Annotated in this window: 100 protein-coding genes and 2 riboswitches (1 of these 102 running past the window's edge); of the genes, 44 read left to right on the plus strand and 56 right to left on the minus strand. The window is 65.8% G+C overall.

Annotation, left to right across the window (positions count from 1 at the left end; translation table 11 throughout):
* Positions 1-120: 120 nt before the first annotated feature.
* From R6258_RS15005 to R6258_RS15035, 7 genes are all read right to left on the minus strand, one after another.
* Positions 121-1,887 carry an SLC13 family permease gene (locus tag R6258_RS15005; protein ID WP_318452276.1) on the minus strand — a complete coding sequence of 589 codons (1,767 nt, stop codon included), beginning with the start codon at positions 1,885-1,887 and terminating at the stop codon, positions 121-123.
* A 518-nt stretch (positions 1,888-2,405) separates the two neighbouring features.
* Positions 2,406-3,911, minus strand: a complete 1,506-nt coding sequence (locus R6258_RS15010; protein WP_318452278.1) for a TolC family outer membrane protein — start codon at positions 3,909-3,911, stop codon at positions 2,406-2,408.
* Between the two features lie 2 nt (positions 3,912-3,913).
* Positions 3,914-5,281 (minus strand): HlyD family type I secretion periplasmic adaptor subunit, encoded by a 1,368-nt coding sequence (locus R6258_RS15015; protein WP_318452284.1) that lies wholly within the window; start codon positions 5,279-5,281, stop codon positions 3,914-3,916.
* Position 5,282: 1 nt separating this feature from the next.
* The gene (locus tag R6258_RS15020) at positions 5,283-7,076 is read right to left on the minus strand and encodes a type I secretion system permease/ATPase (RefSeq protein WP_318452288.1); all 1,794 of its coding nucleotides are present in this window, start codon (positions 7,074-7,076) and stop codon (positions 5,283-5,285) included.
* A 193-nt stretch (positions 7,077-7,269) separates the two neighbouring features.
* On the minus strand, positions 7,270-8,538 hold the full coding sequence (gene glyA / locus R6258_RS15025; RefSeq protein ID WP_318452290.1) for a serine hydroxymethyltransferase: 1,269 nt from the start codon (positions 8,536-8,538) through the stop codon (positions 7,270-7,272).
* 156 nt (positions 8,539-8,694) lie between these two features.
* On the minus strand, positions 8,695-11,241 hold the full coding sequence (locus R6258_RS15030; protein WP_318452293.1) for an ABC transporter permease: 2,547 nt from the start codon (positions 11,239-11,241) through the stop codon (positions 8,695-8,697).
* Entirely contained in the window at positions 11,238-11,969 is a 732-nt protein-coding gene (locus R6258_RS15035) for an ABC transporter ATP-binding protein (protein ID WP_318452296.1), read from the minus strand. Before R6258_RS15035 ends, R6258_RS15030 begins: the two co-directional genes overlap by 4 nt.
* A 94-nt stretch (positions 11,970-12,063) precedes the next feature.
* Between R6258_RS15035 and R6258_RS15040 the strand changes: the two genes are divergently transcribed.
* Entirely contained in the window at positions 12,064-12,663 is a 600-nt protein-coding gene (locus R6258_RS15040) for an arylesterase (RefSeq protein WP_318452629.1), read from the plus strand.
* A gap of 108 nt (positions 12,664-12,771) precedes the next feature.
* Here the strand turns inward: R6258_RS15040 and R6258_RS15045 are convergent, their stop codons facing one another.
* Positions 12,772-13,662: a DMT family transporter gene (locus tag R6258_RS15045; protein WP_318452299.1), complete on the minus strand. Its 891-nt coding sequence runs from the start codon at positions 13,660-13,662 to the stop codon at positions 12,772-12,774.
* A 255-nt stretch (positions 13,663-13,917) separates the two neighbouring features.
* On the opposite strand from R6258_RS15045, the gene R6258_RS15050 reads away from it, so the two are divergent.
* The gene (locus R6258_RS15050; protein WP_318452301.1) at positions 13,918-14,910 is read left to right on the plus strand and encodes a zinc transporter ZntB; all 993 of its coding nucleotides are present in this window, start codon (positions 13,918-13,920) and stop codon (positions 14,908-14,910) included.
* 97 nt (positions 14,911-15,007) lie between these two features.
* Here the strand turns inward: R6258_RS15050 and R6258_RS15055 are convergent, their stop codons facing one another.
* The gene (locus tag R6258_RS15055; protein ID WP_318452304.1) at positions 15,008-15,277 is read right to left on the minus strand and encodes a SelT/SelW/SelH family protein; all 270 of its coding nucleotides are present in this window, start codon (positions 15,275-15,277) and stop codon (positions 15,008-15,010) included.
* A gap of 130 nt (positions 15,278-15,407) precedes the next feature.
* Here R6258_RS15055 and R6258_RS15060 point away from each other — a divergent pair, with 130 nt between their 5' ends.
* From R6258_RS15060 to R6258_RS15080, 5 genes are all read left to right on the plus strand, one after another.
* Positions 15,408-16,724, plus strand: a complete 1,317-nt coding sequence (locus R6258_RS15060; RefSeq protein ID WP_318452306.1) for an MFS transporter — start codon at positions 15,408-15,410, stop codon at positions 16,722-16,724.
* A 126-nt stretch (positions 16,725-16,850) separates the two neighbouring features.
* Complete coding sequence (locus R6258_RS15065; protein ID WP_318452308.1) at positions 16,851-17,285, plus strand: PAS domain-containing protein; 435 nt, start codon at positions 16,851-16,853, stop codon at positions 17,283-17,285.
* A 136-nt stretch (positions 17,286-17,421) separates the two neighbouring features.
* Complete coding sequence (locus tag R6258_RS15070) at positions 17,422-17,628, plus strand: PA3496 family putative envelope integrity protein (RefSeq protein WP_318452311.1); 207 nt, start codon at positions 17,422-17,424, stop codon at positions 17,626-17,628.
* A gap of 200 nt (positions 17,629-17,828) precedes the next feature.
* Complete coding sequence (gene ettA, locus R6258_RS15075; protein ID WP_318452313.1) at positions 17,829-19,490, plus strand: energy-dependent translational throttle protein EttA; 1,662 nt, start codon at positions 17,829-17,831, stop codon at positions 19,488-19,490.
* A 116-nt stretch (positions 19,491-19,606) separates the two neighbouring features.
* Positions 19,607-20,989 (plus strand): DUF2254 domain-containing protein, encoded by a 1,383-nt coding sequence (locus tag R6258_RS15080; protein ID WP_318452316.1) that lies wholly within the window; start codon positions 19,607-19,609, stop codon positions 20,987-20,989.
* Here R6258_RS15080 and R6258_RS15085 read toward each other — a convergent pair.
* From R6258_RS15085 to ftsB, 14 genes are all read right to left on the minus strand, one after another.
* Positions 20,949-21,104, minus strand: a complete 156-nt coding sequence (locus R6258_RS15085) for a DUF1328 family protein (protein ID WP_318452318.1) — start codon at positions 21,102-21,104, stop codon at positions 20,949-20,951. The genes R6258_RS15080 and R6258_RS15085 overlap by 41 nt on opposite strands.
* A gap of 105 nt (positions 21,105-21,209) precedes the next feature.
* Complete coding sequence (gene lpxL / locus R6258_RS15090) at positions 21,210-22,124, minus strand: LpxL/LpxP family Kdo(2)-lipid IV(A) lauroyl/palmitoleoyl acyltransferase (RefSeq protein WP_318452321.1); 915 nt, start codon at positions 22,122-22,124, stop codon at positions 21,210-21,212.
* A gap of 87 nt (positions 22,125-22,211) precedes the next feature.
* Positions 22,212-23,489: a cation:proton antiporter gene (locus tag R6258_RS15095; protein ID WP_318452323.1), complete on the minus strand. Its 1,278-nt coding sequence runs from the start codon at positions 23,487-23,489 to the stop codon at positions 22,212-22,214.
* A gap of 82 nt (positions 23,490-23,571) precedes the next feature.
* Entirely contained in the window at positions 23,572-24,681 is a 1,110-nt protein-coding gene (gene alr, locus R6258_RS15100; protein ID WP_318452325.1) for an alanine racemase, read from the minus strand.
* Between the two features lie 162 nt (positions 24,682-24,843).
* Positions 24,844-26,310: a TolC family outer membrane protein gene (locus R6258_RS15105; RefSeq protein WP_318452328.1), complete on the minus strand. Its 1,467-nt coding sequence runs from the start codon at positions 26,308-26,310 to the stop codon at positions 24,844-24,846.
* A gap of 179 nt (positions 26,311-26,489) precedes the next feature.
* Positions 26,490-27,461: an RNA polymerase sigma factor RpoS gene (gene rpoS / locus R6258_RS15110; RefSeq protein ID WP_318452330.1), complete on the minus strand. Its 972-nt coding sequence runs from the start codon at positions 27,459-27,461 to the stop codon at positions 26,490-26,492.
* 122 nt (positions 27,462-27,583) lie between these two features.
* Positions 27,584-28,804, minus strand: a complete 1,221-nt coding sequence (locus R6258_RS15115; RefSeq protein ID WP_318452334.1) for a peptidoglycan DD-metalloendopeptidase family protein — start codon at positions 28,802-28,804, stop codon at positions 27,584-27,586.
* A 4-nt stretch (positions 28,805-28,808) separates the two neighbouring features.
* Positions 28,809-29,738 (minus strand): DUF368 domain-containing protein, encoded by a 930-nt coding sequence (locus R6258_RS15120; protein ID WP_318452338.1) that lies wholly within the window; start codon positions 29,736-29,738, stop codon positions 28,809-28,811.
* Between the two features lie 61 nt (positions 29,739-29,799).
* Positions 29,800-30,435, minus strand: a complete 636-nt coding sequence (locus tag R6258_RS15125; RefSeq protein ID WP_412176386.1) for a protein-L-isoaspartate(D-aspartate) O-methyltransferase — start codon at positions 30,433-30,435, stop codon at positions 29,800-29,802.
* Between the two features lie 16 nt (positions 30,436-30,451).
* On the minus strand, positions 30,452-31,207 hold the full coding sequence (gene surE, locus R6258_RS15130; protein ID WP_318452348.1) for a 5'/3'-nucleotidase SurE: 756 nt from the start codon (positions 31,205-31,207) through the stop codon (positions 30,452-30,454).
* A 23-nt stretch (positions 31,208-31,230) separates the two neighbouring features.
* The gene (gene truD, locus R6258_RS15135; protein WP_318452351.1) at positions 31,231-32,334 is read right to left on the minus strand and encodes a tRNA pseudouridine(13) synthase TruD; all 1,104 of its coding nucleotides are present in this window, start codon (positions 32,332-32,334) and stop codon (positions 31,231-31,233) included.
* Positions 32,327-32,836 carry a 2-C-methyl-D-erythritol 2,4-cyclodiphosphate synthase gene (ispF, locus tag R6258_RS15140; protein WP_318452630.1) on the minus strand — a complete coding sequence of 170 codons (510 nt, stop codon included), beginning with the start codon at positions 32,834-32,836 and terminating at the stop codon, positions 32,327-32,329. The genes truD and ispF overlap by 8 nt, the downstream gene beginning before the upstream one ends.
* Positions 32,836-33,636 carry a 2-C-methyl-D-erythritol 4-phosphate cytidylyltransferase gene (gene ispD, locus R6258_RS15145; protein WP_318452356.1) on the minus strand — a complete coding sequence of 267 codons (801 nt, stop codon included), beginning with the start codon at positions 33,634-33,636 and terminating at the stop codon, positions 32,836-32,838. Before ispD ends, ispF begins: the two co-directional genes overlap by 1 nt.
* The gene (ftsB, locus tag R6258_RS15150) at positions 33,633-33,959 is read right to left on the minus strand and encodes a cell division protein FtsB (protein ID WP_318452358.1); all 327 of its coding nucleotides are present in this window, start codon (positions 33,957-33,959) and stop codon (positions 33,633-33,635) included. Before ftsB ends, ispD begins: the two co-directional genes overlap by 4 nt.
* Before the next feature lie 141 nt (positions 33,960-34,100).
* Here ftsB and R6258_RS15155 point away from each other — a divergent pair, with 141 nt between their 5' ends.
* Positions 34,101-34,412 (plus strand): YqfO family protein, encoded by a 312-nt coding sequence (locus R6258_RS15155; RefSeq protein WP_318452360.1) that lies wholly within the window; start codon positions 34,101-34,103, stop codon positions 34,410-34,412.
* Positions 34,413-34,436: 24 nt separating this feature from the next.
* Here the strand turns inward: R6258_RS15155 and R6258_RS15160 are convergent, their stop codons facing one another.
* Positions 34,437-34,994, minus strand: coding sequence for an NUDIX hydrolase (locus R6258_RS15160; protein ID WP_318452361.1), 558 nt, complete (start codon positions 34,992-34,994; stop codon positions 34,437-34,439).
* 91 nt (positions 34,995-35,085) lie between these two features.
* Here R6258_RS15160 and R6258_RS15165 point away from each other — a divergent pair, with 91 nt between their 5' ends.
* The gene (locus R6258_RS15165) at positions 35,086-35,721 is read left to right on the plus strand and encodes a CoA pyrophosphatase (protein WP_318452363.1); all 636 of its coding nucleotides are present in this window, start codon (positions 35,086-35,088) and stop codon (positions 35,719-35,721) included.
* A gap of 7 nt (positions 35,722-35,728) precedes the next feature.
* On the plus strand, positions 35,729-36,400 hold the full coding sequence (locus R6258_RS15170; RefSeq protein ID WP_318452365.1) for a 2OG-Fe(II) oxygenase: 672 nt from the start codon (positions 35,729-35,731) through the stop codon (positions 36,398-36,400).
* Positions 36,401-36,430: 30 nt separating this feature from the next.
* Here the strand turns inward: R6258_RS15170 and R6258_RS15175 are convergent, their stop codons facing one another.
* Both R6258_RS15175 and R6258_RS15180 read right to left on the minus strand, forming a co-directional pair.
* Entirely contained in the window at positions 36,431-37,204 is a 774-nt protein-coding gene (locus R6258_RS15175; RefSeq protein ID WP_318452367.1) for an enoyl-CoA hydratase-related protein, read from the minus strand.
* Between the two features lie 251 nt (positions 37,205-37,455).
* The gene (locus R6258_RS15180) at positions 37,456-38,838 is read right to left on the minus strand and encodes an MFS transporter (protein ID WP_318452384.1); all 1,383 of its coding nucleotides are present in this window, start codon (positions 38,836-38,838) and stop codon (positions 37,456-37,458) included.
* A gap of 329 nt (positions 38,839-39,167) precedes the next feature.
* Between R6258_RS15180 and R6258_RS15185 the strand changes: the two genes are divergently transcribed.
* From R6258_RS15185 to R6258_RS15195, 3 genes are all read left to right on the plus strand, one after another.
* Complete coding sequence (locus tag R6258_RS15185; RefSeq protein ID WP_318452387.1) at positions 39,168-39,551, plus strand: VOC family protein; 384 nt, start codon at positions 39,168-39,170, stop codon at positions 39,549-39,551.
* Between the two features lie 35 nt (positions 39,552-39,586).
* On the plus strand, positions 39,587-39,967 hold the full coding sequence (locus R6258_RS15190; protein ID WP_318452390.1) for a DUF4870 family protein: 381 nt from the start codon (positions 39,587-39,589) through the stop codon (positions 39,965-39,967).
* Between the two features lie 93 nt (positions 39,968-40,060).
* The gene (locus R6258_RS15195; RefSeq protein WP_318452392.1) at positions 40,061-41,005 is read left to right on the plus strand and encodes a lysophospholipid acyltransferase family protein; all 945 of its coding nucleotides are present in this window, start codon (positions 40,061-40,063) and stop codon (positions 41,003-41,005) included.
* 22 nt (positions 41,006-41,027) lie between these two features.
* Here the strand turns inward: R6258_RS15195 and R6258_RS15200 are convergent, their stop codons facing one another.
* The gene (locus tag R6258_RS15200; protein ID WP_318452394.1) at positions 41,028-41,957 is read right to left on the minus strand and encodes a DMT family transporter; all 930 of its coding nucleotides are present in this window, start codon (positions 41,955-41,957) and stop codon (positions 41,028-41,030) included.
* A gap of 202 nt (positions 41,958-42,159) precedes the next feature.
* Positions 42,160-42,295, plus strand: a riboswitch (TPP riboswitch).
* A 78-nt stretch (positions 42,296-42,373) separates the two neighbouring features.
* Here R6258_RS15200 and tenA point away from each other — a divergent pair.
* The 3 genes from tenA (at position 42,374) to R6258_RS15215 (ending at position 46,447) form a co-directional block, all read left to right on the plus strand.
* Entirely contained in the window at positions 42,374-43,039 is a 666-nt protein-coding gene (tenA, locus tag R6258_RS15205) for a thiaminase II (protein ID WP_318452396.1), read from the plus strand.
* Positions 43,040-43,102: 63 nt separating this feature from the next.
* Positions 43,103-43,252: riboswitch (TPP riboswitch) on the plus strand.
* Positions 43,253-43,324: 72 nt separating this feature from the next.
* Complete coding sequence (gene thiC / locus R6258_RS15210) at positions 43,325-45,214, plus strand: phosphomethylpyrimidine synthase ThiC (protein ID WP_318452399.1); 1,890 nt, start codon at positions 43,325-43,327, stop codon at positions 45,212-45,214.
* 165 nt (positions 45,215-45,379) lie between these two features.
* Positions 45,380-46,447, plus strand: a complete 1,068-nt coding sequence (locus R6258_RS15215; protein ID WP_318452406.1) for a L,D-transpeptidase family protein — start codon at positions 45,380-45,382, stop codon at positions 46,445-46,447.
* A gap of 108 nt (positions 46,448-46,555) precedes the next feature.
* Here R6258_RS15215 and cyoE read toward each other — a convergent pair whose 3' ends face one another.
* The 6 genes from cyoE to R6258_RS15245 all read right to left on the minus strand — a co-directional run bounded on the left by cyoE (position 46,556) and on the right by R6258_RS15245 (position 52,589).
* On the minus strand, positions 46,556-47,443 hold the full coding sequence (gene cyoE, locus R6258_RS15220) for a heme o synthase (protein ID WP_412176387.1): 888 nt from the start codon (positions 47,441-47,443) through the stop codon (positions 46,556-46,558).
* 12 nt (positions 47,444-47,455) lie between these two features.
* Positions 47,456-47,788 carry a cytochrome o ubiquinol oxidase subunit IV gene (cyoD, locus tag R6258_RS15225; RefSeq protein WP_318452415.1) on the minus strand — a complete coding sequence of 111 codons (333 nt, stop codon included), beginning with the start codon at positions 47,786-47,788 and terminating at the stop codon, positions 47,456-47,458.
* 1 nt (position 47,789) lies between these two features.
* Positions 47,790-48,404 (minus strand): cytochrome o ubiquinol oxidase subunit III, encoded by a 615-nt coding sequence (locus R6258_RS15230; protein WP_318452422.1) that lies wholly within the window; start codon positions 48,402-48,404, stop codon positions 47,790-47,792.
* Between the two features lie 3 nt (positions 48,405-48,407).
* Entirely contained in the window at positions 48,408-50,432 is a 2,025-nt protein-coding gene (gene cyoB / locus R6258_RS15235) for a cytochrome o ubiquinol oxidase subunit I (RefSeq protein ID WP_318452425.1), read from the minus strand.
* 4 nt (positions 50,433-50,436) lie between these two features.
* The gene (cyoA, locus tag R6258_RS15240) at positions 50,437-51,411 is read right to left on the minus strand and encodes a ubiquinol oxidase subunit II (RefSeq protein ID WP_318452428.1); all 975 of its coding nucleotides are present in this window, start codon (positions 51,409-51,411) and stop codon (positions 50,437-50,439) included.
* A 398-nt stretch (positions 51,412-51,809) separates the two neighbouring features.
* Positions 51,810-52,589 carry a DeoR/GlpR family DNA-binding transcription regulator gene (locus R6258_RS15245; protein WP_318452432.1) on the minus strand — a complete coding sequence of 260 codons (780 nt, stop codon included), beginning with the start codon at positions 52,587-52,589 and terminating at the stop codon, positions 51,810-51,812.
* 279 nt (positions 52,590-52,868) lie between these two features.
* On the opposite strand from R6258_RS15245, the gene R6258_RS15250 reads away from it, so the two are divergent.
* The 12 genes from R6258_RS15250 (at position 52,869) to R6258_RS15305 (ending at position 65,839) form a co-directional block, all read left to right on the plus strand.
* Positions 52,869-53,687: an outer membrane protein OmpK gene (locus tag R6258_RS15250; RefSeq protein ID WP_318452434.1), complete on the plus strand. Its 819-nt coding sequence runs from the start codon at positions 52,869-52,871 to the stop codon at positions 53,685-53,687.
* Between the two features lie 79 nt (positions 53,688-53,766).
* The gene (locus tag R6258_RS15255) at positions 53,767-55,029 is read left to right on the plus strand and encodes a NupC/NupG family nucleoside CNT transporter (RefSeq protein ID WP_318452436.1); all 1,263 of its coding nucleotides are present in this window, start codon (positions 53,767-53,769) and stop codon (positions 55,027-55,029) included.
* Between the two features lie 88 nt (positions 55,030-55,117).
* Positions 55,118-55,897 (plus strand): deoxyribose-phosphate aldolase, encoded by a 780-nt coding sequence (gene deoC / locus R6258_RS15260; RefSeq protein WP_318452442.1) that lies wholly within the window; start codon positions 55,118-55,120, stop codon positions 55,895-55,897.
* Entirely contained in the window at positions 55,897-57,246 is a 1,350-nt protein-coding gene (gene deoA / locus R6258_RS15265; RefSeq protein WP_318452448.1) for a thymidine phosphorylase, read from the plus strand. Before deoC ends, deoA begins: the two co-directional genes overlap by 1 nt.
* A complete protein-coding gene (locus tag R6258_RS15270; RefSeq protein WP_318452450.1) occupies positions 57,243-58,463 on the plus strand; it encodes a phosphopentomutase in 1,221 nt (406 codons plus the stop codon). Before deoA ends, R6258_RS15270 begins: the two co-directional genes overlap by 4 nt.
* Positions 58,463-59,194, plus strand: a complete 732-nt coding sequence (gene deoD / locus R6258_RS15275) for a purine-nucleoside phosphorylase (protein ID WP_318452452.1) — start codon at positions 58,463-58,465, stop codon at positions 59,192-59,194. The genes R6258_RS15270 and deoD overlap by 1 nt, the downstream gene beginning before the upstream one ends.
* Complete coding sequence (gene cdd, locus R6258_RS15280; protein WP_318452454.1) at positions 59,191-59,613, plus strand: cytidine deaminase; 423 nt, start codon at positions 59,191-59,193, stop codon at positions 59,611-59,613. Before deoD ends, cdd begins: the two co-directional genes overlap by 4 nt.
* A gap of 120 nt (positions 59,614-59,733) precedes the next feature.
* On the plus strand, positions 59,734-60,645 hold the full coding sequence (locus R6258_RS15285; protein ID WP_318452456.1) for a DnaJ domain-containing protein: 912 nt from the start codon (positions 59,734-59,736) through the stop codon (positions 60,643-60,645).
* Entirely contained in the window at positions 60,629-61,048 is a 420-nt protein-coding gene (locus R6258_RS15290) for a hypothetical protein (RefSeq protein ID WP_318452458.1), read from the plus strand. Before R6258_RS15285 ends, R6258_RS15290 begins: the two co-directional genes overlap by 17 nt.
* Before the next feature lie 206 nt (positions 61,049-61,254).
* Positions 61,255-62,820, plus strand: coding sequence for a BCCT family transporter (locus R6258_RS15295; RefSeq protein WP_318452459.1), 1,566 nt, complete (start codon positions 61,255-61,257; stop codon positions 62,818-62,820).
* Complete coding sequence (locus R6258_RS15300; RefSeq protein ID WP_318452467.1) at positions 62,817-64,841, plus strand: CocE/NonD family hydrolase; 2,025 nt, start codon at positions 62,817-62,819, stop codon at positions 64,839-64,841. Before R6258_RS15295 ends, R6258_RS15300 begins: the two co-directional genes overlap by 4 nt.
* Positions 64,842-64,924: 83 nt before the next feature.
* Complete coding sequence (locus R6258_RS15305) at positions 64,925-65,839, plus strand: LysR substrate-binding domain-containing protein (protein ID WP_318452470.1); 915 nt, start codon at positions 64,925-64,927, stop codon at positions 65,837-65,839.
* A 7-nt stretch (positions 65,840-65,846) separates the two neighbouring features.
* On the opposite strand, the gene R6258_RS15310 is transcribed toward R6258_RS15305, so the two are convergent.
* The 3 genes from R6258_RS15310 to R6258_RS15320 form a co-directional block, all read right to left on the minus strand.
* Positions 65,847-68,165 (minus strand): mechanosensitive ion channel family protein, encoded by a 2,319-nt coding sequence (locus R6258_RS15310; RefSeq protein ID WP_318452472.1) that lies wholly within the window; start codon positions 68,163-68,165, stop codon positions 65,847-65,849.
* A gap of 106 nt (positions 68,166-68,271) precedes the next feature.
* A complete protein-coding gene (locus R6258_RS15315; protein WP_318452478.1) occupies positions 68,272-71,433 on the minus strand; it encodes a multidrug efflux RND transporter permease subunit in 3,162 nt (1,053 codons plus the stop codon).
* Positions 71,433-72,728: an efflux RND transporter periplasmic adaptor subunit gene (locus R6258_RS15320; RefSeq protein ID WP_318452482.1), complete on the minus strand. Its 1,296-nt coding sequence runs from the start codon at positions 72,726-72,728 to the stop codon at positions 71,433-71,435. The genes R6258_RS15315 and R6258_RS15320 overlap by 1 nt, the downstream gene beginning before the upstream one ends.
* 134 nt (positions 72,729-72,862) lie before the next feature.
* Between R6258_RS15320 and R6258_RS15325 the strand changes: the two genes are divergently transcribed.
* Positions 72,863-73,483, plus strand: coding sequence for a TetR family transcriptional regulator (locus R6258_RS15325; protein WP_318452484.1), 621 nt, complete (start codon positions 72,863-72,865; stop codon positions 73,481-73,483).
* A gap of 26 nt (positions 73,484-73,509) precedes the next feature.
* On the opposite strand, the gene R6258_RS15330 is transcribed toward R6258_RS15325, so the two are convergent.
* The 3 genes from R6258_RS15330 to R6258_RS15340 form a co-directional block, all read right to left on the minus strand.
* Entirely contained in the window at positions 73,510-74,346 is an 837-nt protein-coding gene (locus tag R6258_RS15330) for a fructosamine kinase family protein (RefSeq protein WP_318452486.1), read from the minus strand.
* Positions 74,347-74,382: 36 nt separating this feature from the next.
* On the minus strand, positions 74,383-76,209 hold the full coding sequence (locus R6258_RS15335; protein WP_318452487.1) for a monovalent cation:proton antiporter-2 (CPA2) family protein: 1,827 nt from the start codon (positions 76,207-76,209) through the stop codon (positions 74,383-74,385).
* Positions 76,210-76,289: 80 nt separating this feature from the next.
* Positions 76,290-77,432 carry a GNAT family N-acetyltransferase gene (locus R6258_RS15340; protein WP_318452489.1) on the minus strand — a complete coding sequence of 381 codons (1,143 nt, stop codon included), beginning with the start codon at positions 77,430-77,432 and terminating at the stop codon, positions 76,290-76,292.
* A gap of 157 nt (positions 77,433-77,589) precedes the next feature.
* Here R6258_RS15340 and R6258_RS15345 point away from each other — a divergent pair, with 157 nt between their 5' ends.
* Positions 77,590-77,886 (plus strand): DUF4190 domain-containing protein, encoded by a 297-nt coding sequence (locus R6258_RS15345; RefSeq protein WP_318452495.1) that lies wholly within the window; start codon positions 77,590-77,592, stop codon positions 77,884-77,886.
* A 104-nt stretch (positions 77,887-77,990) separates the two neighbouring features.
* On the opposite strand, the gene R6258_RS15350 is transcribed toward R6258_RS15345, so the two are convergent.
* From R6258_RS15350 to gap, 4 genes are all read right to left on the minus strand, one after another.
* On the minus strand, positions 77,991-78,842 hold the full coding sequence (locus R6258_RS15350) for a dienelactone hydrolase family protein (RefSeq protein WP_318452500.1): 852 nt from the start codon (positions 78,840-78,842) through the stop codon (positions 77,991-77,993).
* Between the two features lie 8 nt (positions 78,843-78,850).
* On the minus strand, positions 78,851-80,623 hold the full coding sequence (locus R6258_RS15355) for a diguanylate cyclase (protein WP_318452504.1): 1,773 nt from the start codon (positions 80,621-80,623) through the stop codon (positions 78,851-78,853).
* 1 nt (position 80,624) lies between these two features.
* Positions 80,625-80,915, minus strand: a complete 291-nt coding sequence (locus R6258_RS15360) for a hypothetical protein (protein ID WP_318452508.1) — start codon at positions 80,913-80,915, stop codon at positions 80,625-80,627.
* Positions 80,916-81,219: 304 nt separating this feature from the next.
* The gene (gap, locus tag R6258_RS15365; RefSeq protein WP_318452509.1) at positions 81,220-82,224 is read right to left on the minus strand and encodes a type I glyceraldehyde-3-phosphate dehydrogenase; all 1,005 of its coding nucleotides are present in this window, start codon (positions 82,222-82,224) and stop codon (positions 81,220-81,222) included.
* A gap of 197 nt (positions 82,225-82,421) precedes the next feature.
* On the opposite strand from gap, the gene edd reads away from it, so the two are divergent.
* The 6 genes from edd to R6258_RS15395 all read left to right on the plus strand — a co-directional run bounded on the left by edd (position 82,422) and on the right by R6258_RS15395 (position 89,739).
* Positions 82,422-84,278, plus strand: a complete 1,857-nt coding sequence (edd, locus tag R6258_RS15370; protein WP_318452511.1) for a phosphogluconate dehydratase — start codon at positions 82,422-82,424, stop codon at positions 84,276-84,278.
* Entirely contained in the window at positions 84,275-85,243 is a 969-nt protein-coding gene (gene glk / locus R6258_RS15375) for a glucokinase (protein ID WP_318452513.1), read from the plus strand. The genes edd and glk overlap by 4 nt, the downstream gene beginning before the upstream one ends.
* On the plus strand, positions 85,240-86,112 hold the full coding sequence (locus R6258_RS15380; RefSeq protein ID WP_318452517.1) for a D-hexose-6-phosphate mutarotase: 873 nt from the start codon (positions 85,240-85,242) through the stop codon (positions 86,110-86,112). The genes glk and R6258_RS15380 overlap by 4 nt, the downstream gene beginning before the upstream one ends.
* Positions 86,109-86,984, plus strand: coding sequence for an aldo/keto reductase (locus tag R6258_RS15385; RefSeq protein ID WP_318452519.1), 876 nt, complete (start codon positions 86,109-86,111; stop codon positions 86,982-86,984). The genes R6258_RS15380 and R6258_RS15385 overlap by 4 nt, the downstream gene beginning before the upstream one ends.
* Before the next feature lie 128 nt (positions 86,985-87,112).
* Positions 87,113-88,771, plus strand: coding sequence for a glucose-6-phosphate isomerase (pgi, locus tag R6258_RS15390; protein ID WP_318452524.1), 1,659 nt, complete (start codon positions 87,113-87,115; stop codon positions 88,769-88,771).
* Positions 88,771-89,739 carry a carbohydrate kinase gene (locus tag R6258_RS15395; protein WP_318452533.1) on the plus strand — a complete coding sequence of 323 codons (969 nt, stop codon included), beginning with the start codon at positions 88,771-88,773 and terminating at the stop codon, positions 89,737-89,739. The genes pgi and R6258_RS15395 overlap by 1 nt, the downstream gene beginning before the upstream one ends.
* Positions 89,740-89,759: 20 nt before the next feature.
* Here R6258_RS15395 and R6258_RS15400 read toward each other — a convergent pair whose 3' ends face one another.
* The 4 genes from R6258_RS15400 to R6258_RS15415 form a co-directional block, all read right to left on the minus strand.
* Complete coding sequence (locus R6258_RS15400; RefSeq protein ID WP_318452535.1) at positions 89,760-90,422, minus strand: alpha/beta hydrolase; 663 nt, start codon at positions 90,420-90,422, stop codon at positions 89,760-89,762.
* 59 nt (positions 90,423-90,481) lie between these two features.
* On the minus strand, positions 90,482-92,251 hold the full coding sequence (locus R6258_RS15405; RefSeq protein ID WP_318452537.1) for an SLC13 family permease: 1,770 nt from the start codon (positions 92,249-92,251) through the stop codon (positions 90,482-90,484).
* Between the two features lie 95 nt (positions 92,252-92,346).
* Positions 92,347-94,353, minus strand: a complete 2,007-nt coding sequence (mdoH, locus tag R6258_RS15410; RefSeq protein WP_318452539.1) for a glucans biosynthesis glucosyltransferase MdoH — start codon at positions 94,351-94,353, stop codon at positions 92,347-92,349.
* A gap of 22 nt (positions 94,354-94,375) precedes the next feature.
* Positions 94,376-96,067 (minus strand): glucan biosynthesis protein, encoded by a 1,692-nt coding sequence (locus tag R6258_RS15415; protein ID WP_318452542.1) that lies wholly within the window; start codon positions 96,065-96,067, stop codon positions 94,376-94,378.
* Positions 96,068-96,229: 162 nt separating this feature from the next.
* Between R6258_RS15415 and R6258_RS15420 the strand changes: the two genes are divergently transcribed.
* Positions 96,230-97,810 (plus strand): alkaline phosphatase, encoded by a 1,581-nt coding sequence (locus tag R6258_RS15420; protein ID WP_318452546.1) that lies wholly within the window; start codon positions 96,230-96,232, stop codon positions 97,808-97,810.
* Here the strand turns inward: R6258_RS15420 and R6258_RS15425 are convergent.
* Complete coding sequence (locus R6258_RS15425) at positions 97,804-98,916, minus strand: hybrid-cluster NAD(P)-dependent oxidoreductase (RefSeq protein WP_318452553.1); 1,113 nt, start codon at positions 98,914-98,916, stop codon at positions 97,804-97,806. The genes R6258_RS15420 and R6258_RS15425 overlap by 7 nt on opposite strands.
* 338 nt (positions 98,917-99,254) lie before the next feature.
* On the opposite strand from R6258_RS15425, the gene R6258_RS15430 reads away from it, so the two are divergent.
* The 3 genes from R6258_RS15430 (at position 99,255) to R6258_RS15440 (ending at position 103,355) form a co-directional block, all read left to right on the plus strand.
* Positions 99,255-100,547 carry an aromatic ring-hydroxylating dioxygenase subunit alpha gene (locus tag R6258_RS15430; protein ID WP_318452556.1) on the plus strand — a complete coding sequence of 431 codons (1,293 nt, stop codon included), beginning with the start codon at positions 99,255-99,257 and terminating at the stop codon, positions 100,545-100,547.
* 48 nt (positions 100,548-100,595) lie between these two features.
* Positions 100,596-102,650 (plus strand): NADH:flavin oxidoreductase, encoded by a 2,055-nt coding sequence (locus tag R6258_RS15435; protein ID WP_318452557.1) that lies wholly within the window; start codon positions 100,596-100,598, stop codon positions 102,648-102,650.
* 147 nt (positions 102,651-102,797) lie between these two features.
* Positions 102,798-103,355, plus strand: coding sequence for a flavin reductase family protein (locus R6258_RS15440; RefSeq protein WP_412176388.1), 558 nt, complete (start codon positions 102,798-102,800; stop codon positions 103,353-103,355).
* Positions 103,356-103,430: 75 nt separating this feature from the next.
* Here the strand turns inward: R6258_RS15440 and R6258_RS15445 are convergent, their stop codons facing one another.
* The 4 genes from R6258_RS15445 to R6258_RS15460 form a co-directional block, all read right to left on the minus strand.
* Positions 103,431-103,670, minus strand: a complete 240-nt coding sequence (locus R6258_RS15445) for a hypothetical protein (RefSeq protein WP_318452569.1) — start codon at positions 103,668-103,670, stop codon at positions 103,431-103,433.
* 298 nt (positions 103,671-103,968) lie between these two features.
* Positions 103,969-104,364, minus strand: coding sequence for a DUF4168 domain-containing protein (locus R6258_RS15450; protein ID WP_318452573.1), 396 nt, complete (start codon positions 104,362-104,364; stop codon positions 103,969-103,971).
* A 163-nt stretch (positions 104,365-104,527) separates the two neighbouring features.
* The gene (locus R6258_RS15455) at positions 104,528-105,838 is read right to left on the minus strand and encodes a pyridoxal phosphate-dependent aminotransferase (protein ID WP_318452575.1); all 1,311 of its coding nucleotides are present in this window, start codon (positions 105,836-105,838) and stop codon (positions 104,528-104,530) included.
* Positions 105,839-105,882: 44 nt separating this feature from the next.
* On the minus strand, positions 105,883-106,794 hold the full coding sequence (locus R6258_RS15460) for a MurR/RpiR family transcriptional regulator (protein ID WP_318452577.1): 912 nt from the start codon (positions 106,792-106,794) through the stop codon (positions 105,883-105,885).
* Between the two features lie 185 nt (positions 106,795-106,979).
* Here R6258_RS15460 and R6258_RS15465 point away from each other — a divergent pair, with 185 nt between their 5' ends.
* Positions 106,980-107,990, plus strand: a complete 1,011-nt coding sequence (locus R6258_RS15465) for a lipid A deacylase LpxR family protein (RefSeq protein WP_318452578.1) — start codon at positions 106,980-106,982, stop codon at positions 107,988-107,990.
* A gap of 102 nt (positions 107,991-108,092) precedes the next feature.
* Here R6258_RS15465 and R6258_RS15470 read toward each other — a convergent pair whose 3' ends face one another.
* Positions 108,093-110,291, minus strand: a complete 2,199-nt coding sequence (locus tag R6258_RS15470) for a TRAP transporter large permease subunit (protein ID WP_318452580.1) — start codon at positions 110,289-110,291, stop codon at positions 108,093-108,095.
* Between the two features lie 142 nt (positions 110,292-110,433).
* Positions 110,434-111,603: a TRAP transporter substrate-binding protein DctP gene (gene dctP, locus R6258_RS15475; RefSeq protein ID WP_318452582.1), complete on the minus strand. Its 1,170-nt coding sequence runs from the start codon at positions 111,601-111,603 to the stop codon at positions 110,434-110,436.
* 342 nt (positions 111,604-111,945) lie between these two features.
* On the opposite strand from dctP, the gene R6258_RS15480 reads away from it, so the two are divergent.
* The 3 genes from R6258_RS15480 to R6258_RS15490 all read left to right on the plus strand — a co-directional run bounded on the left by R6258_RS15480 (position 111,946) and on the right by R6258_RS15490 (position 114,241).
* A complete protein-coding gene (locus R6258_RS15480) occupies positions 111,946-112,407 on the plus strand; it encodes a DUF4174 domain-containing protein (protein ID WP_318452583.1) in 462 nt (153 codons plus the stop codon).
* Positions 112,404-113,336 (plus strand): DMT family transporter, encoded by a 933-nt coding sequence (locus R6258_RS15485; RefSeq protein WP_318452585.1) that lies wholly within the window; start codon positions 112,404-112,406, stop codon positions 113,334-113,336. The genes R6258_RS15480 and R6258_RS15485 overlap by 4 nt, the downstream gene beginning before the upstream one ends.
* 134 nt (positions 113,337-113,470) lie before the next feature.
* Positions 113,471-114,241 (plus strand): EAL domain-containing protein, encoded by a 771-nt coding sequence (locus tag R6258_RS15490; protein ID WP_318452587.1) that lies wholly within the window; start codon positions 113,471-113,473, stop codon positions 114,239-114,241.
* A 1-nt stretch (position 114,242) separates the two neighbouring features.
* Here R6258_RS15490 and R6258_RS15495 read toward each other — a convergent pair whose 3' ends face one another.
* Entirely contained in the window at positions 114,243-115,052 is an 810-nt protein-coding gene (locus R6258_RS15495; protein WP_318452590.1) for an electron transfer flavoprotein subunit beta, read from the minus strand.
* On the minus strand, positions 115,042-115,343 hold the end of the coding sequence (locus R6258_RS15500) for an electron transfer flavoprotein subunit alpha/FixB family protein (RefSeq protein ID WP_318452592.1). The gene runs 985 nt beyond the window's last position; only the last 302 of its 1,287 coding nucleotides appear in the window; the start codon falls outside the window, past its right edge — the gene reads right to left on this strand; it ends in the stop codon at positions 115,042-115,044. The genes R6258_RS15495 and R6258_RS15500 overlap by 11 nt, the downstream gene beginning before the upstream one ends.

Consider the following 115,343-nt stretch of genomic DNA (forward strand, 5'->3'; position numbering starts at 1 on the left):
TCGGGCTTCGGGCTTCGGGCTTCGGGCTTCGGGCTTCGGGCTTCGGGCTTCGGGCTTCGGGCTTCGGGCTTCGACAGCATGTTAGCTCGCAGCTCGTGGCTCGTAGCCCGCCGCTCGCGCCTAAAACCCCCATACCAGCGGTATCAAGCCGACGGCGGTGATGCCGACGACCAGGCTCACCGGCGCGCCCAGGCGCAGGTAGTCGGTGAAACGGTAGCCCCCCGGCCCCAGCACCATCAGGTTGGTCTGGTATCCCAGCGGAGTCATGAAGCTGGCCGAGGCGGCGAACATGATGGCGATGACGAACGGCATGAAATCGACCCCGAGCTGGTCGGCCACCGAGACGGCGACCGGGAACATCAATACCGCCGCGGCGTTATTGGTGATCAGCTCGGTGAACAGCACCGTCATGGCGTAGACCAGCGCCAGCGCCAGCCAGGGCGAGGGGCCCTCCATGAACAGCAGCCACTGGGCGATCTGGGTTGCCGCGCCGGTCTTGCCCATCGCCTCGCCAAGGGCGAAGGAAGCCGCGATGACGATGAGTACCGAAAGGTCGACATAGCGGCGCGCCTTGCTGGCGGTCACGCAGCGCGTCGCCAGCATCGCCCCGGCGGCGAGGAAGGCCGCCTCGAGAATGCTCAGTAACCCACTGGCGCTGGCCACGACCAGCAAGCCGAGGATGCCCAGTGCCAACGGCGCCTTGCGGAAATCGGGCGGCGTGGAATCGTGCAGCGCGCTGACCAGCAGAAAGTCCTTGCGATAGCGGTACTGCGGCACGAACTCCTGCGCGGCCTCCAGCAGCAGGGTGTCGCCGACTTGCAGGCGGATCGCCCCCAGCTTGCCCGGCAGTCGCTTGCCGTGGCGGGATATCGAAAGAATCACCGCCTGATAGCGCGAGCGGAAACGCGATTCGCGCACGGTCTGGTTGAGGCCGGTGAAATCCGGACCGATGACGGCTTCGACCAGGCAGCGCCTGTGGTTGGCGATATCCAGCTTGTGCACGTCGCCGCCGGCGGGATGCAGACCGTTGATGCGCCGCAATTCGCGCGCGCATTCGGGGGCGCCGATGAAGACCAGCACATCGTTCGCCTGCAGCTGCGTCTCGGGCGGCACGGCGGTCATCAATCGGCCGTCGCGTTCGATATCCGCCAGGTACCCGTGGGTCAGGCTGCGCAGGCCGGCGTCGCGAATCGTCTTGCCGACCATCGGGCCGCCGGGCGTGACGAGCACCTCGACGGAATACTCGCGGGCCTGCTCGAGCTGTTCCAGCGCGCCCTGCCGGTTGGGCAACAGCCGGTCCGCCAGCGCGTAGATGAAGCCGCCGGCGATGACCAGCAACGGCACGCCGACCCACGCCAGTTCGAACATGCGCAGGGATACGCCCTGCTCGCTCTGCAGCAGACCGTCGACCACCAGGTTGGTGCTGGTGCCGATCAGCGTGCAGGTACCACCGAGGATCGCCGCGTAGCTCAGCGGCAAAAGCAGCTTTGAGGGCGGCAACCCGAGCCGCGCGGCCCACTCCTGAATGGCCGGGATGAACATCGCCACGACGGTGGTGTTGTTCATGAAGGCGCTGAGCCCCGATGCGGGCAGCAACACCCGTAGCTGGGCCTGGCGCAACCGCTTCGGCTGGCCGAGCAGCGTATGGGCTATCCACTGAATCGCCCCCGTCTCCTTCAGGCCGGCGGCAACCACGTAGAGCGTCGCGATCGTCATCACCCCGGGGTTCGAGAACCCCGCCAACGCCTCGCCCGGCGAAAGAATGCCCACGATCACCAGAAACGCCATCGCGGCCATGAGAATGACGTCGGGGGCAATACGGGTCAGGGCGAGGGCGATGAGTACGGCGACAATGAGCGCCAGTGTGGTGAGTGCCGGAAGGGTCATTCGCTACAGATCATTTGCAGGAGCATGGTCGCAGGGGGTCGGAATTCAGTATTTGCCGGGCGAGTGGTCAGAACACGCTACCGCCCGAGGATTGTTCCGGGCGGTTCCTAAAGCCCTTGAAAGCAGAATTCGTCGCTATTTCCGTTAGCGTTTGATGAGAAACAGCGAAGCATGACCTCAGCGGCCTGCTGTGGTCATTCTATTCGCGCACCTTGGGAGGCTCTAGCTTAGCGCAGTTGAAATTTGTGATTATGAACAAAAGGCTGTCATCGATTGGCGACAAATTCATGCTCTCGCCCTAGCCTAATACCCTATTCGAACTATCTTTTTTGCCATATGTATTCATCGACCAACGGCTTTTCATGGTCTTTAGCTTGCTATGGCTTTTTAATGAAAAACGCGGCCTGAGCCGCGCGTTGCTTATATTACGAGAAGTGCCGTTGGGTTGCCAGAAAGGGGTATCTGCGCACGCTCCATCGGGAACAAGATCCCTCCCAAGAGCCAAGGACTGGGCAATCTCAAGCAGGCTGTACGATGCGCCGTAACAGCGCCATGGCATCGACGAGATCCTGGGTACCCAGGTCGCCGACCGCCGCCTGCAAGTTCAAGCGATCGAGCAGATACTGGCGAACGACCTGGACGAACTGGATACGCAGGTCGTACAGGTTGGCGCGCGCATCGAGCACATCGACCAGGTCGCGCAGGCCGAGCTGCTCGCCCTTTTCGGCGGCCTGCAGGAACAGGCGGCTGGACTCGATGGAGCGCTTGAGCGCCTCGATCTGACGCTCGTCCCCTTTCAGACTGCGCAGGCGCTGGCGGACCTCCTGGCGGGCCAGGTTGAGGGCGTGGGTGTACGCTGCCTGACTGGCCCGCTGGGCGAGTTCGCCCTGCTTGACGCTGGCGCTGGTATAGCCGCCCTGATAGATCGGCACGTTCAGGCGCAGGCTGGCCGAGGCATCCTCGCTGTCCCGATAGGGATCGTTGGACCCGCGGTCCGAATAGGCCAGGTTGAGATTGAGCTCGGGATAGTGGCCAGCGTGCCGCACACGGGTATCGACCCTGGCGATTTCCATTTGCTGCTTGCCGAGCGCGACCTCGACGTTGTTGACCGTTCGCTCGAGCCAGGGGTCGGCTTCGTCCCACTCGCCCGGCAAGCTCAATCGGCTCAGATCGCCCAGCTCGGACCCTTCGAATTGCGGCAAAGCCCCGGTCAGACGCTCCAACGAACTCAGCGCGTTATTGAGCTCGTTCTCGGCGCGCACGGCGTCGGCTACCGCCTGGTCGAGCCGCGCTTGCGACTCGAGCAAGTTGATGCGATCGCCTATCCCCAGGTCGTAGGCGCGCTGAGCCTGCTTGGCCTGGAGCGTGAGCGACTGCTGCTTGGAAGCGAGCAGGCCCAGCTTGCGCGACGCCAGGAAGGCATCGAGATACGCTTCGGCGACCTGCAGCGCCAGGTCTCGCTCGGCGACCGCCACTTGCAGTTGCGCCGCGCCGCTCTGCGCTTCGGCCTTGTCGACCTTGCGCCAGCGCTCGAGGCTGAACAGCGACTGGGATAGCTGCACCTGCCAGCTCTTGTCGCGAGTGATGCCCCGGTAACGCGCGTCATAATCGTCGCCGGCGCCGCTGAGTTCGTTATCCGGATTATAGGCCGGGTTATCAGTGTAGTAGTTGTCCGACTCCTGGTAGGTATAGCCGGCGCTGGCCTGTATCTGCGGCTTGAGCCCGGCCTCGGCCATGGGCACCTGCTGGGAGGTCGCTTGCGCGTTGTAACGCTGGCTGGCCAGCTCGGCGTCGTTCTCGAGCGCCAGGGCGAACAGGCGCGGCAGCGATGGCAAACTCTTCCGCTCGCCCGCCCCCTGTTCAGATGCCGGTATGGACGCGTCGCTGGCAGCCGTAAGCCGGCCGTCCAGCGCCGGCAAGGCGTCGACCTCATCCATCACCGAGGTGGACTGCGCCACCGCCAGCGGAGCAGCCAGCTGACCGAGCATTACCAGCCCCGACCCTATAAGGCGTCGCGTGCTCATGGTCACTCCTCCCGCATGGCACGCGCCAGCATGTCGGTGATCGGCTTGGTCATGTAGCTGGCGAAGGTGCGCTCGCCGGTACGGATCATCACCTCGGCGGGCATGCCGGCCAGCAGCTCCATGCTCTCGGTCATCTTGCGCTTGCCGGCTTCGGTCACCCTGACCCGCACCTTGTAGTACTTCGCACCGGTGGCTTCGTCTTCGAAGGAGTCGGCGCTGACGTTGGCCACCTCCCCGTCGATGACGTTGGACAGGCGCTGGTTGAAGGCGCTGAAACGAATTTCGGCGTACTGGCCGGGATAGATGTTGTCGATGTCGCGATCGGGAACGCGCGCCTCGATGACGAAGTCATCGCCGGAAGGCACGATTTCCATGATCGGCTCGCCGGGCTTGATGACCGCACCGACGGTATGGACCTTCAGGTCGACCACGGTACCGGCCACCGGCGCGGTAATGGTGGTCCGCTTGACCTGGTCGCCGAGCGCGGTGATGCGCTGCTCGGCATCGGCGATATTGGCCTGGGCCTCGCGCAATTGCTCGCCGATCTCTCTCTGGAATTCCTGGATCTTGACCTGCTTCTGGACCTTGTTTTCGCTGATCTGCGACTTGAGCTCGGCGATCCTGGAGCGGCTCTGGGCGATCTCGCCCTTGAACTGCAGGACCTGACGCTCCAGCTCGCGCAGGCGCTGGTTGTCGCCCAGCCCCTCCTTGAACAGCGAGCGGTAGTCCTGGGCTTCCGCCTTTAACGAGGCCATGCGCGACTGGTTGACCTCGATCATGCCCTGCAGGCCGTCGATCTGCTCGCGCATCTGGGCCATCTGCTCGTCGAGGGCACTGAGGGTGCCTTCGAGCGCACCGCGCCGCGCCTGGAACAGCCCGCGTTGAACGGCGAGCACCTCCTTGATGCGCGGAGCGTCGCTATCGAGCAGTTGGTCCGGAAAGGTCAGCGATTCGGCGCCCTTCTGCTCGGCGAGCAGGCGGACCTCGGCGGCGCGGTTGATCAGATACTGGGAGCGCGCGATCTCGAGCTGCGAGCGCGCCTGGGTATTGTCGATCACCAGCAAGGTGTCGCCGGCTTCGACGTGGTCGCCGCCCTCGACGTTGATCTCGTCGACGATGCCGCCCTCCAGGTGCTGGATGGTCTTCTTGAACGATGCGACCGACACCGAGCCCGGCGCCACCACGGAAACCGCCAGGTCGGCGGTCGCCGCCCAGCCGCCGAAACCGCCGAAGGCCACCAGCAGGATCGCCAGGCCCAGCCGCCGATAGCGCTTGTCGCTGGTGGGAAGCGCACTCGCCGGCGCCGGGCCGCCGGCGGTCAGCTGGCGCGGCCGGGTCGCGTCGATGTCGCGGGAATTGTCGCCTGCCATGCTACTCGTGCTCCCCGGATTGCGGCTTGCCGGTGTTGCCGGCGCTATTCGACCCTTGGACGGCGGCCAGCCGACCGGTGTTCGACCGGCCCAGCGCGGCACTGCCCTTCTGCGCCGGCGTCTTGGTGAGCTGGGCCAGCACCTGATCGCGCGGGCCGAACAGGCTGACCTGCCCCTCCTTGAGCACCAAAAGCTTGTCGACGAGCCTGAGCACGCTATGGCGATGGCTGATCACGAACAGCGTGACCCCTTCGGCCTTGAGCTGCTTGATCGACTCGCCCAGCGCCCGCTCGCCGCGGTCGTCGAGATTGGAGTTGGGTTCGTCGAGCACCACCAGTACCGGATCGCCATACAGCGCACGCGCCAGGCCCACGCGTTGACGCTGGCCACCCGACAACGCCCCGCTGGCGGCGTTGATGGTGGTGTCGTAACCGTTGGGCAGTTGCAGGATCATCTCGTGCACGCCGGCTTTCCTGGCGGCGGCGACGACCTTCTGGGCGTCGACCTCGCCGAAGCGGGCGATGTTCTCGCTGATCGTGCCATCGAACAGCTCGATGTCCTGCGGCAGGTAGCCGATATGCGGGCCGAGCTCTTCGCGGTTCCACTGAACGATGTCGGCGCCGTCGAGGCGTACCGTGCCGACCTGCGAGGGCCAGACGCCCAGCAATACCCGCGCCAGGGTCGATTTACCCGCGGCGCTGGGGCCGATGATGCCGACGTGCTCGCCCCTGGCGACGTTGAAATTGATGCCGCGAATGGTCGCCATGCGCACGCCGGGCGGCGCCGCGGCGACGGTCTCGATGGCGATGTCGCCCCGCGGCGCGGGTAGCGACATGCGTTGCTGCTCGGCGGGGATCTGCGCGAGCAGCTCGTTGAGGCGATGGTAGGCGCTGCGCGCGCTGACGAAGCCCTTCCAGCTGCCGATCATCTGATCGATCGGCGCCAGCGCCCGGCCCATCAGGATCGAACCGGCGATCATCATGCCCGGCGTCATCTCGCCCTCGATCACCAGCAGCGCGCCAAGGCCGAGGATCAGCGACTGGAACAGCAAGCGCAGCACCTTGGAGGCGTTGCTCAGCGCGCCGGCGCGATCGCTTGCCCGCGATTGCTTGGCCAGGAATTCGTGATGCTTGCCGGCCCAGCGGCCCATGATGCCCGGCAACATGCCCATGGCGTGCAGGACCTCGGAATTGCGCAGGTTCGAGTTGGCCAGGTCCTGGGCCTTGATGTGATCGTTGCTGGCGTCGGCCAACAGCGTCTTGGTGGCCTTTTCGTTGGCGACCGCCAGCGCCATAAGGATGATGCCGGCCACGCTGGCGAAAGCCCCCAGCCAGGGGTGAAACAGAAAGAGCACCGCCAGGTAGATCGGCACCCAGGGGGCGTCGAAGAAGGCGAACAGGCCATTGCCGGTAAGGAACTGGCGCAGGTTGGTCAGATCGCTCAGCGGCTGGGCGGTCTGCTTGCCCTGGGTCAGCACGCTGCGCCGGAACATCGCACTGTACAGGCGCCCGTTGACCAGTGTGTCCAGCCGGTTGCCGACGCGGATCAGAATGCGCGAGCGCACCAGCTCCAACCCACCCATGACCATGAACAGGAAGACCATCACCAGCGTCAGCATCAGCAGGGTTTCTGCGCTGCGCGAACTGATCACGCGATCGTAGACCTGCAACATGTACAGGGGTGGGACCAGCATCAGCACGTTGATGAACATGCTGAAAAATCCCACCGAGAAGAAAGACCCACGACACACTTTCAAGGCGCGTTGCAGATCGGTGGCTTCTTTTTGGGAGGCCATGCAATCGCTCGCAGTTGGAGGAACAAAAGAGAATGGCGCGCTTGATGCACCGAAACCTTAAACAGATAGTACTAAGGTATCAGATAATACCGATACCTGAGAGTCCCTGCTAAATAGAACGAGGCGCCGCGAAGGGCGCCTCGATTGACTACGGATAAACGGGGCTAGTCAGCCGCTAGCCCGTCTGACGGGCTCAGCCCTGGCGATACACCGGCAGGCGTGCGCAGATCGCTTCGACCTTGGCCTTGACCTCGCTCTCGGCGGCACTGGAGTCGCCCTCGCCCATGGCGTCGAGGATGTCGCAGATCCAGCCGGCCAGATCGCGGCATTCGCTCTCGCCGAAGCCACGGGTGGTGACCGCCGGGGTGCCGATGCGCAGCCCCGAGGTGACGAACGGGCTCTGCGGGTCGCCGGGAACGGCGTTCTTGTTGACGGTGATATGCGCGCGGCCCAGCGCGGCATCGGCGTCCTTGCCGGTCAGGCCCTGCTTGACCAGCGAGAGCAGGAACAGGTGGTCCTCGGTGCCGCCGGAGACCACATCGAAGCCGCGCTCGAGGAATACCCCGGCCATCGCCTTGGCGTTGACGACCACCTGCTGCTGGTAAGCCTTGAACTCGGGGTCCATGGCTTCCTTGAAGCAGATCGCCTTGGCGGCAATGACGTGCATCAGCGGGCCGCCCTGGCCGCCCGGGAAGACCGCCGACTGCAGTTTCTTCTCGATGTCGGCGTTGTCCTCGGCGGACAGGATCAGGCCGCCACGCGGGCCGCGCAGGGTCTTGTGGGTGGTGGTGGTGACCACATGAGCATGCGGCAGCGGGCTCGGGTAGACGCCGGCGGCGACCAGCCCGGCGATGTGCGCCATGTCGACCAGCAGGAAGGCACCGACCTCGTCGGCGATCTCGCGGAATTTCGCCCAGTCGATGATCTGCGAATAGGCCGAGAAGCCGGCGATGATCATCTTCGGCTGGTGTTCGCGAGCCAGGCGCGCGACCTCGTCGTAGTCGATCAGGCCGTTCTCGCCCAGGCCGTACTGCACGGCATTGTAGTGCTTGCCCGAGAAGTTGGGCTTGGCGCCGTGGGTCAGGTGGCCGCCGGCGTCGAGGCTCATGCCCAGCACGGTGTCGCCGGGCTTGACCAGCGCCTGGAAGACCGCGCCGTTGGCCTGCGAGCCGGAGTGCGGCTGAACGTTGGCGTAGGTGGCGTTGAACAGCTGCTTGGCATAGTCGATGGCCATCTGCTCGACCACGTCGACGTGCTCGCAGCCGCCGTAATAGCGCTTGCCGGGATAGCCTTCCGCGTACTTGTTGGTCAGCTGCGTGCCCTGGGCCTGCATGACGCGCGGGCTGGCGTAGTTCTCGGAGGCGATCAGCTCGATGTGCGCCTCCTGGCGAGCGACCTCTTTCTGCATCGCATCCCACAGCGCGTCGTCGAATCCGGCAACCTGCATATCACGGGTGAACATCGGCGATAATCCTCGGCTCAAAGCGAAAAATCAGGGCGCCATGATACCCCAGCACTCCCGGCCTTTCACATGAAAGCCGGTCACGCCGACCCGAGAATTTCTCACCTTGGGTTTAGCTGAGCTATAGCCAACCGGCCTGGGCAGGCACAGGTCCGTTCACGCCTCGCCCAGCAGGGCCAGGCTGGCCATCGGGGTCTGCCGGCGCACACCGCGCGACAGCAGGTGGCCGATCAGCCCGATCAACAGCGCGCCGCCCAGCGGCAACACCAGCCACAAGGTGATATGCAGGCGCGGCGCCAGGTCCAGCCAGCCGATATACACCCCGGCCGCGGCGAGCTCGGCGAGCAGCGCGCCCATCAGCCCGCTGGTCAGCCCCAGCAGCGCGAACTCGACGCCCTGGATGCGCGAGATCAACCGGTCGCCGGCGCCGAATACTCGCAGCAGGCCGCTTTCGTGGGTGCGCAGCGAGTGACTGGCGGTAAGCGCGGCGTACAGCACGCTGACCCCGGCCAGCAGCACGAACAACAGGACCAGTTCCACGGCGCGGGTGACCTGTGCCAGCAGCTCGCGAACCCGCTCGAGAATGGCGTCGACGTTGAGCAGCGACACGCCGGGATAGGCCTCGACCACTCGCCTAAGCAATTCGCGGTTCTCGCTGGCGTCGAGCTTGAAGGCGGTGATGTAGCTGTGGCCGTAGCGTTCGAGTACCCCGGGCGGGAAGATCACGAAGAAGTTGGGCCGGAAGCTGTCCCAGTCGAGATTGCGCAGGCTGGCGATCTCGCCGGTGACCCGGTCGCTGCCGACGGTGAAGCTCATGGTGTCGCCGAGCCCCACGCCGAGTCGTTCGGCCAGGCCGTCCTCGACCGAGATCGGCACCGGCTGCCCATCTCCTGGGTTAGCCGACTCGCCGGCATCGGCGGCGAACCATTCGCCGGCGACCACGCGGTTGCCCTCCGGCACGTCGGCCTGCCAGGTCAGGTTGAGCTCCCGCTGCAGGGCGTTGTCGCCGCGGTTCTCCTCGGGCACCACTTCACGCGGCTCGTCGCCGTTGATCGCGGTGAGCCGGCCACGCACCATCGGGTACAGCGCGGTGCGCGCGCCCACCGCGCCATCGAGCAGCTCGACGAAACCGTCGCGCTCGCCGGGCTGAATGTTGATGGCAAAGTAGTTGGGCGTGTCCTCGGGCAGTTGCGCCTGCCAGGCGCTCAACAGATCGCCGCGCACCAGGGTGATGATCGCCATCGCCGCGAAGGTCACGGCGAAGGCCAGCAACTGGCCGAGACTCGCCTGGCGGCGGCGCGCCAGCTGGCGGGCACCGAGCCGCAGCGCCTGGGCGAAACCGCCATGCCCCGCCCTGCTCTGCCCGGCCAGGCGTAGCACCAGACCGAGCAACAGCCAGCCCAGCCCCCACAGCAGCACCAGCGCGATGAGCCCGCCGACCAGCAGCGCCGCGGAAAGCGCCAGGTCGCCGGAGTACAGCCACAGCAGCGCGCCGAACACCAGGCTGGCCACCGCCACCACCAGCCACGCCGACGCGGGCAGCGGGTCGAGTTCGCGACGCAGCACCTTGAGCGCGCTGACCCGCTTGAGCCGCAGCAGGGTCGGCCCGGCGAAGCCCACCAGCACCGCCAGCGCGGTGAGAACGCCCATCAACAGCGGCAGGAGGCCCGGCGGCGGCAGTTCCATCGGCAGGAATCGCCCGAGTAGCGCCAGCAGGCCGGCCTGACCCGCCAGCCCCAGCAGTGCGCCGAGCGCCGAAGCGCTGAGTGCCAGCCACAGCAACTGCCAGGCGAACAGGCTCGACAACTGCGACTGGGTGGCGCCGAAGCAGCGCAGCAGCGCGGCGGTATCCAGATGACGATCGACGTAACGCCGTGTGGCCATCGCCACCGCGACCCCGGCGAGCAGTACCGCCGCCAGCCCGGCCAGGCTGAGGTATTTCTCGGCGCGCTCCAACGCGCTGCCCAGTTGCGGACGGTCGTCGCGTACGTCCTCGACTTCGATGCCCTCGCTGGCGAGACGCTCGAGCAGGTCGTCGACCCCGGCCACCGCCTCGGGCGGTCCCTTGGCCAGCAGCTCGTATTCGATGCGCGAGCCGGGGCGCACCAGCCCGGTGGCATCGAGATCGGCGATACGCATCATCAGCCGCGGGTTGAAGCTGGAAAATCCCGCCGACTGATCCGGCTCGCGCTCGATCAACCCGCTGACCGTGAGCTCCGCCTGGCCGACCCGGACGCTGTCGCCGACACCGACATCGAGCAGTTGGGCGAGGCGCGGCGCGATCCACACCGAACCCGGCTGCGGCCCGCGCGGCAGTTGGCTGATGGTGCCGTCGCCCAGGTCGACCCGCACCTCTCCATAGAGCGGATAGGCGTCGTCGATCACCTTGAGGCTGGCCAGCTGGAAGGCGTCGCCACGACTGATCATCGACACCATGTCGACCTGGTCGGCGAGCGTCAGCCCGGCGTCGCGCAGCGTCCGGTAGAGCGATTCGTCGAACGGCTGCCCCTGCTCGAGCTTGATGTCGCCGCCCATCAACTGGCCGGCCTGGCGGGTCAGGCCGCGATCCAGGCGGTCGAGGAAGAAGCCGATCATCGTCGACGCGGCCACCGCCAGCGCCAGGGCGATGAACAGCGCCCGCACGTCGCTGGCACGCAGGTCGCGGCGCAGTCCCTTCAGCGAGAGCCCCAGCATGCCGCTCATGCCTCGACCTCGTCGCGGTCCAGCGCCACCAGGCGCCCCGCGTCGAGGCGCAGGCAGCGCCCGCAGCGCCGCGCCAGGTGATGGTCGTGAGTGACCAGCACCAGCGTGGTGCCGGCCTCGCGGTTGAGCGTGAACAGCAGGTCGATGACCGTCCGCCCGGTCTCGCGGTCGAGGTTGCCGGTGGGCTCGTCGGCGAACACCAGCTCGGGTCGGGTGACGAAGGCCCGCGCCACGGCGACGCGCTGCTGTTCGCCGCCAGAGAGCTGCTTGGGCAGATGATCGAGGCGCGCGCCGAGCCCGACCCGCGTGAGCCATTCGCGCCCGCGCACGGCGGGATCGCCGTCGGGTGCCAGTTCCAGCGGCAGCAGCACGTTCTCCAGCGCGGTCAGCGTCGGCAGCAACTGGAAATTCTGGAACACGAAGCCGACCCGCCCGGCGCGCAGCCGTGCCCGGCCATCCTCGTCGAGCGCCGGCAGCGATTCGCCGAACAGCTCCAGACGTCCCGCGCTGGGCGCGTCGAGCCCGGCCAGCAGGCCCAGCAGGGTCGACTTGCCGGAGCCGGAACTGCCCAGAATCGCTACGCTCTCACCGGCCATCACCTCGATATCGAGCCGCTCCAGGATGGTCAGCCGGCGCTCGCCGCTGTCGACATGCTTGCTGAGCCCCTGGGCCTGTAGAATGGATACGGAGGAAACCGACGATGGTTCACGCGCTTGGGAGTTGGACATGATGCAGACGTTCCCTGTGGTTGGGCGATGGTTCGACAAGGATGGCAGCAACCCATGGCTGGCGACGCTGTTGTTATGGACAACGCTGTTATGGATGCTGCTGGCGGCCTGGGCCGGGCCGGCCATGGCGGCACCCAAGCTGCTGGTGATGGGCGACAGCCTGAGCGCGGCCTACGGCATCGAGCGCGAGTCGGGTTGGGTGCAACTGCTCGATGAGCGACTCGCCGACGAGGTCGAGGTGATCAACGCCAGTATCAGCGGCGAAACCACCTCGGGCGGCGCCACGCGGCTGCCCGAACTCCTGCGACAGCAGCGACCCGACATCGTTCTGCTCGAACTCGGCGGCAACGACGGCCTGCGCGGCCTGCCGCCGCAGCAGATGCGCGCCAATCTGGCGGACATGATCGAGGCCAGTCAGCAGGCCGGCGCCAAGGTACTGCTGCTGGGCATCCGGATCCCGCCCAACTATGGCCAAGCCTACGCCGACGCGTTCAGCCGGGTCTACCGCACGCTCGCCGAGCGCTACGACGTGCCGCTGGTGCCGTTCATCCTCGAGGGCATCGCGCTCGACGACTCGCTTATGCAGGACGATGGCATCCACCCCACCGCCGAGGCCCAGCCGCAGGTACTGGATAACGTCTGGCCGGCGCTGGAGAAACTGCTGCCCAAACGCGCCGTCGCCGAGGCCAGATAGCGGATAGGAATGGTGCAGCATCAAATCCCCAATGAGGAGAAACGAGCCATGCATGTCGACGTAATCTCGTCCCTCGAGGTCAGCCTCTAGCCATTATTATCAACGGCTTCAATGCTCCGCGACCGGTGCCGGGGTCTTCTGCAATTGCTGCAAGCCCAGCCCGGCGAGGATCAGCACCAGGCCGACCAGCGTCGAAACCAGGATCGGCTCGCCGACGACGAAGTGCAGCAGCAGCAACGACACCGGCGGCGAGAGAAAGATCAGGTTGGAGATCTTGGCGGTGCGCGAAACCTGCAGCACCGCCATCTGCCACAGCACGAAGGCGAAGCCCATCTCGAACAGCCCCACATAGACACCCGCGCCGAGACTCGCCCAGCCGTGCCAGTTGAACCCCGGGCCAAACGCGACGATGGCGGTCAGCACCGGCAAACCGACGCTGAAATTCTGCCATTGGGCAACCAGCGGCGCGCGGTGATCGCGGGCATTGAGCAGCCAGTAGAGCGCCCACACCAGCGTCGAGAGCAGCGCCATCGCCACCCCCAGCGGATCGGCGAAGGCCACGTCGAGCACTCGCCCGCGGGTGGCGATGGTCCATACTCCGGCGTAGGCGACCAGCCCGGCGAACACGTCATAGCGAGTCAGGCGCTGGCCGAGGATCGGCACGGCGAGAAAGGCCATCGCCAGCGCCCAGGTGTAGTTGAGCGCCATCGCCTCCTGCCCGGGCAGCCGGTCGTAGGCGGCGAACAGCGCCAGGTAATACGCCACCGGGTTCATCAGTCCGGCCCACAGTGCGGTCCGCCAGCCATGACGCAGGGCGCTTGCCAGTTGCCCGCGCCGCACCACCAGAACGCCGATCAGCAACCACGAGACCAGTGCAGCGACCCACATCAGCTCGACCGGTGTCATGTCGGCCAGCGCCAGCTTGAAGGCGGTAGCCACCGTCGACCACAGCCCCACCGCCCCGACGCCGCAAAGCATCGCCCGTTGATCGCGCGTCATCTCGTCTCCCTGCCTTCCCCGCCTGGCGCGGCTTCCATTACGCTTTGTCTGAAAAATGCCTGCGCTCGCCCATACGGCGTTAAAAACCGGTTCAAAATGCTCATTTACACCACGTAAACTCCGCTTTCTCGCCGGTTTTTGCCTTGTCTGGCCATCGCTCGCCGATTTTTCAGACAGAGCTTAGGATGTGGCGGACAGCCTAACCGGGCCGCCGAGCGCTGGCGACCCTAGAGCATCGCTTACAAGGAAGCGTTAATGACGACTCAATTGCCGGTCCCCGTCGAGAGTGCGTTCGTCACCGCCTACCGTCTCGATGGCCGCGGAGCCGGCGCACGGCTCGACAGCGACGCCCTGCACCGCGCCTGGGACAGCGACAACGCCCCGCTGTGGTTGCACCTGGATTTCCGTCACGACGACGTCACCGACTACCTGGGCTCGCTGGCCGGGCTCGATGAGGCGGTGATCGAGGCGCTGCTCGAGCCGGATACCCGGCCACGCGTCGCGCGCTTCGGACGCGGCGTGGTGACCACGCTGCGCGGCATCAACTTCAATCCCGGCGCGGCCCCCGACGACCTGATTTCGCTGCGCGTATGGATGACGCCCAAGCGGCTGATCACCCTGCGCCGGCGCAGCCTGCATGCGGTCAACGTGGTACGCGAGCGCATCGATTCCGGCGAGGGCGCGCTGACGGTTCCCGATCTGGTCGCCTGGCTGGTCGAGACGCTGGTCGACCAGGTCGGCGACGTCACGCATCAGCTCGAGGAGCGCATGGCCGAGCTCGAGGACGCCCAGCTCGCCGAGCGCGGCAACTTCAACGTCGACGAACTGACCCGCATCCGCCGGCCGCTGATCACCCTGCGGCGCTTCATGGGCCCGCAGCGCGACTGCCTGTCGCAGCTCGCCCAGGGCCCATTGTGGCTGGACGAAGAGAGCAAGGTGTCGATTCGCGAGAGCGCCAACCAGCTGTCGCGCTACGTCGAGGACTTCAATGCCATGCAGGAGCGGGCGCTGATTCTCCAGGAGCAGCTGTGGAGCGAACACAACGAACAGCTCAACCAGCGCATGTACATGCTCGCCATCGTCACCACGGTGTTCCTGCCGCTGAGTTTTCTGACCGGGTTGCTGGGCGTCAACGTCGGCGGCATCCCCGGCGCCGACAGCCCACTCGGCTTCACGCTCTTCGTCTCCATTACTCTCGCGGTGGGCGTCGGGGTGATGGCGCTGCTCAAGCGCAAGCACTGGTGGTGAACTGCAGCGGCGAGCCACGGGCAGCGAGCTCGTAGCTCGTAGCTCGTAGCTCGTAGCTCGTAGCTCGTAGCTCGTAGCTCGTAGCTCGTAGCCAAGCCTACCGGTCGGTATGCCCCAGGTCGCGCTCGGGGTCGAGCCGGTCGCGCACGCGGCGCTTGAGTTCCTTGATGTCGGGAAAGCCGCCGTCGCGCTTGCGTTCCCAGAGCGTCTCGCCGTCGTAGCTGACCTCGAAGTGGCCGCCGTGGCTGGGCACGAGCGTGACGCCTTCGAGGTCTTCGCCGAATGTGGACAGCAACTCCTGGGCGTACCAGCCGGCACGCAGAAGCCACTGGCATTGCGTGCAATAATGGATGCGAACCGAAGCCATCGTGACTCTCCTGTAAATGGGCCCGTGAACGGCCAGTAAATCGTCCTGTGGGTCGCCGATGATTCGATGATAACAACTTGGCCACCACGCCTCGTAGCGTGCCAGGCCGATGACGACGAGGGAACGCCGCATGGCCGATGCCGGCATCAGTCAGACCCACCTTTACGAGCGGCTTACCGGCGATGAGGACAGCCGGCTGTGCAGGGACATCTCCGACAGCGCCTGCCGCGAGCAGCCGGGCAACTTCTTTCGCCACTTGTGCGCCGCGCTCGGCAACAAGCTCGCCGACGAGCTGTCGAGCGCGCGGCTGATCCTGCCCTGGCTGCTCGGCGCGATCGGCGCGCCGATCTGGATGGTCGGCCTGCTGGTGCCGATCCGCGAGGCCGGCGCGCTGCTGCCGCAGGTCCTGGTCGCCGGCATCGCCCGGAAGTTGCCGCAGCGCAAGTGGATCTGGGTCATCGGTGGCTTGCTGCAGGCGTTCTGCGCTGCCCTGCTTGCCGCCCTGGCGCTGTTCGGCCGGGGCAGCGTCGGCGGCGCCCTGGTACTGCTCGTGCTGGTCGCGCTGTCACTGGCCCGCGGGCTGTCCTCCATCGCCACCAAGGATGTGATGGGCAAGACCATCGCCAAGCAACGGCGCGGCACGCTGATGGGCTGGAGCGGCAGCGTCGCCGGTGCGATGACGCTGGCCGCCGGTGGCGTGCTGATGCTGTTCGACGACCGGCCCGGTGAGTTGGCGCTGGCGGTGCTGCTGGCCATCGCCGCGCTGGGCTGGGTGATCAATGCCGGCTGCGCGGCGCTGATTCGCGAAGAGCCCGGCGCCACCGAGGGCGGCGACAGCGTCTGGGCCAGCCTGCGCGAGGGCATCGCCAAGCTGCGCCAGGATCGCACCTTCTTGCACTTCAACTTGACCCGCGCCCTGCTGCTTTCCAGCGCCCTGGCATTGCCCTACATCGCCCTGCTCGGCCAACGGCAAGGCGATAGCGAGCTGGGCGGACTGGGCGTGCTGATCGTCGTGTCCGGGCTCGCCGGGATGCTGGCCAGCCCGCTATGGGGCAAGCGCGCCGATGCCTCGAGCCGCAAGGTGCTGCGCGACGCCGGCCTGGCCGCGACGGCTTGCTGCATGGCCGCCGCCCTCGTGGCCTGGGCGCCGGGCGAATGGAGCCATTCGGTCTATCCGTTTGCCGCGCTGTACGGCCTGCTGATGATCGCCCATACCGGGGTGCGCCTGGGACGCAAGACCTATGTGGTCGACCTGGCCAGCGCCGAGGACCGCGCGCTCTACGTGGCGCTATCGAATACCCTGACGGGCGTGCTGATGCTGATCGTCGGCGGCCTGATCGGCGCACTAGCCCAGTGGCTGGGCAGCGCCGCCCTGCTGGCGATACTGGCCGGCTGCGCCCTGGCCGCGGCGGCCTGCGCCCAGCGCCTGCCCGATGTGGAGAACTGACATGAACGAGCCGGGCATGGCCAGCCGGCTCGCTCAACGCGTTGAAATCCCTGTCCGCTCTGGCCATGATGCTAGTAATTCAGCACCGTGCGAGCGGCACGCCAACGTCACAGGACAGCAAAGCGCATGAAAAGACCCGCCATGATCGACGCCCGGTTGCTGGAACGCATCGTCGATGCCTCGGCCGACGGCATCGTGGTCGCCGAGCAGGAAGGCGACGAGACCATCCTGATCTACGTCAACCAGGGCTTCGAACGCCTGACCGGCTATAGCACCGACGAGATCCTCTATCGCGACTGCCGCTTCCTGCAGAACGACGATCACGACCAGCCCGCCCTGCCGCGCATCCGTCAGGCACTCAGCGAGCATCGCCCGTGTCGCGAAGTACTGCGCAACTACCGCAAGGACGGCACGCTGTTCTACAACGAATTGTCGATCACCCCGATCTTCGATGAGCAGGACCAACTGACCTACTTCATCGGCGTGCAGAAGGACGTCACGCAACTCGCCGAGGCCTTGCAGGAGCTCGAGGCGCTCAAGGCGAAACACGGCCACGAGTGAGGCCGCGCCGCATTCGATGACACGCGTGGATTTTATTGGGTCCAGCCTCTTGTACCGAACCTCGAGTGGCGTTATATAGCGACCAAGGCATCATCGGGATGTCTGATCGCCACCAGCGTCAGGGGAGGTAGGTGATATGAGCCGTGAATCCTTCATCGAAGAAGAGACCAGCGACGAGCAGGACTTCTTCGAAGCCGTCAACGACGAACACTTTACACGCCCCCGTGTCAGCCGTGCCGATAGCCTGCGTGCGCGACGCCAGGTCGAAGCCCTGCTCGAGGAACGCCGCCTCAGGAAAGCCATCGAAGACGATTGGTTCGCCGGGCTCGATGAAGAAGAGTAACGGCAGGCGCATGGCCGTATCAGCCCTCGCGGCCGGCTGAGCCACAACAGGCAAACTTGGTGGGACGAGTCCACCGCGGCGATCTCCTCGCGCACGAAACTCGTTCCCACACGCTCACCTTCTTGCCGGCTGGCTGGCCTTTCCGATGGACCGCCACTATCATCGAGGCCCATCGTTCATTTCCAACCGACCGGATTTCCATGGCGCAATACGTCTTCACCATGAACCGGGTGGGCAAGATCGTGCCCCCCAAGCGCGAGATCCTCAAGGATATCTCGCTGTCCTTCTTTCCCGGCGCCAAGATCGGCGTGCTCGGCCTGAACGGCTCGGGCAAGTCGACCCTGCTGCGGATCATGGCCGGCGTCGATACCGAATACAACGGTGAAGCCCGGGCGATGCCGGGGCTGAACGTCGGCTACCTGCCGCAGGAACCCGAGCTCGACGACAGCAAGACGGTGCGCGAAACCGTCGAGGAAGCGGTTGGCGAGATCAAGGATGCGCAGGAGAAGCTCGACGCCGTCTACGCCGCCTATGCCGAGCCGGATGCCGACTTCGATGCGCTGGCCGCCGAGCAGGCGCGGCTCGAGAACCTGATCGAGGCCGCCGACGCCCACAACCTGGAGCGCAAGCTCGAGGTCGCCGCCGAAGCGCTGCGCCTGCCGCCCTGGGACGCCAACGTAGGCGTGCTCTCGGGCGGCGAGCGCCGCCGCGTGGCGCTGTGCCGGCTGCTGCTGTCGAACCCCGACATGCTGCTGCTCGACGAGCCGACCAACCACCTGGACGCCGAATCGGTGGCCTGGCTCGAGCGCTTCCTGCACAACTATTCCGGTACCGTGGTGGCGATCACCCACGACCGCTACTTCCTCGACAACGTCGCCGGCTGGATTCTCGAGCTCGACCGCGGCCAGGGCATCCCCTTCGAGGGCAATTACTCCGACTGGCTCGAAGCCAAGGAGAAGCGCCTCGAACAGGAAGCCAAGCAGGAAGCCTCGCGCAACAAGGCGATCAAGCAGGAACTCGAATGGGTGCGCAGCAACGCCAAGGGCCGCCAGGCCAAGAGCAAGGCGCGCCTCAATCGCTTCGAGGAGATGCAGTCCGGCGACTTCCAGAAGCGCAACGAGACCAACGAGATCTACATTCCGCCCGGCCCGCGGCTCGGCGACAAGGTCATCGAGCTACACGACGTCTCCAAGCGCTATGCCGACAAGCTGCTGTTCGAGAATCTGTCGTTCCAGGTACCCAAGGGCGCGATCGTCGGCATCGTAGGCGGCAACGGCGCGGGCAAGTCCTCGCTGTTCCGGATGATCAACGGCAGCGAGACGCCCGACAGCGGCGAAGTGGTACTCGGCGACACGGTCGAGATCGCCTACGTCGAGCAGCTGCGCGATGCGCTCGACGACAAGCAGACGGTGTGGGAAGCGGTCTCCGACGGCCAGGACATGCTCAACATCAATGGCTATGAAGTGTCGTCGCGGGCCTACGTGGGCCGCTTCAACTTCAAGGGCAACGATCAGCAGAAGCGCCTTTCGGAGCTGTCCGGCGGCGAGCGCGGCCGGCTGCAACTGGCCCAGACCCTCAAGCAGGGCGCCAACGTGCTGCTGCTCGACGAACCGTCCAACGATCTCGACATCGAGACCCTGCGTGCCCTCGAGGAGGCGCTGCTCGCCTTCCCCGGCTGCGCCATGGTGATCTCGCACGATCGCTGGTTCCTCGACCGTATCGCCACGCACATCCTGGCCTACGAAGGTGAGTCGCAGGTGGTGTTCTTTGAAGGCAACTACACCGACTACGAAGCGGATCACAAGAAACGTGTCGGCAGCGACACGCCCAAGCGCATGAAGTACAAGCGCATCGACGCTTGACCTGAGCGCCGACCCCAAAAGGCCCCGTTGCGCGACGCAGCGGGGCCTTTTTAGATGGCTCATGGAAAGCGACAGCGAACCCCGCCAGAATCAAGGCCATTGCAAAAGGATAGGCGATGCTTGCCATAGCCAACTTGCCATATAAGCTGTTCAGCCGTGTTCGACAGAGCATCGCTTATCTTCCCTGCCTGCTGGCGCTGATCTATCTTGCCCTGGGCCTGATTGCCGTAGCGCCACAGGTACCCGATTCCGCCCTGCCGGCGATACTGAACCATCTCGACTTCAAGGACCCGGACACGGCCCGCGCGCTGCTCTCGACGCTGATCGCCGGGATGATCTCGATGGTGGTGTTCAGCTTCTCGATGGTCATGACGGTGCTGTCCCAGGCAGGTGGCAACTTTTCGCACAAGCTGGTCTTCGGCCTGATCACCGAACGTCATCATCAACGGGTACTCGGTCACTATCTGGGTACTATCCTCTTCATCCTGATCCTGCTCATGGTGCCTTTCGAAGGTGATACGCCCAGCCTGTGGCGTTCGCTGGGCGGGTATCTAGGGGTGTTGATGGTGATTCATTGCCTGGCCCTGTTCGTCTACTTCATCCACAACGCCTCTCAATCGGTCCAGATCAATGCCGTCCTGCAGGGCTTGCACCAGTCGACTCTCGAGTCGATGCGACGCCTGGAGAGCCTGCAGAGCCGGCCCTGCTGGCAGCGTTATGCTGCTGTCCAGGAACCCACCGACAGTCATCTGATCCATGCCCGCCAAAGCGGCTACATCCAGAACGTCCAGCTCGAGACGCTTGTCCGGCTCGCCGAGAAGCACGGGACGGTCATTCATCTCAATTTCATGTTCGGCGACTATACCGTCGAGGGCTTCCCGCTGTTCAAGGTGGACAACGCCGCCATGCTCGATGAGGAGTTCGATAGCGCCGTATTGGCAGCGCTTATCCATGTGCAGGGTGAATCGGTCAAGGATTTGTATATCAACGGCCTGACCCAGTTGATGGAGATCGCTGTCAAGGCACTATCGCCAGGGGTCAATGACCCGGGCACCGCTCGGCTATGCCTGCATCAACTGACCGAGCTGCTGTGTCGGCGGCTTGCTATCACCCCCTGCAACGCCCTGGTCGACGAGCATGGCGCACTCAGGGTCAGTTGGAAGACCCTCGACTTCGACAGTCTGCTCTACCGGCTCTTGAATCCGATCCTGCATTACGGACGTGACGATGTAAGCATCGTCCTGGCCTTGCTCAAGGCTCTGAAAACACTGTCACTATTTGCCGACGAGAATACGCTGGAGATCATTCAGGCGCACGCCGACCGGGTGGTCGGCGCGCTGAGGGAAGCGGCCAAGGACAATCTCGACCGCCATTTCATAGGCATGCGCTTGCAAACCGGAGAGCATCGATTACGCCTGCCCGCCGAGTTCGCACCGGAAACTGCACAACCCACCGCAGTCAGCGACGACTGCGTATCAGCGACACGACGAACAGAATGAGGAATATGAAGAACAGGACCTTGGCGATCGTTGCCGCCGCGCCAGCTATGCCACCGAAGCCGAGCACCCCGGCGATGATGGCAATGATCAGAAAGATGATTGCGTAGTTGAGCATGACCGTCGTCCTTGTAGAAGTTTATTTTCCCTCTCCTCAATCATCCGACCGAGGCTATTAGAGAATCGTCATGTTTTGGCACAGCGTCAAGCGACGAAGCGAAGCTCAATAGAACTTGGGCTCGCCACGCGGGCGTGTCTTGAAACGCCGATGCAGCCACAGGTATTGCTCGGGATGACGGCGGATCGCCGCCTCGATCACCGCATTGATGCGCGTCGCATCGGCCACTTCATCCCCGCTGGGAAAGTCTTCCAACGCCGGCAGGTATTCCAGGGTGTAGCTGCGATCGTCTGGATTGCGATGGAAGATCAGCGGCATCACCGGCGCTCCGGTCATGCGGGCGATCTTGCCCGTGAGCTTGATGGTCGCCGCCTCGATGCCGAAGAATGGCGCGAACACGCTGGCATCGCGACCGAAGTCCTGGTCCGGCGAATACCACACCGCATGGCCGGCCTTGATACGCCGCACGACTGAACGCAGGTCGCGGCGATCGATCGCCTGGCCGAAGATGCGTGACCGCGCGCGGGTCATGAAGCGTTCGAACAGCGCGTTGTCATGCGGGCGATAGACCACGTCGGCGGGGAAATACAGCGAATGCAGCGCCCCGCCCAGGTCGAGCGTCGAGAAGTGAATGCCGATGATCAGCGCTCCCCTGCCCCGGGCGAGCGCCTGGTGCATGTGTTCCTCGCCGCGGAAGGTAACGCGGTGGCGCAGGTGTTCGGGGTCACGGCACCAGCCGGTCGCCGTCTCGAGAATGCCGATGCCATTGGACATGAAGGTCGACTTGACCAGCGCCGAGCGCTGGTGCTCGTCGAGCTCGGGAAAGCACAGCCGCAGATTGGTCTCGGTGACATGCCGGCGGTGCTTGCCGAAGCGCCAGGCCAACCAGCCGATGGCCCGGCCGACGGCCAGCTTGAGCGACCAGGGCAGCCAGGCGCCCAGGCGCATCAGGCCGATCGATAGCCAGGTCGGCCAGTAGCGCGGATGGGCCAAGGAGCGTGGCGAAGTCGTATCGGTCATGGAAAGCGCTTCCGTCATGCTGCGAAAAGTGCCTAGTTTACCCATCGGCGGGTGGGGCTGTCGCGAGGCGCGGCAGGACGTTTCGATTCACTCTTGCCGCGATGCACTGCCGCGCGCGGGCAGTGACAAGGGAAGCTCGGCGGTGTGCTGGTGTTCCGGCGCACTGGCGTGATGAGCCCGCCGGCTGTGGCTGCCGTACCAGCGACTCAGCGGCGCCGCCGAGAGGCCGTGGAGATAGATGCTGAGCAGAATGGTCCAGGCGGCCACGGCGAAGACCAACTCGGCGCCGGGCACGCCGGCGGTCTCGGCGATCAGCACCGCATAGACGATCGAGGCCAATCCGCGCGGTCCGGCCCAGCCGATGAAACCCACGCTGGCCGACGAAAGCCCGCTGCCGAGTAGCGCGATCGCCGTGGCAACAGGACGCACTACGAGCAGGCTGACCAGCGCATACGCCAGGACCCGCCAACTGGCCTCGGCGAACAGATCGACGATCATGATCGAGCCGAACAACAAAAAGGTGATCAGGGTCAGCAATTGGCCTTCAGTCTCGGCGAAGCCGGTGGTCCGCGGCAGCAGCGATCGCGCCGAGGTGCCGACCGCGAGTCCCGCGGTGAAGGCCGCTACGAAACCGTTGCCGCCCAGCAGCTCGGCGCCGGCAAAGGCGATGGCGGCCAGCGAGATGGCCGCCAGCCGCTGAGTCGTTTCCGTGGTCCACCTACGCGAGGCGCTCCATTCGAGCACACGCCCGCCCAGCCACCCGGTGACGACCCCCACGATAATGCCGATGCCGACCAGCGCCACGAACAGCTCGACATAGCTCAGCGGCGTGTCGGTCTCGTGGCGGGCAATATCGAGCAATACGGTGATGAACGGCACGGCCAGCCCGTCGTTGAGACCGCTTTCGACGTTCAGCGTCTGGCGAATACGCTTGGGGATGGTGGTGTCGCTGACGAAGGCCTGGCCGAGGGCGGCGTCGGTCGGCGCCAGGGTCGCCGCGAGTAGCGCAATGGCGCCGAGCGACAGTTCGGGCAGCAGCAACCAGCCCGCCCCGGTGCCTATCAGCAGCGCCAGCGGCAGCCCGGCCCCGAGCAGCCGCAGGGCCAGCGAATGCTCACGCCAGACCGTACGCAGGTCCATGCGTGAAGCATCGGTGAACAGCACTACCGTCAGCGCGGCCTCGGCGAGGACGCTAACCGTCTCGTTCGCCACGTCGAAGTGGATCACACCGAGCACCCCAGGCCCCAGCAACAGTCCGGCGGCGGTGAAGACCATCGGCATGGTGATCGGGGTACCCTGCAGGCGCCCGGCCAATAGGCCGAAGGCCAGCACGGCCAGGGCGACGACGAAAATGTTCGCTTCCATGCGCTCTCTTCCTTTTTCGCGGATCGGTCGACTGTCGCTCGCTAGACTCCGTCAAATTCAGTCCGGTTCTGGGGGAGCGTACTTATTCGCGATCGAGCTGGCGATAACGCCGCGGCACCCGTGGCAGCACGCCGGTCAACAGGGTGTAGCTGATGGTGTCGCAGTGCCGGGCGACCTCGTCGATCGACAGCCGCGTGCCGTCGGCATCCTCGCCCCAGAGCACGACCCGGCTACCGATATCGGCTTCGGGCAGGTCGGTGATATCCACCGTCAACATATCCATGGAGACCTTGCCGGCGAGCGAACAGCGCTGACCGTCGACCAGCACCGGCGTGCCGTCGGCGGCGTGGCGATCGTAACCGTCGCCATAGCCGGCGGCGACCACGCCGATCCGCGACGCTCGCGGCGCCCGCCAGCGTCCGCCGTAGCCCACCGTCTCGCCGGCGGCGATCTCGCGCACCGCGATCAATTCGGAGCGCAGCGTCATTACCGGCCTGAGTTCACGCGCGGCGTCGTTCTCGCCCTCGAGCGGGTTGCTGCCATAGAGCATCACCCCCGGGCGGTTCCAGGCGCCATGCGCCTGTGGCCAGGCCAACATCGCCGGCGAATTGGCCAGACAGGTCGGCGCGTCGAGCCGCTGCGCCAGCGCTTCGACGATCCCCAGTTGGTGCAGAAAACAGTCCGGAGCCAGGGCGTCGGCCGTGGCGAAGTGAGTCATCAGATGCAGCGCCGTGACCCGCAGGGGAGCGGCGCGAAGGCGTTGCCATATCGCCTCGGCCCGCACCGGATCGAAGCCCAGCCGGTGCATGCCGGAGTCGATCTTGAGCCAGGTCGGTATCGGCCGGCGCGGCCGGTAATCGAGTAGCGCCGCGACCTGCCACTCGCTGTGCACGACGAGCCACAACCCCAGCGCATCGACCCGCTCGAGCTCGTCACGGGCAAAGATTCCCTCAAGCAATACGATGGGCCCGGCGATTCCCGCCTCGCGCAGCACGCTGGCCTCGTCGATGCTGGCCACGGCGAAGGCCGGCGCCAGATCCTCGAGCGCCCGGGCGCAGGCCACCGCGCCGTGCCCATAGGCATCGGCCTTGATCACCGCCAACGCCTGGCTGGAAGGCGCCAGGTCGCGTGCTATGCGGTAATTGTGGCGAAGCGCATCGAGATCGATATCGGCATAGAGCGGCCGAGCCATGCAAGCCTCCTGAGCGGCGGGTTCGAGGTACGAAGGAGTGTATTATTTGATAAATGGACCGCGTTTTCACGCAACGAAACACTGAAAAAGCGCGACAGCCCAGCATTAACCGCTGAGGTATCGCGCTTTAAAAGGACGGTCTGCGTTGACAGCGATCGACCGTTATTTGCTGGGCGGCGTCGGTGGCTCGCCGATATCCATCATCGCCTCGTAGCGACCGCTCTCTTCGTTGGGCAGGTCGAGATGAACTTCCTCGCCGGTCTGCAACCATTCGCTGAGGGCGCGCAGGGTATCGGTTTCGAGAATTCCCGATTCGCGACGCAAGGCCAACAGGTCGGTGACGTAGCTGTAGCGGGCCTCGGCGTAGTTGGCCAGGGCGTTATACAGGTTCTGCTCGGCCTCGAGCACGTCGACGATGTTGCGCGTGCCGACCTCGTAACCGGAGCGCGTGGCCTCCAGGGCGCTGCGGTTGGAGACGATCGCCTGCTGCTGGGCCTCGACGGTCTCGACGTCGTTGACCACCTGGGTATACAGCGAGCGAACCTGCTGAATGGTCAAGCGACGCTGCGACTCGAAGTCGTATTGCGTGGCCTCGAGCTGATAGGTGTTGCTACTGACCTGAGCACTGGTACTGCCACCGTTGAAGATCGCCCATGAACCGCGCAGACCGATCTCGGCGCCCGAGTTCTCGCCCTCGAGGTAATCGTTGTCGCTGTCCGAGTATTCGTAGCTGGCGTAGGCATCGAGACTCGGCAGGTATCCCGCGCGCGCGATGTCGACGGTGCGGTTGGCGACATCGATGGCCTGGCTGGCGGCCAGCAGCGTCGGGTTGTTCTCCATCGCCAGAGCCACCCAGGCATCGCGGGAGCTGGGCTCGGGGACTTCGATGGGCAACTCCTCGGACAGCGTACTGATGGCGTCGTAACGCTTGCCGGTCAGCCGCTCGAGCGACTCGAAGCTGACCTGCAGATCACTCTCGGCGGCGATGCGCTGGGCGCGCGCCAGATCGTAGCTGGCCTGCGCCTCGTGAACGTCGGTGATCGCGATCAGGCCGACTTCGAACTGCTCGCGAGCCTGCTCGAGCTGACGACTGATCGCCTTTTCCTGGGCGATCCGCGCGGCGAGAATATCGCGCGCCTGGAGAATTTCGAAGTACGCCTCGGCAACGTCGTAGAGCGTCTGCTCGCGCGCGCTCTCCAGCACCAGCGCCTGCTGGTCGATCTGCTCCTCGGCGCGTTGCAGTTCGTACCAGTTGGTCGCATCGAACAACGCCTGGGTGGCCTCGACGCCGACACTCGCCGAATTGTAGTTATCATCGTTGGGCGTCGACCCGGCACTCACGGTACTGCTCTGACTCTCGAAGGAGCGGTTGTTGGCGGCATTGGCGGTGGCATTGACCTGCGGCAGCAGATCGCCGCGCTGGACGTCACGTGCTTCCTCCACGCTACGGAACGTGGAGCGCGAGGATGCCAGATCGGCATTGTTGGACATGGCGTCGCGGGCGATCGTCCAGAGATCGGCCGCCTGGGCCTGGGAGCAGAGCGCGGAGGCGATCAGCACGGGCAATAGACGCCGGGCGAAGCCCGACCGTGGCGACGGGCGCGAAGGTGAGACGAAACGGGACGGCATCGATGTTTCCTTTCGATAGCAAGCGATAACGACAGGTATTATACATACGATGCCGCATGTTAGCTTGCTTAGCAAATGACAATAAATAGTCAAGCTGGAAGAAGGGCCGGTCCCAACGGCAAACGCGAGCCAAGGGCCCGCGTTTGCTGATGCTCATCCTCCGTCTCGGCGACTCCGCCTCACTCGAAGATCGCGTCCAGCGAAAGGCCCTGCTTTTCCAGCACGCGGCGCAGTTTCTTCAACGCCTCGACCTGGATCTGGCGAACCCGCTCACGAGTCAGGCCGATCTCTTCGCCGACCTCCTCGAGCGTCGCCGCCTCGTGGCCGCGCAGGCCGAAGCGGCGAACGACCACTTCCATCTGCTTGTCGGTCAACTCGGCCAGCCAGTCGTCGACATGCTGCTTGACGTCACCATCGACGAGCGATGATTCCGGGCCGCTGTCATTCTCGTCGGCCAGAGTCTCGATCAGCGGCTTGTCGCTCTCCCCGCCGAGCGGATAATCCACCGACGAGACGCGCTCGTTGAGCCCCATCATCCGCTTGACCGTGCCCACCGGCTTGTCGAGGAATTCGGCGATCTCCTCGGCGGTCGCCTCGTGGTCGAGCTTTTGCGTCAGCTCGCGGGCGGCACGCAGATAGATGTTGAGTTCCTTGACGACGTGAATCGGCAGACGGATGGTGCGGGTCTGGTTCATCAGTGCCCGCTCGATGGTCTGACGAATCCACCAGGTAGCGTAGGTTGAAAAACGGAACCCGCGCTCGGGGTCGAACTTTTCTACTGCGCGAATCAGGCCCAGATTGCCCTCTTCGATCAGATCCAACAGCGACAGGCCGCGGTTGAGATAACGCCGCGCGATCTTAACCACCAGCCGCAGGTTGGACTCGATCATGCGTTGCCGGCCGGCAGGATCGCCCTTCTGGGCGAGGCGCCCGAAGTGCACTTCCTCCTCGGGAGTCAGCAGCGGGGAAAAACCGATTTCGTTGAGATAGATCTGAGTGGCGTCAAGGCTCTGATGATAGCTGTTCTCTTCGCGGCTAAGCGCCTTCTCGAAGGCTTCCTCCTGCTTGGCATCGCCGTCGTCGATGGCTTCGACGTCGACATTAACTTCGTTGAGATCGACTTCTTGAAGGTCCCGTTCAAGCATGCTCATGTCGCTACCCCGTTTGTCTGCTGCTTTCAATGCAGCCATCGGCCGGCTCGAATTATTGTTCTGGCCTGGCTGGGGCGACCGGCACTACCGGTCGTCCGTCCCTGTTTGCGATCGCAATCCCCTCAACGAGATGGCAGGTATTCGAGGGGATCTTGAGGCTGGCCTTCCTTGCGTACCTCAAAATGCAGCTTGACGCCATCGGCATCGGTGTTACCCATGGTGGCGATCACTTCTCCCGCCTTGACCACGTCGTTTTCCTTGACTCTCAGAGTGTCGTTGTGCGCGTAGGCGCTCAGGAAACGATCGTTGTGCTTGAGAAGAATGAGATTGCCATAGCCGCGTACGCCATCTCCTGCGTAGACCACGATACCCGGCCCTGCCGCTCTGATAGGTTGCCCCTTTTGCCCGGCTATATCAATGCCGGCGGTGATGTTAGATCCATCACCAAAACGTCCAACGACCTCGCCCTCGGCAGGCCACTGCCAGGGGATGTTCTCGACCGGCGAGTAGCTGCGCTGCTGCGTGTTCGGCTCGTTCGCTTCCCCCGCAACTGCCGTGCCGGCGTCGGTCGCGTTCGGCGCCGCCGAACCGGTCTGCGGCGCATCGGATGCGGTCTGGCCCGAAGTCGTAGAACGCTGCTGGCTATCCGTTGTAGCCGAGGAAGATGACGCCTGTGTGTCGGTCGCTGCCACCTGGCCTGCGCTCGCGGCACGGTTGGTCGCATTGGCGGCCTCGGCTTCGGCCCGCTGGGCCCGTTCACGGGCGATAGCAGCCTGCTCCTGGCGTTCGCGCTCGCTGAGCTGGCCGTCGGCACCCGGGCTCTCGAAGTTGTAGATGGGGCCAGGGCCGGAAGCGCCGCCGGCCCCCGCCGCGGCGGCCAGCGCCTGGCTGCTGGGTACCTGTGACGTCGCGCCGCCAGTCAACGGTTCGCTGGACAGCTGCCGGTTGCGCTCGATCGTCTGGGTATCCGGGGCCAACCAGTCGGGATTCTGTTCAGCCGCCTGGGGAGAGGACGCATTGCCCATCGCGCTCGCTTGCGTACCCGACGCCCCCGCGGACGCCAGCGCCTGGCCCTGAGAGCCGGCCCCGGCATCTAGACGCAGGGTCTGGCCGGGCTCGATGCGATAGGGCGGCGAGATGCCGTTGATCCGCGCCAGCTCACGAAAGTCCATGTTGTTGCGCCAGGCGATGCCGTAGAGGGTATCGCCGGACTGCACGGTGACCGATTCCTGGGGTTGCTGGTTGCGGCTGACGGACAGGTCACTGACCTGCGGGGCACTGCCGGACGAGGCGCAGCCCGCCACAGCCAGTGTCAGCACCGAAACCAGAAAGGCCTTGCGCATGAATTCAATGCTCCTTGAAGGATGACGTGGAACGTTCGCCCACCACCAGTACCAGCACCAGGCCAAAGGCCATGAGCGCCAGCGCCGACCACAACTGGGCCGGCTCACCGGTCAGCGATGCATAATCGTGGGGCCACAGAAAGCGATAGTCGAGCGGTATGACCTGCTGCTCGGGGCCCAGTTGGTAACGCGTCATCTCCCGCCATGGCCAGAGCAACGGCAGCGAGCCGACGATGAACCCGGCCAACAGCTGCAGCGTGGCGGCATGATAATGGCGAAACAGCCACGCCAGCAGCCGCGAGAACGTCACCAGTCCGATCAGGCAGCCGATACCGAACTGCAGGATCAGACTTATATCAAGACTCTTTATGCCCGTCATTACCGTGCCGTAAAGGCCCATGCTCAGCAACAGGAAACTGCCCGATACGCCGGGCAGCAACATGGCGCTGATGGCAATCGCCCCGGCGATTACCAGCTTGAGGGCGCCGAGCCCACCCAGCGCCGGCATCAGCCCCGGCAACAGCTGCGCCAGCAGCATGCCCAGTATCAGCAACAGCACATGCCACAGCCGCCAGCCATCGATATGACGGGTGACCACTGCCGCCGAAGCCAGCACCAGGCCGAAGAAGAAGGCGTTGAGCAACAACGGCTGGTTGTCCATCAGGTAGGTGACCAGATGGGCGACGCTGACCAGGCTTATCGCAATGCCCAGCAATAGCGGGATCAAAAACGCCAGATTGAGATGACGCGCCAGGCCGCGCACGCCATCGCGACGCCAGGCGCCGACGGCTTCCGGTCCGAAGCGCCTGATCGTGTCGATGAGTTCTTCGTAGATTCCGGTGACGAAGGCGATGGTACCGCCCGAAACGCCCGGCACCGCATCGGCGGCGCCCATCCCGGCGCCCTTGAAGAACAGCGAGAATGCTCGCTTCAATGGTGGACTCCTTTCAAGCTGCACTCCTTTCACACGGTACCGGGCCAGCGTACGGCGGGCCTTAATGAATCACGCCTTCCAGAAGCGGCACGAAGCGTACCCGTTCGAGCCGCTGATAATCGTAGCGTTCGCCATGCCGCTCGACACGGGTCAGCCACTGTTCGCCGGCATCGTCCTCGATCGGCGCGATCAAGGTGCCGCCATCGCCGAGCTGCGACAACAGCGCCTCGGGCAGCTCGCTGGCGCAGGCGGTGAGCAGGATGGTGTCGAACGGCGCCGCTTCCGGCCAGCCGTGACCGCCGTCGGTCAAGCGTAGCCGCACGTTGTGTACCCTCAGCCGCGCCAGTCGCATGCGCGCACGCTCCTGCAGCACCCGAATGCGCTCCAGCGACCATACCGCCGGCACCAGCCGCGACAGGATCAGCGTCTGATAGCCGGAACCGGTGCCGATCTCGAGCACACGCTCGGGCTCGGCGGTCAGCACCATCTCGCTCATTCGCGCCACCATCCATGGCTGCGACAGCGTCTGGCCATGGCCGATGGGCAGCGAGGTGTCTTCATAGGCGCGGTGCGCCAGCGCCTCGTCGAGAAACAGATGGCGCGGCTCGCGGGCCATCACCTCGAGCACCCGAGGGTCGCCGATGCCGGTCTCGGCGAGCCGCGCGACCATGCGATCGCGGGTGCGCTGCGAGGTCATGCCGATCCCGCTGAGTTCACGCCTGTCCAGACAACGCATCCAGCCAGCCCCGTACATCGTTGATCGCCGCATGCCGCGTCAGGTCGGTGTGCAGCGGGGTGATCGACACATAGCCGGCCTCGACGGCGGCAAAGTCGGTATCCGAACCGTCGTCGGCGTTCTCGCCGACGGGGGCGATCCAGTAACGCGTACGCCCGCGCGGGTCCTTGACCTCGAGCGGACGCTGCGCCGGGCCGCGATAGCCCATGCGGGTGACGCGAAAGCCGCGGATCTCTTCCCACGGTAGGTCGGGGACGTTGACGTTGAGCAGGCTGCGCGGCGGCAACGACAATGTGTCCGCCGCGCCCACCAGGCTCGCCGCGACCCGCCCGGCGGTCTCGAAATGCTGCGAGCCGACCAGCGACACGGCGATCGCCGCCATGCCCAGGTTGCGGCCTTCCATCGCCGCCGCCACGGTCCCCGAATAGAGCACGTCGTCGCCCAGGTTGCCGCCGTGGTTGATGCCCGAGATCACCAGGTCGGGCTTCTCGTCCCATACGCCGTTGACGCCCAGATACACGCAGTCGGCCGGCGTGCCGTCGACGCTGTAGAAGCCGTTGTCCAGCGCCGAAAGCGCTAGCGGGCGCGACAGCGTCAGTGAATTGCTCGCCCCGCTCTTGTCGCGATCCGGCGCCACCACGCGCAGCCGTGCATGTACGCTGAGCGCCTCGTAGAGCGCCTTGAGACCCGGCGCATGGACGCCGTCGTCGTTGGAAAGCAGCAGTTTACGCATCGTGTCTCCTCAGCATCCGCACGCTACAGCGTGGGATGCGCGATCAGTTCACGCAGCACCGCCGTGGCGAAGGCACCGCGCGGCAATTCGAAGTGCAGCTCCAGCGTCTCGCCGATTCGCTCGAGGCGCGGCTCGACGAGCCGGGTGCGCAGGGCACGCCGGGCCAGGCGCACGCCACTACGCTCCAGAGCGCTGCAGAGCATGGCATTGTCGTTCGCCAGGCGGCGCTCGTAGTCCGCCGGCTCGGCGTTCGCCTCGCGCTGCCCCACGCCCCACAGCGGCCCGGCGGGATGCAGGTCGAGCCGCGCGGCGCGCGCGATCGGCGAGCTGTCGTCCGACGAGGCGTCGCCCGGCGAAGCGTCGCCCGGCAACCCGGCGTCCGAATCGACGACGAAATGACTTTGAGTGCCGTCGAGCATCACCACGTCGCCGGCCAGCGGCGTCGACCAGTCGCCGGCGCGGATGCGCGACGCCAGCAGCTCGTTGAACAGGTAACTGCGCGCGGTCGACAGCATCAGGCCCTGGCGATCGTCGCGCTTGCGCCAGCCCCTGGCGAGTATGCCACAGGCGCGCGTCAGGTTATGGCCGTCGACGCCGAAACGCTGGGGGCCGAAATAGTTGGGCACGCCGGCCTCGACGAGACGCTGCCAGCGCGCCTCGAGCTCGGGATGCGTGACGATCGGGCCGCTCAGCCGCAGTTGGAAGCGATTGCGGCGATGCACGCCGCGCTTGAGCTTGCGCGGATGGCGCGCGTGGGCCAGCACGCAGACCGGCGTGTCGCCGAGCCGCACGTCGAGATCATCCGGCGCCTCGCGCCCCGGCAGGTGCACCGACAGCCATTGGCGGGTCACCGCGATACGATCCTTCATCCCCGAATAGCCGATGTCGCGGGGCGTGACCTCGCAGGCCCGGGCCAGCCGCCGCGCCAGCTCGACGGTGCTCAGGTCGCGTTTCTCGAGCCACAGCCAGAGGTGCTCGCCATGGCCCTCGGGGGCGAAGTCCAGGCACTCCTCGACGATGAAGTCCTCGGGGCTGGCGCGATAGTCGCCCGCCACCAGCGGGCCGCCGTGGGCGCAGGGCCAGTCGGGCGGCCAGGCCGGCCGCGGGGTCTCGACCGCTTCAGGCATGCGCCGTCTCGCCGTTTTGCCGTTCGGCCTGGCTGCTCTCGAGCAGCGCCACCGCCTCGGCGGCGATCCCCTCGCCGCGCCCGGTGAAGCCCAACCGCTCGGTGGTGGTGGCCTTGACGTTGACCGCGCCGATCGCCACGCCCAGATCCTCGGCGATGACCGCGCGCATGGCGGCGATATGTGGGGCCAGCTTGGGCGCCTGGGCGATCACGGTGGCATCGACGTTGGCGATCCGCCAGCCGGCCTCGCCGAGGCGCGCGACGACGTCGCGCAACAGACCGCGACTGTCGGCGCCGGCCCAGCGCTCGTCGTCGTCGGGGAAGAGGTGGCCGATATCGCCCAGCGCGCAGGCGCCGAGCAGCGCATCGCAGAGCGCATGGAGCAGCACGTCGCCGTCGGAGTGGGCGATGAAGCCGTGATCGTGGGCGATGCGTACGCCGCCGATCATCAGATGGTCGCCATCGCCGAAGCGATGGACGTCGAAGCCGTGGCCGATTCGCATCATGCGCGGGTCTCTCGTGGGTTGCGAGGGTTGCCTTGACTGGGCGCTGGATCGGGGCGCGGGCCGCCCTCCTCCCCGGCCGACGACGCTACGCGCTGGGTCGCGAGGGCCTGCGCGGCGTGAATCTGCTCAGCCAGCTCCAGGTCTTCGGGATGGGTGATCTTGAGGTTGTCGCGACGCCCGGCCACCAGCCGCGGCGACAGGCCCAGCGCCTCGATGGCCGAGGCCTCGTCGGTAATCGCCACGCCGCCCCGTCCGGCCTCGTCGAGCGCGCGGCGCAGCAGCGCATAGCGAAAGCCCTGCGGCGTCAGCGCGTGCCACAGCCCGTCGCGCGGCTCGGTGGTCGCGACCCGGCCGGCGGCATCGGCACGCTTCATGGTATCGGCCACCGGCGCGGCCAGCAGCGCCCCGACCGGTTCGTCGATCAGTGCGGCCCGCAACCGGGCCAGGTCGTCGCCATGCACGCAGGGCCGGGCGACGTCGTGGACCAGCACCAGATCCTCGTCGCCGGCCTCGGCGGCGATCGCCGCCAGCGCCAGGCTCACGGTCTCGGCGCGCTCGGCGCCTCCGGCGACACGGCGCCAGTCGGCGAACGGCACCCAGGCCGGGTCGAACCAGGCGTCCTCGGCATCCAGGCAGAGCAGCAAGCGTGCCGTGGGGAAGGTCTCATGGAGCCGCGCCAGGGTCTGCGCGAGCACCGGTCGCCCGGCCAGCTCCAGGTACTGCTTGGGTCGATCCGCGGCCATGCGCCGGCCCTGGCCGGCGGCCGGCACGATCAGCCACAGCGGCGTCTCGTTCATGAGCCGCCCCCCGCACCCGGGGCCCGGCCCGACTCGCCACCGGTGTCCTCGACGCCCGGCACCCAGAAGAACTGCTCGTCCTGGCGCACCATGCCGATGTCGGTGCGCGCGCGCTCCTCGATGGCATCGAGACCGTTCTTGAGATCGACGACCTCGGCCGCCAGGCGCTCGTTGCGCGCCCGCAGGGTGTCGTTCTCCGAGGCCAGCGTATCGGCCCGGGCGCGGATATGGGTCAGTTCGCGCAGCCCGCCCTCACCGAACCACAGGCTGTACTGCAGCAGGCCGAGCAGCGTGATCAACAGTACGCCAAGCCACTTGAGCATGCGGATATCCGTTTCGTTTCGGTTTAGGGTCTGGGCAACGCCGGGCATTATGCCATCATGAAGCGGTGATTGCCGATGCCCTACCGTTGCGCCCGGCTTTCATCGAAGTCATCACCGTCTTGAATCCGACCAGGAGGCGCCATGTACAAGCTCGCGTTCTTCATCCCCGTCGAGGCCGCCGAGGAGGTCAAGGAAGCCATCTTCGAGAGCGGCGCCGGGCGCATCGGCGACTACGAGGCCTGCTGCTTCCAGACCCCCGGCACCGGCCAGTTCCGCCCCCTGAGCGGCGCCAACCCGCATATCGGCCGGGTAGGCGAACTCGAGCGCGTCGATGAGCTCAAGGTCGAACTTGTCTGTCGCGACGACCGCATCCACGCCGCGATCGCCGCGCTCAAGCTGGCCCATCCCTACGAAGAGCCGGCCTACGAAGTGTGGAGGCTGGAGGACCTGTAGCGCGGGGGAACTCATTCCCGACGATCAGGCACTGCCGAAATAGCGCTCGCGGTCTTCCTCGCCGATATCGCTGATGTGCAGCGGAAAGTCGCCCTGGCGTCGATCGCTGAAATAGTGACGCAGGGTGCGCTCGATGGTGGGGAAGGCCAGCGCGTCCCAGGGGATCTCGTGCTCGGCGAACATCGCCACCTCCAGGCTCTCCGGACCGGCGGCGAAGTCGCCCGTCAGATCGGCACGAAAGATCATGTAGACCTGGTTGATGTGCGGTAGGTTGATCAGGGTGTACAGACCCTGCAGCTCGACCTCGGCGCATGCCTCTTCGCGAGTCTCGCGGGTTGCCGCCTCGAGGGTCGTCTCGGCGTTTTCCATGAACCCGGCGGGCAGCGTCCAGTAGCCGTGGCGCGGGGCGATGGCACGCCGACACAGCAGTACGCGCTCGTCGCGCACCGGCAGCGTGCCGGCGACGATGCGCGGATTCTGGTAATGGATGGTGCCGCAGGCATCGCACAGATAGCGCGGACGGTCGTCGCCCTCGGGGATCGCAAAACGCACGGACTGGCCGCAGTGACTGCAGAAATTCATGAGCTCCTCGGGCGGCACGACGTCGCTTGACGCCCCCTTTTTTTCCGGCTGGCCGGCTGGGTAATAAGGACATTAAACTCTCGGAATGCCCATGTTAGAGACACTTCACGAGCGCCTGCAAGCGCACACGCCGCGCAAGGTCGGCCTCGCCCTGCCACAGGCGGCGGTGTTGCTGCCGATCGTCGAGCGCGACGAGCCGACGCTGCTGTTCACCCGACGCGCCGGGCACCTCAAGCAGCACGCCGGTCAGGTCGCCTTTCCCGGCGGCAAGCGCGAGCCACAGGACCCCGACCTGCTGACCACCGCGCTGCGCGAAGCCGAGGAGGAGATCGCCCTGGCGCCCGCGCGGGTGCGTCTGCTCGGCCGGTTGAGCGACGTGATCTCGCTGCATGGCATTCGCGTCACCCCGTTCGTCGGGGTGATTCCCGCCGACCTGCCGCTGCGCCCGCAACTCGACGAACTCGATACCATCTTCGAGGTTCCGCTACGCTTCTTCCTGGACGATCGGCGCAGCCATACCGACGTCATCGACGTCGACGGCGTGCTGCGCTACGTGCCCAGCTATGCCGCCGAGGGCCATATCATCTGGGGACTGTCGGCGATGATGCTGGTCGAGCTGCTCGCCGAGGGCTTCGGCTGTTCGGTGAGCCTGGATCACGCGCCGCCCGGCAGCCGGCTGCATTATCGGCCGGAACGCCGCCGGACGGTTCCCGACATCGACGCTTAGGCTCTGCATGCTTTCATCCGATACTGCCAACCCGCTATCGGGGCTCGATGCCGCCGCGCTGCCGACGCTGGTCGACCGGCTCGTCGACCATGGCTGGTTCGTCGGCGAGCGCTTCATCGACCCGGCCCTTTGTCGCGCTCTGCACGACGAGATCCACACACTCGCCGAACACAGCGCCTTGCAGGCCGCGGGGATCGGCCGTGGCGAGGCGCACCAGCTGCGCCGCGACATCCGCAGCGACGCCATTCACTGGCTGAATCGCGACAGCCAGGCCCAGCGCGACTATCTGGCGTTGATGGCCGAATTGCAGGGTCAGATCAACCAGGCGCTCTACCTGGGACTGTTCGAGTTCGAGGCGCACTTCGCCCACTATCCGCCCGGCAGCTTCTACCGCACCCACCTCGACAGCTTTCAGGGACGCGCCAACCGGGTGATCTCGACGGTGCTTTACCTGACCCCCGACTGGCCGAGCGACGGCGGCGGCGAGATGGCCATCTACGCCCAGGACGACGACACCCGCGAACTGACGCGAGTCCGTCCCGAAGCCGGCACCTTCGTATGCTTTCTATCCGACCGGGTACCGCATGCGGTGCTGCCGACCCGCTACCCGCGCACCAGCATCGCCGGCTGGTTTCGCCGCAACGCCTCGCTGGGCGGGTTGGTCGACCCGGCGCGCTGACCAGCGCCGGGCGCGGCTGCGGGGTTAGCGCTAGAAGTTCGGCTTGCGCTTCTCCAGAAAGGCGCCCATACCCTCGCGCTGTTCGGTACCGGCGAAGCCCAGCGCGAACAGGCTGGTTTCCAACGCCAGCGCGCTGTCCAGATGCTGACCCTGGCCGGCGTGGATGGCCTGCTTGGCGGCACGAATCGCCTGCGGGCCATTGGCGCCCAACTGCTGGGTCAGCTCCTCGGCCAGCGTCTCGAGCTCCGCTTGCGGAACCACCCGGTTGACCAGGCCGACGCGCAGCGCCTCCTGGGCATCGATCTTACGCCCGGTGGTGACCAGATCGAGCGCCATCGCCGGGCCGATGCGCCGCGGCAGCCGCTGGGTGCCGCCAAAGCCGGGAATCACCCCGAGCAGCACTTCGGGCTGGCCGAACAGCGCATTGTCGCTGGCCACCGCCCAGTCGCAGGCCAGCGCCAGCTCGCAGCCGCCACCCAGGCAGAAGCCGTTGACCAGGGCGACGACCGGCACCGGCAGGCGCTCGAGACGCTTGAAGGTTGCCAGCGCCTGGGTGGCGAAGACGCGCGCCTCGTCGGGGGTCTTGTCGCGCATCTCGGCGATATCCGCCCCGGCGACGAAGGACTTGTCGCCGGCGCCGGTGATCAACACCGCGCGCAGGTCGTCGCGCGCGGCCAGTTCATCGAGCACCCGCTCAAGCTCGCCGAGCAGCTCGCTGTTCAGCGCGTTCAGTGCCTTGGGTCGATTCAGCGTTATCCGGGCCACGCCGGCGCGCTCGCTGACGGTAACCATTGCCTCGCTCATGCTGTTCTCCGCGATCGGGGTATTCCAGTCTCAGCATAACCGCGGCGCGCGGCGCCCGACATTGCACTAAGGAACCACTGCATAAATGTCTGCGCGGGCAAATCGCTGCGTTGTACGGTGCTGGTGCGCCAGCCCGGACGGAATCCTCACATATACCCCATATGCTCCGGTTCCTGTGCTCCGTACGCCTTGCGCTTCGCTCCGCCCGCCAATTTAATCAGCGTTTCCTATCGGCGGCTGCCCCGGCGCCGCTAGCTACGCAGGTCGCTGGTCTCTTCCTCGCGCTCGGCCCGGCGCGCCTCGGACGGGGGATCGTCGGGCGGCGGCGGGCCTACCAGCGGTTCGGCGACGTCCACGTCGGGCACCGCCTGCGAGAGATCCTCGGCATGCTCGTGTTCGATCGCCCCCTGCACCAGTTCGTCGGTCACGCTGAGTTCGGCGCCCACCACCGTCTGCGGCGGGTTGGGGGTGAACGGCGCCACCGGCAGCGGCGCGGGACGACAGCTACGCCGCCAGGTGAAGAACAGCGCCAGCGCGGCGCCCAGCGCGGCCAGCGACCAGAACAGCCCGGCGTCGCCGAGCGTCGCCATGACCGGCGAGATCAACGGCGGGCTGAGCGTCGAGCCCACCGCATTGATCAACAACAGCCCCTGGCTCATGCGCACCAGCGCACCGGCCGGCGCGCGGTCGGCGGCATGGCTCACCGCCACCGGGTAGAGCGCGAACACGCCGCCGCCGAGCAGGAACAGCACGCCCGCCAGCAGCCACGGTCGGTCGGCCAGCGACAGCGCGCCCAGCGACAGCGCCAGGCTGGCGATGCCGATCAGGATCAGCACCAACTGGCGATCGTGGCGGTCGGACCAGCGGCCGATGGGGTATTGCAGCAACATCCCACCGAGCACCATCACCGCCATCATCTGACCGATGTGCTGGACGCTGAATCCGCTGCGCTGCAGGTAGAGCGGCAGCAACGAGTAGAGCGCGGCGATCGCCAGGCCCGAACCGAAGCAGCCCATCACCCCGGTCGGGGTGAGCATGATCAGGCGCAACGGCGGCAGCGGCTCGGCATGCTCGAGCAGCGGCGAGACCCGCGGAATCATCGCCATCGGCAGCACCGACAGCGACGCCAGCAGCCCGATCACCATGAACGGCACCTGCGCACCGGCGGCATCGGTCACCCCCAGCAGCAATTGGCCAATCACCCCCGCGGCGTACAGCGAAATCATGTACAGCGCCAATAGTCGGCCGCGCACCCGGGTATCGGACGCGGTCAACAGCCAGCTTTCGATGACCAGATACACGCCCACCGTCGCCCAGCCGCCGATGAGGCGCAGCACGAACCACCACCAGGCGTTCAGCCATAGCCCGGCGAGCAGCACGGTCACCGCCACCAGCGAGGCGAAACAGGCATAGGCGCGGATGTGGCCGATGCGCAGCAACAATCGGTCGTTGAGCAGCGCACCGATCGCCAGGCCGATGAAATACGCCGACGAGACCCAGCCGATCACCACCGCCGAGGCGCCGGCGGCGTCCAGGCGCAGGGTGATCAGCGTTGCCAGAAAGCCGTTGCCGATCCCCAGGATGAAAAGACCCAACAGGGGAGCCAGGGCCATGGCCAGTAACTGGGGCGACATGAACGGATGCCTCACGATCGATGGTATTGGCGGCGCCACGCCGGCGTGAAATGCCCGACGCGACATCAAAACGGACAGCGCTGTCGCGCAAGACGGCGCAATTTCGCGGGCGACTATACGCCCGCGCTGGCCGGCAACAAAGCGTTTTTACGTGCTTAGCGCCAACCCTGCATACACCTTATTAGCGCTTGGCGAATCATGCCATTCGCCAGGCTGTGTACGGGACAGCGACGAGCGTATCAGCGTATGCTGGAATAACGACAAACAAGCCGGGTAGCCGTTGCCGACCGGCGGCTGCGTACCCACATAAGCCCATGAGGAACACGCCAATGCTAGCGGGCCTGGACCATCTGGTCGTCACCGTCACTGACATACCCCGCGCCGTGGATTTCTATACCCGGGTGCTGGGGCTGGAAGCACGTTATCGCGACGCCGAGCGCGTCGACCTGGTGCTCGGCGACATCGCCCTGCGCCTGCATCCGGTCGATACCACGATCGTGCCGCGCGCCGGCTGTCCGATGCCCGGCAGCCTGGATATCTGTTTTCGCAGCCTGCTGCCGCTCGAAGAAGTTCAGGCGCATCTCGATGCCCTGGCCATCCAGGTCGAGACCGGCCCGGTGGCCCGCCAGGGTGCCGGCGGGCCGATCGTCTCGCTGTACCTGCGCGACCCCGACAACAACCTGATCGAATTGTGTCGCCCCGATCGCCAGTAGCTTCCCAACCGCCCTTCTCGACACGGAGATCCGTCATGGCCGATCCGCTTGCCGATAGCCCCGAAACGCTCGCCGACGAAGCCCCGCAGCCCGCTGACACGACCCTCGCCATGGTGGTCTACGGCCTGCTGCTGGCCGGCTTCGTGATCGGCATCACGCCGATCGTCGGCGTGGTCATCGCCTACGTGTATCGCGGCAAGGGCCCGCCGTGGCTGGACGGGCATTACCGCTACCAGATCCGCACCTTCTGGATCGGCCTGCTCTATGCGATCGTCGCCGCGCTGCTGTCGCTGATCGGCATCGGCCTGATCCTGATGCTGGGCTTGGCGATCTGGCTGATCGTGCGCTGCGTCAAGGGCTTCAAGGGGCTGCAGGAAAAGCGCGCGCCGAGCAATATAGACACCTGGCTGTGGTAGCGTGACGGCAAGACGCCGGCCGGGCGCGTCGCATGAAGCCCGCGGCGCAACCCGTTATAATGCACGCCCCGGAGTTCGAAGCCGCTGAACTGCATGAGTGACCGACCATACCCCAGCGCCTTGCAAGCGCGCTCCATCACCGCCCTGTGGCGACTGCTGTCGCACGCCAGGCCCAAGACGCTATGGCGCCTGGCGTGCTGCCTGGGGCCGCTGATCTATCGCTTCAGCGCCCGCGAGCGCAAGGTGACCGACATCAACCTGCGCGAAGTCTACCCGCAGTTCGACGAAGCGCGGCGCACCCGGCTGGCCCGCGACAGCATCCGCCACTCCACCGCGACGATGCTCGAACTGGGCTTCGCCTGGATGGCCGACTCGACCCGGGTCGAGGCCTCGATACAGGCCGTGCACGGCCGCGAGCTGCTCGACGAGGCGCGCGCAGAGGGCCGCGGAGTGATCGTGCTGGCACCGCACTTCGGCAACTGGGAAGTCCTCAACTTCTGGCTGTCCGGCCACTTCCCGTTCACGGCGATGTACGAACCGCCCAAGATCGCCGAACTCGACCCGCTGATCCGCCGGGGACGCGAGCGCATGGGCGCGGCCCTGGTCCCCACCAACTCGCGCGGCGTCGCGGCACTGCTCAAGGCGCTCAAGCGCAGCGAGGCGGTCGGCATCCTACCCGACCAGGAGCCCGACTGGCGGGGCGGCGTATTCGCCGACTTCTTCCACCGGCCCGCCTACACCGGCACGCTGCTGCCCAAGTTGGTGGCGCGGACCCAGGCCCGGGTGGTCACCGGCGTGGCCCGGCGCCGACTAGCCGGCGCCGGGCAGCCGCCGGGCTTCGAGATTCATTTTCTCGCCGCCGACGAACGCGTCTACGATCCCGACGAGACGCTCGCCGCGCGCGGCGTCAACGCCAGCGTCGAGGCGGCGATCGCGCTCGACCCGGCGCAGTACCAGTGGGAATACAAGCGCTATCGCAAGACCCCCGAAGAGCAGCAGCAGCGCAGCGACTACCGCCGCTACCGGCTTTATCGCTGAACTCCCGGCGAAACCATCTGCGCTACTCGGGCCGGGCAGCGTCGGGCCGTGCCTGCACGCGCGGCGCAGGGGCCGCCTTGAACAGGATCAGCCACAACGCACCGGCGATCAGCACGCCGCCGACCAGATGCGCCAGGGTCACCTTTTCGTCGAGAAACAGCGCGCCCCACAGCACGCCGAACAGCGGCACCAGCATGGTCACGGTGAGCGGCTTGATCGGGCCCAGGTCCGCCAGCAGTCGAAAGAACAGCAGATAGGCCAATGCCGTGCACACCAGCCCCAGCGCCAGCATGGCCAGCCACACGTCGCCCTGCAGCCAGTTCGCCAGCGAGGGCTGTCGCCAGGCCTCGAGCAGCATCAACGGCGCCAGCAAGGCGCTCGCCCCGGCCTGCGAGCCCAGCGCCAGCAGCCGCGAGTCCAGCCCGCCGCGCTCGGCAATGAAGCGCCGCACCAGAAATCCCGACAGGCCGTAGCAGGCCGCCGCGACCAGACACGCCGCCGCCGCCAGCAACAGGGTGACGTCCACGGCCACCGGGCCGGTCCGAACCAGCACCGCGACGCCCGCCAAGCCCAGCGCCACCCCGCACAGCCGATCGCGGGTCATCGCCTCGTCGAACAGCGCCGCGCCGATCAATACCCCCATCAGCGGCGTGGTGGCATTGAACATCGCCGAGTAACCGGCCGGCAGGGTCTGGGCGGCCAGGCAGAACATCGCGAACGGTACCCCCGAATTGACCATGCCGATCGCCAGCGTCGCCCGCGCCTTGCCCTGGAAGCGCCACTTCACCCGCCACAGGGCGAGAATCGCCAGCAACCCCAGCATGGCCAGAAAGACCCGAAAGAAGGCCGTGACGAACGATCCCAGTTCCGGCGCGGCGATGCGCATGAACAGAAAGCTCGCGCCCCACAGGGCGGACAGCAGCAACAGACGTAGCGTGGAATCGAGAGGCATGGCGGACGCTCGGGTGGTTATTCGGTAGCGATTCTAGCGCGCCATAGAGCCGCCGTCCGGCTGTTTTCGGACGCCGAGTTTCGGACGCCGTGTATCGGACGCCGTGTATCGAACGCCGAGTCCCCAACACGCTCGAGACGGATCTTGCTTGACCGCCGCCGCGGCGTTACCCACACTGCCGACTGTGCGGGCGCGTTCCCGCACACGCTTGACGGGGTGCCGGTGAAACCGGCTGAGATCGCCATCGAACGAGGCATGGCGGATCCCGAAGAACCTGATCCGGGTGATTTCTCATGATGAGAAAGTGTACCGGCGTAGGGATCAAGCAATGGCCGGCCCGCTTCGATGCTCCCTCTGCCGCGCCATTCTGGCTCCCGCCGCTGCCCCTCCGGATCGCCGTTACGCTCGGAGCATGCATGGGCTACCGCTTCACCGATCTGATCAGTGCCTGCCGGAATGACTGGCGCGCCTACATCGAACACGACTTCGTCCGCCAGCTGGGGCAAGCCACGCTTGGCGATGGCGCCTTTCGCCATTATCTCGAGCAGGACTACCTGTTCCTGATCCATTTCGCCCGCGCCTATGCCCTGGCGGCCTACAAGAGCCGCACGCTGGCCGATCTGCGCCAGGCTTACGACGGGCTCAGGACCATCCTCGACGTCGAACTCGACCTGCACCTCGGCTATTGCCGCGAATGGGGAATCAGCGAGGACGACCTGGCCAGGCTGCCCGAAGCCCGCGCCACGCTGGCCTACACCCGCTATGTATTGGATGCCGGCAGCCGCGGCGACCTGCTCGACCTTCACGTCGCCCTGGCGCCGTGTCTGATCGGCTACGGCGAGATCGCCAACTGGCTCGAGGCCCAGCCGTTCACATGCCATGACGGCAACCCTTATGCCGACTGGATCGCCATGTACGCCGGCGACGACTTTCAGCAGGCCATGCAGGCCGAGATCGCCTGGCTGGACGAGCGCCTCGCCACGCTCGATGCCGCGCGCTTCGCGCAACTCGTCACGATCTTTCGTGACGCCACCCGACTGGAGATCGACTTCTGGCAGATGGGCCTGGATCAGTCCTTCTGAGTCCATCCGCCGCACGCCGGGCACCGATGACTGCCCGGTAAATCCGGCGCCGCCTGGCGGTGCCATCGCTTGACGGGGTGCCGGTGGAACCGGCTGAGATCACTCTACGGCGCGGCAATTGCCGGGTCGTCACGGTGGGGCCCGTTGAACCTGACCTGGCTAATTCCCGATCATGGGGAGCGAACCAGCGTAGGGATCAAGCGACACGCAGGCCGCCACTGACGCACCCCTGCCGCTGTCCTCCTCCGCTGTCCTCCCTGACTATCGCTCAATGGGAGAACGACTGTGGCAAAGACCGATCACTTCCTGGCCGAAACGGCCCGCGTGGACGAAGCGGCTATCCAGGCCCTGCCCGGCTCGCGCAAGGTCCATGTCGAGGGCACACGAGCCGACATCCGCGTGCCGTTTCGCGAGATCAGCCTCTCGCCGACCCGCACCTCAGGTGCCGACGAAGCGAACCCGCCGCTGCTGGTCTACGACACCTCCGGCCCCTACACCGACCCCGAGGCCCGCATCGACCTGCGCCGCGGCCTGCCCGAGCTGCGTCGCGCCTGGATCGACGAACGCGGCGACACCGAACTGCTCGACGGACCCACCTCCGAGTACGGCCGCCGCCGCGCCAACGACCCGATGCTCGCCCCGCTGCGTTTCGAGCTGACTCGCACGCCGCGCCGCGCCAAAGCAGGCCGCAACGTCACCCAGCTGCATTACGCGCGCCAGGGCGTCGTCACGCCGGAGATGGAGTTCATTGCCCTGCGCGAGAACCAGCGTCGCCAGGCACTGGGTTCGGAAGAGGTCGAACGCATCCTCGGCCACCAGCATCCCGGCCAGGGCTTCGGCGCTCGATTGCCCGACGAGATCACCCCCGAGTTCGTGCGTCGCGAAGTCGCCGAGGGTCGCGCGATCATTCCGAATAACATCAACCACCCGGAATCCGAGCCGATGATCATCGGCCGCAACTTCCTGGTGAAGATCAACGGCAACCTCGGCAACTCGGCGGTCACCTCCTCCATCGAGGACGAGGTCGACAAGATGACCTGGGGTATTCGCTGGGGCGCGGACACCATCATGGACCTCTCCACCGGCGCCAATATCCACGAGACCCGCGAGTGGATCATCCGCAACGCGCCGGTGCCGATCGGCACCGTGCCCATCTACCAGGCGCTGGAGAAGGTGGGCGGCGTGGCCGAGGACCTGACCTGGGAGGTCTTCCGCGACACCCTGATCGAGCAGGCCGAACAGGGCGTGGACTACTTCACCATCCATGCCGGCGTGCTGCTGCGCTACGTGCCGCTCACTGCCAGGCGCGTCACCGGCATCGTCTCGCGCGGCGGCTCGATCATGGCCAAGTGGTGTCTCTTTCATCATCGGGAGAGCTTCCTCTACACCCATTTCGAGGAGATCTGCGAGATCTGCAAGCGCTATGACGTGGCCTTCTCGCTGGGCGACGGCCTGCGACCGGGCTCGGTGGCCGACGCCAACGACGAGGCGCAGATGGCCGAACTCAAGACGCTGGGTGAGCTGACCCATATCGCCTGGAAGCACGACGTGCAGGTGATGATCGAGGGTCCCGGCCATGTGCCCATGCACCTGGTCAAGGAGAACATGGACAAGCAGCTCGAGTACTGCGACGAGGCGCCGTTCTACACGCTCGGCCCGCTGGTCACCGACATCGCGCCCGGCTACGACCACATCACCTCGGGCATCGGCGCGGCGATGATCGGCTGGTACGGTTGCGCAATGCTCTGCTACGTCACCCCCAAGGAGCATCTCGGCCTGCCCAACAAGGACGACGTCAAGACCGGCATCATCACCTACAAGATCGCCGCGCATGCCGCCGACCTCGCCAAGGGCCATCCCGCCGCGCAACGCCGCGACAACGCGCTGTCCAAGGCGCGCTTCGAATTTCGCTGGGAGGATCAGTTCAACCTCGGCCTCGACCCCGATACCGCGCGGGAATACCACGACGAGACGCTGCCCAAGGACTCGGCCAAGGTGGCGCACTTCTGCTCGATGTGCGGACCCAAGTTCTGCTCGATGAAGATCAGCCAGGAGGTCCGCGACTATGCAACCGAGCACGGCCTGGACGGCGACCGGGAAGCGGTGATGAAAGGCATGGAAGAGCAAGCGGAGAAGTTCCGCCGCGAGGGGGCCGAACTCTATAAGGAGGTCTGACCGTCCCGCCAGCCCTGACGACAGCGCGCCGCGCCGACCGCACCAGTCGGCGCGGCGTCTTTCGTCCGGCCACCCCGACCGCCTCGTCATAGACCCGGAAGGCGGGTTGGTTTAGCGTACCGGCGGTGACACAGCGGATAGCCAGGGTATGGAAAGGGAAATCAGATGCGCAAGACACTAGGAAGCAAGACGCTCGGCCTGCTGGTGGGTTTACTGACGCTGTCGCGGCTGGCCGCGGCCCAGGCGAGCGAATCGGTGGGCCATTACCCGTTGCCCGACTCGAGTGACATCGTCGGTCGCGTACAGACCGTCGAGACCAGCGGTGAGGAGACCCTGATCGACATCGGCCTGCGCCACGGCGTCGGCTACAACGCCATGGTCCGCGCCAACCCGGAGACCAACGTCTGGGTGCCGGGCGAAGGCACCGAGGTTGTGGTGCCCACCCGCTACATCCTGCCGCCGGGCCCGCATGAAGGCATCGTCGTCAACCTGGCCGAGATGCGCCTGTACTACTATCCTGACACGCCGCAGGGCAAGACGCCCCGCGTCGAGACCTATCCCATCGGCATCGGCCGCATGGACTGGCAGACCCCGCTCGGCCGGACGACGGTCACCGCCAAGGTCGAGAACCCCGCCTGGTACCCGCCGCAGAGCATCATCGCGGAGCGCGCCAAGCGCGGTGAGACGCTGCCCTCCGTCGTGCCGCCCGGGCCCGACAATCCGTTGGGCAAGCATGCCTTGATCCTAGACCTGCCGGGCTACCTGATCCACGGCACCAACCGCCCGGCGGGGGTCGGCATGCGCGTCTCGCACGGCTGTATCCGCATGCTGCCGGGTGACATCGCCGACCTGATCCACCGCGTGCCGGTGGGCACTCCGGTGCGGCTGGTCAAGGAGCCGGTCAAGTTCGGCTGGGACGCCGCGGGCATCCTCCACGTGCAGGCCTATCCCGCGCAGGTCGCTGCCGATGACGGCGCCGACGCACACATCGCCGAAGCCATGAACGCCGCGACTCGAGCGGCGTCAGGCCGGCGTTTCCTGGTCGACTATCGTCGCCTGAAAGAGCAGCTCGAGGCTCCCGATGGCATGCCCACCGCGCTGCTGCTCGCCGGGCGCCCCTTCCCGCTACCCGAGCCGGTATTGACGTTCTTCGAACGCGCGCAGTTGATTCCCTCGCTCTATAGCCGAGTGGCGACCAGCCCAGCCGGCAAACCTCTGATGCAACCGGAGTAGGCGCGAGCTGACCGGACCGGTACGCCGCGAACGGCAATAGTCGGGCATGAAAAAAGCCACACGCGAGCGTGTGGCTTGGTTCGGCGGCGGAGTCTTGCCGACGGCTTGTCAGCGCAACGAGGTCCACAGCACCGGCGTACCGGGTAGCTGGAAATCGATCGCCATCATCACGCTCAAGGCGGTGATGGTGAAGATCGAGAAGATGAAGACCTTCTTCGCCCATGCCTCGTCGTTCGTCGTGCGATAGCCGGCCAGCGCCATGTACAGCCAGTAGCCGCCCATCGCCGCGGCGACGATGAAGTAGCCATAACCGGCATAGCCGGCGAAGCTGAGCAGCAGCGTCGCCGCGAGGAACGCGACGATATAGCCGGCGATATAGTGCTTGGCGGTCTTCACGCCGCGGATGACCGGCAGCACCGGAATCGCTGCGGCACGATAATCCTTGAAACGGAAGATGGCGATCGCATAGGAGTGCGGCATCTGCCACAGGCAGAAGATCAGCAGCAGCGTCAGCGCACCGAGATCGAACTCGTTGCTGACCGCGCAATAGCCGACCACCGGCGGTGCCGCCCCGGACAGGCTGCCGATCAACGTGCCGTACTCGGAGTGACGCTTCAGGTAGAGGCTGTAAGCCCCCACGTAGATGGCGAAGCCGATCGCCGCGAACAGCAGGGCCGTCGGTGTGGTGCCGACGTACAGCACGCCGAAACCGGCCAGCCCCAGCAGCGTGGCGAAGATCAGCGTCGCCCCGGGCGACACCAGCCCCTGGACCAGTACCCTGTCCTGCGTGCGTTCCATCAGCCGGTCGATATCGCGATCGATATAGTTATTGAACGCACAGCCGGAGGCGATCACCAGCGCGATACCCACCACCGTGGCCAGCAGGAGCGTGAAGTCCACGCTGCCCTGCGAGGCCAGGAAGAAGCCCCCGGCCACGGAGATCAGGTTGCCGAAAATGATGCCCGGCTTGGTCAATGACAGATAGTGCTTGATCATCACGAGCGCGGCTTAGCCGGCCATCATGTTCTGGTGCAGATGCTGCATGATCCACAGCGAACCGCCGACGATCAGCCCTAGGATCACGATCGTGAACACGAATGCCGTCAGGTTCCAGCCCTCGTCCGACTTGGTGTTCATGTGCATGAACATCACCAACTGGACGAGTACCTGCAGAACCGCCATGACGATGATCGTGACGGCCGTCGTCGTGGTGCTGAAGCCGCCCAGCATGACCACGCCGAAGGCCACCAGCGTCAGCACGATCGACAGGATCAAGCCGATCACATAGGACTTGACGCTACCGTGGCTGGCGCCACTGGGTGCAGTGTGTGAGTCGCTCATGTCACAGGGCTCCCATCAGGTAGACTAGGGTGAATACGCAGATCCAGACGATATCCAGGAAGTGCCAGAACAGGCTCAGGCACATGATCCGTGGCCGGGTCACCTCGGTGAGGCCCTTGGTCGACACCTGGATGAACATGATCAGGATCCACAGCAGGCCGAAGCTCACGTGCAGACCGTGGGTACCCACCAGCGTGAAGAACGACGACAGGAAGGCGCTGCGGTCGGGGCCGTAGCCTTCATGGATCAAATGCTGGAATTCGTAGATCTCCATCCCTACGAAGCCCGCGCCGAGCAGGAAGGTGATCGCCAGCCAGGCACGCACCTGGCCCGCCTTGTCGGCGTTCATCGCCAACACGGCGATGCCGTAGGTGAAACTACTCAACAACAGCAGGAAGGTCTCGACCAGCACGAACGGCAGCTCGAAGAGTTCCTGCGATGTAGGCCCACCCGCCGTGCCCCCGTGGAGCACGGCATATGCCGCGAACAGTGACCCGAAGATCACCAAATCGCTCATCAGGTAGATCCAGAAGCCGAAGACCTTGGTGCCGGCGGCGTCGTGGTGCTCATGCTCGTGAGCATGAGCGTCGTAGTTGCTTAGAGTATCGGTAGCCATGATTTACGCCTGCACCCCCAAGTTACCGTCGTTCGTCTCGTGGCGGGCATCGCTGCCGGCTCTGGCGAGTCGTGCATGATGTTCTTTCTCGACGCGCTCGACTTCCGCTGCGGGAACGTAGTAATCGACGTCTTCATTGAAGATACGCAGCATGAAGGCGATGAACATGCCAATCGTACCCACGCCAACCAGCCACCAGATGTGCCAGACCAGCGCGAAGCCGAAGACGATGCTGAACAGACCCATGATCGGACCCGCCGCGGTGTTCTTGGGCATGTGGATAGCTTCGTAGGGCGGCTCGGACGTCATGAGATTGCCCTGCTTCTTCATTTCCCAGAAATAGTCGATGGAGTCGACCGCCGGCAGATGCGCGAAGTTGTAGTGCGGTGCAGGCGAGGACGTGGCCCATTCAAGGGTACGGGCATCCCACGGGTCGCCGGTCACATCGCGAAGTGCCTCACGGTCGCGCACACTGACTATCAGCTGGATCACCGTGCAGGCGATACCCAGCAGAACGATGAACGCACCGACCCAGGCAACCAGCATCAGCGGCAGCCAATCGGGGTTCTCGTAGGACTGCATGCGACGCACGGCGCCGAAGAAGCTCAGTACGTAGAGCGGCATGAACGCCATGTAGAAACCGACCAGCCAGCACCAGAAGCTGCGCTTGCCCCACTTCTCGTCGAGCTTGAAGCCGAACGCCTTGGGGAACCAGTAGACCAGACCGGCCATCATGCCGAACACTACGCCGCCGATGATCACGTTGTGGAAATGCGCGATCACGAACAGGCTGTTGTGCAGCACGAAGTTGGCACCCGGCACCGCCAGCATCACACCGGTCATGCCGCCCAGGGTAAAGGTGATGATGAAACCGATCGTCCACAGTACCGGCGTCGAGTATTCCAGGCGACCGCGATACATGGTGAACAGCCAGTTGAATATCTTCACCCCGGTGGGGATGGCAATGATCATCGTGGTGATGCCGAAGAAGGCGTTGACGTTGGCGCCCGCCCCCATGGTGAAGAAGTGGTGAAGCCAGACGATGAACGACAGCAGCGTGATCGCGATGGTCGCCCACACCAGGGTGTTGTAGCCGAACAGGCGCTTCTTCGAGAAGGTCGCGATGACCTCGGAGAAGACCCCGAACGCCGGCAGGATCAGGATGTAAACCTCGGGATGGCCCCAGGCCCAGATGAGGTTGACGTACATCATCTGGTTGCCGCCCATGTCATTGGTGAAGAAATGCATCCCCAAATAACGATCGAGCGTGAGCAGGGCAATGGTTGCCGTCAGAATCGGGAACGACAGGATGATCAGCACGTTGGTGCACAGCGCCGTCCAGGTGAAGATCGGCATGCGGAACAGGGTCATGCCCTTGGTGCGCATCTTCAGGATGGTCACGAAGAAGTTGATACCTGTCAGCGTGGTGCCGATCCCCGATATCTGTAGCGCCCATATCCAGTAATCGACCCCGACCCCGGGACTGTAATCGATGCCCGAAAGCGGCGCGTAGGCCAGCCAGCCGGTCTTGGCGAACTCGCCGACCACCAGCGAAATGTTGACCAGCACCACACCCGCCGCGAACAGCCAGAAACTCAGGTTGTTCATGAACGGGAAGGCGACGTCGCGCGCACCGATCTGCAACGGCACCACCAGGTTCATCAGGCCGATGACCATGGGCATGGCGACGAAGAAGATCATGATCACGCCGTGGGCGGTGAAGACCTGGTCATAGTGCTCGGGCGGCAGGTAGCCCTCCGCCCCACCGTAGGCCATCGCCTGCTGGGTACGCATCATGATGGCATCGGAGAAGCCGCGAATCAGCATGACCAGCGCGACCAGGAAGTACATGATGCCGAGTTTCTTGTGATCGATGGAGGTGATCCACTCACTCCACAGATATCCCCACTTCTTGAAGTAGGTTATTCCCCCGACGAGAGCCGCACCGCCAATCGCCATGACGATGGCAACGACCATAATGATCGGCTCATGGTAGGGAATAGCCTCTAGGCTAAGTTTTCCGAACATAATGTTACTCCGCTGCCTCTGCGCTCATGGGCTTACCGCTGTGCTCGCCTTGACCTTGCTCACCGTGACCTTCGCTGGCGGAGGCGCCGTGTTCACCGTGTGCGCCATGACCGTCACCGGGCCCACCGCTGCCACCGTGGAAGCTGGCGATGACCTGGTCATAGAGATCCGCCGGCACATCCGAGAAGTACTCGACCGGATGATCGATGCTCGGCTCCGCCAATTCGTTATAGCTCTTGGGGAACGAAAGCGAATCGGGCGACTGGCGAACCTCGTCGACCCACGCCTCGAACTCCTGCTGCGAGGTGACATGCGCATCGAAGATCATCTCGGAGAAGCCGGCACCGCTGTAGTTGGTGGTGCGCCCGCCATAGACGCCCTGTTCGTCGCCGATCAGATAGACGTCGTTGTCCATACCCGCCATGGCGTAGATCTGGCTGCCGAGGCGAGGAATCATGAACGAGTTCATCACCGAGCCCGAGGTCACCCGGAAATGCACCGGCGTATCGACGGGAAAGACGACCTCGTTGACGGTAGCGATGCCCTGGTCCGGATAGATGAACAGCCACTTCCAGTCCAGCGAGACGACATCGATTTCCATCGTCTCGGACTCGTCGGCGATCGGCTTGTGCGGGTCGTACTCATGCGAGGTCTGCCAGGTGAGGATCGCCAGGAACAGGATGATCACGCTGGGGATCAACCAGACGACCACCTCGATCTTGTTCGAGTGGGCCCAGTCCGGCGAATACTTGGCTTCGAGATTGGTACGACGGTAGTGCCAGCCGAAGACGATGGTCATCACGATGACCGGAATGACCACGATCAGCATCAGGCCGAAGCTGGTCAGGATCAGCGACTTCAGGCCTTGCCCGATCTCCCCCTTGGGATCCATCAACGCCGAGCCGCAGCCACTCAACAGCAATGGCAGCAGCAATAGCGGCAGAATAGTGAAAATGCGGGAGTATTTCTTCTTTCTCATCTCTCGACCTCGTCAGAGCATGGAGACGACCATCGGCAACAGGTACGCTAGGAACTCGACCGTTCAGTGCCATCGGCACAGGGTTGTTGCCAAGGTGCCTGTCCGGTACGTGCGGCAGACCGCCTGGACACTGCTGGGCAGTGGCTTATCAGAAATGACGCGCTGGCTCGATAATCCGGCGTGGACTGGACTCGGCAAGCAGGGACGACAGCTTGACCGCCACACACCGCGAAACGCGCGCATTGTCCTCGAATAGCGCGCATATGAGAAGGGGCGATTTGCCGCAGGGGTGCGCATCTTGACAACCGCTCATCAGCCAGGCTAGCACGCCGGGGCGCAATCGCCGAGTTCGGCAGGCCTGCTGCTACGGGTATTCGACGGACCCGCGGTCAGCGCCGTCAGGCGATCATCACCCGCGGCGCGCCGGCTTCCTCGGGCGTCGGCCGGGCATCCTGCAGGTGCTGGCCGGTCTCGGCGTCGGTGACGATGATGTCGAACTGGTCGAGGCTGGCAAAGAAGGCCGGGCGAATGACCCCGAACTTGCTGTCGTCGGTGACCAAAATGCGCTGGCCGGCGCTGTCGATCGCCGCCTGCTTGGGCACCACCTCATGGAAATGGAAGCAGCTGACGCCTTTCTCGGGATGGATGCCCGCCGCCGAGATGAACGCCTTGTTGATGCCCAGGCGGCGGATGGACGCCGCCATGGCGTCGCTTTCAAACGATGACGACGAGGCATGGAAGAGCCCGCCGAGCAGTACCAGGCGCACGTTGGGCAGATGGCTGACCGCATTGGCGACATTGAGCGCATAGGTGACGACGGTGAGCTGATCGAAGGCATCGAGAGTGCCGACCAAGGGCATCAGGGTGGTGCCGCAATCGATGAACAGCGAATCGCCGTCGTCGATGAAGCCCGCCGCACGCTGGCAGAGCCGTTGCTTGGCCAGCGGATGGCTGCCTTTCTGCTCATCGAGATTATAGAGCGGGGCGAACTGCGGGTCGCGGGCCATCATCAGCCACCCACCGAGGAAGGTCATGGTGCCGCCACTGGCCGCAACATCGCGCCGAATGGTCATCTCCGAGACGCCGCACAGCCGTGCGGCGTCGGCCAGGCGCAGCGTGCCGCCGCCGGCCAGCGCCTGCTGCAATCGCGCCAGGCGTATCGCACTGCGCCCTCTCATAGGCTACTCCCGTTCATGCTGCATCCATTCACCGGCTCCGCGAACGGCTCGTCGTTCGCGCTGAACCGATTGTTACCCAGATGGCCGCGAATCCCCAGCGTTGATATTTGACAACGCATCCGGGTTGCGGCTACCAATGTTATTAAAATAACATTTGAATGTTACTTGGATAACACCAAAGCCCGCTCACGACTGCATTCGTCCATCGTGCGCAGAGCAGCCATCCTCGCGCTGGCTGTTTATTCCCGCGTAACAACTACAACACCCAAGGAACCTGACATGCTCAATGCCTCTTTTCGTCGTCTTGCCCCGGCCGTCTCCGGTGGCGTGCTGCTGGCCGTCAACGCCCTGCCCGCCAACGCCGCCAGCCTCGACCCGCAGTGGTCGTTCGCCAATGTCTCGGTCAACTATCTCGACTGGTCGAACGGCACCGAGCAGCGTACCGAAACCAACGCCGCCAAGGGCGATTTCTTCTACCTCGAGCTGGAAGGCGGGGTCGGCTTCGACTGGGGCGAGTTCTACGGCTTCTACGATTTCGAGAACCCGCAGAACGACCAGAGCGAGGAAGACGGCCGCGACAATCGCCGCAGCGCCGCCAAGGTGACCTCGCACATCTATCTCGGCGACACGCCCTTCTCGCTGTATTTCCATGTCTACGACTTCCGCGACTACGGCTACAACAGCGAAGAGCAGGATCGCGTCGTCGGCTTCGGCTATCACCACACCTTCGACAACGGGCTGTGGTTCAAGCCGTTCATCGGCAAGGCCTGGGTGGACAGCCAATCCGGCGCCTACAGCGGCGAGAACGGCTACATGCTGGGCTGGGTGCTGGGTTACGACTTCCAGGCCTATGGCGAGAATTTCAGCATCACCAACTGGCACGAGCAGACCTTCGACCGCGCCGACGAGTATCTCGAGGAGAACTACGTCAACGGCCCGGCCGGCAGCCTGGGCACCAATGGCGCCGTGTCGCTGTGGTGGCACCCGATCGAGGCCGTGACCACCGGCGTCCAGTACCGTTACTCCAATAACAAGCTGGGCACCGCGGATCACTATCAGAACGCGATGATTTACACGCTGAAATACAACTTTCTTTGAGGCCTAATAGGCAAGCCTCGTAGTCATTGATGCGTGACGAACCATTCGAGCTGTTAAAAAGCTAACAAAGGGAAGACCCATGACCATCATCATGAGCCTGGTCGGGATGGCGGTGCTGATCCTGATCGCGCTGCTGTTTTCCAGCAACCGGCGCGCCATTCGCCTGCGTACCGTGGGCGGCGCCTTCGCCATCCAGGCCTGTATCGGCGCCTTCGTACTCTATGTGCCGTTCGGCCAGACCGTACTCAAGACCATTTCCGACGCCGTCAGCCAGGTCGTGCAATACGCCAACGACGGCATCGGCTTTCTGTTCGGCAGCCTCGCCGACCCCGGCAGTGGCGTGGGCTTCATCTTCGCCATCAAGGTGCTGCCGGTAATCATCTTCTTCTCGTCGCTGATCGCGGTGCTCTACTACCTGGGCATCATGCAGTGGGTGATCCGCATTCTCGGCGGCGCGTTGCAGAAGCTGCTGGGCACCTCGCGGACCGAGTCGATGTCGGCCACCGCCAACATCTTCGTCGGCCAGACCGAGGCACCGCTGGTGGTGCGTCCGTTCATCGCCAACATGACCCGCTCCGAACTGTTCGCGGTAATGTGTGGCGGGCTGGCCTCGGTGGCCGGCTCGGTGCTCGGCGGCTACGCCGCGCTGGGCATTCCCATGGAATACCTGGTCGCGGCCTCGTTCATGGCGGCCCCCGGCGGCCTGCTGTTCGCCAAGCTGATCATGCCCGAGACCGAGAAGCCCAACGACGACACCCAGCAGGTCGAGCAGATCGAGGCCGAGGATAAGCCCTCCAACGTACTCGACGCCGCGGCGGGCGGAGCGTCCTCGGGGCTGCTGCTGGCCGCCAACGTCGGCGCCATGCTGCTCGCGTTCATCGCCCTGATCGCCCTGATCAACGGCATGCTCGGCGGCATCGGCGGCTGGTTCGGCATGGACAGCCTGAGCCTGGAAATGATCCTCGGCTGGCTGTTCTCGCCGCTGGCCTTCCTGCTCGGCATCCCCTGGGACGAGGCGATCGTCGCCGGCTCGTTCATCGGCCAGAAGCTGGTGGTCAACGAGTTCGTCGCCTTCATCAATCTCGCCCCCTACATCGAGGGCGAGCAGATGGTGGCGGCCACCGGCCAGGCGATGAGCGAACACACCCAGGCGGTGCTGTCCTTCGCCCTGTGCGGTTTCGCCAACCTGTCGTCGATCGCCATCCTGCTCGGCGGCCTGGGCAGCATGGCGCCCAACCGTCGCCACGAGATCGCCAGCTTCGGCCTCAAGGCGGTTCTCGCCGGCACGTTGTCCAACCTGATGTCCGCGGTGATCGCCGGGCTGTTCATCAGCCTGTCCTGAGCCGGACTCCGGTTCGCGAATCGAGTGCCCTTTCAGGCGCTCGATTCGCCGTCGCCTCTTGCCCCTTTCCCACAACGGTGACCTAACGATGACAGCACGCCAAGACGTCGCCCGTCGGGCCCTCGCCCTGATGGACCTGACCAGCCTCAACGACGACGACAACGAGGAACGGATCAACGCACTGTGCCGTCAGGCGGCCACGCCCGCCGGCCATCCGGCCGCGGTCTGCATCTACCCGCGTTTCATCGCCACCGCACGTCAGGCGCTCGCCGAAGCCGGGCTGTCCGGCCGGGTGCGGATCGCCACGGTGACCAACTTTCCCCACGGCGCGGCCGATGTCGCCGCCGCCGAGGCCGAAACCCGCCAGGCGATCGAAGCCGGCGCCGACGAAGTCGACGTGGTGTTCCCCTATCGCGCGCTGATGGCCGGCGACGAAGCGACCGGCCGCCAGCTGGTCGAAGCCTGCAGAACGGCGTGCGGCGAGCGCTGCCTGAAGGTGATCATCGAAAGCGGCGAACTCGCCGACGCCGCGCTGATCCGCCGGGCAAGCCGGATCGCCATCGAGGCCGGTGCCGACTTCATCAAGACCTCGACCGGCAAGGTCGCGGTCAACGCCACCCTCGAGGCCGCCGAGATCATGCTCACCGCGATCCGCGACAGCGGGCGCGAGGTCGGTTTCAAGGCCGCCGGCGGCGTGCGCAGCGCCGACGATGCCGCCCACTACCTCGACCTGGCGGCCCGCTTGCTGGGCGACGCCTGGATCACCCCCGGGCACTTTCGCTTCGGCGCCTCGAGCCTGCTCGGCGACCTGCTCGAGACGCTCGACATCGCCCCGTCCGGTGGCGAGGCGACATCGGGAGGTTACTGATGCTGATCGCCGAAATCATTCGCGCCAAGCGCGACGGCAAGGCGCTCGAGGCGCCAGCGATCCGCCAGTTCGTCAACGGCATCGCCGACGGCTCGGTGGGCGACGAACAGATCGGCGCCTTCGCCATGGCGGTATTTCTCAACGACATGAACGACGCCGAACGCATCGCCCTGACCGAGGCGATACGCGATTCGGGCGAAGTGCTCAACTGGCACGACATGGACCTGCCCGGCCCGGTGATCGACAAGCATTCCACCGGCGGCGTGGGCGACGTAGTGTCGCTGGTGCTCGGCCCCTGGGTCGCCGCCTGCGGCGGCCACGTGCCGATGATCTCGGGTCGCGGGCTGGGCCACACCGGCGGCACGCTCGACAAGCTCGAGTCGATCCCCGACTACGACATCACCCCCTCGAGCGCGCAGTTCCGGCGGCTGGTCAAGGATGCCGGCGTAGCGATCATCGGCCAGACCGGCGATCTCGCCACCGCCGACAAGCGCTTCTATGCGGTACGCGACGTCACCGCGACGGTCGAGTCGATCCCGCTGATCGTCGCCTCGATCCTCGGCAAGAAACTCGCCTGCGGGCTCGACGCGCTGGTGATGGACGTCAAGACCGGCGGCGGCGCCTTTATGCCTACCCATGAAGCCTCTCGAGAACTGGCCCGAGCGATCGCCACCATCGCCACCGGCGCCGGCACGCCGACCAGCGCGCTGATCACCGACATGGACCAGGTGCTGGCGGGCAGCGCCGGCAACGCCGTCGAGGTCGCCGAGGCGATCGCCGTGCTGCGCGGCGAGCGGCGTGACAGCCGCTTATACCGGGTGACCCGCGCGCTGGCCGTGGTCATGCTCAAGTCCGGCGGGCTGGCCCGTGACGACGCCGATGCCGGCGCGCGTCTCGACAAGGCACTCGCCTCCGGGGCCGCCGCCGAGCGCTTCGCGCGGATGGTCGCCGGACTCGGCGGCCCGGCGGACATCGTCGAGCGCAGCGAGCATTACCTGCCCAAGGCGCCGGTGGTGCGCCCGGTCTTCGCTGGCGGTAGCGGCCATCTCGCCGCCATGGACACCCGCGCGCTGGGCATGACGGTGGTCGAGCTCGGCGGCGGACGGCGCCAGGCCGGCGCGGCGATCGATCACGCCGTGGGGCTGAGCGACATCGCCGCGCTCGGCGAACGTGTCGACGGCGAGCGGCCGCTGGCCTTCGTCCATGCGCGCAGCGAAGCCGAGGCCGAACGCGCCGCGACCAGCCTGCGCGAGGCCATGCGACTCGGCGAGGCACCGCCGCCGCGCCCGCTGGTCCACGCCATCGTCGCCCCCGACGGTCGTCTCAGCGAACCCGGAGATCAGTCATGAAACGCGCCATCGTCCTGGTACTCGATTCCTTCGGCATCGGCAACGCACCGGATGCCGCCGACTTCGGCGACGCCGGTGCGGACACGCTCGGCCACATCGCCCGCCATCGGGCCGCTGCCGGCCGCCCGCTCCAGCTCCCCAACCTGGCGCGACTGGGCCTCTATCACGCTCACCACCTGAGCAGCGGCGAATGGGCAGCGGGGATCACACCTCTTGAGGCCGCCGATGGCGCCTGGGCCTGCGCCCGCGAGATCTCCTCCGGCAAGGACACGCCCTCAGGCCACTGGGAGATCGCCGGGGTGCCGGCGCTGTTCGAGTGGGGCTACTTTAGCGAGCATGAGAACAGCTTCCCGCCCGACTTGCTGGCAGCGCTAGTCGAGCGCGCCGAGCTGCCCGGCGTGCTCGGCAATTGCCACGCGTCGGGGATTCCGGTGCTCGAGGCGCTGGGCGAGGCGCACATCGCCAGCGGCAAGCCGATCGTCTATACCTCGGCGGATTCGGTATTCCAGATCGCCGCCCACGAGAGCCATTTCGGGCTCGACCGGCTCTATGCGCTCTGCGAGATCGCCCGCGAGCTGCTGATGCCCTACAACATCGGCCGGGTCATCGCCCGGCCGTTCGTCGGCGAGACGCCGGAAACCTTCGAGCGCACCGGCAATCGCCGCGACTACGCCATCGAACCGCCCAGCCCGACCGTGTTGCAGAAACTGCACGACAGCGGCGGCCGCGTTCTCGGCGTGGGCAAGATCGGCGATATCTACGCCCACTGCGGCGTCTCGAAGGTGTTGAAGGCCCACGGCCATGACGCCTTGTTCGATGCCACGCTGGCCGCCATCGATGAAGCGGGCGATCGGACGCTGGTGATGACCAACTTCGTCGACTTCGACACCCTCTACGGCCACCGCCGCGACCCGGAAGGCTACGCCAGCGCCCTGGAAGCGTTCGATCGTCGCCTGCCGGAGATCCAGGCCAGGCTACATCCGGGGGATCTTTTGATCCTCACCGCCGATCATGGCAACGACCCCACCTGGCGCGGCACCGATCACACCCGCGAGCAGGTGCCGATCTTGATTGGCGGCGACGTACTGGCGCCCGGTAGCTATGGCCGTCGCGAGACCTTCGCCGATATCGGCCAGACGCTCGCCGAGCACTTTGGCCTGGGTCCGATGGACTATGGCCGCTCGCTGTCAGCTGAAACGATTCGAGGAGATTCTTGATGGCCACCCCGCATATCGAAGCAAAGCCGGGCGACTTCGCCGATACCGTGCTGATGCCCGGCGACCCGCTGCGCGCCCAGTTCATCGCCGAGACGTTTCTCGAGGACGTCGAATGCGTCAATCGCGTGCGCAACATGCTCGGCTTCACCGGCACCTACCAGGGTCGCAGGATCTCGGTGATGGGCAGCGGCATGGGGATCCCCTCGCTCTCCATCTACGCCAAGGAGCTGATCACCGAGTACGGCGTCGACCGCCTGGTACGGGTCGGCTCCTGCGGCGCGGTACGCGATGACGTCGCGGTCAACGACATCGTCGTCGGCATGGGCGCGTGCACCGATTCCGGCGTCAACCGCGCGCGTTTCAATGGCCACGACTTCGCCGCCATCGCCGATTTCGAGCTGACCCGTCATGCCGTCGACGCCGCCCGGGAGCGTGGCACGAAGGTCCTGGTCGGCAACCTGTTCTCGGCCGATCTCTTCTACACGCCGGATAGCGAATTCTTCCAGACCCTGAAACGCCACGGCATTCTCGGCGTCGAGATGGAAGCCGCCGGCCTGTATGGCGTCGCCGCCGAATTCGGTGCCCGCGCGCTGACGATCTGCACGGTTTCCGACCATATTCTCAAGGGCGAGGCGCTCGACGCGCAGGCGCGCCAGACCGGCTTTGCCGAGATGATGGCGATCACCCTGGAAGGGCTATTGAGAGACGACCAGGCGAGGCAACCCTCATGAGCGCCATCGATCCAAGCGTCGCCGAACGCCTGCTGGCGGTCCGCGACCAGGCCTACGCCCCCTATTCGGCGCATCCGGTGGGTGCGCTGATCGAAACCGCTAGCGGCCAGCGTTATGCCGGCTGCAACGTCGAGATCGCCAACTACAAGGGACTGTGCGCCGAGGCCGGGGCGATCGCCGCGATGGTCGCCAACGGCGAGCGGCTGATCGACACGCTTTACGTGATCGGCCCCGCCGAGCATCTGTGCACGCCCTGCGGCGACTGCCGGCAACGGATCCGCGAATTCGCCTCGCCGGCGACGCGCATCCATGTCCTCGATGGCAGCGGTCATTGGCTGAAGAGCTACACCATGGACGAGTTGCTTCCCGACTCGTTCGGCCCCGAGAACATCGGCAAGCCCTCGCCGATGCACGACTGACCTCCGGCACTGCGTGAGACCATCGGCGCAGGGCCTTCCCGCCCATCCAACGCAGCACTTGGGTATACTCGGCCTTCCGTCATTCGCTCGTCCCACTCTGCAATCCGCTCGGAGTCGTCGATGGTCTCAGCGCGTTTTTCGCCGTTCGAGCTGCTGCTGCTCAAGAGCCGCAACCAGACGGACACCGCCGCTCTGTTGTTGCTGGCCTGGGTGATGGTCAGCAAGGGCAACGTGCTGCCCGAGGACAAGCATTACCTGGAAACCCTGGCCGCCGGCTTTCGTCACGGTCATGACCTGGCACCGCTGATCGAGATCGCCGGCGCCCAGGACATGAGCGCCATCCAGTTGGCCGCCGAAGTGCTGCAGAAGGACTGGTGGAACGAGCAGTCGTTTCCGTTCCTGCGCCAGGCCATCGGCCTGGCCACCAGCAACGGCCAACTGGCCGCCAGCAACAATCATGTCCTGCGCTTTCTCGCCGACCTGCTGGGCGTCGCCCCGGCGGCCTTCGCCCAGCTTTTTCAGGAGGTCGCCGGACGCGCGCTGGAAAGCCCCGAAGACCCCAGCCGCGCCGATTACTGGCAGTCCCGCGAACATACCCGCCAGCAACAGTCCCAGCGCGAACAGGCCCGCGAACGCGAACGCGAACGCGAGCGCGAACAGCAGTACTCGCGGCAACGCCAGCGCGACGAGCAGGCCGAGCGCCAGCGCAGGGAGCATGAAGAGCACCGTGAGCGCGAGGAGCATGCCTACCAGCGCCACTCTTACCGGCAGGGCGCCGGGGACCGGGACGAACGCTACCGCAATGACCCGCCTCCGCCGGGCGATCGCTCGCTGCGCGCACTCCACGTCCTCGGGCTCGACGCCAAGGCGACCCGCAGCGACATCAAGAAAGCCTACCGGCGGCTCGCCCAGACCCATCATCCGGATCGCTTCTACAGCCACGGTGAGCGGCGCATGGCGACCGCCTCGCAACGCTTCCAGCGAATCAAGAACGCCTATGAGTATTTGATGCAAGATGCGCGATTTGTATAAACGCCTGGGGGTCGAACCGACCGCCGACGACACGACGATCGGCGCGGCCATCGACGCCTGCGACAACAGCGCCCTGAAGGCCGACGCCGCCGCGGTGCTCAGCGTCGGCGCACGACGCGAAGCCTACGACGGCCTGCACGGCATGCTCAGCGAACTGGGCCGTCTGCGAGCGCGACTGGGGCTGACCCACGGCGCGCACTGGCTGGGCAGCGTCGCCAACGATTTCTCGCTGGCGCCCGACCTCGCCCAGTCGCGCCACGACGAGCTGGTCGCCAAGCTCGACGCCGCGGTCGTCGGCCAGGCGCGGCTGACGCGCTGGCGGCGTCTTTTGCCCTGGCTGATCATCGCTGGTTTCACCCTCATCGCCGCCGGGGGATTCCTCGCCGGCCGCTGGCTCGGCTGAGCCGACACGCGCCTGCCCCTCCCCCGCGCTGCGCGGGAAAGAGACTCGACCATCCCGCCGAGCGGCTAAGCGACCGGCCGCCGCCATGCGCTGCACGCATGGCCTCATTCCCAGCTTGCGTTGGGAATCCCCTCGTTCAGAGCGTTAGAGTGGCCCGCCATGCCGGCGGCGCATGCGCCGCAAAATAACGATAACGGAGATGAACGATGCAGACTTCGCTACGGCCGCTCGTATTCTGGCCGACTTTCCTTGTGCTGTTGGCGGCAGTGGTCACCAGCTATATCGACCTGGACGCGTTTCTGGCGACCGCCAGCGCGCTCAACGACGCGGTCCTGACCAACTTTTCGTGGCTGTTCAGCCTGGGTAGCCTGTACCTGCTGATCATGGCGGTAATCGTCTACTTCTCCCCGCTTGGTCGTATCCGCATCGGCGGCCAGGATGCCACGCCGCTGCTTTCCCGGCTGCGCTGGTTCTCGATCACGCTGTGTACCACGCTGGCGGTGGGCGTGCTGTTCTGGACCACCGCCGAGCCGCTCTATCATTACATGGGTCCGCCCGCTTCCAGTGGCCTGGAAGCGGGTTCGAGCGACGCCATGCTGTTCGCGATGTCGACCATGTTCCTACACTGGTCGTTCACGCCCTATGCGGTGTACGCCGTGCCGGCGCTGATCTTCGCCCTGGCCTTCTACAACCTGCGCCTGCGCTTTTCGATCTCGAGCATGCTGGAGCCGATCTTCGGACCCAAGGTCAAGCGCTTCGGTGGTCTGATCGATGCGGTCTCGCTCTATGCGCTGGTAGCGGGCATGGCGTCTTCTCTCGGTACCGGCGCGCTGACGCTGGCGGGCGGCGCGGGCCAATACCTCGGCGGCGAGACCAGCCCGCTGCGACTCGGCGTGATCATCGCCATCATCGTGGTGACCTTCGTCGTTTCCGCGGCCAGTGGTCTGCAGAAGGGGATCGCCCGGCTGTCGTCGCTGAACGCCGTTCTGCTGCTGATTCTCGGCGTGTTCATGTTCATCGTCGGGCCGACCGTCTTCTGTCTGGCGCTGGGCGTCGAGTCGTTCGGGGTCTATCTCGACAACTTCTTCACCAAGAGCCTGTTCACCGGCGCCGCCGGCAACGACCAATGGCCGCAGTGGTGGTCGATCTTCTACTGGGCGGTGTGGTTCGCCTGGGCACCGGTGGCGGCCCTTTTCCTGGGCAAGATCTCGCGGGGCTACACCGTGCGCGAGTTCCTGCGCGTCAACCTGCTCTACCCGGCGCTGTTCGCCAGCGTGTGGATCCTGATCTTCTCCGGTACCGCGCTCTACTTTCAGTCCCAACTGGGGCAGACCGATGCCGGCGCCGATCTCTACGCCATCCTCAATGACCGCGGCGTCGAAAACGTGCTCTACGAGCTGTTCCGCCAACTGCCGTTCTCGCAGGTGTGGATTCCGCTGTTGCTGTTCATCGCCTATATCTCCTATGTCACCGCGGCGGACTCACAGACCGACGCCATCGGCAACCTCTGCACCCGCGGGCTGACCGCCGACTCCGATCTCAACGCCGGCATCGCCATGAAGGTGATCTGGGGCGTGATCGTCGGCGTGGTTTCCTGGGTGATGGTCAGCTTCGTGGGTATCGATGGCGTGAAGATGCTCTCCAACCTCGGCGGGCTACCCGCCATGCTGATCGTGCTGCTGGCCACCGGCTCGCTGTGGGTCTGGCTCAAGCATCCCGCGCGGCTCGAGGCCGTGCCGACACCCTCCCGCACTGTCAAGGACGACGCATGAAGATCAAACGGGACTTCCCGCACCGCGTGCGTGAAATCGACAACACCTGGATAACGCTGGACGACGGCACCCGCCTGGCCGCGCGAATCTGGCTACCCGAGGACGCCGAAACCCGGCCGGTCCCGGCGATCCTCGAATACCTGCCGTATCGCAAGCGAGACGGCACGGCGATTCGCGACGAGCTGACGCATCCCTACTTTGCCGGCCACGGCTATGCCTGCGTGCGCGTCGACATGCGCGGCAACGGCGAATCCGACGGCCTGATGCTCGACGAGTACGCACCACAGGAGCAGGCCGACGCCCTGGAAGTGATCGACTGGATCGCCAGCCAGCCCTGGTGCGACGGCAAGCTCGGCATGATGGGCATCTCCTGGGGCGGCTTCAACGGCCTGCAGGTTGCCGCGCTACGCCCGAAGCCGCTCAAGGCGATCATCACGCTGTGCTCCACCGACGATCGCTACGCCGACGATATCCACTACAAGGGCGGCAACATGCTGCTGGAGAATCTCGGCTGGGCGGCGACCATGCTGAGCTTTTCCGCCGCCGTGCCCGATCCGGCGCTGGTCGGCGAGCGCTGGCGCGAGATGTGGAAGCATCGGCTCGACAACATGCCGCTGCTGGCCGAAAACTGGCTGGGCCACCAGCACCGAGATGACTATTGGCGTCATGGTTCCATTGGCGAGAACTATGAAGATATCCAGGCTGCGGTCTATATGATCAGCGGCTGGGGGGATTCGTACATCAATACGATCCCGCGCATGATGGAGAGGCTTTCCTGCCCCAGGAAGGCGCTGCTGGGACCGTGGATGCACAAGTACCCGCATTTCGCGATCCCGGACCCGGCGATCGGTTTCCTGCAGGAGGCGCTGCGCTGGTGGGACTACTGGCTCAAAGACGTCGACACCGGCATCATGGACGAGCCCGAGTGCACCTTCTATCTGCAGGACGGCGTGCCGCCGGCGCCCAAGTATCTCGAGCGCCCCGGCCAATGGGTACGCACCCACGGCTGGCCGGCGCCCAGTGACGAGATCGACACGACCACGCTCATCCTTGGCGATCATGGCCTTGCCGCCGATACCCGGCTAAGCCGAGACCGGCTGATCGCTTCGCCGCTGACCGCCGGCACGCTGCAGGGCGAGTACATTCCGCTGTGGTTCGGCGCCGACTTCCCGCCGGATCAGCGCCGCGACGACGGCCTGTCGTTGACCTTCGATTCCGCGCCCTACCGCGACGGGCTCGACATTCTCGGTCAGCCGACGATTGCCGCGACGCTCGCCAGCGCCGAGGAGTGCGGTCAGTTCCACGTGCGCCTGTGCGACGTCGCGCCCAGCGGCGAGAGCGCGCTGATCACCTACGGTACGCTCAATCTCAATTTGCGTGACGATCCGGGTACGGTCACGCCACCGGTCCCGGGCGAACCGATGGAGGTGCGCGTGGCGCTGGATTTGATCGGCTATCGCCTGCCGAAGGGCCACCGTCTGCGTGTGGCGCTATCCAGCGCCAGCTTCCCGTTGATGTGGTCGCCAGCGAGGCGCGCTGACCTGACCCTGCTGGCCGGCACGCCGACGCTCGAGCTGCCGCTGTCGCAGGCCGGTTATATCCCGATGCCGTTCGAGCCGCCGGAGAGCGCCACGCCCTGTCGCGTCGAGACCCTGCGCGCCGGTCAACCCAAGCGCACCATCAGCGAGGACGTCGGCAGCGGCGAAGTGACGGTGACGATCGAGGACGACATGGGCGATGTCCGTTTCGAGGATCATGGCCTGCGCGTCGAGCAGAAGGCGAAAGAGGTGTATACCAGCCACCCCGACGAGGCTACGCGCACGCACGCGGATATCGAGTGGGTCTACCGCGCCAGCCGCGACGAAGGTACCGGGCAGTTCGCGGTGGAAGTGACCAGCCGCTATCACCTGCACTGCGACGAGACCGCCTTCTACCTGCGTGCCGAGCAGCTGGCGCACGAGGGCGAGACACTGATCAGCGACAAGCGCTGGGAACGGGTAATCCCGCGCACGGCGATCTAGCCGTGAACCGCCGAACGACCGCGGTTTTCGGCGCGCCGCGTGCTATGCTCCGGAGCCGAGAGAACTCGGCCCCGGATGCTTTCATGTCTACTCGCGATGCGCTTCCTCCCCTGGCCTGCCTGCGTGCCTTCGAGGCCGCCGCCCGCCACTGCAGCTTCACCCAGGCGGGCAGCGAACTGCATTTGACCCAGAGCGCGGTCAGCCGGCAGATCAAGCGCCTGGAGGAGGATCTCGGCCGCCCGCTGTTCGAGCGCCATCACGACGGCCTGCGCCTGATGCCCGCCGGCGAGCACTACTTCCGTGTCGTCCAGGGCATGCTGCGGGAGCTACGCGACGAAACGGCACGCCTGCGGCGGCGCAGCGGCGATCATCAGCTCACGCTGGCCTCGAGCCCGACCATCGCCTCGATCTGGCTGGCGCGGCAACTGCCCGATTTCCAGCGCGCCCACCCCGATATCGAGATTCGCATTCTCACCGTCGAGGACCCCCACCGCCTCGATCTGGCGGAGTTCGACCTCGGCATCTATTACCACGTGCCGCACGAGGTCGATCCGCCCGGCCTGAACGTCGAGGCGATCTTCGATCACGAGGAGGTGGCCGCGGTCTGCAGCCCGGTCTACCTGGAGCGCCAGGGCGGCGTGGGCGGTCCCCGCGATCTACTCGCCCGCCACACGCTGATGGTGGTCGAGGATCACTACCACGACTGGCTGACCTGGGAGCTCTGGTATGACTCGCTGGCGCTCGACTGGCATCCCCCCGCCCACACCCTGCGCGCCAACAGCTTCCAACTGCTGATGAATGCCACCCTGGCCGGCCAGGGGGTGACGCTGGGCTGGACGCGGCTGCTGGCCGCCGAACTCGACCAGGGCACGCTGGTTCGCGCCATGCCGCACTCGTTACCGAGTCGGGGGCGACTCTCGCTGCTCATGCCGCAGCATCGCCATCTCAGCGAACCGATGCGCGCCTTTCGCGAATGGGTGCTGTCGCCCGCCGCCTGAACCGCGACTACTGGGGCGCCTCGCCTTCCTGGGCGCTCTCCTGGGCCCGGGAGGTCTCGCCCGGGGTGGTCATGGTCCGCGCCGCGGCGGCGGACGGACCGTGAACCGCGCCGCCCTCGCCGGCGCCCCCGTAGGGCGGATTCTCGAACATCACGCTGAGCCGGGGCAGCGACAGGTCGATGCCCTCGCCGTCCATGCGCTGCTTGAGGCGCAGGTTGAAGGCCCGCGCCACGTCCCACTGCATCAGCGGGCTGGTACGCATGCGCACGCGCAGGATCGCCGCGCCCTGATCGAAGCTCTCGACGCCCTGCAGCTCGAGCGCCGACCAGATGTGATGGCGCATCATCGGGTCCTGACGCAGGGCGTCGGCGACCTCGCGGACCAGGGCGATAGCGTCGTCGATGGGCATGTTGTGGGGGATGCGAATGCGCAGCAGGGCGATGCCGAATTCGCGGGCGAAGTTCTGGATGCCCTTGATCTGGCTGAACGGGATGATGTGCACGATGCCATCGAGATCGCGCAGTCGCACGGTGCGCAGGCTGAGCCCCTCGACCGTGCCCATGTGTCCGCCGACGTCGACGAAGTCGTCGATCGACAGCGAATCCTCGATGAGGATGAACAGCCCGGTGATCAGGTCCTGGACCAGCGTCTGCGCGCCGAAGCCGATCGCCAGGCCGATCACCCCGGCCCCGGCGAGCAGCGGCGTGACGTTGACGCCGAGATTGGCCAACCCGACGATCGAGGCGATCACCAGGATGGTGAAGAACACCACGTTGCGGACCATCGGCGTGATGGTCTGGGCGCGGGTGCTGTTGATGCGCCGCCCGCGCGTGCCGGAGGCGCTACGCAGCGCCCGCTGAATGGCGGTATCGGCGAAGATCCACACCAGCCAGGCCAGCAGCACGGTCACTCCGATGCGCAGCAACGCCTGGCCGATGCGTGCGCTGATCGCGCCCTCGTCGCCGATTCCCAGCAGCGAGAAGCCCCAGATGCGCAGCGACAGTTCGGCGAACAGCACCCAGCACAAGAACTGCGCCAGGGTCGAGAAGAAGCGCTTGAGCCGGCGGCGGTACTGCGAGGTGCGCTTGATCGCGCCGACCCGCTCGGCATGGCGGCGCAAGCCGCCGCTGGTGACCAGCGTCAGCACCAGCAGCGCGGCGCACAGGATCGCCCGGGTGAAGGCGCCGTCGGCCTCGCCGGCCGAGACGAAGATCGCCGCCAGCGAGACGCCGATCAGCAGCAGCGCGGGAATGTGCCAGTAGTTGCCCAGCATGATGGCCAGATCGCGCAGCGAGCTCTGATCGCGGCGCTCGGCATAGGGCCGGTTGCGGATCAGATGCTTGACCGGTCGGCGCAGACGGATCACCAGCGCCCCGCTCATCACCCCGGCGAGCACGTTGGCGAGCACCGACAGCCAGCTGGCCAGGTCGCCGCCGAGCATCGTCGTCAGCCGCTCGCTGTTGACCGCATCGCCGAAGGCGGCCAGCGCGCCGATCACGAACAGCCGGCGCGGCGCCTGCTGGCGCAGGATGGCGACCGCCACCCGGCGGTGCCCACGGGTGAATACCGAGATCACCACATCGAATACCGTCGACAGGATCCGTCCGCAGAGCGCCACGTAGGCGATGACCAGCACCGTGGCGCGGGCCGGGGTGGGCGCCGAGAGCCAGCGCAGGCTGGCCAGCATCACCACGAAAGCGAGGATCCAGGGCACGACCTTGCGCAGGAAATGCACGACCAGCAGCCAAGCGCGGGGCTCGGGGGGCAGCGTCAACGGCCAGTCGCGACGACGCGCCAGCAATCGACCGGCGCCCATCAGCAGCGACAGCAGGCCGAACCACACCGCCAGCAGTACGGCCGCTTCGGCGCTTTGTCGCATCAGCTCGATACGCCCCATCGACTCGACCAGTTCGGCGGTATCGTCTGCGGCGCGCTGGGCGCGTTGCGCCCAGACGTCCAATGGCGAATGGCCGGTGCCGGCCTGCTCGCCGAGGTCGGTGAACGAGTCGGCCAGCGCCCCCAGCAGGCCTTGGGGCGAATCGCCCTCCTCGCCCGCCTTGAGCGCTCCGGTGCTCTCGCGCAGCGTCTTGAGCTGACTCAGCAGGTCGGCGCGGCGCGCGTCGTTTTCGAGCGTGGCGATCACGCTATCCAGCGATTCGCGCAACCGCTCGGGGTCGGCCTGCGCCTTGTCGCCCTCGGCGGTGCCGCCGCCCCCGGTCAAGGCGCCGAGCGATAGCCCCTGGCCCGCCGCCGCGGCGGAAAACGCCAGCCCCAGGCATACCACGATCATCCCGCCCAGCCGTTTGAGAAGCGCCCTGCCCGGCATGTCATCTCCCTAAGTAATGGCCTTCGCGATCAGCAAGCCTGACGCCTGATCACGACAAAGCCAAGACCCGGGGGCCTTGGCTTTGGTCGGGTATCGCCATGGCCTGTCAGTGGCCCGGACTGTCGCTTGCCGGCTGGCTGGCGTTGCCGTCCGCGATGGACTTGCCACGCTTGCGATCGAACCAGTCCTCGAAGCGCATCACCAGCATGAAGAACATCGGCACGAAGAAGATCGCGATCAGCGTGGCGCCGAGCATCCCGCCGATCACCGCGGTCCCGATCGAATGGCGGCTCGCCGAGCTCGCCCCGGAGGCGATGGCCAGCGGAATGACGCCGACGATGAACGCGAACGAGGTCATGATGATCGGCCGGAAACGCAACCGCGCGGCCTCCTTGGCCGATTCGACGATGCCCTTGCCGGCCTGGCGCTGCTCGACGGCGAATTCGACGATCAGAATGGAGTTCTTGGCCGCCAGCCCGATCAGCACCAGCAGGCCGACCTGGAAGTAGACGTCGCCGGCCAGGCCACGCAGGTACATCGCCAGCACCGCCCCGAGCATGGCGAACGGCACCGCGGTGATGACCACCAGCGGCAGCGACCAGCGCTCGTACTGCGCGGCGAGGATCAACACCACCATCACCACGCCGAAGACGAATGCCAGCGTGGAGTTGCCCGAGGAACTCTGCTGCTGGTACGCCTCACCGGTCCAGCTCAGCTGGTAGCCGTCGCCGACCGCTTCGCTGGCCACCTCCTGCATCGCCGCGAGGGCCTGACCGGAGCTGTACCCGTCGGCGGGCTGACCCTGGATCTTGGCCGCCGGGAACAGGTTGAAGCGCTGGATGATACTCGGCGCCTGGCTACGCTTCATCGTCACCACGCTGGACAGCGGCACCATCTCGCCGCTATCGGCACGCACGTAGATCTTGCCCAGATCGTCCGGCGTATCGCGGTATTCGCCCTCCGACTGCAGGTTGACCTGGAAGTTACGGCTGAACATCGTGAAATCGTTGACGTACAGCGTACCGAAGGTGCTCTGCATGGTGGCGTAGACGTCATCCAGCGAGAGCCCCATGCTGCGTGCCTTGTCGCGATCCACCGTGGCGCTGTAGGTCGGCACCTGGGTGCTCATGGTGGTACGCACCTGCGACAGCTCCGGACGCTGGTTGGCGGCCTTGACCAGCGCCTGCGCGCTGGCTTCGATCTGCTGCGGCGTGGCGCCCTCGGTGGATTGCAGGAAGCCCTCGAAACCGCCGGTGGTCGACATGCCCTGGATCGGCGGCGGGTTGAAGGCGATCACCCGGCCCTCGGGATGCCGGGCGCCCATCTGGATCGTCCGGCCGACGAGTTCGGGGGCGGTGGCCTCACGCTTGGCCCAATCCTCGAGGGTCACGAAGGCCACCCCGGCGTTGGGTAGCTGAGCGCTGGCGAGGATGTCGTAACCGGCGAACGAGACCACGCTCTTGACCCCGTCGAAGTCGAGGATGTCGTCGACGACCGCCTGGTTGAAGGTGTCCGTGCGCTGCAGCGACGAGGCCGCCGGGAGCTGGGTGATCGCCAGGTAGAAGCCCTGGTCTTCGGAAGGCACCAGTCCGCTGGGCAGCCGCGTGAACAGCAGCGCGGTGATGGCGCAGAAGCCCAGGAACAGCACCACGCCGAGCAGCGCGCGCTTGATCATGAAGCTCACGCCGGCGAGATAGCCGCGGGTAGCCCGCTCGAAGACCCGGTTGAACCAGCGGAAAGGCGCCGCCGGCTGCTTGTCGTGGGGTTTCAAGAACAGCGCGCACATCGCCGGCGACAGAGTCAGGGCGACGACCGCCGAGATCAGCACCGAGATGGCGATGGTGATCGCGAACTGACTGTACAGCTGGCCGGAGATCCCGCCCAGGAACGCCACAGGAATGAACACCGCGGCCATCACCAGGGTGACCGCGACGATCGGCCCCGAGATCTCGCTCATCGCCTTGAGCGCGGCCTCCTTGGCCGAGACATCCTCCTCTTCCATGATCCGTTCGACGTTCTCGATGACGATGATCGCATCGTCGACGACGATCCCGATCGCCAGGATCATCCCGAACAGCGTCAGCAGGTTGATCGAATAGCCAAGCAGGTACATGCCGGCGAAGGTGCCGACAATCGAGATCGGCACGGCGATGATCGGCACGATCGCCGCGCGCCACTTCTGCAGGAACACGAACACCACGAACACCACCAGCGCCAGCGCCTCGACGAAGGTGTGCACGACCTCCTCGATCGACAGCCTGACAAACTCGGTGGTGTCGTAGGGAATGGCATATTCCATGCCCTCGGGGAAGTTCGCCGAGAGCCGTTCCAGGGTCTCGTTGACCGCCGCAGCGGTCTCCAGGGCGTTGGCCCCCGGCTGCAGGAAGATGCCGATCGGCACGGTGGGCTGGTTGTTCAGCCGACCGACGAACGAGTAATCCTGAGCGCCCAGCTCGACCCGCGCGACGTCGCCGAGCTTGAGCGAACCACCGCTTTCGTCGGTACGCAGCAGGATGTTGCGGAACTGCTCGACGCTGGTGAAGCGCCCCTCGGTGGTAATAGTGAAGGTATACGGGCGCGGGTCCTGCATCGGCTCGGCGGCCAGCTTGCCGGCCGGGAACTGGGCGTTCTGCTGGCTGATGGCGTCGGCCACCTCGCTTGAGGTGATGTCGTAATCGGCCATCTTCGCCGGGTCGAGCCACACACGGATCGAATAATCCTTGGCGCCGAACAGCTGGGCGTTGCCGACTCCCTGGGTGCGCTTGAGCGCGTCGATGACGTTGACCAGCGCATAGTTGCTGAGAAACACCGGGTCGTATTCGCCGTTGGTCGACGACAGCGTGGCCACCTGCAGGATGCTCGACGAACGCTTCTGGACCTGCACGCCCTGCTGCTGGACGACGCTGGGCAACTGCGCCATGGCCTGCTGGACGCGGTTGTTGACGTCGATCGTCGCCTGGTCGGGGTCGGTGCCGATGGCGAAGGTCACCGACAACGACAAGGCCCCGCTATCGGCACTGGTCGAGTTGATGTAGAGCAGGTTGTCGACGCCGTTGATCGCCTGCTCGAGCGGCGCCGCCACGGTTTCCGAAATGGTCTGAGCGCTGGCCCCGGGATAGGTGGCGCTGACCTGGACCTGGGGCGGCACCAACTGCGGGTACTGCTCGACCGGCAGCACGCGCAGGGCCATCGCCCCGGCGATCATGATGACGATCGACAGCACGGTGGCGAAGACCGGACGGCGAATGAAGAAACTCGATATATTCATCAGCCCTTGGCCTCTTCAGCATTGTCGCCAGCCTGGCTGCCGCCCGCTTGAGAGGCGCCCTCTCGAGCGCTCTTCTGCGAACCGTTTCGCGCGCTCTGGGCTTGCTGCTGGCTCTGCTTCTGCTGCTGGGTCGGCGGCGGCGTGCTATCCGCCTTGCCGTCGAAGGGCTGCGCTTCGATCGCCCGACCCGGCTGGGCGCTGGGCACATTGCTGACGACCACCCGCTGGCCGGCCTCTAGGCCGCTGCGTATGGCGATCCACGCCCCCGAGCGCTCGCCCAGTTCGACCGTCAACGGCTTGGCCTTTCCGTCAGCGTCGACGATAGAGACCTGCGGCCCCTCGCGGCCTTCGGTGACGGCGATCTCGGGCACCGCCAGCAGGTCCGGCAGGACCAGCCCGTCGAGAGTCAAGCGCACGAACTGGCCGGGCAGGAACAGCGCATCGGGATTGTCGAAGGTCGCCTGTGCCTGGACGGTACCGGTGTCCCGGTCGACCCGCGAACCGAGGAAGCTCAATTCGCCGCTCAGGCGGTCGTCGCCCAGCCCGCCACGCGACGAGGCGACCGGAGTGATCGGCCGCGACTCGTCACTCGCACGGCGCTGCATGCGGATCGCCATGGCATCCTCGGGTGGCAGCGAGAAACGCGCCTGCAACGTCTTCAATGGCGTTATGGTGGCGAGCATCTGGGGGGCTTGGACCAGATTGCCGACGTTGACCTCGCTCAAGCTGATCTGGCCTGCGACCGGCGCCTCGACGGTGCTGTAATCGAGATCCAGTTGGGCATCGTTCAGTGCCGCCTGGGCCTGAGCGACCGCCGCCTGGGCGGCGAGCAGGTCGGCACGCGCCTCGTCGCGCTGCTGCTGGCTGACCGAATTCTGCTGGTAGAGGCGCTGGTAGCGCTCCCAGTTGCGCTGGGCGCGATACAGCTCGGCCTCGGCGCTCTCGAGATCGGCCTTGCGCTGGCTGACCACCGCCTGATAGCGATCCGGCTCGATGACGAACAAGGATTGGCCCTTCTCGACGTGGGCGCCTTCGTCGAACTGGCGCTCTTGCAGCACACCGGTGACCCGCGCCATCACATCGACCTGCTGCTCGCTGCGCAACAGCGCCGAGTACTGCTTGTCGACCGGCAGATCGCGCGGTTCGAGTTCCAGCACCTGCGCCTTGAGCGGCGGCTGTTGCTGCTGACCGCCGCCCGCCTGCTGCGCGGCATCCTCGCCACAGCCGGCCAGGCCCAGCGCCAGAACTAACAGCCACACCCAGCCCGAGCGACCCGCGCTCACCGGTATACGCATCGTATTATCCCTTAGTCTTGTCTCAGTTGGCCGGAAGCCTACAACCATACACCAGTGAATGTAAACACTCGCCCGTTACGTTAAGATGACTTCAAAAAAGCTTCCCCATTTCGAACCCAGAGCACGCACGCGCCATGCCCAGACGCACCAAAGCCGAAGCCGAAGCCACACGCGAGGCCCTGCTCGACGCCGCCGAATCGCTGTTTCACGACAAGGGTGTCGCACGCACCTCGCTCGAGCAGATCGCCCGTCACGCCGGCATGACCCGCGGCGCGGTCTATTGGCACTTCAAGAACAAGGCGGATTTGTTCCACGCCCTGCTCGAACGCGTGCGGCTACCCTTCGAGGAGCTCACCGAAGATATCGAGGCCGCTCATGGCAACGCCTCGCCGCTGGAGTGCATCCGCCTGGCCTGTCACGAGAGTTTCCAGCGCCTGGAGCAGCCCAGCTATCAGCGCATCCATTCGATCCTCATCCATCGCTGCGAATTCTTCAGCGACATCGATCCTTTGGAGATGCAGCGCCGCCTGAGCCGCGAGTGCTTCGGCGCGATGCTCGAGAAGTTCCAGCAGGCCGCGCAGTACGATCAGTTGAAAGCGACGCTATCGCCGGAGATGGCCACCGAGCTGCTGCAGTGTTGTCTCGGCGGGCTGTTTCACGACTGGCTGCGCGATCCCCAGAATCACTCGTTGCGCGAACGCGGCGGGCCGATCGTCGACACCCTGTTCGAGTTGATGCGCCACGACGCCGGTTAGCCAGGCCAAGCTAGCCAACCCGGCGTTCAGGCGAGCTCGGCGATGCTGCGCATCACGGCGCTGCGATAGCCGGCGCCGAACAGCAGCAGGTGGTTGAGCAGCGGGTAGAGCTGGAACAGCGTCTGCCGGCGCGGCCAGTCGCTCGGCTCGTCACCGTCCCAGTAGGCTTCGAAGAAGGCCGCCCCAGGCGCGCCGAACAGCGTCAGCATCGCCAGGTCGACCTCGGGATAATGCCGGTAGACGGCAGGGTCGATGATCGCCGGGCCGCGCGCGGTATGCAGCACGTTACCCGACCATAGATCGCCGTGCACCAGGCTCGGCGGTGTATCGGGCAGCCACTCCTCCAGGCCTTGGGCGATGTCGTTCAGGGCGTCGAGGCCGGCGGCATCGAGCAGGCCGCGCTCGAAGCAGGCCTCGCCCAGCGGCAGCAGGCGATGCTCGCGCTGAAAGACCCGACCGTCGCTGCACGGCGTGTTGCGTTGCGGCGTGGGACCGCAGCGGTTGTCGCCCGACCAGCCATGACTGGTGCCGGTCACCGCGTGCAGTTCGCGCAGACCCTCACCCAGTTGCGCCTCGCCCCGGCGGCCGCTCGGCACGCTATCCAGCGCCTCCATGATCAGCAGGTCGCCGTCGAGCGCGACCACCTCCGGCACGATCAGCGAGCTGCCGGCCTCGCGCAGCGCGCGCAGGCCGTCGGCCTCCGCCGCCAGCGTCTCGGCGTCATCCTGCTTGACCACCAGCTCGCCCTGGGCGGTCGCCAATCGCCAGACCGCGGCGATGTCACCGCCCGCCAGCGGCTGGGGCTCGCCGCGCGCAACGATACCGAGTGCCGCGAGGCGCGCCAGCCAATCCGGACGTGTCATGGCTCCTCCTGGTTGTCGTCGGTGCGTTCGTGCGTATCAGTTGACTTCCGGCTCGCTGCGCGCGACGCCGGGCGTATCGCCATGCAGCGAGCCATGGCTGGCCCTGTCGTTGAGCTCCTTCTGGAACAGCGAACTCAGCTCCGCCATCGCCGCCCGCTCGTTGGCGACCAGCGACTCTTCGTCATGGCGAATCTCGTAGGAATCCTTGAGCAGCTTGTTGTCGAAGTCGCGGAAGGTGCGCACCGCGTCCATGGCGTTGGAACTGGGATATCCCACGCCCTTGAGTACTTCCAGGCTCATCTCCATGCTCGCCGCGAAGGTCTCGCGGACCACCGCCTCGACGCCGAGCTCCATCAATTGCCAGGCATGATGGCGGTTGCGCGCCCGGGCGAAGATCTTGAGCTCGGGGAAATGGTCACGCGCCATACGGGCGATGCGCGTGGTGATCTCGACGTCGTCGACGGCGATCACCAGCACCCGGGCCTGCTCGGCGCCGGCGGCGCGCAGCAGATCCGGACGCGACGCATCGGCGTAATAGATCTGAGAGCCGAAGCGGCGAATGAACTCGACCTGACGGATGTTGGGATCGAGCGCGGTGAAGCTGATGTCCTGGGTCTTGAGGACGCGGGCGACCATCTGGCCGAAACGCCCCAACCCGGCGATCAGTACCGGCGGCGTCTGTTCGCCGAAATCGCCATCGAACGGACGCTTGTCCTTGAAACGATTGCCGAGGCGCTCGCCGGCCTGATAGAGAAACGGCGTCAACGCCATGGTCAGCGTCACCGCGGCGACGCACAGGCTGGCGATGCGCGCCTCGAATACCCCGGCGCTGACCGCGGCGGTCAGCAGCACGAAGTCGAACTCGCCACCCTGGGCGATGGCCGCCGCCAGGCGCGGTATCTCGGGCTTGGGCAGGCGTGCCGCCAACCCCACCAGCGCGATCACGATCAGCTTGGCGATTAGCAGGCCGAGCGTGATGCCCAGCACCCAGAATAGATTGTCGAAGACCAGGGCCAGATTCACCGACATGCCCACGGCGATGAAGAACAGCCCCAGCAGCAGGCCCTTGAAGGGCTCGATATTGGCTTCCAGCTCGTGACGATAGACGGTATCGGCCAGCAGCACGCCCCCCAGGAAGGCACCCAGCGCCATCGACAGACCGGCCCATTCCATGACCAGCGCCATGCCCAGCACCATGAATAGCGCCGCGGCGGTGAACACTTCATGGACCTCGCTACGGGCGACGAAGGCCAGCACCCGCGGGAACACCAGCCGGCCGAAGACGATCGCAGCCACGACCATGCCGACGCCCCGCAGCACCTGGATCCAGGTATCGCCCGAGGCGACGCTGATCTCGTTGGCGAACAGCGGCAACAGCGCCAGTAGCGGGATGACCGCCAGATCCTGGAACAGCAGGATGGCGAACGCCGCCTGACCGTGAGGGCTGGCCAATTGGTGGCGTTCGTTGAGCACCTGCAGCGCGAAGGCGGTCGATGACAGCGCCAGGATCAGGCCGAGCAGGACCGACACTTCGAGGGTCAGCCCCAGTACCAACCCGAGCGGTGTCAGCAGCGCCGCGCAGCCTGCCAGTTGCAGGCTGCCCAGCCCCAGCAGGCGCTTGCGCATGGTCCACAAGCGTGCCGGTTCGAGTTCCAGGCCGATCAGGAACAGCAGCATCACCACCCCGAACTCGGCGAAGTGCAGCACCGTTTCCGGCTCGGCGATGAAGCCGGTGATCGACGGACCGAGCACCAGTCCGGCAGCCAGGTAACCGAGAATCGAGCCCAACCCCAGGCGCTGGAACAGCGGTACGGCGATGATCGCCGCGCCCAGCAGCACGGCAGCTTCGAACAGAAAATCCATGTCGGTCGATCCTCACAAGCCTCGGATGCATGCTACAGCGAGCGCCTCCCGCTCGGCCAGAGAGCGGGTCGCCGTGGCGCTCAATCGCGGCGAAACGGTAGGCGGGCCTCGGCGGCCAGGTGATAGGCCGCGACATGCGCGCGCTCCTCGGCACAGAAACGGGCGACGGCGCGGCGAAAATCGGGATGAACGATATGATGCAACGAACGCAGCCGGCGCGGCGCGAATCCGCGGCTGAGCTTGTGCTCGCCCTGGGTGCCGGGGTCGAAGCGCGTCAGGGCGTTGGCCAGGCAGTGCTCGATGCCCTGGTAGTAGCAGGTTTCGAAATGCAGGCAGTCGGCCTCGACCTCGCTGCCCCAGTAGCGACCATAGAGGGTATCGCTGCCCTGCAGGCACAGCGCGGCGGCGACCGGTCGTTCGCCGTGAAGTGCCTGTATCAGCAGCAATGCATCGGGCATCGTCTCGCGCAGGCGGCGAAAGAAGTCCAGCGTCAGGTAGGGCTGCTGGCCGCGCTCGAAATAGGTCATCTGGTAGCAGCGATAGAAATGCTCCAGCGCGGCCGCGTCGATCGCCTGGCCGGAAAGCCGGCGCATCGTCAGGCCCTGCTCGGCGACCCGCCGACGTTCGCGCTTCACCTCCTTGCGACGCTTGGCGCTCATCGCGGCGAGAAACCCCTCGAAGTCGCCGAAGCCGCGATCCCGCCACTGGAACTGCACCGCCTGGCGTTCGAGCAGTTCGGGACACACCGCCAGCCAGTCGTCGACCTCGTCGTCCTCGGCGAACAGCAGGTGCCAGCTGGACAGCGCATCGTCGCAGCAATGCCCGGCCAGCGCCGCGATTACCGTTCGCCGCTGGGACGCATCGAGGGCAACCGAGGTCAGCAGCCGCGGGCCGGGCACCGGCGTAAAGGGAATCGCCGTCAGGCCCTTGGGATAGTAGGCGCCACCGGCGCGCTCCCAGGCGTCCGCCCAGGCCCAGTCGAAGACGTACTCGCCATAGGAGTGATCCTTGCGATAGCGCGGCAACGCGGCGACGAGTTCGCCGCCGACCCGGACCAGTAAGTGCTGCGGCATCCAGCCGCTCGCCGGACTCACCGCCCCGCTGGCTTCGAGGGCATAGAGGAATTCATGACGCAAAAAGGGCTGATCGGCCGGCACCAGCGCATTCCAGCCCGCTACCGGCGCCTGTTCCATGGCCTCGATCGTCTCGACCTCGAACTGCATCCCATCCTCCCTGTCGTCGCACTGCGCCGATAACGGGCGCATGTTGTACGCCTGTCTTTGCGTCCGCTAGTGATAAGGTATCGCCATCCACGACGCGCGCGGTCAACGCCGCGCGAGCGAAGTCACAATGAGCGCGAAGCATAAAGAGAGCCAAGCCATGGACCGACGCCCCACGACCACGCCACCCGCCACCGCCGACGCCACCAACCTGATGGCCATTGCCGCTTTCGCGCTCAGCGTGCTGTCGGTGTTCGTCGCCCCCGCGGCCGTCGCCGGTGTGGTCTGCGGCCACCTCGCCCGCCATCGAATTCGCCGCAGCGGCGAACGCGGCGACAGCTGGGCACTGGCCGCACTGATCATCGGTTACCTGATGATCGTGTTGGCGCTGGGTGGATTGCTGCTGTTCGGCGGCTTCATGCTGACCGTGTTCGGCATCATGGCGTTCACCGTCTAGCCAGCATCTTTGGCACTCGCGACCGGCCCGCCGCCGGGTTGCGGCGAGCGGGCCGGGAGAAGCGAAAATCGTGGAGCCGTATCGCTAGTCGGGAGTGCCCCGCATCAGTTCCCGTTGAGCGCCTTGTCCAGCGCCAGCAGCGCGGCCTGCCAGGAGGCGGCATCCGCCGCGGCATTGTAGGCCAGCGGCAGGCCGTTCTCTTCGCCTATTTCAGTGGCGTCGGGATTGCTGAAGGCATGCTTGGCCTGCGGATAGTTGATCACCTTGATAGTGGCGCCCTGGCTCTTGAGCTTGGCGGCCATGGCCTTCAGCGCGTCACGCTTGACCAGAGGATCGTCGGCGCCGTTGTGCAGCTGGACGATGCCATCGAAGGGCTGCGGCTTGTCGACCGCCTGAGTGGGGCTGCCGTGAAAGCTGATCGCGGCCTCGATGGGCATGCCGGCCAGCGCCATGTTCATCACCACCCCACCGCCGAAGCAGTAGCCGATCGCCGCGATATGATCGCCATCGACCGCCGGGTTTTCGCGCAGTTTGGCCATCGCCGCCTCGAGACTCGCGCGCGCCGTCGGCCAGTCCTGCATCACCCGGCTGGAGAACTCGCCCGCTTCGTCGGGGTGGCTGGTGGCCTGGCCGTTGCCGTACATGTCGACCGCCAGGGCGACGAAGCCCAGCGCAGCCAGCTGATCGGCCCGGTGCTTGACGTAATCGTTGAGGCCCCACCACTCGTGGACGATCAACACCGCCGGGCGCGGCTCGGGGTCGGCGACGTTGCGCGCCAGGTAGCCCTGGTAGGTCTTGCCGCCGGTCGAGTATTCGAAGACCTCGCCCTGGACCCGCGGCCCCTGATCGATGGTCACGGTGGGTGCGGCCGCTTCGCCGGTCGCTTCCTGGGCAATCGCCAGCGGGGCAACGGCCAGCGCGGGAATCAACCACATCAGCTTGAACAGGGTGCGCATAGGTTTCCTCATTTTTGGTCTTTGCTTGACTGCACGGACTCTAGTGTCGCACGCCACTCGGCCAGTGCCTGCTGAACCCGGTTGCGGCCCTGGTGCTTGGCTTCGTACAAGCCCATGTCGGCACGATGCATGAGCGCGTCGGGCGGTTCATCGTCGCGGCGCTCGGCGACGCCGAAGCTGACGGTGAAATTGAGCCACTGGCCATGGAATTCGACGCGTACGTTCTCGAACTTGCGTCGCAGCCGCTCGGCGAGCATAGCCGCCTCGACCAGCGACTGGCCATCCAGCATCAGCGCGAACTCCTCACCGCCGATGCGGCCGAAGAGATCGTCGGCGCGCAGCGTGCTGCGGCAGATCTCCCCCACGCTGGCAAGCACCAGGTCACCGGCGGCGTGTCCCCAAGTATCATTGATCGCCTTGAAATGGTCGATGTCGAAGTACACCAGCGATAGCCGGGTGTCACGGCTGCCGACGCCCTCCAGCTCGCCGCGCAGGCAGCCCAGGAAGGCGCCGCGATTGAGCGCGCCGGTCAGGCTGTCGGTGGTCGATAGCTCGTGCAGCTTGACCTCGCGCTGCTTGCGCTCGGTGATGTCGCGGGCGACGGCCAAAAGCCAGTCATGCTGACCGTTGAGTGAGTTCATGTAGGGCGAACAGCCGACCTCCAGCCAGACATAGTGCCCCCGAGCATGGCGCACCCGCATTTCGAGTTGCGCCCCATGGTCGCTGGCTATCGCTTCGGCGATACGCCGCTGCACGTGTGGCGCGTCATCGGGCGGCAACAACTCGAGCAGCGCGCGTAACTGCAGCGTATCGGGGGCATGACCGAGGATGCGCTCGACCGAGGGCGAGACGAAGCGGCACAAGCCGTCGGCGTCGATCAGCAGGATCAGATCGCTGACGTTCTCGACGATGAAACGGTAGCGACGCTCGCTGTCGACCAGCGCCAGTTGGGCCTGCTTGCGTAGCGTGACGTCCTCGCAGAAGCCGTGCCACAGCACGCTGCCATCGACCTGACGCTCGGGAGTCGCGCGACCCTGGACCCAGCGTGGATGACCGTCGGGATGGCGATAGCGGAACTCATACCGCCAGACGCTCAGCCGCCGGGCGCTGCGATGCACGCTATGCCACAGGCCCTCTAGGTCGTCGGGATGGACGCGTCCGATTGCCGCCGAGGCATCGTTCATGACGGCTCGCGCCGGCAGCCCGAAGAGACGCTGGGCGCCGGCGCTGACGAACGGGAAACTCAGCTCGCCGCCAGCGCTCAGGCGACACTGGTAGAGCGCTCCCGGCAGCTGCTCGCCCAGCTTGGCGAAACGCTCGAGCAGGGCCTGGCGCTCGGTGACATCGACCAGCGAGCCGACCAGCTCGGTCACCTCGCCATGCTCATCACAATGCAGCGCGATGTCGTCCTGCAGGTGATGGACGCTGCCGTCGCGGTGGGTCAACGAATAATGCAGGCTCAGATGGCGCTTGCCAGTGCGGCGCGCCTCGTCGAGGCGTGCCAGCAGCGTGTCCCGGGTCTCAACGTCGAGCCGCTCGAGCCACAACTGCGGTCGCTCGCGCAACGCCTGTCGCTCGAGACCGCTGAGATCGGCGATATTGGCCCCCAGGTAATGCAGCCGTCCCAGCCACCAGTCGCGATCGGTGGCGTACACCACGGCGGGCGATGCGCCCAATAGCGCATCCATGAAACGCGGCAGTAGTTGCAATGACGATGCCGGCATGCCTTGCGGCCCCCACGTGAGTTCCTTGTATACCGCGTCGCAGCTTCCCAGAGGCATTCTAGTCGCCTGCCGTGCGCCGCCATGGCGTCACGGCGGGCGTCGATTCCTCGTCGGTATCCCTCTCAGCGCATGCCGGCCTAGTGGGAGCGACACAGGCCAGCACCAGCTCGTGCAAGTCATGCGGCGTCAACTCGGCACGCTGTGCCTGCGACTGGCCCTCCCAGACGACCAGCAGGGCGGGTGCCTCGCGGGTCTGGTCGACGCCGACGACACGCCCTACGCAGCGCCGCCGCGGGTCGCGCAGCCGCGCCCCGATCAATCGATGGGCCTGGTCAACGCTCGCGTTCATGGTTCCTCTGCATGGTCGAATGCTCCACCGCAACGGTTATACGTTTCAGGCTAGCTTAGCAGGCCAGCATCGAGTCCTCGAACGGACTTGGCCTCCGGCAGCGCTTCACTCGTAAGCCATCGCCGCCACGCCTCGTAAGCCACTGCTCCTAGTAGCCGGCATATAAAAAAGGGCGCCCAAGGCGCCCTGCAATCGTCAGCGAGTATTATAAGGCGGCGGCATGCCGATGCGACATCCGTACGGAGCCGTGAGAGCGCGAGGAGGTCTCACCGGCACGCCGCCACACCTGACGGGGATACCGAATTCAGCGAGCCGCGGCCTGCATCGCCAAGGCGGTATCCAGCATGCGGTTGGAAAAGCCCCACTCGTTGTCGTACCAGGCCATGACCTTGACCAGCCGGCCGTTGACGCGGGTATGGTTGGCGTCGAACGTGGAGGAATGGGCGTCGTGATTGAAGTCGATCGACACCAGCGGCTGAGCATTGACCGCCAGGATCGACGAATCGGCCGCCGCCTTCTCGACGATGGCATTGACCTCTTCCTTGCTGGTCTCGCGACTCGCGGTGAAGGTCAGGTCGACCAGCGAGACGTTGATCACCGGGATACGCACGGCCAGGCCGTCGAGCTTGCCGTTGAGTTCCGGCAACACCAGGCCGACCGCGGCGGCGGCACCGGTCTTGGTGGGAATCATCGACTGGGTCGCGCTACGCGCCCGGTACGGATCCTTGTGATAGACGTCCGACAGGTGCTGATCGTTGGTATAGGCGTGCACGGTGGTCATCAGGCCGTTTTCAATGCCCAGGGCATCGTTGAGCGCCTTGGCCACCGGCGCCAGGCAGTTGGTGGTGCACGAGGCGTTGGAAACCACGCGATGCTCGGCGGTCAATATGTCGTCGTTGACGCCGTAGACCACCGTGGCGTCGACGTCGGTTCCGGGTGCCGAGATCAAGACCCGCTCGGCGCCGGCCTCGAGGTGCTTGGCAGCCGCATCGCGCTTGGTGAACAGCCCGGTGCACTCCATCACCAGATCGACCTTGAGCTCGCGCCACGGCAGTTGGGCGGGATCGCGCTGGGCGAGCGTGCTGATTCGATCGCCGTCGACCGATAGCGCCTCGTCGTCGTGGCCGACATCGTGACTAAAATGACCGTGCACGCTGTCATGCTTGAGCAGATGCGCATTGAGCGCCGGATCGCCCAGGTCATTGATGGCGACCACCTGGATACGATCCCGATAGCCGTTTTCATATAACGCTCGCAAAACGTTACGACCGATACGTCCGAACCCGTTGATGGCGACACGCAGTGTCATGGTGGCCTCCTTCAAAGCAACGTGGTGGCGTGAACCTGCTACGCGATCGCCTCTCGCTCTCCTGTTGGAGCGAGAGGCGATCGCCATGAAATAATCCTACGCTTTATGCACAATCTGGCCCAAAGAATGACGACGTTCAAGTAAATTTTTTGGTAAATTTACACACATACTTACCTAACAGTGACTAGGGGTTGTCCATGGCTATCCACGACACCATTTCCAGCGTCACCCAGCGCATCCGTGAGCGCTCCTCCGAGCGCCGCGCCGCCTACGAGCGTCATATGCAGGATCAGCACCGCCAGGGCGTGCATCGCGGCGAGCTTTCCTGCGGCAACCTGGCGCACGGCTTCGCCGCCTGCGGGCCGCAGGACAAGAATCAGCTAAAACTGATGAACAGCGCCAATCTGGGCATTGTTTCGTCATATAACGACATGTTGTCCGCTCACCAGCCGCTGGCGCCCTTCCCCGACATGATCAAGGAAGCCGCACGCCAGATGGGCTCCACCGCTCAGTTCGCCGGCGGCGTGCCGGCGATGTGCGACGGCGTCACCCAGGGCCAGCCGGGCATGGAACTGTCGCTGTTCTCGCGCGACGTGATCGCCATGGCGACCGCCGTGGCGCTTTCGCACAACATGTTCGACGCCGCTCTCTACCTGGGCATCTGTGACAAGATCGTGCCGGGCCTGTTCATCGGTGCGGCCCGCTTCGGCCACCTGCCGGCGATATTCGTGCCGGGCGGCCCGATGACCAGCGGCCTGTCGAACAGCGAGAAGGCCCGCGTGCGCCAACTCTACACCGAAGGCAAGGTCGGTCGCGCCGAGCTGCTCGAAGCCGAGTCCGAGTCCTACCATGGCCCCGGCACCTGCACCTTCTATGGCACCGCCAACTCCAACCAGCTGATGATGGAGATGATGGGCCTGCACCTGCCGGGCGCCTCCTTCGTCAATCCCAACACGCCGCTGCGCGAGGCGCTGACCCGCTATGCCGCCGAACAGTCGATCCGCAACAGCGAGCCGGGCGGCAACTACCGGCCGTTCTGGAAGCAGATCAACGAGAAGGCGATCGTCAATGCCATGGTCGGCCTGCTGGCCTCCGGCGGCTCGACCAACCACACCCTGCATCTGGTCGCCATGGCCGGCGCCGCCGGCATCACCATCAACTGGGACGATTTCGCCGAACTGTCCGCGGTGGTGCCCAGCATGACCCGCATCTATCCCAACGGGCAGGCCGACGTGAACCATTTCCAGGCCGCCGGCGGCATGAGCTATCTGATTCGCGAACTGCTCGACGCCGGCCTGCTGCATCGCGACATCGACTGCGTGTTCGGCGGCGACCTTTCCGACTATACCCAGGAACCGTTCCTCGAGAACGGCGAACTGGTGTGGCGCGAGGGGCCCACCGAGAGCCTCGACCCGGATGTGTTGCGCCCGGCCAGCGAGCCGTTCTCGCCCACCGGCGGTCTCGCCGTGCTCGACGGCAACCTGGGCCGCGGGGTGATCAAGATCTCCGCGGTCAAGCCCGAATTCCGTCACGTCGAAGCGCCGGTGCGCCTGTTCAGCGACCAGAACGAGCTCAAGGCGGCTTTCGACGCCGGCGAACTCGACCGCGATGTGGTCGTGGTGGTGCGCTTCCAGGGACCGCGTGCCAACGGCATGCCCGAACTGCACAAGCTGACCCCCTATCTCGGTGTGCTGCAGGATCGCGGCTACAAGGTGGCGCTGGTCACCGACGGGCGCATGTCGGGCGCCTCGGGCAAGGTCCCGGCGGCGATCCACGTGACCCCCGAAGCCTACGACGGCGGTCCGCTGGCGCGCCTGCGCGAGGGCGACGTGGTACGCCTCGATCCCGAGAACGGCGAGCTCAAGGCGCTGGTCGACGACGCCGAATGGCAGGCTCGCGAGCCCGTCACCACCGACATCGAGAGCTACCGTTACGGCATGGGTCGTGAACTGTTCGCCGGCTTCCGCAGCCTGGTCGGCGGGGCCGAGGATGGCGCCGCCACCTTCGGCGGCTTCGAGGCGCGCGACGTCGACAATGGAGAGCGTACCGCATGACGCGTCCGGCGCTGATCGGCGACATCGGCGGCACCAATGCGCGCTTCGCGCTGGTGACCCCCGACACCTTCGACCTGCAGGATATCCAGACCCTGCGCTGTGCCGACTACCCGACGCTGGAAGCCGCGGTCCGCGACTACCTGGCCCGCGTCGGCGCCGACGGCGAGCGCGTTCCGCGCGAGGCCTGCCTGGCGTTCGCCTGTCCGGTGCATGATGACGATGTCCGCCTGACCAACAACGCCTGGCGCTTTTCCAAGCGCCGGGTGAAGGCCGACCTGGAGCTCGATCTATTCAAGGTGATCAACGATTTCACCGCTCAGGCGCTGGGCGTCCCGCACATCGACGCCGATCAACTGGTCGCGATCGGCGAGGGTCAGGCCGAAGCCCACCGCGCCCGCCTGGTGATCGGCCCGGGCACCGGCCTGGGCATGGCCGGGCTGTTCCCCGGCCAGCACGACTGGATTCCGTTGCCCACCGAGGGCGGCCACGTCACCTTTGCACCCACCGACGCCTTCGAGCAGCAACTGGTATCCTTCCTGCGCGGCAGCTACGGTCGCGTGTCGGTAGAGCGCGTGCTCTGCGGCCAGGGGCTGCTTGATCTGTATCGCGCCCACGCTCACGATGCGGGCATCGGCCCACGCCATGAGAGCCCGGCGGCGGTCACCGATGGCGCGCGTGACGGCGATCCCATCGCCGAGGCGACGATCCTGCGCTTTCTCAAGATGCTCGGCGACGTCTGCGGCGACGCGGCCCTGACCTTCGGCGCGCGCGGTGGCGTCTATCTCTGTGGTGGCGTCGTGCCGCGACTGATCGACTGGCTTCCGCAAAGCGATTTTCGTCGCGCCTTCGCCGACAAGGGGCGCATGAGCGACTTCAACGCCAGCTTGCCGGTGTGGGTGGTCACGGCGCCCTGGACCGGCCTGCTCGGCGCCTGCGAAGCCCTGCACAACCAGGAGGTTTCATGATCCCCGCTAGTCTGCGTCACTTGATCGATGACACCCGCGGCCAGCGCCGGGCCGAATGGGAAGGCCGCGACGTGTGGCTGGCCAACGAACCCTGGGGCGAGCTCGCCGTATCGCTGCAGGGCGCCCAGGTGCTGCATTTTCGCCCCCCCGGCGATGACATCGACGGCTGGCTGTGGGTGACGCCGACCCCGCAGGCGCTGCCCGGGGCGATCCGCGGCGGCATTCCGGTCTGCTGGCCGTGGTTCGCCGACGAGTCGCCGGATGGCAAGGGTCCGACGCACGGCCCGGCGCGCACGGCCGACTGGCGGCTCGATGCCGCCGACGAGCATCAGGAAGGCATCGAACTGCACCTGTCGCCGGTCGAGCGATTACATGAACAGCTCGTGCCCCGCGTGGTGATCCAGGCCAACGCCAACCGGCTGCATGTCGAGGTGATCACCGAACACATCGGCGAAACGCCGGTCAAGTACACCGGCGCGCTGCACAGCTATTTCAGCGTCAAGCACTGCCACTGGTGCCGCGTCGAGGGCCTGGCCGGCGCGCGCTATCTCGACAAGCTCGAGGGCTTCGCCGAGCACGTCCAGCAGGGCGAGCTGGGCATCCGCGGGCCGGTCGATCGCATCTACCAGTCCAACCGCGAGGCGGTTCTCGACGACGGCGTGCGCCGCCTGCGCATCGCCAAGCAGGGCAGCGACTCGACGGTGGTCTGGCATCCCGACAGCGCGCTGCCCGACGACACCCCCGCCGACGCGGGCCAGCGCTTCCTGTGCGTCGAGGCGGCCTGCACGCGGGTCGATCCGGTATGGCTGGTCCCCGGCGCCCAGCACTTGCTGTCGACCACCATCAGCCGCGACGGGGACTTCGCATGAGCGACCCGCTGGCGTTCGACGCGCCCTTCCTGCTGGGCATGATGCGCCTTCACAACGCCTATGAACTGTCGACGCCCACGGCGCTGGCCGACTGGCTCGAGGCGCGTCTCGACGAAGGTCTGCACTGGTTCGATCATGCCGACATCTACGGCAGCCGCGAATGCGAGACGCGCTTCGGCGAAGCCCTCCGGGCACGCCCGGCGCTGGCCTCTCGCGTGCGCGTGGTAGCCAAGGTGAACATCGTGCTTCCCGGGCTCGACGACTCGGGTTTCGCCGTCAAGCACTACGACACCACTCCCGGGTACCTGAGCGCCTCGATCGACGCCTCGCTTGCGCGGCTGGGCGTCGAGCGCCTCGATCACTTGCTGCTGCACCGCCCCGACCCGCTGATGGAACCCGCGGAAACGGCCGGGGCGCTCGATGCCGCGATCGACGCCGGCAAGGTCGGCGCGGTCGGCGTGTCGAACTTCATGCCCGAGCAGTGGCGACGCCTGCAGCGCGCGATGCGCCACGAGCTGTACGCTCATCAGTTGGAACTCTCGCTGGCCCACGCCGAGCCGCTGTTCGACGGCCTCTACGACGCCGTGCTCAACGACGGCCACCGGCCGATGGCCTGGGCGCCGTTGGGCGGCGGCAGCGTCTTCGAGGACGTCCTCGGCAGCTCGCTGAGTTCGCTTGCCGAAACCCTCGGTGTCAGCCGGGCCGGACTCGCGCTGGCCTGGCTGCGGCGCATTCCCGGCTCGCCGGTGCCGGTGATCGGCACGCTCAAGGCCTCGCGGATCCAGGCGCTGGTCACCGACAGCAACCTGACGATCGACCGCGCCACCTGGTTCATGCTGCTCGAGGAGTCGCGCGGCCATCGCGTCGGCTGAACGGCGCTTTCGGTAAATGCGCTTTCGGCCAATGGCGAATTGCTCGTCATACTGAGGCGCGGGATCATCACGTGACACGATTCACCTTCGACCCTCAATTGACGCTGACAACAAAAGGACACGCCCTCATGTTCCAACTCACCCGCAGCGTGACCTGGCAGGCGTTGCAACGCCTGCACCGGGAAACCGCCGACGATCGCATCCGCGACTACTTCACCGCCGATCCCGCGCGCTTCGACAAGATGAGTCTGCGCGTCGGCGGGCTGTTCCTCGATTACTCCAAGCACCACATTTCCGATGCGGTGCTCGCCAAGCTGATCGAGCTGGCCAAGCATTCGGCGCTGGTGCAGCGCCGCGCGCAGATGTTCTCCGGCGACATCATCAACGTCACCGAAGACCGCCCGGTACTGCACACCGCCCTGCGCAACCTCGCCGACGAGCCATTGATGGTCGACGGCAAGGACGTGATGCCCGAGATCCGCAGCACCCGCGAGCAGATCCGCGACTTCTCCGAGGCCGTCCGCGACGGCAGCTGGAAGGGCTACAACGGCAAGCGCATCAAGGACGTGGTCAACATCGGCATCGGCGGATCGGACCTGGGTCCCAACATGGCCTGCCGGGCACTGCTCAAGTATCGCCACAGCGAACTCAACTTCCACTTCGTCTCCAACGTCGACGGCGCGCACATCCAGAAGGTGCTGAGGGCGCTGGATCCGGCGACCACGCTGTTCATCGTATCGACCAAGACCTTCTCGACCCAGGAGACACTGCTCAACGCCAAGACCGCGCGACGCTGGTTCCTCGACAACGCCGGCGAAGACGCCGATGTCGGCGCGCACTTCATCGCCGCCTCGACCAACCGCAAGGCGGCGATGGAGTTCGGCATTCGCGAGGAGAACGTCTTCGAGTTCTGGGCCTGGGTCGGCGGGCGCTATTCGATGTGGTCGTCGATCGGCCTGCCGATCGCCCTGTCGATCGGCTTCGATGGCTTCATGGAACTTCTCGAGGGCGCCTACGAGATGGATCAGCACTTCATCGAGGCGCCGTTCGAGCAGAACATGCCGGTGCTGATGGCGCTGATCGGCATCTGGTACATCAACTTCCAGGGCGCCGAGACCCAGGCCATCGTGCCCTACGATCAGGCGCTGCATCAGTTGCCGTCGTTCCTGCAGCAACTCGACATGGAGTCCAACGGCAAGTCGGTGGACATCTTCGGCCATCCCGTGGATTACAAGACCGGCCCGATCGTCTGGGGCCAGACCGGTTCCAACGGCCAGCACGCCTTCTTCCAGCTGCTGCACCAGGGTACGCGCTACGTGCCGATCGACTTCATCGCCTCGCTCAAGCCCGACGAGGGCATGGAGGAGCATCACTTCGCGCTGCTCACCAACATGCTCGCCCAGGCCAACGCCTTCATGGAGGGCAGCCAGGAAGGCAGCCGACTCGACCCCTACAGCTGCCCCGGCAACCGGCCGTCTAGCACGCTGCTGCTCGACGAACTGACGCCGCGCAACCTCGGCGCGCTGCTCGCGCTCTATGAACACAAGGTGTTCGTCCAGGGGGTGATCTGGAACATAAACTCCTTCGATCAGTGGGGCGTGCAGCTCGGCAAGCGCATCGCCGGCGAGATCAGCGAGCGCATCGACGAACGCACCCAGGACTTCGACGCCTCGACCCAGGGTCTGCTGGCCCTGATGCGCGAGCATTTCCCGGCGCATCGCCCCGCCGAGACGGCGGGCGCGAAGACGTCCAAGAAGCCATCCACCAACCGGCAAGGCAAGCGCTGATGACTCCCGTGATCGCCTTCGGCGAGGCCCTCGTCGACATGCTATCGAGCCGCCTGGGCGACGCCAGCGGCCAGGAAACCTTCACCCCCTATGCCGGCGGTGCACCGGCCAACGTTGCCGTGGCCTGCGCCCGGCTCGGCGTGCCCAGCCGCTTTCTGGGCATGGTCGGCGAGGACCGCTTCGGGCGATTCCTGACCGACGAGATGGCCAGCCACGGCGTCGACGTCTCGGGCGTGGTGACCACCTCCGAGGCGCGCACCGCGCTGGCCTTCGTCTCGCGCGACGCGCACGGCGAGCGCACCTTCGATTTCTACCGGCCGCCGGCGGCGGATCTGTTGTATCGGCTCGAGCACCTGCCGACGGGGGTGTTCGCCAAACCGGCGATCGTCCACCTGTGCAGCAACAGCCTGACCGAGGAGACCATCGCCGAGACCACCCTGACGCTGGCCGACATCGCCCAGCGCTCGGGTAGCCTGGTCAGCGTCGACGCCAACCTGCGCGCCAACCTGTGGCCGGACGGCCAGGTCGACGTCGCTCGGGTCACCGCGCTGCTCGACCGTGCCCAACTGGTCAAGCTCTCCGCCGACGAGGTCGAGGCGCTGCGCGGCGACCATCCGGTGGACGCCTGGATCAGCCAGCGCCTGGCCGCCGGGGTGCGGCTGGTGGTGATCACCGACGGCGCCGAGCCGGTGAGTGTGCACCGCCTCGACCAACGCTTCGAGATCGTCCCGCCCGCGGTCCAGGCGGTCGACACCACCGCCGGTGGCGACGCCTTCATCGGCGGCCTGCTGGCGATGCTCGCCGAGGCCGACATCGATGCCGCCGGCTTTGCCGACTGGTGCGACGACAGCGAGGGACTGCAGCGCGCGGTCCGGATCGCCTGCCGCTGTGGCGCGCATGCCGTCACCCTACCGGGTGCCTACGCCGCGCTGCCCTCGCGCGAGGATCTCGAACGGCTCAAGCACTGAGCCGGCCGGGACCGGCGCGCTCAACCCAGTCGTTGGCCCAGCCAGTCGCCGATCACCCCGATCTGCTCCGGGCATAGCGCGTGGGCCATGGGAAAGCTGCGGTATTCGGCGGGCACGCCCAGTTCGCGGACCTTTTCATAACCCGCGCGGCCCAATTGTTCGGGAACCACCGGGTCGAAGGTGCCGTGATGCACGGCGGTGGGTAGGTCCAGGTTGGCGGCTGCCAGCCGCAGCGAATCGGCGGTGGCGAAATAGGTCGACAGCGCCAGCAATCCGGCCAGCGGCTCGGGATAGCTCAGGGCCGCCTCGTAGGCCACCGCGCCGCCCTGCGAGAAACCGGCGACGACGATCCGCCGGCTGTCGATGCCGGCCGCACGCTGGGCATCGATCAATTCATGGACGTAGCCCGCCGAGGCCTTGAGCTGCACCTCGTCGACCTCTCGGGAAAGATCCATCGCCAGAATGTCGTACCAGGCCGGCATGCGCATCCCGCCGTTGACGGTCACCGCGCGCTGCGGCGCGTGCGGCAACACGCAGCGTAGCGCCAGGCCTTTGGGCAGGTTGAGTGCCGGCAACAGCGGAGCGAAGTCGTTGCCATCGGCGCCCAGCCCGTGCAGCAGGATCAGCGCCGCATCGGCGCTCGCGCCGTTGCGCGGCTCGATGATCAATGGCTCTCGGGGCATGTCTTCTCCTCATTCGATCGATCGTTTGCGCCAGCCTATCACGCCGCCCGGCCAGGCGGTCAGAAGGGCCAGAAACGCGGTATCAACAAAAGCGCCGTGGCCCCGACCAGCAGGTCGAGCAACCCGCCCACGCGCAGGAAATCGCCGAACCGATAGCCGCCCGGGCCATAGACCATCAGATTGGTCTGGTAGCCGATCGGCGTCAGGAAACTCGCCGAGGCGGCGAACATCACCGCGATGGCGAACGGCATCACGCTCACCCCCAGGCTCTCGGCCGCGGTGGTCACCACCGGGAAGGCGATCACCGCCGCCGCGTTGTTGGTGACCAACTCGGTGAGCAGCGCCACCAGCACGTAGCAACCGATCAATAGCAGATACGCGTCGCCGCCGGCCAGGCCCAGCGCCTGGCCGGCGATCGCGGCGGCGGCGCCGGAGCTCTCCAGCGCCGCACCCAGGCCGAACGAGGCGGCGATGGTCAGCAGTACCCGGGTATCCAGCCCGCGTTTGGCCGCGCCCACCGTGCAGCAACCACTGAGCATGCTCAACGCGGCACCCAGCATCGCCGCCTTGAGCATGCTCATCACGCCCAGCGAGGCCAGCAGCACCACGCCGGCGAGGATGCTCCAGGCCAGCCAGGCCTTCTCGTGGACGGGCCGTGCCTGGCCGTTGATCTGGCTGACCAGCAGGAAGTCCCGCGACTGGCGATGGCGCTCGATGAACGGCGGACGCGCCTCGAGCAGCAGCACGTCGGCCGGCTGCAAGCGGATCTGGCCGAGATTGCCGGCGACCCGCTCGCCGTTGCGGCACACCGCGAGCACCGCCGCGCCGTAGAGCGTACGGAAATGCCCCTCGCGGATACGCTGACCGATGAACTGGCACTGGTCGGAGACCACCGCCTCGACCAGCCGACGCTCGCGAAAATCCTTGCTCAGGCTCGACTCGCCGAGGCTCGAGGGCTGCAGGCCACGGACCTGCTGGAGTTCGACCGCCGCGTCGCGGGTCCCGGCGAAGATCAGCCGGTCGCCGCCCTTGAGCTTCTCGCCCGGGCCGACCACGCTGACCACGTTGCCGTCGCGCTCGATCTCGACCAGAAACAGCCCGCCGAGGTGACGCAGCCCCGCTTCCTCGACCGTCCTGTCGACCAGCGGTCCGCCAGCGGCCACCGCCATCTCGATGGTGAACTCGCGAGGGTTCTCGAAGGCCTGGTCGGCACTGCGCCGGCTCGGCAACAGGCGATTGCCGAGGCATAGCAGGTACACCAACCCCACCAGGGTGACCGGCACGCCGACCCAGGCGATATCGAACAGACGCAGCGTCAACTCGGGATAACGGTCGCTGAGCAGGCCATGGACCACCAGGTTGGTACTGGTGCCGAGCAGCGAACAGGTGCCACCGAGGATCGAGGCGAAGCTCAACGGCATCAAAAAGCGGTGCGGCTGCATCCGCAACCGACGACTCCAGCCGATCACCGCGGGAATGTAGGTAGCCACGACCGGCGTGTTGTTGACGAAGGCGCTCATAAAAGAAACCGGCAGCAACAGCCGCCAGGAGGCCCGCCACTCGCTGCTGGGGCGACCCAATACGTAACGTATGATCAGATCGATGCCACCGGTCTCGCGGATGCTGGCGACCAGCACGTACATGAACGCCACGGTGAACAGGCCGCTGCTCGAGAAGCCCGCCAGCGCCTGCTGGGCATCGATCACCCCCAGCACGAACAGCAGGATGACCCCGCCCAGCAGGATGATGTCGGCGCCCAGGCGCGTGGTGCCCATCAGCACGAACACGGCGATGACGGTGGCGAGCGCTATCCAGGCATCGAGAGGCATGGCGGTCCTGCATTACGAAGGGAACGTAACGCATTCTGACCGCCTCGCTTTAGATCATGAAGTTATTTGTAGAAATGTGGCTATGCCGAAAAGAATTAAGCATCCTGCTTGCCCGGATACGGCGCGCCGCCTAGCCCCCAGGGCGCCTTCAGCGACTGGACGGGCATCTCCTGATGACGTTCGCCTGCCGGCAGCAGCGCCTCGGCCGGAGTATCGTCAGTGGCGGAGGATGCCGCAGGCCGGTGCTCCAGAGCTTCCAGCCTCTTCAGAACCTCCGGCGTATCGACATCGGCCGGGATACACATCAGGCCACAGCGGCGCAGCCATTCACCGCCGCGAATACTGCTGGTGTAACGCAGCAGCGGCGCCGAGAGCACCATGCCCAGCAGCACCGGCGACAGCCACCAGAAGAACAGCGGCGCGTAGTAGTAGCTGATCACCCCCCAGACGATCCCGATCAGCGTCATCGCCCCGGTTCGCCGCCAGGCGACGCTCCACGGAATCAGTCGCCCGCCACGCACCTGGGAACTCCACGACACGGTGCGCCCAATCAACACGCTGATCACGAACCAGGCGTGGAACGCCATCATCAGTGGCGCGATCAATACCGAGAAGATGATCTCCATCAGCGCACTGACGGTCAGCCGCAGGCCGCCGCCGAAATCGCGCCGACGCTGCTGCAGGCCGACCACGATGCCCAGCAGCTTGGGCAACAGCAGCATGATCACGGTGATCGCCAGCAGCGAGGCAATCATCGCCACCCGCGACTCGGGCCATTCGGGGAACAGCTGGTATCCCGAGTTGAAGAAGCGCACCTTGGCCAGCGCATTGAAGACCGCATCCACGGTACTCAGGCTGAGCATGATCAGCCACAGCAGCGAGGCGACATAGGCCAGCGCGCCGAGCAGGAAATGCAGGCGGTTGATGGGGTGCAGGCGCTTGGCGAGCAGCAGCCGCAAGTGCTGCATGTTGCCCTGGCACCAGCGCCGATCGCGCTTGGCGTAGTCGACCATGTTGCCGGGCAGTTCCTCGTAGCTATCCTCGAGGCCGGCGTGCAGCCGCACCTCCCAGCCGGCGCGACGCAACAGCGCCGCCTCGACGAAATCGTGGCTGAGGATCTCGCCGCCCATCGGCGCCTTGCCGGGCAGCGATGGCAGCCCGCAGTGCTTGACGAAGGCCTCGACGCGAATGATCGCGTTGTGGCCCCAGTAGTTGGCGGTATCGCCCTGCCAGACACTCTGCCCGGCCGCCAGCATGGGGCTGTAGAGGGTCGCCGCGAACTGCAGGAAGCGCCCGAACAGGGTGTTCGAACGCACCGGCAATGGCACGGTCTGCAGCAGCCCCAGGCGCGGGTTGGCCTGCATCGTCGCCGCCATGCGCACCAGCGTGCGCCCGCCCATCACGCTGTCGGCATCGAGAATCAGCATGCTCTCGTAGTGCTGCCCCCAGCGCGAACAGAAATCCGCCAGGTTACCCACCTTGCGACCGATATTGCGCTCGCGACGGCGGTAATAGAGGGTCAGGCCGGCCGGGAGACGCCGACGCAGGGCGGCGGCGGCACGCCGCTCGGCCTCGGCGACTTCGGCATCGGTGGTATCGCTGAGCAGGAAGACATCGAAGGCCGCCGACTTGCCGGTGTCGATCAGCGACAGGCAGGTCGCCTCGAGCCCGGCGATCACCCGCTCGGTGTCTTCGTTGTAGACCGGCATCAGCAACGCGATGCGTCGCTCGGGATCGAGCGTCTCGTCGAGCGGCGCGGCACGCTTGAGCGTCAGTGGGTCGCGCTTGCAGAAGACCACCAGGAACCCGACGATACCGGTCCAGAACGACACCGCGATCCAGGCGAACATGCACACGAACAGCACCAGGATCGACAGCTCGAGCACGGTCAGGCCATTGGCGCGCAGGATGTCGAACATCATGTAGGCACCCTGCAGACTGGTCAGCAGCGACAGGGTGAAGAAGATCAGCCGGCGTAGCCACAATAACGGCATGCGCTGGTGATCGGGAACACCGGGCTGGGCCTCGGTCGCCGTGTCGCCGGTCATGTCCTCCACCCGATTCGTCTGCTCGGCGACCGGCGAGTCGGCGTCGTGCTTCACCGTTCGGTCACGAGAATCGTTTTCACAAGGCATCGGGATTCCACAAATAGCTCCAGGTTTCGGTCAGGCGCCGGCCACGCAGCTGAAGTTCGAGCTGCATGTCCGCGTTCTCGCCCTGGGTGGCCAGCTTGAACGACGCGCGCCAAGTCTTGCCGTCGGGCAACTGGCGAACCTTGAGCTCGCTGACCTCGCCCTGCGACACGTTGAGATTGGCCTCGACCGGCTGTGAGGCGGCCAAGCTCGAGAGTTCGTCGCCACCGCGGAAGTCGACGATGAACCGGCGCAGGTCGTGAGACGGCGGATCCGCCTGGTCGGGATTGGCGCCCCAGCCATTGCGGACCCTTACGACCCGGCCCAGGGTGTGCTCGGGCACCGCCTCGCCGTAGGTTGAAAGCCGGTACTGGTAACGACGTTGGTCGCCGGCCTGGAACTCGGCATCGGGCACCCAGTAAGCAACGATGTTGTCGTGGATTTCCCGCTCGGTGGGAATCTCGACCAACTCGACGCCGCCCTCGCCCCAATCGCCCTCGGCCGGCCGCACCCACAGGCTGGGGCGATTCTGATAATCGGCTTCCAGGTCCAGGTAGTGCTCGAAATCCCGGTCGCGCTGCATCAGGCCGAAGCCGCGCGGCGAATTGTCACGCAGTTGGGTGACGTTGAGCGACGGCGGGTTCGACAACGGCCGCCATAGCCACTGGTTGCCGGACGTGTACATCTGCACGCCATCGGAGTCGTGAACCTCGGGGCGGAAGTCGTCGTAATCGTGCAGGCTGTTCTCGCCGTGCAGGAACATGCTGGTCAACGGAGCGATGCCCAGCTTGCCGACGTTCTGGCGGGCGAATAGCCGGGCGTCGACATCGATAACGGTATTGTTGCCGGCATGCACGTCGAAACGATAGGCCCCCGTCACGGAAGGGCTGTCGAGCAGCGCGAACAGCGTCATGTCGGCGTCGTTGGGCTCGGGGCGCACCAGCCAGTAGGCGCGAAAGGCCGGAAACTCCTCGCCCCCCTGCGTCGCCGTATTGACCGCCAACCCGCGCGCCGACACGCCGTACCCCTGCCCCCGGCCAACCAGCCGGAAATAGGAAGCGCCGAGAAACACCACGATCTCGTCCTTGTAGTCGGGGGTATTGATCGGGAAGTGCAGGCGGAACCCGGCGAAGCCCAGCTTGTCGGGGTCGATCCCGGCAACCAGATCCTTGAGCGGCGCGGCGCTATTCTCGTAGCTGAACATCGCCGGGTCGAAGCGGACTTCGTCGATGTGCCCACCCTTGAGCACATACATCTCGACCGGGTCGTCGTAGAGGAAACCGGGATGGAAGAACTGCACCTCGAACAAGCGGTCATCGCGCCACAGCGCATGCTCGTTGCGGTAACGGATATTGCGATAGTCGTTGTAGCTGAGATTCTTGAGTTTGTCCGGCAGGGGCGACTGCGGGGCGCTGTAGGCGCTGCCCGCCAAGCCCTTGGCACGCTCGATGACGCGCTCGAAGAGCATCTCGGGGATCATTTCCGGTTCGGGCTCGGGCTGCTGCTGGGCCGCGGAATCGCCCTGCCCCTCCGGAGCCGAAGCGTCGGATGAGCCGTTGTCCTGTGGCGACGCGTCGCTCCCCTGTTCCTGCTGGCTCTGGCCAGCGGGTTCCTGCTCCTGGGCCTCGGCGACGGTCATCCCCAACGAGAGGCCGACCAACACCAGGCATTGCCACACCTTCATGTGTAATTCCTCATCCCTTAATGGACCAATGCGACCCCTCAGTTCCTACACACTCAGTCCCTGCACACTATAGCGATTGATTTTTATTAGTGCGTCGATGCCATAGCATGGAATCCTGCCACGCTCCGGTGGTCAGCTGCCTGTCAAGCGTGGGGTAATCTTTTGTATCATAACCTGTTGGCCTTGCTCGCCATCAATTTCCTGCTACTGGGACCCCGGCTACTCGGCCATTCCACTCAGCCAATTTGGGTGGCACTCGAGGCGCTCTGGCTGATTGGCCTGCTGAGCCTCGTCGGCCGCCGCTGGCGAAGCCGGCTCGCCGTCGTCGCCAGCGTGGCACTGGGCCTTGTGCTGCTGCTCGCAGGCGCCGACCAGCTGATTCAACTGAGCCTCGGCCGGCCCTTCAACCCCTGGCTCGACCGGGCCCTGCTGCGCCCAGCCTATCATTTGTTAGTCGATAACGTCGGCTGGGGCGTTACTTGGTTGCTCCTCGCGGCTGGCTCGGCGGCCGCCGTCGCCTGCCTGTGGCTGATCGCCCGAGCACTCGCCCGCGTCCGCCCGCTGACGCTGCCCCTCCGGGCTCGCCGTGCCGCGCTAGTGGCATGGCTGGCCGTGTTCCCAGCCCTGCCCGAACTCGCCGATCACACCCGCACGCTCGCTACGCCAAGTCTGACCCTGCTTGCCGAACATTGGCAGCAGGGGCGCGAAACCCGCCGGGCGCTGAGCGATTTCCGCCGCCAGCTCAAGACGTCCGACGGGCCGCGGACACGGCCGTTGCCCGGCCTCGCAGGGCGTGACGTGACGCTCGCCTTCATCGAATCCTACGGCATCTCGGCGCTCACCGATGCACGCTACGCAGCGACGCTCAAGCCCCGGTTGGCCGACCTGCAGGCACGCTTCGCGGCGACCGGCCTGCACGTCGCCAGCGCGACCGTCACCGCGCCCGTTCAGGGCGGACAGTCCTGGCTTGCGCACGCCAGCGTGCTCAGTGGACTGTGGCTGACCAGTCAATGGCATTACGACCTATTGCTGAGCGCCGGCCATTCTACGTTGATCGATGATTTCTCCGCTACCGGTCATGGCACGTTGGCAATCATGCCGGCGATCACGGCCCCCTGGCCGGCCGGCCGACAACTGGGTTATCAACGTATTCTCGCGGCCGCCGACATGCCCTATCGCGGCCCCGCGCTCAACTGGGTGACCATGCCCGACCAGTTCACCTGGCGGCACTTCTCGAGAGTCCGCCGCGCACAACCGCAACCGCTGTTCACCGAGCTGGCGATGATCAGTTCACACGCGCCCTGGACGCCGATCGTGCCGCTCGTCGACTGGGAGAAGGTAGGCAATGGCAGGATCTTCAGGGCATGGGCCGATGCCGGCCCCACGCCGGAAGCGTTGTGGCAGGACAGCGCCCGGGTACGCGATCACTATGCGCGATCACTCGATTACGCCCTGGCGGCCATGGGCGGTTTCGCCGAGCGTTACCTGGGCGCCGACGAGCTGCTGATCGTGCTCGGCGATCACCAGCCGGCACCGCTGATCACCGGTGAGGATGCCAGTCGCGACGTGCCGATCCACGTCATCAGCGGCGATCCGGCGCTGATCGAACGTTTCGTCGCGGCCGGGTTCGCGCCCGGCCTGGAGCCGCCCGCGGGCCCTGCTCGGTGGCGCCAGGACGAGCTGCGCGGGCTTCTCCACCGACTGTTCGGTGGAGAAGCGACAATGCCCGTCGCGGCTCAGTAGTCGATCACCACGTTGCCCTTGGGCCGACTGCAGCAGGAAAGGATATAGCCCTCGGCGACATCCTCGTCGGTGATCCCGCCGTTGTGGTCCATCTCGACCTCGCCGGCCTTGAGCCCCACCCGGCAGGTGCCGCAGATGCCCATCCCGCAGGCCTTGGGAATATGCAGGCCGAGCTTGGCGGCGGCGGCGTGCACCGTCTCGCCCGGCTGGACGCGTACGCTCTTGCCGGAGCCGGCGAATTCGACCTGCACCAGTTCGGCGTAATCGAGCTCCTCGGCGGCGGCCTCGGCCTGCTCGGCGAGTTCGCGCACGTCCTCGCGTACATCGAGCGGCGTAGCGCCGAACGACTCCTCGTGATAATGGCTCATGTCGAAGCCGTTGGCGTGCAGGATGTGCTTGATGGCGTTCATGTACGGTGGCGGCCCGCAGCAGAAGATCTCGCGCTCGAGGAAGTCCGGCGCCATCATCTCGAGCATCGGCTGGGTCAGATAGCCGCGATAGCCGGCCCAGGCCTCGCCGATGTCGTCCTTGTTCTCGCAGATCACGTGCAGCTTGAACTCGGGTATCCGCGAGAACATGTGCACCAGCTCGCGATGATAGATGATGTCGCGCGGACTGCGCGAACTGTGCACGAATTCCAGGTCGACGTTGGCGTTGGTGTCGAAGAACCAGCGGGTCATCGACATCAGCGGCGTGATGCCCACCCCGCCGGAGAGCATCAGTACCCTGTCGGCCGGAAAGTCGATGGAATTGAAGTTGCCGACCGGGCCGTGCACGACCAGTTCGTCGCCCACCTTGAGAACATCGTGAAGCCAGTTGGAGACCTGGCCGCCCGGCAGACGCTTGACGGTGATCGAGAAGCTGTAGGGAATCGACGGCGAACTGGAGATGGTATAGGAACGCATCACCTGCTCACCGTCGATCTCGAGCTCCAGAGTCACGAACTGGCCCGGCTTGAAGAAGTAGAGCACCGGCTGTTCGGCCATGAAGCAGAAGGTACGCACGTCCCAGGTCTCCTGGATCTGCTTGACGCAACGCACCTGATGACGGCCGTTGGTCCAGGTCTGGGTAGTGACCGGGTTGAAGAAGTTGGTCGTGGTTGTCATCGCTGTCTCTACCTGCCGGAACATGGGCCGCCGTACGCCACCGTCTCGCCCACCCGAGATCCGTGGCGCTTTCGCGCATTCTGGGCACAGCCGGACGCGACGACTTGTCTGCCAACGACGCGCGCATGCCACGCCCATCCAGGATGCGTGAGCAAATCGAACGATCGCGTCGCCCTGGTATCGGCCGATGTCGCGCGCAGATAATCGCCCGCCGCGGCGCCCACCCACAATCGGCGAAACTAACCAGCGATACGGACATCGCCAAGCCGACACATTTCGCATGACACCCCGACACTGACCGTGCGCCGCCCCGGGCTGGCGCCGTATGAGGACGTAGCATGGACCCGATCGTCTCTTCCCCGCTCGACGACCCGCTGGCCGCCGTCAAGGAAACCACCGCCAACCTGCTCCACGAGCGGCAGCGCAGCTTCTCGCTGCCCCAGCCGTTCTACAACGACGCACGACTGTTCGCGCTGGACATGCAGGAGATCTTCGCCAAGGAGTGGCTGTTCGTCGCCATGACCTGCGAAATTCCCGCCAAGGGCAACTTCGTGACCGTGGAGATCGGCAACAACTCGGTGATCGTGGTGCGCGGCGCCGAAGGCGAGGTGCACGCCTTCCACAACGTCTGCCGCCACCGCGGCTCGCGATTGTGCGTCAAGGACAAGGGCAAGCTCGCCAAGCTGGTCTGTCCCTATCATCAATGGACCTACGAGCTCGACGGCCGGCTGCTGTTCGCCGGCAGCAACATGGGCAGCGACTTCGACCTTGGCGCCTACGGCCTCAAGCCGGTCAACGTGCGCACCGCCGGTGGCTTCATCTTCATCAGCCTGGCCGAGCACCCGCCGGCGATCGACGACTTCCTGGTGACCCTCGAGCACTACCTCGAGCCCTACCACATGGACGACGTCAAGGTCGCCGTCGAATCGAGCATCGTCGAGCAGGCCAACTGGAAGCTGGTGATCGAGAACAACCGCGAGTGCTATCACTGCAACGGTGCGCACCCGGAACTCCTCAACAGCCTGCAGGAGTTCGACGACACCGACGACCCCCGCGCCACGCCTGACTACAAGGCGCTGGTCGCCCGCAAGCAGGCCGATTGGGACGGCGAGGCCGTGCCCTGGCAGCTCAAGCGTTTCGGCAAGCGCAACCGCCTGACCCGCACGCCGCTGCTCGACGGCACCGTGTCGATGACCATGGACGGCCAGCCGGGCTGCAACAAGCTGATGGGACGGCTGACCAGCGCCGACATGGGGTCGCTGCGCATCCTCCACCTGCCCAACTCCTGGAATCACTTCATGGGCGATCACGCCGTGGTCTTCCGCGTGCTGCCGCTCGGCCCGCAGCAAACCGTGGTCACCACCAAGTGGCTGGTGCACAAGGACGCCGTGGAGGGCGTCGACTACGACCCCGCCGCGCTGCGCCGGGTCTGGGACGCCACCAACGACCAGGACCGGCGTCTCGCCGAGGAGAACCAGCGCGGCATCAACTCGATGGCCTACGAGCCCGGCCCCTACTCCGAAACCTACGAGTTCGGGGTCATCGACTTCCTCGACTGGTACAGCGAGCGGATGCTGGTCAACCTCGGCCACGCCCCCGCGCTGCAGCTCGCCCAGGGACAACAGGGATAAACGGCGGGCCGTCGACGACGGCCCGCCAGCCCCACTGGAGATTCGCCGATGCCCAGCGTCTCAGATCCCCTGTTGCAGCCCCTCTCCCTGCGTCATCTAACGCTCAAGAATCGCATCGTCAGCGCCGCGCACGAACCGGCCTATTCCGAGGACGGGCTGCCCAAGACGCGCTACCGGCTGTATCACGAAGCCAAAGCGCGCGGCGGCATGGCCATGACCATGATCGGCGGCAGCGCGGTCGTAGCCCCGGACAGCCCGCCGGCGTTCGGCAACCTGCTGCTCTACAAGGACGAGATCGTACCGTGGCTGGCCGAACTCGCCGATGCCGTGCATCAGCATGACTGCGCGGTGATGTGCCAGATCACCCACCTCGGCCGACGCACCCGCTACAACGCCGGCGACTGGCTGCCGGTGGTGGCCGCCTCGGGGCTTCGCGAGCCCGCCCATCGCGCCTTTCCCAAGGTCGCCGAGGAGCATGACCTCGCGCGCATCGTGCGCGGCTACGCCGATGCCGCCGCGCGCTGTCAGGCCGCCGGGCTCGATGGCATCGAGATCGAGGCCTACGGGCATTTCCTCGACGGCTTCCTGTCACCGTGGACCAACCGCCGCGACGACGCCTACGGCGGCACGCTGGCCAACCGGCTGCGCTTTCCATTGGCGGTTATCGAGGCGATACGCCAGGCGGTCGGCCCGGCCTTCATCGTCGGCATCCGCCTGGCGGTCGACGAGTTGCTGCCCGGTGGGCTGGCCCGCGACGAGGGCCTGGAGATCTGTCGTCTGCTCGAACAGGGAGGGGCGATCGACTTTCTCAACGTGATTCGCGGGCACATCGACTCCGACGCCGGGCTCGCCGCGGTGATCCCCAACATGGGCGCGGCCTCGGCGCCGCATCTGGCCTTCGCCGGCGAGGTGCGCCGCGCCGTCGGCCTGCCGGTACTGCACGCCGCGCGCATCAACGACGTCGCCACCGCGCGCTACGCGATCCGCGAAGGACTGCTCGACCTCGTCGGCATGGTCCGCGCGCACATGGCCGAGCCCAACATCGCCGCGCTGATTCAAGCCGACGCCGAGCAGCGCATCCGCCCCTGCGTGGGCGCCGGCTACTGCATCGACGGCATCTACGAGAACGGCGCCGCCTATTGCATCCATAACCCGGCCACCGGCCGCGAAGCGACGCTGCCGCAGGTGATCGTTCGCGATGTCGCGACGCCGCACCACGTGGTGGTGATCGGTGCCGGCCCGGCCGGACTCGAGGCGGCGCGCGCCAGCGCCGAACGCGGCCACCGGGTGACGCTGCTCGAAGCCAACGCCGAAGCCGGCGGCCAGGTGCGCATCGCCAGCCTGCTGGCGCGACGCCGCGAGATGCTCGGCATCACCGAGTGGCGCCTCGCCGAATGCCAGCGGCTCGGCGTCGAGCTGCGTTTCAACTGTTATGCCGAGGCCGAGGACGTGCTCGCGCTGGAACCGGACACGGTGATCGTCGCCACCGGCGGGCTGCCTCAGGTACATGCCGAACTCGCCTGCGGCGAGGCCTGGGTGCAGTCGAGCTGGGATGCCCTGGCCGACCCGGTGCGCGCCGGCGAGCGGGTATTGGTCTTCGACGATCACGGCGGCTTTGCCGGGCTGTCGGCCGCCGAGCATCTGGCCGGCCACGGCGCCCTAGTGACCCTGGCTACACCCGAGCGTACGCTGGGCATCGAGGTCGGCGGCACCAATAGTCCGGCCTTCATCGCCGCCTTCGACCGTCATGGCGTCAAGGTACATCTAAACCGCACGCTGAGCGCCGTCAGCCGCGGCGCACAAGGTCTCGAAGCGACGCTGACCAGTGCCTACTGCGGCGACATCCACGAGACGCTCAGCGTCGATCGGGTCATCGCCGAGCACGGCACTGCGCCGCTCGACGGGCTCTATCACGATCTCAAGGGCCATTCGCGCAATCTCGGCGAACTCGACCTCGAGGCCTTCATCGCCATCGCCCCGCAGCGTCTGAATCGCCACCCGGGCGGTCACTTCGCGCTGTTTCGCATCGGCGATGCCATCGCCAGCCGCAACGTCCACGCCGCCGTCTACGACGGCCTGCGCCTGGCGCTGGGAATCGGCTGAACGCTGGGCTGGACGCCGCCGGCGGCTCATGGTGGGATGGCAGCTTGCCATTTTGACCGTCACGAGGCCCCGATGACCGCCACGTCCAATGCCGACCCGGCCTTTCACGATGTCGCCGAGCTCGATTCCGCGATCGTCTATCGTCTGATGTCCGGCTCGATCGCGCCGCGCCCGATCGCCTGGGTATCGACCGTCGATGCCGAGGGCAACGCCAACCTGGCGCCATTCTCATTCTTCAACGTGGCCAGCGTCGATCCGCCGGTACTCGCCTTTGCGCCGCTGCTCGACGGACAGTCGCGCAGCAAGGATACGATCAACAACCTGCGTGCGGTCGGCGAATGCGTGGTGCATATCGGGGGCGAGGCGTTGATCGAGGCGCTCAACGCCACCAGCGCCACCCTCGCCCCGGGAGAGGACGAATTCGTGCATGCGGGGCTGGAGAAGGCGACGCTGGGCGATCTCTGCGTTCCGCGCATCGCCGCGGCGCCGATCGCCTTCGGCTGTCGGCTCTACGAGATCATCGACTTCGGCGAGCGGCCGCGGGCCGGTCGCCTGGTACTCGCCAAGGTGGTCGCCATCCATGCCGACCCGGCGGTCTGGGACGGGCGCCACGTCGATATCGAGACGCTGCGCCCGGTGGGCCGCCTGGCCGGCGCCGACTACTGCCGCACCAGCGATCTGTTTGCGCTCGAACGCCCGGCCTGAATGGCCGGCGCCCGCTGGTTCGATCGTCGTGGGCTCACGCGCGCGACCATCGCGGGTCCAGTTGCGAACTCAGGTTCAAGAAAGCCCCGTCAGCAGAAATTCCTCGATCGCCTGACGCACCGAGGGCAGCATCACTTCGCGATGCCGCATCAATTCGCGCACCGTATCCTCGAGCCCCGGCACCCCGACTTCGCGATGCTTGCACAGCGCCATGCGCGCGCAGGTCTGCGGGCAGGCGTCGTCGCTCACGCGCACGCCGAGCGCCTGAATACGTGCACGAAAGTCATCGCCATCGATCAAATCGACGATCATCATAACCGGCCTCCCTAATCAGCCTGTCCGCGGTCAACGCCTCCCGCGATAGTCGCTCCGTGCGCGGCGTACGGCAATCCCCTCGTCGCTTCGCACGCCGACGGTGGCGGGCATTGCCATGTCGAGGTCGCTACAGTTCAAGCCTAGCCAATGATTCGAGAAGCCGTAGCCAAAAGAAGGGCCGCACCGGTTAGCCCGGTGCGGCCCTTCTTGCACATCTCTCTCGCTTACCGGTTTTTAGTACCGGTTTGCCGGTCTCATCGACCGATGCGTCGCATCGGCTGCAACGAGATTCAATCGCTTATGACTGACCGGCCATGCCCTGAACCTTCTTCATAAGCTCGGGGTCCTGCTGAACCGCCTGGCCAATGGCGTTGAAGGTTTCGACGGTCAGGCCGCTGTCTTCGACGACCGCGACCATCTTCTCGTTGGCTTCCTTGCGGATCTGTTGCTGTTTGGACTGATCTTCCGCCTTTTGCAGACGCTGGGTGTAATCCTGCGAGATAGCGGCGATCTCCTGCGAGGCATCGGCAAATTGCTGGAGCTGCTCGTCAGTGAAGTCCTGCGCGGTCGGCGCGGCCTGCTGCTGGGCGGCATTTTCGCCACTTGCTTGCTGGGTTTCCTGGGCCATGGCCGGTGCGGAAACCATGCCCGCGGTCAGTAGTGAGGCAGCGAACAGTGCAGTGATCTTGCGCATGTAAATCTCCAATACTCATGTGTAAGCGTGTACCTGTGACGACGAGTGACGGCCAAGGTTCCTGAAATTCTTGTAACACATTGAAAAATCAAGTTCCCGGCACATGACTTGCGTCGCACGGTAGCGACACCTCATGGCAGCGTAACAGCCCGCTGCCCACGCGTCAGTCCCGCTCGAGCCAGGCGACGATCGCATCGATCCCGTCCCGCGTGTGACGCAGCGCTGAAAGCCCCAGGACTTCGCCGGAGGCAGCGAGCAATTCGCCGCCATCGAAATCCACATAGGCCAGCCGCACCGTCAGCTGCTCCGGCGGGCAACCGAAGGCGCTCCCCGGCAACAGTGCAACGCCCGCCTCATCGAGCAACCGCCGGGTCAGCTCGTGGCTGGTATCGATGCCACGCGCCGCCAGTCGCTGGCTATGGGCGGCGAAGTCCGGAAACACGTAGAAGCCGCCATCCGGCACGTGAGTGCGCACTCCGGCGGCATTGAGCCGCGCCGCGCACCAGCCACCGACTTCGCCGAGCACAGCGCGCTGGCGTTGCAGATAGGCGTCGAGCTCGGGACACGCGGTATAGGCAGTGATAGCGGCCTGCTGGATGGGGCTGGCGACGCTCGACCAGGTCTCCGAGGCGACACCGAGCAGGCGCTGGAACAGCTCGTCGCCCAGCGCCGCGGGCACGTGCGCCACGCCCAGCCGCCAGCCGCCCGCGCCACACCATTTGGACAATCCTCCGGTGGTCACCGTGCCCTCCGGATAGTCGCGGGCGAAGGCGCGATACTCGCCGCGGTGATGGAGCAAGCCGTAGATCTCATCGGCCAGCACCACCACGCCGTGGCGGCGTACCACCTCGGCCAGGCGCTGTTGGGTCTCGGCATCGGGCGCCAGCCCGGTGGGATTGCCCGGTGCGTTGTGAATGAGCACCTTGAGCCGCTCGGGCCGCTCGCGGCAATGCCGCTCGAGCGTCTCCGCAGTGACTTGCCAGCGGTCGTCGTAACTGGCCTCGAGGCGCACGGCACGCTGCCCGGCCATGCGCGCCTGCGGCGCGTAGGACACCCAGGCCGGCGCGGGAATCAGGATATCCGCCGCCGGCAACGACTTGATCAATGCAAACAGCAACAGTTTGCTGCCCGGGCCGACCAGCACTCGCTCGGCGTCCCAGCGGGTTTCATCGACACGACTCTGAAAGGCCGCGACCCGTTCGCGCAGCGCCGGCAATCCCTGCACCGGCAAATAGGCCTTTTGTGCGGCATGCTCGGCGAGCGCCGACACCACGGGGGCGAATACCGGGAACGGCGACTGGCCGAAGCCGAACTTGTAGACCCGTCGACCGCCGGCCTCGAGCAGCCGCGACTGCTCGTTGATCAGTAGTGTATCGGATGACGGCGTGGCCTCATCGGCCTGTGCATAGCTCGCCCGCAAGCGAGCGGCGACGGTCTTGTCGGAGTCAACGGGGACATCGGTTGCGCGGGTCATGCAGGCCTCCTCGAAGGCACGAAACGGGAAATGATCGGCAAGGTTCACTCGACGCCCAGCCGGGCGATCAACGCCTCGCGACGCCGGATCGACGCCACGGCGGCGTCGCCGAGCCGCACGGCGACGCGCGACAGCAGCATCTCCACCAACAGGAACAGGCTGCTCATCGGATTGAAGAAGAACGGTCCCTCGGCCGGCGCCACCAGCCGGCAGTCGGTAAGCCCCGCCAACTGTGAACGCGGATGATTGGTCAATGCCACCAATCGTGCGCCCTGCTCCACGGCCAGCCGACAGTAGTCGACGCTGGTCCGCGTCTCGGGACGAAAGGCGATGCCCACCACCAGGTCGTCGGCATCGAGCGCGAGGGCCTGTTCGACGCCGACGCCGGCCGTGGTCGACACCAGTTGCACGTCCTCGCGCAGATAATCGAGGTAGTAGGCCAGATAATGCGCCGCGCCGAAGCTCGCACGCAGGCCGATCACCTGGACCCGGCGTGCGGTCGCGAGACCTTCGGCGGCGCGCTCGAGCATGGCGTCATCGAGGCCCTCGACCGCGCCCGCCAGATTGCTCATCTCCTGTTCCCAGAGGGCCCGGTGTTGCGCGGCATCGGGGCGCATCGCCGGCGTTTCGCCGAAATCCAGCAATCGCTCGGCACGCGTGGAATAGAAAGTGGAACCGGAAAGGTCCTCGCGGAACAGCGCCTGGAAGGCCTTGAAGCCGGTAAAGCCCAGCGCCCGCGACAGTCGCGTCAGGCTCGAGGGATGGACGGCGTGCTGCTCGGCGAGTTGCGAAATGGTCGATAGCCCGACGCGTTCGGGGGTGGCGAGCAGTGCCTTCAGCAACGCCTGCGCCTTGGGCGAGAGCGCCGGCGCGTCCTGATCCCGGCGGGCAATACGCGTGGCCAGCGCCTGCAAATCGACGAGGCTGGCGGGAGGGTTAAGAGTTTCGGTGACCATGACGCTCTCCGGGGGAACTGATTGCAGGGTAGGATGGAGGCGGCACATTTGCAAATTAATTTGCAAATGTGGAATTTTATTTCCAAACGCTTTCTATCCACCTTCCAGTTGGTGGCTATCTCCGAATCTGCTAAATTGGATAATCAACATACACATCCGTATGTTTCGTCACTCAAGGAAGAGCCATGCCTCGAAACGTCCCCTCCGTCAGTCGACCACGGCCTCGCCTGCTGCTCGCCGGCCTGCTCAGCGCGACGTTCTTCGCGCCACTGGCCAACGCCGAAAGCCTCTATTCACTCAAGGTGACCAACGACCTGTTCTCCTCGAGCGATGACGGCCACTACACCAGTGGCGTCGACCTGATGCGCATCGCGACCCCCGAGGCCGATCACTGGTCGCGACGCCTAGCCGAGTGGCTACCCGGTTGGACGGCGAACGGCATGGACGCCATCGGCTATCAATTGAGTCACCAGATCTACACCCCCAAGGCCATCGAGCGCCGTGAGCTGATCGAGGACGACCGTCCCTATGCCGGGCTGCTGCTGGGCGGGCTCTCTTTGTTCGACGACGTTCAGCATGACGGCTGGCGCGAGGCGTCGATGCTCAATCTTCAGTTCGGCATGGTAGGCCCCATCGCGGGCGGCGAGCCGCTACAGAACGGCGTGCACAAGGTCCTCGACAGCGACAAGCCGCGCGGATGGGATCATCAGCTGGAGAACGAACCCATCGTCAACCTGGGCTGGAACAAATCCTGGTGGCTGCAGAACCGCTGGGCCGGGCTGGAGTGGGAATACGGCCCCAGCGCCTCGTGGCAGGTGGGCAACCTCTACGACTACCTGGGTACCGGTGGGGCGATCCGTTTCGGCGACGGGCTCGACAAGAGCTTCGGCATCCCCAGCGTGACGCCGGCACTGAGCGGCAGACAGGGCTTCAGCGCCAATCGGGGATTCGGCTGGTACGGCTTCGTCGGCGTCGAAGGTCGCTACATGGCGCACAACCTGCTGCTCGACGGCAATACCTTCGAGGACAGCCACAGCGTCGATCGCCGCGAGTGGGTGGGCGACGTCACCGCCGGCGCGGTGGTGAGCTTCGACCGCTGGCAGTTGGCCTTCACCAACGTCTGGCGCAGTCACGAGTTCGAGGCGCAGGAGGAAGCCGATCACTTCGGCTCGATCACCCTGTCCACCTGGCTCTGATCGCCGGTACAGCGCAGCGCTTCGCAACATCCGCCTTCGCAGCAGGCACATCGAAAAAAATGGGCGCCCCCAGGGGCGCCCGTTTGAGTACCGCGGCCCCGGCTAGCCGTAGACCAGATTGGGCAGGTAGGTGATCAATGCAGGGAACAGGATCACCAGCAGCAGGCCGAGCGCCTGGATGCCCAGGAACGGCAGTGACGAGCGGAAGATCTGCGCCATGGTGATGTGCGGCGGACACACTCCCTTGATGTAGAACAGCGCATAGCCGAACGGCGGGCTCAAGAACGACATCTGCATGTTGACCAGGTAGATCACGCCGAACCACAGCGAGACGTCTCCCACGCCGACCCCCGGCAGCCCCATCAGGCCATCGAAGGAGAGCGGCTGGATCAGCGGCACGAAGATCGGCACCGCCAGCAGCAGAATACCCACCCAGTCGAGGAACATGCCCAGCGCGATGAGCAGGATCATCATCACCGCCAGCACGCCGTAGGGTCCGAGCCCGGCGCCCGAGATCAGTTCCTGGACGAAGTCCTGACCGCCCTGGAGAATGTAGAAGCCGACGAAGATGGTCGCGCCGAAGATGATCCACATCACCATCGCGGTGGCCACCAGCGTAGTCATGCACGCCGCATGGAGGTTGGGCCAGGTCAGCCGGCCGTGCATGGCCGCCACCACCAGCGCGCCCAGAGTGCCGATGCCCGCCGCCTCGACCGGGGTGGCAAGCCCCGAGAAGATCACCCCCAGCACCACGATCACCAGCACGATCGGCGCGAGCATCTTGCGCAGCAGACGCAGCTTCTCGGCGGTATCGACCCGATCTTCGGGTGACAGTGGCGGCGCCGCCTTGGGGTTGAGCGTGCCGCGCAACCAGCAGTAGAAGGCATACATGCCCGCCAACAGCAGCCCGGGTATCAGCGAACCGAGATACAGCTCGCCCACCGACTGCTGGGCGACCACGCCATAGATGATCGCCAGAATCGACGGCGGAATCAGGATTCCCAGCGTACCGCCGGCCATGATCGAACCGATCGCGATCTCGGGATCGTACTGCCGCTTGAGCATCGCCGGCAGTGCGATCAGGCCCATGGTCACCACCGCCGCGCCGATCACCCCGACCATCGCCGCCAGCAGCGTGGAGGCCACGATGGTGGCGATCGCCAGTCCGGCCTTGAGCCCGCCCATCCACTTGTAGACGGTATCGAACAGCTCTTCGATCAATCCGGCCTTCTCCAGCACCGCCGCCATGAAGATGAACAGCGGAATCGCCGAGAGCTGATAGTTGGTCATCATCGGGAAGATGCGCGAAGGAAGCAGGTTGAGCATGAACTGGTCGCCGACCAGATACAGGAACACCACACCCAGCCCACCGGTGACGAAGGCCAGCGGCAGGCCGGCAACCAGCACCAGCATCAACGAGCCGAACATCAGTCCGGTCAGCGTGCCGATTCCCACGTTGGCCAGGCTGTTCTCGATACTCAGCGGGAAATGCTCGTAGTCGTTGACGACCACGTTGATGATCTCGTGCAGCGCATACACGGCCAGCACCGCTCCCAACAACAGCATGGCCCAGGCGAAGATGGCACCGCCCTGGTGATGCCGGCGCGCATGCTGGAAGGCCTGGCAGTCCTTGATGAATTGAGCGATGCCCTGCAGCAGCAGCAGCAAGCCGCCTAGCGCCAGTGTGGACTTGATCGGGTAGTACTGGATCGCCCATTCGGTGAACGAGGTCTCGTTCGAGTAGCTCTGACCGAAGAATACGGCGTCCTGGCTGACCGACTGGGCGAAGAAATTCCACCCCGTGGAGACCAGCGCCAGCACGAAGATGAAGAAGAACACCGAGGTCATCAGGTCCAGCGCGGCCCGTGTCATCGGCCCGGCGCGCACATAGAGGATATCGACGCGAACGTGGCCGCCTTCGCGCAGCGCGAAGGCCCCAGCCAACAGGTACTGCATGCCGAACATCAGGAACATCGACTCGTGCGCCCAGTTGGTCGGCGAGTTCAGGGCGTAGCGAACGAACACTTCGTAGCAGTAGACGAACGGCGCGATCAACGACCAGTAGGCGACGTAGCGACCGGCGAAGCCGGACACCTTGTCGACGCCCCGGGTAAAGCCGTTGCCCGGCGGGCGATAGCCTTCATCAGCCCCGCCGACCGGCACCTCGGCGGTGGTCGAACCGCTGACCGTGGCGCCCCGCCGGAAGCTGCGATCGACGCAGAACATCACCACCAGCGGCAATACCAGCAATAGCGACCAGTACAACCAATGCGGCAATACGAAATTGACCTCGAGATTCATGAACCCTCTCCCGTGGCGACGGCGGGCGTCGAAAACGGTGTGACTGGACGTTGTCGTCCGGGTGAAAGAAGGTGATTCGCTTGTCCGCGAGCGCCGCCACCTGGCATGTGGCAGCGCTCATGGAGGGTGCGGTCAAACCCCGTCAGGAGTTGAGCTGATGCCCCTGGAGATCCTCCTCGGTGACCAGCGCGACGGCGGGGTCCTGCATGGTATCGAGGTGCGCCTTGAACAGCCGCGCGGCGTCGGCATCCTTGTTGGCCCACTTGAACCACAGTGGGATGGCCGCCTTGCGGAAGCGGTCGGCATCGTCCTCGGTGAGATGAATGATCTCGACGCCCTTCTCCTTGTACTTGGGCCAGGCCTCGGCGTTGGCCGCCTGGATCGACTCGTAATGCTCACGAGAGTAGGCCGCCACCAGTTCGTGCATCAGATCCTGAACCTGCGGCGACATACGCTCGAAGACCCGCCGATTGATGCCGATGTCCATCAGGTCGACCGCCTGGTGCAGGCACGGCGTCGATGGCGGCCCCATGATGATGTAATCGGTCACCTGCCAGAAGCCCAGTTCGTAGTTGACCGCCGCGCCGGTGTAGTCGGAGGCGTCGATGGTGCCTTTCTCGAGTGCCGGATAGACCTCCGAGCCGGGCAACAGCGTGGTCCGCGCGCCGATCGAGGCGAAGGTCTCGGCGACGATGCCGCCGGGCATGCGAATCTTGAGTCCGTTGAAATCGTCGAGGCTGCGCAGTGGCACCTTGGAGTGGATCAGGTTGAGGTCATGATGGACATGGCCGAGGAATTCCTGACCCTGCTTGTGGTAGAGATCCTTGGTGATACCGAAGCCGCCGTAGGCGCCGAACATCATGTCCCACTGGTGAGGCATCGAGAGCCCCATCGGATAGGCGGTCAGGAAGACCCCGGCGGGCATCTTGCCCGGCCAGTAGACGGTGAACCAGTTCTGCCCTTCGAGCACCCCGTTGCGTACCGCATCGGCCACCTCGAAATCACCGGCCACCGCGCCGGCCGGAAACGGCTCGATGCTCACCTCGCCGCTGGTCAGCTCCTGGACCCTGTTCGCCCAGGTCTCGAACGTCTTGTAACCGGTGGTGCCTGGCTGCCAAGAGGACTGCATACGGATACGGATGCCCTGCTGCGCCTGGACGCTGCCGACCCACGGTGCGGCGACGGCCGCCGCCGAGCCCAGTGCCGCGCCCTTGAGGAAGGTACGCCGGCTGGCCGGCTTGGCGGCTGCGCTGGTGGGCTGAGAGACGCTATCCTGATCGATGGTCGCCGGCTGGCGTGTCTTATCGTGCATGGCGATGTCTCCTGGGGAGTCGAGCCCACCCGAAGCGAGCGAGCCTTGTTGTTGTGCGGTTATCGTGTGCTTGCCGCGCTGTGTGTCCCGAGAATTACAGTAGCCGAGTAGCGTTGGCGCGCCATCGTTTTCCTCAACGCTAAAAGCGTCCCAGCCGTCTGAAAACACGGCCAAAATGGTTCCCGACCGCGCCACCACCGGGCCGCTCTGGTCCGACCAATTTACCGTCGAAAATCACGTTTTAGACCAAAGCACGACCTAGAGACGGCATTTTCACGCCGCGCTGGCATGCCGGGCACCGATCTGGTGTGCTTGTCCGATCCATTACCCGAGGAGCCCGCGATGTTCCGCCATCTGCGCCCCATGCTGTGCAGCCTGTGTCTCGCGACGATGCTACTGGCCGCCCACGCCGCGGCCGCCGAGAACCCCGCCAACCCGCTGGTCACCGACCGCGGCCTGTTCCGTCCATTGATCATCGTCGCGCCAAGCGCCGCCGATCCTGATTTCCGGCGGATGCGCGAGCGGCTAGCGACGCGTCAAGCCGCCTTCGATCAGCGGGAGATGCTGCTCTACACCATCGCCGGAGACTACGGCGAGCGCGCCGGCAAGCCGATGACCGACGCCGAGGTCAGCGCCCTGCTCGAGGCCATGGACGTCGACACCCAAGGGCCCACGACGGTGATTCTGGTCGGCAAGGACGGTGGCAAGAAGATGCAGCTCGAGGGGTTCGTCCCGCCGCAGCAGGTCTTCGATATCATCGACCGTATGCCGATGCGCCGGCGCGAATCGGGGCAACGTTCATGAGCGCCTCGCCACCCTCCGCCGGTACGGAGTCGCCCTGGCTGAAAACCATGCCGGGGCTATTCGTGCTGCTCTGGAGCACCGGCTTCATCGGCGCCAAGTTCGGCCTGCCCTATGCCGAGCCGTTCACCTTCCTGTTCATCCGCTTCGTGCTGACGCTCGCGGTGCTGCTGCCGCTGGTATGGCTGCTCAAGGCCTCGTGGCCACGCTCCCGCGCGCTCTGCGCCCACGTCGCGGTGACCGGCCTGCTGGTCCATGCCATCTATCTGGGCGGCGTGTTCTATGCCATCGAACTGGGACTGCCCGCCGGGCTGGCGTCGTTGCTGGTGGGGCTGCAGCCCTTGTTGACCGCCGCGCTGGCCCTGCCGCTGCTCGGCGAGCGCCTGGTGGCGCGCCAGTGGCTTGGGCTGGGGTTGGGACTGGTGGGCATCATGCTGGTGCTCGGCGGCAAGCTCGCCCCCGCCGCGGGCCACCTGTTCGACGGCTTCGGTGCGGCGGCGCTGGCCTGCGTGCTCGCCTCGCTGGTGGCGATTTCCGTGGGCACCCTGTATCAGAAGCGCTTCTGTACCGGCGTGCCGCTGCTGGCCGGCAGCGTGATCCAGTACCTGGCCGCGGGTGTCGCGCTGGGTGCCGGCGCGCTCTTGCTGGAAAGCAGCGAGGTGACCTGGACGATGAGCTTCGCCGCGACGCTCGCCTGGCTGGTGCTCGGCCTGTCGGTAGCCGCCATCCTGCTGTTGATGGCGCTGATCCGGCGCGGCGCGGCCTCGAAGGTCGCCAGCCTGTTCTACCTGGTCCCGCCGCTCACCGCGCTGGAGGCCTGGTGGCTGTTCGACGAGACGCTGGGCCCGGTGGCGCTGACCGGCATGGCGATCAGCCTGACCGGGGTGGTATTGGTATCGCGCGGCCAGGCCGCCCCCAAGGCTCGCCGCTAGCTGCCGATAAGAGAACGAATGAAGCGTCGCATGGGCGACCACTCAGGTTATATCGTCCAACCCCGCGTCCGGGGTATATCACTTGCAGCAGGCCGCGCGCCTGTGCGGTCCATAAACAGGGAGCGAAAACTACAATGACTCACTGCGCAAGGGTCGAGAGCCACTGCGGACGCTGCGACAAGCCGCTGCCGTTCGAGTTCACCATGGCCTTCCAGCCGATCGTCGATGTCGAACTGCGTCGCGTGGTCGCCTTCGAGGCGCTGGTACGCGGCCCCCGGGGCGAATCGGCCGGACAGATCCTCGGCCAGGTCGACGAAAGCCTGCTCTATCGTTTCGACCAGGCCTGCCGGGTCAAGGCCATCGAGCTGGCCAGCCAGTTGGACATGCAGGAAAAACTGTCGATCAACTTCCTGCCCAACGCCGTCTATGAACCCACTGCATGCATCCAGGCCACGCTGGAAGCCGCACAGCGCGTGGCCTGGCCCATCGAGCGCATCAATTTCGAGATCGTCGAGAGCGAAGCCGTCACCGACCGCGCCCACCTGCGGCATATCGTCGACAGCTATCGTGAAATGGGCTTTTCCACCGCGCTCGACGACTTCGGCACCGGCTACGCCAACCTCGACCTGTTGACGGAACTGCGCCTCGACACGCTGAAGCTCGACCGCCAGTTGGTCATGCAGATCGATAGCGACCCACGCCGCCAGGCGATGGTCCACGCGGTGATCGCCATGGCCGCCGACCTGGGCTGCCAACTGATCGCCGAAGGCATCGAGACGCTGGCCGAGGCACGTTGGCTCAAGCGCGCCGGGATCGCTCGCCAGCAGGGTTACTTCTTCGCTCGCCCGGGCCTCGAGTCGTTGCCCGAGGTGCCCGCGGCACGTTTCGCCGAACTGGACGCCTGAGTCAACGCAGTACGCCCTCGTCCTTCAACAGCTTGAAGATCGCCTCGGCGCCCTGCTCCGGCGTCGCCTCGTCCAGCACCCGCCCGCCACCGCCCTGGGCCTTGGCCGCGGCCGCCTTGAAGCGATCCCGCGCCGAGGCCGCCTTGACGAGCTTGAGCCGACGCGGCCGGGGACGCGCCGGCTGAACGTCCCACCCCGCCCAGGCGGTATCGGCGACGCTCGGCTGGGCCTCGAGCGTGAGCTCGCCGCGCCGCGCCGGCCCGAAGGCGCTCTGGCGCGGTGCCGGGGCGGCCGGATCGACGCACAGTACCGCCGGCAGGCGTATCCGCAGGCGCCGGCGCTGCCCCCGCGGCAGTGCCTGCAGCACGCTAGCCGTGCCCGCCTCGACGGTCTCGATCGCCGCCAGCCCGGTGACGATCGGCCAGCCCAGCGTCTCGGCCAGCAGGTACGGCAGTAGCCCCGAGCCCTCGCCGGTTTCGGCGCGGCTGCCGGCCAACAACAGTTGTGGTGGCGCGGCGCGCAGCGCCTCGATCAGCGCCACGGTCACGTCGGCGCCCGGCTCTTGCTCGATGAGCGCGATCTCGCCTACCCCCATGCCTAGATAGCCGCTTAGCGCGGCATCGCTGTCGGCATCGTGCTGCCCGGCGTGGATCAGTCGCATCTTCGTGCCGGCGAGTCCCAGCGCCAGCTCCACCGCGCGGGCGTCCTGGTCGGCGCGCCGGGGGCGTGCGGTCAGTGGATGACGCCCCACCGAAACCAGCACCGCGACATCCAGCGCGCCAGACTGCGAGATCGAAGCATCAGGCGGCATCGCGATTCTCCTCTGGCTGATGGCGTGTGCGCTCGGTCAGCTCGACCAGGGCGGCGAGAATCTCGCCGGCGTCGCCGATCACCGCGAGATCGGCGCGCTTGACCATCTCGCAGCCCGGGTCGCTGTTGATGGCGATCACCGTCTCGCAACGCTGGATGCCCTGCAGGTGCTGGATGGCACCGGAAATACCCACCGCCACGTAGACCCGCGCGGTCACCCAGGTGCCGCTCGCCCCCACCTGGCGGTGGCGCGGCATGAAGCCGTCGTCGACGGCGACCCGCGAAGCGCCCT

This window comes from Halomonas sp. HP20-15, assembly GCF_033446685.1.
In the GTDB taxonomy this organism is placed as follows: Bacteria; Pseudomonadota; Gammaproteobacteria; order Pseudomonadales; family Halomonadaceae; genus Modicisalibacter.

Bases quoted from the DNA above. Each gene is read 5' to 3' on its own strand.
- R6258_RS15460 (WP_318452577.1), bottom strand. From the start codon at position 106,794: ATGGTCACCGAAACTCTTAACCCTCCCGCCAGCCTCGTCGATTTGCAG.
- R6258_RS15035 (WP_318452296.1), bottom strand. From the start codon at position 11,969: ATGTCCAACTCCCAAGCGCGTGAACCATCGTCGGTTTCCTCCGTATCC.
- R6258_RS15160 (WP_318452361.1), bottom strand. From the start codon at position 34,994: ATGAATTTCTGCAGTCACTGCGGCCAGTCCGTGCGTTTTGCGATCCCC.
- R6258_RS15255 (WP_318452436.1), top strand. From the start codon at position 53,767: ATGACCATCATCATGAGCCTGGTCGGGATGGCGGTGCTGATCCTGATC.
- R6258_RS15155 (WP_318452360.1), top strand. From the start codon at position 34,101: ATGTACAAGCTCGCGTTCTTCATCCCCGTCGAGGCCGCCGAGGAGGTC.
- R6258_RS15455 (WP_318452575.1), bottom strand. From the start codon at position 105,838: ATGACCCGCGCAACCGATGTCCCCGTTGACTCCGACAAGACCGTCGCC.
- R6258_RS15080 (WP_318452316.1), top strand. From the start codon at position 19,607: ATGCTTGCCATAGCCAACTTGCCATATAAGCTGTTCAGCCGTGTTCGA.
- R6258_RS15335 (WP_318452487.1), bottom strand. From the start codon at position 76,209: ATGGATTTTCTGTTCGAAGCTGCCGTGCTGCTGGGCGCGGCGATCATC.
- R6258_RS15480 (WP_318452583.1), top strand. From the start codon at position 111,946: ATGTTCCGCCATCTGCGCCCCATGCTGTGCAGCCTGTGTCTCGCGACG.
- R6258_RS15470 (WP_318452580.1), bottom strand. From the start codon at position 110,291: ATGAATCTCGAGGTCAATTTCGTATTGCCGCATTGGTTGTACTGGTCG.
- cdd (WP_318452454.1), top strand. From the start codon at position 59,191: ATGAGCGCCATCGATCCAAGCGTCGCCGAACGCCTGCTGGCGGTCCGC.
- R6258_RS15430 (WP_318452556.1), top strand. From the start codon at position 99,255: ATGGACCCGATCGTCTCTTCCCCGCTCGACGACCCGCTGGCCGCCGTC.
- R6258_RS15325 (WP_318452484.1), top strand. From the start codon at position 72,863: ATGCCCAGACGCACCAAAGCCGAAGCCGAAGCCACACGCGAGGCCCTG.
- R6258_RS15295 (WP_318452459.1), top strand. From the start codon at position 61,255: ATGCAGACTTCGCTACGGCCGCTCGTATTCTGGCCGACTTTCCTTGTG.
- R6258_RS15170 (WP_318452365.1), top strand. From the start codon at position 35,729: ATGCTTTCATCCGATACTGCCAACCCGCTATCGGGGCTCGATGCCGCC.
- R6258_RS15465 (WP_318452578.1), top strand. From the start codon at position 106,980: ATGCCTCGAAACGTCCCCTCCGTCAGTCGACCACGGCCTCGCCTGCTG.
- R6258_RS15360 (WP_318452508.1), bottom strand. From the start codon at position 80,915: ATGAACGCGAGCGTTGACCAGGCCCATCGATTGATCGGGGCGCGGCTG.
- R6258_RS15290 (WP_318452458.1), top strand. From the start codon at position 60,629: ATGCGCGATTTGTATAAACGCCTGGGGGTCGAACCGACCGCCGACGAC.
- R6258_RS15010 (WP_318452278.1), bottom strand. From the start codon at position 3,911: ATGAGCACGCGACGCCTTATAGGGTCGGGGCTGGTAATGCTCGGTCAG.
- truD (WP_318452351.1), bottom strand. From the start codon at position 32,334: ATGCCTGAAGCGGTCGAGACCCCGCGGCCGGCCTGGCCGCCCGACTGG.
- R6258_RS15340 (WP_318452489.1), bottom strand. From the start codon at position 77,432: ATGCAGTTCGAGGTCGAGACGATCGAGGCCATGGAACAGGCGCCGGTA.
- R6258_RS15345 (WP_318452495.1), top strand. From the start codon at position 77,590: ATGGACCGACGCCCCACGACCACGCCACCCGCCACCGCCGACGCCACC.
- cyoB (WP_318452425.1), bottom strand. From the start codon at position 50,432: ATGTTCGGAAAACTTAGCCTAGAGGCTATTCCCTACCATGAGCCGATC.
- R6258_RS15250 (WP_318452434.1), top strand. From the start codon at position 52,869: ATGCTCAATGCCTCTTTTCGTCGTCTTGCCCCGGCCGTCTCCGGTGGC.
- R6258_RS15435 (WP_318452557.1), top strand. From the start codon at position 100,596: ATGCCCAGCGTCTCAGATCCCCTGTTGCAGCCCCTCTCCCTGCGTCAT.
- R6258_RS15175 (WP_318452367.1), bottom strand. From the start codon at position 37,204: ATGAGCGAGGCAATGGTTACCGTCAGCGAGCGCGCCGGCGTGGCCCGG.
- R6258_RS15485 (WP_318452585.1), top strand. From the start codon at position 112,404: ATGAGCGCCTCGCCACCCTCCGCCGGTACGGAGTCGCCCTGGCTGAAA.
- R6258_RS15015 (WP_318452284.1), bottom strand. From the start codon at position 5,281: ATGGCAGGCGACAATTCCCGCGACATCGACGCGACCCGGCCGCGCCAG.
- R6258_RS15395 (WP_318452533.1), top strand. From the start codon at position 88,771: ATGACTCCCGTGATCGCCTTCGGCGAGGCCCTCGTCGACATGCTATCG.
- R6258_RS15125 (WP_412176386.1), bottom strand. From the start codon at position 30,435: ATGACCTCGCAGCGCACCCGCGATCGCATGGTCGCGCGGCTCGCCGAG.
- R6258_RS15105 (WP_318452328.1), bottom strand. From the start codon at position 26,310: ATGCCGTCCCGTTTCGTCTCACCTTCGCGCCCGTCGCCACGGTCGGGC.
- ispF (WP_318452630.1), bottom strand. From the start codon at position 32,836: ATGCGAATCGGCCACGGCTTCGACGTCCATCGCTTCGGCGATGGCGAC.
- R6258_RS15180 (WP_318452384.1), bottom strand. From the start codon at position 38,838: ATGTCGCCCCAGTTACTGGCCATGGCCCTGGCTCCCCTGTTGGGTCTT.
- R6258_RS15310 (WP_318452472.1), bottom strand. From the start codon at position 68,165: ATGCCGGGCAGGGCGCTTCTCAAACGGCTGGGCGGGATGATCGTGGTA.
- R6258_RS15195 (WP_318452392.1), top strand. From the start codon at position 40,061: ATGAGTGACCGACCATACCCCAGCGCCTTGCAAGCGCGCTCCATCACC.
- R6258_RS15380 (WP_318452517.1), top strand. From the start codon at position 85,240: ATGATCCCCGCTAGTCTGCGTCACTTGATCGATGACACCCGCGGCCAG.
- ftsB (WP_318452358.1), bottom strand. From the start codon at position 33,959: ATGCTCAAGTGGCTTGGCGTACTGTTGATCACGCTGCTCGGCCTGCTG.
- lpxL (WP_318452321.1), bottom strand. From the start codon at position 22,124: ATGACCGATACGACTTCGCCACGCTCCTTGGCCCATCCGCGCTACTGG.
- R6258_RS15415 (WP_318452542.1), bottom strand. From the start codon at position 96,067: ATGAAGGTGTGGCAATGCCTGGTGTTGGTCGGCCTCTCGTTGGGGATG.
- cyoD (WP_318452415.1), bottom strand. From the start codon at position 47,788: ATGAGCGACTCACACACTGCACCCAGTGGCGCCAGCCACGGTAGCGTC.
- dctP (WP_318452582.1), bottom strand. From the start codon at position 111,603: ATGCACGATAAGACACGCCAGCCGGCGACCATCGATCAGGATAGCGTC.
- R6258_RS15330 (WP_318452486.1), bottom strand. From the start codon at position 74,346: ATGACACGTCCGGATTGGCTGGCGCGCCTCGCGGCACTCGGTATCGTT.
- tenA (WP_318452396.1), top strand. From the start codon at position 42,374: ATGGGCTACCGCTTCACCGATCTGATCAGTGCCTGCCGGAATGACTGG.
- R6258_RS15185 (WP_318452387.1), top strand. From the start codon at position 39,168: ATGCTAGCGGGCCTGGACCATCTGGTCGTCACCGTCACTGACATACCC.
- R6258_RS15285 (WP_318452456.1), top strand. From the start codon at position 59,734: ATGGTCTCAGCGCGTTTTTCGCCGTTCGAGCTGCTGCTGCTCAAGAGC.
- R6258_RS15490 (WP_318452587.1), top strand. From the start codon at position 113,471: ATGACTCACTGCGCAAGGGTCGAGAGCCACTGCGGACGCTGCGACAAG.
- deoD (WP_318452452.1), top strand. From the start codon at position 58,463: ATGGCCACCCCGCATATCGAAGCAAAGCCGGGCGACTTCGCCGATACC.
- pgi (WP_318452524.1), top strand. From the start codon at position 87,113: ATGTTCCAACTCACCCGCAGCGTGACCTGGCAGGCGTTGCAACGCCTG.
- R6258_RS15385 (WP_318452519.1), top strand. From the start codon at position 86,109: ATGAGCGACCCGCTGGCGTTCGACGCGCCCTTCCTGCTGGGCATGATG.
- alr (WP_318452325.1), bottom strand. From the start codon at position 24,681: ATGGCTCGGCCGCTCTATGCCGATATCGATCTCGATGCGCTTCGCCAC.
- R6258_RS15165 (WP_318452363.1), top strand. From the start codon at position 35,086: ATGTTAGAGACACTTCACGAGCGCCTGCAAGCGCACACGCCGCGCAAG.
- R6258_RS15355 (WP_318452504.1), bottom strand. From the start codon at position 80,623: ATGCCTCTGGGAAGCTGCGACGCGGTATACAAGGAACTCACGTGGGGG.
- R6258_RS15045 (WP_318452299.1), bottom strand. From the start codon at position 13,662: ATGACGCGCGATCAACGGGCGATGCTTTGCGGCGTCGGGGCGGTGGGG.
- R6258_RS15065 (WP_318452308.1), top strand. From the start codon at position 16,851: ATGAAAAGACCCGCCATGATCGACGCCCGGTTGCTGGAACGCATCGTC.
- surE (WP_318452348.1), bottom strand. From the start codon at position 31,207: ATGCGTAAACTGCTGCTTTCCAACGACGACGGCGTCCATGCGCCGGGT.
- R6258_RS15070 (WP_318452311.1), top strand. From the start codon at position 17,422: ATGAGCCGTGAATCCTTCATCGAAGAAGAGACCAGCGACGAGCAGGAC.
- R6258_RS15350 (WP_318452500.1), bottom strand. From the start codon at position 78,842: ATGCGCACCCTGTTCAAGCTGATGTGGTTGATTCCCGCGCTGGCCGTT.
- ettA (WP_318452313.1), top strand. From the start codon at position 17,829: ATGGCGCAATACGTCTTCACCATGAACCGGGTGGGCAAGATCGTGCCC.
- R6258_RS15005 (WP_318452276.1), bottom strand. From the start codon at position 1,887: ATGACCCTTCCGGCACTCACCACACTGGCGCTCATTGTCGCCGTACTC.
- R6258_RS15050 (WP_318452301.1), top strand. From the start codon at position 13,918: ATGACGACTCAATTGCCGGTCCCCGTCGAGAGTGCGTTCGTCACCGCC.
- R6258_RS15085 (WP_318452318.1), bottom strand. From the start codon at position 21,104: ATGCTCAACTACGCAATCATCTTTCTGATCATTGCCATCATCGCCGGG.
- R6258_RS15305 (WP_318452470.1), top strand. From the start codon at position 64,925: ATGTCTACTCGCGATGCGCTTCCTCCCCTGGCCTGCCTGCGTGCCTTC.
- glk (WP_318452513.1), top strand. From the start codon at position 84,275: ATGACGCGTCCGGCGCTGATCGGCGACATCGGCGGCACCAATGCGCGC.
- R6258_RS15020 (WP_318452288.1), bottom strand. From the start codon at position 7,076: ATGGCCTCCCAAAAAGAAGCCACCGATCTGCAACGCGCCTTGAAAGTG.
- edd (WP_318452511.1), top strand. From the start codon at position 82,422: ATGGCTATCCACGACACCATTTCCAGCGTCACCCAGCGCATCCGTGAG.
- R6258_RS15055 (WP_318452304.1), bottom strand. From the start codon at position 15,277: ATGGCTTCGGTTCGCATCCATTATTGCACGCAATGCCAGTGGCTTCTG.
- R6258_RS15060 (WP_318452306.1), top strand. From the start codon at position 15,408: ATGGCCGATGCCGGCATCAGTCAGACCCACCTTTACGAGCGGCTTACC.
- ispD (WP_318452356.1), bottom strand. From the start codon at position 33,636: ATGAACGAGACGCCGCTGTGGCTGATCGTGCCGGCCGCCGGCCAGGGC.
- gap (WP_318452509.1), bottom strand. From the start codon at position 82,224: ATGACACTGCGTGTCGCCATCAACGGGTTCGGACGTATCGGTCGTAAC.
- R6258_RS15300 (WP_318452467.1), top strand. From the start codon at position 62,817: ATGAAGATCAAACGGGACTTCCCGCACCGCGTGCGTGAAATCGACAAC.
- glyA (WP_318452290.1), bottom strand. From the start codon at position 8,538: ATGTTCACCCGTGATATGCAGGTTGCCGGATTCGACGACGCGCTGTGG.
- R6258_RS15315 (WP_318452478.1), bottom strand. From the start codon at position 71,433: ATGAATATATCGAGTTTCTTCATTCGCCGTCCGGTCTTCGCCACCGTG.
- R6258_RS15095 (WP_318452323.1), bottom strand. From the start codon at position 23,489: ATGGAAGCGAACATTTTCGTCGTCGCCCTGGCCGTGCTGGCCTTCGGC.
- R6258_RS15190 (WP_318452390.1), top strand. From the start codon at position 39,587: ATGGCCGATCCGCTTGCCGATAGCCCCGAAACGCTCGCCGACGAAGCC.
- R6258_RS15230 (WP_318452422.1), bottom strand. From the start codon at position 48,404: ATGGCTACCGATACTCTAAGCAACTACGACGCTCATGCTCACGAGCAT.
- cyoE (WP_412176387.1), bottom strand. From the start codon at position 47,443: ATGATCAAGCACTATCTGTCATTGACCAAGCCGGGCATCATTTTCGGC.
- deoA (WP_318452448.1), top strand. From the start codon at position 55,897: ATGCTGATCGCCGAAATCATTCGCGCCAAGCGCGACGGCAAGGCGCTC.
- R6258_RS15445 (WP_318452569.1), bottom strand. From the start codon at position 103,670: ATGATGATCGTCGATTTGATCGATGGCGATGACTTTCGTGCACGTATT.
- R6258_RS15245 (WP_318452432.1), bottom strand. From the start codon at position 52,589: ATGAGAGGGCGCAGTGCGATACGCCTGGCGCGATTGCAGCAGGCGCTG.
- R6258_RS15495 (WP_318452590.1), bottom strand. From the start codon at position 115,052: ATGCCGCCTGATGCTTCGATCTCGCAGTCTGGCGCGCTGGATGTCGCG.
- cyoA (WP_318452428.1), bottom strand. From the start codon at position 51,411: ATGAGAAAGAAGAAATACTCCCGCATTTTCACTATTCTGCCGCTATTG.
- R6258_RS15440 (WP_412176388.1), top strand. From the start codon at position 102,798: ATGTCCGGCTCGATCGCGCCGCGCCCGATCGCCTGGGTATCGACCGTC.
- rpoS (WP_318452330.1), bottom strand. From the start codon at position 27,461: ATGAGCATGCTTGAACGGGACCTTCAAGAAGTCGATCTCAACGAAGTT.
- deoC (WP_318452442.1), top strand. From the start codon at position 55,118: ATGACAGCACGCCAAGACGTCGCCCGTCGGGCCCTCGCCCTGATGGAC.
- R6258_RS15115 (WP_318452334.1), bottom strand. From the start codon at position 28,804: ATGCGCAAGGCCTTTCTGGTTTCGGTGCTGACACTGGCTGTGGCGGGC.
- R6258_RS15405 (WP_318452537.1), bottom strand. From the start codon at position 92,251: ATGCCTCTCGATGCCTGGATAGCGCTCGCCACCGTCATCGCCGTGTTC.
- R6258_RS15400 (WP_318452535.1), bottom strand. From the start codon at position 90,422: ATGCCCCGAGAGCCATTGATCATCGAGCCGCGCAACGGCGCGAGCGCC.
- R6258_RS15425 (WP_318452553.1), bottom strand. From the start codon at position 98,916: ATGACAACCACGACCAACTTCTTCAACCCGGTCACTACCCAGACCTGG.
- R6258_RS15200 (WP_318452394.1), bottom strand. From the start codon at position 41,957: ATGCCTCTCGATTCCACGCTACGTCTGTTGCTGCTGTCCGCCCTGTGG.
- R6258_RS15215 (WP_318452406.1), top strand. From the start codon at position 45,380: ATGCGCAAGACACTAGGAAGCAAGACGCTCGGCCTGCTGGTGGGTTTA.
- R6258_RS15030 (WP_318452293.1), bottom strand. From the start codon at position 11,241: ATGAGCGGCATGCTGGGGCTCTCGCTGAAGGGACTGCGCCGCGACCTG.
- R6258_RS15320 (WP_318452482.1), bottom strand. From the start codon at position 72,728: ATGCGTATACCGGTGAGCGCGGGTCGCTCGGGCTGGGTGTGGCTGTTA.
- R6258_RS15270 (WP_318452450.1), top strand. From the start codon at position 57,243: ATGAAACGCGCCATCGTCCTGGTACTCGATTCCTTCGGCATCGGCAAC.
- R6258_RS15450 (WP_318452573.1), bottom strand. From the start codon at position 104,364: ATGCGCAAGATCACTGCACTGTTCGCTGCCTCACTACTGACCGCGGGC.
- R6258_RS15040 (WP_318452629.1), top strand. From the start codon at position 12,064: ATGCTGCTGGCGGCCTGGGCCGGGCCGGCCATGGCGGCACCCAAGCTG.